A 112,455-nucleotide genomic window follows, 5' to 3' on the forward strand; every position below is an offset into this window, starting at 1 on the left:
GGGACCTCCTTCGCGCTGTCCGGCTTCAGCGTCCAGTACCTTCCGGGGACGCCCTCCGCCGGATCGCTGTGGCAGGTCTCCGCGCTGTCCGGCGCCGTCGCGCCCGGCGGCCGCTACCTCGTCGCGCAGGCCACGGGCACCGGCGGCACGGTGGCGCTGCCGGCCCCCGACGCGACCGGGACGACCGCGATGTCCGCGGGCAGCGGCACCGTCGCGCTCGTCTCCGGCACCACCCCGCTCACCTGCAGGACCGCCGCGGACTGCGCCGCCGACAGCCGGATCGTCGACCTCGTCGGCTACGGATCGGCGGTCGTGCGCGAGGGCAGCGGCCCGGTGGCAGGCGCCTCCGCGACCGCCTCCGTGGCGCGCGGCGCCTCCCTGGCGGACACCGACGACAACGCGGCCGACCTGACCGCCGGCGCCCCGACCCCGGTCAACGCCGCCGGCGAGACCTCCGGCGGCTCCGGACCCGGCGAGCCCGGCGGACCGACCGAGCCCGGGCCGGCGCGGGTGCACGACATCCAGGGCACGACACGTCTCTCCCCGCTCGCCGGGCAGACCGTCTCCGGCGTGCCGGGCGTCGTCACCGGCGTACGGACCTCGGGCTCCCGCGGCTTCTGGATCCAGGACACGGCCCCGGACGCCGACTCCCGTACCAGCGAGGGCCTGTTCGTCTACACCGGGTCCTCGGCCCCCGCCGTCGCCGTCGGCGACTCGGTCCTGGTCAGCGGCAAGGTCACCGAGTACTACCCGGCCACCGGCGCCCAGTCGCTCACCCAGATCACCGCCCCGCTGATCACGGTCCTGTCCTCGGGCAACCCCCTGCCGGAGGCGGTCGTCCTCGACGCCTCCTCGGTGCCGGACGCGTACGTGCCGTCGGCCGGCGGTGGTTCGATCGAGGCCCTCGCCCTGGACCCGGCGGCGTACGCCCTCGATCTGTACGAGTCGCTGGAGGGCGCCCGCGTCACGATGGCGGACACCCGCGTGACCGGCGCGACGACCGCGTACGACGAGGTCTGGGTGACGGTGAAGCCGCGGGAGAACCCCACCCGGCGCGGCGGCACGCTGTACGCCTCGTACGAGGACCAGAACACCGGCCGGCTCAAGGTGATGTCGCTGGACGCCGGGCGGCCCGTCCCGGTGGCGGACGTGGGTGACGTGCTGTCCGGCTCCACCACGGGCGTCGTCGACTACGCGTCGTACGGCGGCTACAACGTGCAGGCCACCGAGCTGGGCACGCTGAAGGACAACGGCCTGGAGCGTGAGGTGACGCGGAAGCAGAAGCGCAAGGAGCTCGCCGTCGCCACGTACAACGTGGAGAACCTCGACGCGGTGGACGAGCAGTCCAAGTTCGACACACTCGCCCGGGGCGTGGCGGTCAGCCTCTCGTCCCCGGACATCGTGTCTCTGGAGGAGATCCAGGACGACAACGGCGCGGTGAACGACGGCACGGTGGGCTCCGAGGCGACGCTGAAGCGCTTCACGGACGCGATCGTCGCGGCGGGCGGCCCCCGTTACGCGTGGCGCTATGTGGCGCCCGCCGACGGCCAGGACGGCGGCGAGCCCGGCGGCAACATCCGTAACGTCTTCCTCTTCAACCCCGACCGGGTCGATTTCGTGGACCGCCCCGGCGGCGACGCGACCACGGCCGTGAAGGCGGTGAAGACGAGGAAGGGCGCCACCCTCTCCGTCTCGCCCGGCCGGATCAACCCGGCGAGCACGGCCTGGGAGAGCAGCCGCAAGCCGCTGGTGGGCGAGTTCCGCTTCCGTGGCGAGCCGGTCTTCGTCATCGCCAACCACTTCGCCTCCAAGGGCGGCGACCAGTCCCTGCACGGCCGTTACCAGGAGCCGGTGCGCGGCTCGGAGACGCAGCGCGTGCGGCAGGCGACGGAGGTCAACACCTTCGTCACCTCGCTGCTGAAGGCGGACCGGTCGGCGAAGGTCGTCACCCTCGGTGATCTCAACGACTTCGCCTTCTCCCCCACGATGAAGGCGCTGACGGTGGGCAAGGTGCTCAAGCCGCTCATCACGACGCTCCCCGCGAGCGAGCAGTACAGCTACGTCTACGACGGCAACTCGCAGACGCTGGACCACATCCTGACCAGCCCCGCGATCCGCCGCTTCGACTACGACGTGGTGCACATCAACGCCGAGTTCGCCGACCAGGCGAGCGACCACGACCCGCAGATCGTGCGGATCGACGTGAAGGGACAGGGCCACCGGCACTGACCGGCCCGGGTGGCGGCCCCGTGCGGGCCGCCACCACCGGGGGCTCACCGTGGGGCGTACGAACCGGACTCCGGAGGGGGCACGGGTGTCGATGCGGCCGGTACGGTCCCGGCGGCGCGTGCCTGGTGCGGGAGGCGGGCCGTCACCGGTTCGAGCGGCTGGTCCGTGAAGAACCGGGTCACCAGGGCGGCGACCTCGTCGGACCGCTCCAGCACGACCCAGTGGTCGGATTCCGGGAGGGTGAGGAAGCGGCTCCCCTCGATGGTCCCGGCGAACTCCCGCTGGAGCTCGGGCGAGGTCACCGTGTCGTGCTCCCCCGCGAAGACCAGGGCCGGTACGCCCGACAGTCCGCCGGAGAAGTCCGGCAGGTCGCCCAGCGCCCGCCGCAGCGAGTCGGCGGCGTGCTCCGAGTGGGCGAGCGCGTGCAGGAAGGAGCGCCGCACATAGCGCCGGGCGAGTTCCCCGCGGTGCACGGGGCGGTCCGGGTCCAGGCACATCAGCCCGTCGGCGGCCAGTGTCGCGAAGCCCTCCGCGTCCCCTTCGGCCAGGGCCCGCGTCGCCCGCTGCCAGTAGATCCGCCGGTCCTCACCGATGTGGGTGGGGACGCCGCCGAGGACCAGCCGGGCGATACGGCCCGGGTCGTGCCGCGCGCAGCCGAAGGCGATGGCGGAGCCGTAGGAGAAGCCGAAGAGGTTGATCCGGGAGGCGCCGAGGTCGTCGATGATCCCGGTGACCGCCGCGCGCAGGACGGGGGCGCTGGGGCCTGGCGGCAGGGGGTCGGCGGAGCCCATGCCCGGCAGGTCGGCCGTCACCACGTCGGCCACCGGGCCCAGGTGGTCGTCCATCTGCGGCCAGCCGAACATGCCCTGCAGCGCGCCGCCGATCACCAGGACCGGTTCGGTGACACGGTCTCCGCCCGCGGCCGGATCACGGGGCAGGAGGCGGTAGCCGTAACGCAGTCCGTCCACGGTGAGGGACCTGATGATCTCCTCGGGCATGTCGCTCCTCGTTTTCCGTCAGGCCCTGGTGAGCACGAGTGCCGCGTTGTGACCGCCGAAGCCGAGCGACGTCTTGACGGCGCACTCGAACACGGCGCGCCGGGCCTCCTTGCTCACCACCTCGACGGGGATCGCCGGATCGGGGGCGTCGAGGTTGCCGGTCGGCGGGACGAGCTGGTGCTGGAGCGCCAGGACGGTCAGCGCGGTCTCGATGCCGCCCGCGGCGCCGAGGGTGTGCCCGGTCATGGCCTTCGTCGAGGTGACGAGGGGGTGGTCGCCGAGGACGCGGCGCAGCATGGTCGCCTCGATGAGGTCGTTGGCGACCGTCGACGTCCCGTGGGCGTTGACATGGCCGACGTCGAGGGCGTCGACGCCGGCGTCGGCGAGTGCGGTCCGCAGGGCCCGCTCGATGCCGAGGCCGCCGGGGTCGGGGGCGACGGCGGAGTGGGCGTCGCTGGAGGCCCCGTAGCCGGCGACACGGGCGCGGACGGTGGCGCCCCGGGCCCTGGCGTGCTCCGGGTGCTCCATGACGAGGAGGCCGGCGCCCTCGCCGACGACGAAGCCGTCGCGGTGGGTGTCGAAGGGGCGGCAGGCGGCCTGGGGGTCGTCGCGGCGGGTGGAGACGGCCCGCATCTGGCAGGCGCTGGCGATCAGCAGCCGTGAGCGGACGGATTCGGCGCCGCCCGCGACGACGATGTCGCAGGCCCCGGTGCGGAGCATCTGGTGGGCCGTGCCGATGGCCACGGTGCCGGAGGAGCAGGCCGTGGAGACCGCCTGGCTCGGGCCGTGCACGCCCAGGTCCATGGCGACGCTGCTGGCGGCGCCGTTGACGACGGTCAGCGGGGCGAGCTTCGGGGAGACACGGCGCGCGCCGCGCTCGGTCAGGATGGTGTGCTGCTCGTCGTAGAAGGGCAGGCCGCCGTGGGCGGAGCCGATGACGACGGCGACCCGGCCGCTGTCCCAGACCGAGGGGTCGAGTCCCGCGTCCGCGACGGCCTCACGGGCGGCGACGACGGCGAGCTGCGAGAAGCGGTCCATCAGCCGCTGCGCGGCCACGCCCAGTGCGGCCTTCGTGTCCAGGGCGTCGACGGTGTACATGAAGTCGCAGGGCAGTCCGTCGAGTTCCGGCAGGTGCGGTACGGAGGGGGCGAGCCCCGTGTCGCACACACCGCGCCAGGCGTCCTCGGCCCCCACACCCGCGGCGGTGACCAGGCCGACGCCGGTGACGGCGGCGCCGAACGGCTCGATGCCCGGCCGGGCGGACCTGCGTGCGAACGGCCTCCGGCCCGTCACGCGCCGGCCTTGGTGCACACGGCCGCGACCAGACTTCCCACGGTGTCGCGCGATGACAGGACGACGTCCTCCAGGTCGATGTCCATCCGGTCCTCGATGAGGAGCCGGAGCTCCTCCAAAGCAAGCGAGTCCATCCGCAGCTGCCTGAGCGGCACCTCGGGCCGGATGGCATCCGGATCGGTCCCGAATCTGGTGACGAGCAAGGCGCTGATCTCTTCCGAGGTGCTCATGGGACGCTCCTCCGCTCTCGGTACGCGGTGACGCCGGCCGCGTGGGGGGTGAGATGGCCATCGGGGACGCCGGCTGCTCGGAGGGACCCTTTATACGCCTTCGCGGCCGGTGTTCCCGACCCCGTTCCCCCGTGAGGAGGGGGGACGGCCAGGTGTGCGATTCCGGCGCGCCGCGGCGGCGGATGACACGATGGGCACGGACGTACGGACGTGTGGACCCGGTGGAGGACGAGGCAGTGGTGGCGACGGAGCGGAACGACGGGGCGGTCATGCCCAGCCCGGCCAAATGGGTGGCGGCGCAGGCGGAGTTGTACGAGTCGTCGGGCGGCACCAAGGGGACCACGCAACTCGGCGTGGACTGTCTGCTGCTGGATTACGTGGGTCGGCGCAGTGGTGCCGTGCGGCGGACGGTGCTGATGTACGGGCGGGACGGGGACGACTGGCTGATCGTCGGTTCGAACGGCGGCTCGGACCGCCACCCCCTCTGGTACCTGAATCTGCTGGCCGAGCCCGCAGTCGACGTACGGGTGGGCACCGAACGCTTCCCGGCCCTCGCCGAGACCCTCTCCCCCGAGGAGAAGGAGCGGGTGTGGCCCCGTCTGGTGGAGGTCTTCCCCCGGTACGCCGAGTACCGGGCGAAGACCTCCCGCGACATTCCCGTGGTCCGGCTGCGGCGGCACTGACCTGCGTGGTGCCGGGAGGGGCGGGGCTCCAACAGGGCTGCCCGCGCCGGAGCTTGAGCCGTACACTCCGCGATCATGACCTTCGAAACGGTGTACGCCGACGCGCCCGCCCCCGACGGGCCCGCCCTCTTCCCGACCATGTCCACCATGCGCGCCATGCGCCGCCTCAAGCCGGACGCCGTCCCGGACGAGACGATCGGCCAGCTCGTACAGGCCGCCGTCTGGGGGCCGAGCGGCGGCAACATGCAGTGTTACGAGTACGTGGTCGTCACCGACCGCGCGGTGATGGCCGAGCTGGCCCCGCTCTGGAAGCGGTGCGTGGACGCCTACCTCGCCACGACCGGCAAGCACGCGCCGAAGGGCATGGACGACGCGGCGTACGGACGGATGGTCGCGGCGATCGAGTACCAGCGCGACCACTTCGCGGACACCCCGGCGCTGATCATCCCCTGCTACAGATTCCCGGAGCCGGAGTTCGACGATGAGGGCCTGGGGGTCTACGCCGAGTCGCTCGGCCCGGCGGGGCTCGAGCACATGGGGAACACGCAGACGCGCTTCCAGGCGCTGGCGGAGGGCTCCTGCGTCTATCCCGGTGTCCAGAACATCCTGCTCGCGGCGCGGGCGCTGGGGCTCGCGGCCAACCTCACCATCTGGCACCTGATGCTGGAGCAGGAGTGGAAGAAGGCGCTCGGCATCCCGTCGGACACGCACACCTTCGCCGCCATTCCGGTGGGGTGGCCGCAGGGCAACTTCGGGCCTGTCCGCCGCCGCCCGGTGGCCGACGTGATCCACCGGAACCGCTGGTAGCGGCCCCCGCGCGCCGTCACCCTCCGACGGGGGTGACGGCCGACCGGACACCCTCCACCGTTGCCACAACTCCATTGGAGTGAACGGGATTTGAACACACGGCGGCGTCATTGTCATGCCCTGGGCAGATAGATAGCCTGTGCGGACTCTGCGGCCCCCGGCCCACCCCGTCGGGACCGGCGGCCCTCTCTCCCCCACAGACCTGGAGCAGGTATGCCCCGACGTCCCGCCGGCCACACCCGTGGCCGCGCAGCCGTTCTGGCCTCTCTCACCGTCACCGCACTCGTCGTCACGGGCCACCCGGCGGGCGCCGCGCCCACGGACACGGACCCGATGAACCGGGCCTTCGAGCAGGCCGCCGAGGAGTACGGCGTACCGCGTGACCTGCTCGCCGCCGTCGGCTACGGCGAGACGCACCTGAACGGGCACTCCGGGCGCCCCAGCCAGGACAACGGCTACGGCGTCATGCACCTCGTGAGCAACCCCGTCAACCACTCCCTGGAGCAGGCCGCCGCGCTGACGGGCGAGTCCACGGCCGAGCTGCGCGAGGACACCGGGACCAACATCCTGGGCGGCGCGGCCGTGCTGCGGAGCCACGCCGACGCGCTCGGGCTGGACACGGCCGAACGGGCCGACATCGATGCCTGGTACCCGGCCGTGGCCCGCTACAGCGGCGCCGACGGCGCCGTCGCCGCGCTCTACGCGGACACCGTCTACACCCTCCTCGCCCAGGGTCTGCGGGCCGCCGTGGCCGGGGGCGAGCTGGTCACGGTCACCTCCCGTCCCGTCTCCCCCGAGAAGGGCCCCCTCGCGAAGGCCGACGTCACGGCCAAGAGCCCGGACTACCCGGCGGCGCTCTGGGTCGCCGCCAACTCGGCCAACTTCGCGGCGGGCCGTACGGCGACGGTGGACAAGGTCGTCATCCACGTCGCGCAGGGCTCGTACGCCGGGACGATCAGCTGGTTCCAGAACGCGACGTCGAAGGTCAGCTCGCACTACGTGGTCCGCTCCTCGGACGGCCAGATCACCCAGATGGTGCGCGACTCGGACACCGCGTACCACGCGAAGAGCGCCAACGCCTCGTCACTCGGCATCGAGCACGAGGGGTTCGTCGACGACCCGACGTGGTTCACCGACACGATGTACCGCTCATCGGCCGCTCTGACGGCGTACCTGTGCGACCGGTACGGCATCCCCAAGGACCGGTCTCACGTCATCGGGCACAGCGAGGCTCCGGGCAACGACCACACCGACCCGGGCGCCAACTGGAACTGGACCTACTACATGCAGCTCGTCGGCGGCTCCGGCACCGGGGCCGACGGGCTGAGCTTCCCGTCGTACACGACCCAGCGGACGGGTTCGACGGGCACGCAGGTCAAGGCCGTGCAGACACTGCTCAACAAGCAGGGTTACGAGGCGGGCACCGAGGACGGCGTCTTCGGGGCGAAGACGGAGAGCGCCGTACGGCTGTTCCAGACCGCCCGTGATCTCGGCTCCGACGGAGCGGTCGGCCCGAAGACCTGGACCGCGCTGCTCTCGGCCGGCACGACGCCGACGCTCGGCGCGGGCGCCTCGGGTGAGCCGGTGAAGCGGCTCCAGCGGGCGCTGACCGCCGCGCTGGGCAGAACCGTGGCCGTCGACGGGGCCTTCGGCGCGAACACGGACAAGGCCGTCCGCGACTACCAGAGCACCCGGAAGCTGTCGGTGGACGGGAGCGTCGGCCCGGACACCTGGGAGGCACTGCAGTCCGGACGCTGATCCCGGGTACGGCGCGCGTTCAGGCATTCCGGTGGCGTCGGAGAGTACCCCTCCCTAACATGGGGAGCAGACAGCACCACTATCTATACCGAAGGTGAGTAGTGCGATGCCGACTCTGCCGTGGGTCACCCCCCAGCCGCCTCCGTCCGAAGGCACGACCGTGGTCATGGCCTCGCGCTTCGAGGTCCGCTCCCTGCTCGACGTGCCGCGCTTCTTCCTGAAGTCGATGGCCGCGTGGAAGCAGGTGCGGTCCGCACCGGGCGCCTTCGGCGCCTCGCTCGTCGCCCAGCCGGGCAAGCGGGTGTTCTTCACCCTCTCGGCATGGGAGAGCCGCGACGCGCTCTACGCCTTCGCCAGGACGGAGCCGCACCGCTCCATCATGACGGGCCTCAAGCCCACGATGCGTTCCTCGACGTTCACCTTCTGGGAGGCACCGGTCGGACAGCTGCCGATCACGTGGGACGAGGCCAAGCGGCGCATCGAGGAACAGCGGGAGACGGACGCCGCCGGTGTGGGAGACGCAGCGCACTGACGCCGCACCGGCCGCCCGTGCGCTCCGGAGCGCACCCGGACGGCACGGGTGCGCCTTCCCCCGCACCACGCCCACGGGCGAATCTGGGCTCTGTCGGCGCCCGGCCGACGGGACCCGGAGGGCAATCGGACATGGCTCGTACGCAGTCGAAATGCGGGGCACTCACCCAGAAGGGCACGCGCTGCCAGCGGCTGGCGATGAAGGGCGCCTCCCGGTGCGACCGGCACCGGGGCGACTGGTCGAACTACACCGTGGCCCGGCGCAAGGGGCGGTAGGGGGCGGCCCGCCGCCGGTGAATTCGCCCGCACCCATGGCCGGCGGCCGTGCAGAATGGGCCGATGAGCGCCGACGACCCGCGGCCCTGGGCGCGCGCCCTGCGACATGTGGCGTCCCTGTCGGCCGGGCAGCCCCTGGACCCTTCCCTGCGCGTGACGCTGAATTTCCACCCCGACCGCTCCGCCGGTGGACGCACCGTCCTCGAACGGCTGGCCGAGGACGGTGTGTACGTCTCCCAGTTCGTCACGGGCACGAGCAACGGCGGTCTCACCGCGTACCCGGGCGGTGACCGGTGGCGCTGGGAGAGAGGAGTGCGGAGTACCGGGGTCCCGAGTACGTCGAGTTGGGCCGCGCTCTCGCCGTCGGCGGGTTCATCGATCCTCTGGTCCTCGGCGAGGCCGCCCGTACCGGTGCGCACGATGCTCAGGACCTCAAACGGGTGTGGCACCTGCTGGCACGCTTCGGCCGGTGAGGCCCCGTCGGCCGGTCATCGTCGCCAGCTCTCCCAGACAGCCGTCAGTTCCCGCTCCACGGCGGGAGCCCCGGTGGCGAGCAGCCGTATCTGCGCGCCAGGGCCCGCGAGGTCCATGCGGGACGGGTGCGGGGGGCCGCCGGGGTCGGCTCCGAGGGCGGTGACGGCGCCGATGACCCGGTGCGGGCCCAGCACGCCGGGGAGTTCGCGTACGTCCGGGTCGGTGAGGTCGAGGTCCTCCACGAGCAGTTCGCGGCCGTCGTGGACGGCTCTGGTCCTCGCCCTGATCCGGCCGCCGCGTTCGCCGGAGCGGCCGAGGACCAGGGTGTCGCGCCACAGCATCCGGGCCCCGGGGGCCAGCGTCACGTCCATGTCCCGCGTGACATCGGCCCCGGCGGAGACCACGAACGGCTTCGAGTCCCAGGTGAGTTCACCGCCCGCGGCGATCTCGACCACGGCCCGCCAGGACGAGCGGCCGCCCCGGTGGTCGTAGGCGACCAGGCCGGCGGGTTCCATGAGGTGCAGCCGGGCTCCCGGGCCGACGGTGACCTGGACGCACAGCTCGTCGCCGGCGAGCAGGCCCGCCGTCGTGCCGACCAGGGCGAGGTGCAGGCCGTCCCCCGAGGGGCGCAGGGGGCGCGGGGCGAGGAAGGTGCCGGGGCGCAGGTCACCCGCGACGTCCCGGCCGCCGGCGTCGCGGTGGACGGCGACGACGGTCGGTTCGCCGGGCCGGGTCACGGGTGGGGGTGGCTGTGCGGGGCCATCGGCCCGGGGTCGCTGGGCACATGGCTGCCCGCCCGGTGGCGCGCGAGCACCGACCGTACCCAGTCGGCGAGCCGGGCGACGGAGGCCTCGTCGTGCTTGGACAGGGCGAGCACGGGCAGACCGTCGCGCACGGAGGAGGCGTCGGCGACCATCTGCTCCACGTCGACCTCGACGTACGGGGCGAGGTCGGTCTTGTTGATGACGAGCAGGTCGGCACGGGTGATCCCGGGGCCGCCCTTGCGGGCCACGTCGCCCCCGCCCGCGACGTCGATGGTGAAGATCTGGGCGTCGGCCAGTGCCGGGCTGAAGGTGGCGGTGAGGTTGTCGCCGCCGCTCTCCACGAGGACCAGGTCCAGCGGCCCGTAGGCTTCCTCCAGATCCTCGACGGCGTCCAGGTTGGCGCTCACGTCGTCGCGGATCGCGGTGTGCGGGCAGGCCCCGGTCTCCACCGCGCGGATGCGTTCGGTGGGCAGGACCCCGGCGGAGCGCAGGAAGCGGGCGTCCTCGTCGGTGTAGATGTCGTTGGTGACGACCGCCATGGAGAGCTCACCGGCCAGCCGGCGGCAGAGGGTCGCGAGGATCGAGCTCTTGCCGGTGCCGACGGGCCCGGCGACCCCGATCCGCAGGGCGCGGGGCTGGTTGAGGGGCTCATGGAAGTGCTGGTTGTGGTGCTCAGGCAAGGAAGAGTCTCCGTTCGCTTCGTTCGTGGTCGAGTGCCCACTGCTCGGTGAGCGGGGCGGTACGGGCCGGCAGGTCGGCCGGGGTTCGCACCGCGAGGGCGGCGGACACCGCGGCCGCGGCGCCGGATTCGGCGCCGAGGATCCAGGCGACCGAGTCCAGCGGGTCGCCGGGCAGCAGCTTCAGCGCCGCGGAGGTGATGGTCTGCAGCTCGTCGTAGACGACGGCGTACGCCATCTCCTCCTCCCCCACTCCGAGTGCGGCTCCGAGGGCGCCGAGTGCCACCGGCCGCAGAGGCCTCGGCCGGACGCCCGGCAGGGCGAGGACCGCGGGGTGGTCCGGGGCGAGGCGCCGGGCCAGCCGGTGGACGCCCCGGCCGAGCGTCATGGACGCCGCCCGCAGCGGCGCCGCGGGGGTACGGGCCTCCAGGGCCTGCTGGACGCTGCCGTAGTCCACCCGGTCCTGTCCGGCGGCCCTCAGGGCGAGCACGGTGGCGGCGGCCTCGGTGAGGGCGGTGGTGAGCAGCCGGGCCCGCAGCAGTGCGGGGATCCGGTCCCGGGTCAGGCCCGCCGCGACGGCGGGTTCCAGCCCGGCGCTGTACGTGTACGCGCCGACGGGGAGCCGGCCGTCCGCCAGGAGCAGGGGTGCGAGCGCGCCCATCAGAACATGCTGTACCGCTGGGCGAGCGGCAGTTCGGTGGCCGGGGCGGGTTCGACGAGCTCCCCGTCGATGTGGATCGCGAAGGTCTCGGGGTCCACGTCGATGGCGGGCAGCGCCGTGTTGTTCGGCAGGTCGGCCTTGGCCAGGTGGCGGGTGGGGCGCACGGCGACCAGTTCGCGTTCCAGGCCGAGCCGTTCGGCCAGGCCGTCCTCCAGCGCGGCCGGGGCGACGAAGCTCACCGACAGGTGGGCGGCCGCTCCGGCGGCGGCGGTGGGGCGCAGCAGGACCGGCTGGGTGGTGGGGATGGCCGCGTTGGCGTCACCGAGCGGCGCGAGCACGACCGTGCCGCCCTTGATGACCGCGGCCGGCCGGATCCCGAAGAACGCGGGATCCCAGAGCACCAGGTCGGCGAGCTTGCCGGGTTCGACGGAGCCGACGACATGGTCGATGCCATGGGCGACGGCCGGGCAGATGGTGTATTTGGCGACATAGCGACGGGCGCGCGCGTTGTCGGCGGGGAGGGCCGGGACGCCGGGGAGGGCGGTGCCGAAGCGCTCCTTCATGACGTGCGCCACCTGCCAGGTGCGGCAGATGACCTCACCGATCCGCCCCATGGCCTGGGCGTCGGAGGAGGTGATGGAGAGGGCGCCGATGTCGTGCAGGACGTCCTCGGCGGCGATGGTGGTGGCGCGGATCCTGGACTCGGCGAAGGCCAGGTCCTCGGGGACGCGCGGGTTGAGGTGGTGACAGACCATCAGCATGTCGAGGTGCTCGGCGACGGTGTTGACGGTGTGCGGGAGCGTCGGGTTGGTGGACGCCGGGAGGATGTGGGGGTGCGAGGCGACGGAGATGATGTCGGGCGCGTGGCCGCCGCCGGCGCCTTCGGCGTGGAACACGTGGATGCCGCGTCCGGCGATCGCGTCGAGGGTGCCCTCGACGTAGCCCGCCTCGTTGAGGCTGTCCGCGTGCAGGGCGACCTGGAGGCCGAAGGTGTCGGCGGCGCGCAGGGCGGCGTCGATGGCGGCGGGGGTGGCACCCCAGTCCTCGTGGACCTTGTAGCCGCCGGCACCGCCGAGCGCGGCCTCTCGCAGCCCTTCCTCCCCGACGGTGGAACCCTTGCCGAAGAGCATGACGTTGAGCGGGACGCGGTCCAGGGAGCGGTGCATCATCGCCAGGTTCCGGGCACCGGGGGTGACGGTGGTGGCCTTGGAGCCCTCGGAGGCCCCGGTGCCGCCGCCGATGACGGTGGTGGTTCCGGTGGCCAGCGCCTCGTGGAGGGTCTCCGGCATCAGGAAGTGGACGTGGGTGTCGACGGCTCCCGCGGTGAGCACGCGCCCTTCGCCGGAGACGACGTCGGTCCCGGGGCCGATGACCAGGTCCGGGTGGACACCGTCGCTGATGTCGGGGTTGCCGGAACGCCCGAGGGCCACGATGCGGCCGCCCCGCACGCCGACGTCGGTCTTGACGACGCCCCAGTGGTCGAGGACCACGACGTTGGTGATGACGAGGTCCAGGGCCCCCGCGGCGCTCGGCATGGTGGACTGGGCCATCGACTCGCGGATGGACTTGCCGCCGCCGAAGACCGCCTCGTCCCCGCCGAAGCAGCGGTCCTCCTCCACCTCGATCCAGAGACCGGTGTCGGCGAGCCGTACGCGGTCGCCCGCGGTCGGGCCGTACAGCGCCGCGTAGGCGGCGCGGGTCAGTTGTGCCATCAGCTCTCCTCCGCCTCTTCCGTACGTGATTCGTCCCTTCGGCCGGCCCGCACGACGAGCCCCGGCACCACCCGCCGGCCGCCGAGTGCGACGAGCGAGACGTCGGCGCCGACCCCGGGTTCGAAGCGCAGGGAAGTACCGGACGGAATATCGAGACGAAAACCTTGTCCGTGAGCACGGTCGAAGGAAAGCGCCGGATTCGCGTCGGGCAGATGCAGGTGCGAGCCGATCTGAATGGGCCGGTCACCGTCATTGATTATGGTGAGATTCCGGATCTCCCGGCCCGCGTTGATCTCCAGGACTCCGGATCCCGTCCGGATCTCGCCGGGGATCACGGAATCGGCGAGGTGATCGTGACGAGCTTGCGCCCGTCGGGGAAGGTCGCCTCGACCTGGACGTCGTGCAGCATCTCGGGCACACCTTCGAGCACGTCGGAGCGGGTGAGCACGGCACGTCCCGTGGTCATCAGCTCATGGACCCCGGCGCCTTCACGCGCACGTTCCAGAACCCAGCAGGACAGCAGGGCGACGGTCTCCGGGTAATTCAGAAGTACGCCGCGCTCCCGCCGGTCGCGGGCGATCATTCCCGCGACACTCAGCAGCAATTTCTCCGTGTCGGACGGAGTGAGAAACATGTGAAACCTCCATGGCGGCATTTCCCGGAATTCCCGGAAGCGCCTGGACCACCCTCCTCTTATAAGCCTCCGGATACGCCCGTGGCAACTCGCTGCGCACCGCAAAAAGTCCCTTTCTGGCGTTATCGCCTGCCATATACGGGTGAAGCCGACATATTTTGATCTTCAAAACCACGTAAAGAAGAGGTGGCCCCGCGCCCCTCATCAGGGCACGGGACCACCTCGACCAGGTGTTTCAGCGGTTCACCTCAGGCCGAAGGCCTTGATGATCTCCTGCTCCACGGCGAGCCCGCCGGGGCCCTCGGCGCGGGCCTTGAGCGAGACGGAGTCCGCGTGCTTCGGCGTCCTGAACTTCGCCGTCCACTCCCCTGCCGAGCCCCTGCGCAGCGCCACCTCGTCCCAGGTGGCGCCCTCGTCGTAGCTGACCGACAGCGATGCCTTCGTCGCCTTCACGGCACCGTCCAGCCATGCCTGGGTGCCGGCGGTCAGGCCGACCTCGGTCTTCCTGCCGGCCTTCACGTCGCCCGCCAGGTCCGTCTCGACGTCGTAGTCGAGCTGGAGCAGCGGGATGTCGGCCTGCTGCGTGCCCTCGGGCAGGGCGCCCGAGACGAAGTCCCACTCGGTGTGCGTCCGTGTGGAGGTCTTCCAGGTGGCCTCGTCACGGGCCGAGTCGATGACCAGGCTGTACGGCAGCGCCTCCGCCGACAGGTCCCAGGCGTAACCTGCCCGGCCCGCCCCCTTCTTGATCACGGTGCCGCCCTGGGAGAAGGCGTAGGTGGTGGTGTCGTACTCGTCGTCGGGCATCGCGCCGGAGTGGCCTTCGCCCGAGTCGGTCCACGGGGTGATGTTGAACTGGATGTCGTTGTACGACGTACGGAACGGTCCCCAGTAGCCGGTGCCCAGCCGGGGTGCCGTCACCGGGGCGAACCACTCGTCGTGGTAGTTCCTGCCCGCCGAGTAGTCCTGCTCGGCACTGCGCATCTCCATCGCCGTGCCGGAGCCGCCGGCGCCCAGCACCGAGTGGTTCTCGTACCAGTAGGAGTCACCGGGCAGCGGGGTGACCCACTCCGTGCGGGTGCCCGGGAACTTCTCGTACTCCTCGAAGCCGAGGCCCGGTCCGTAGTCCGGGATGTCGTAACGGTATCCGGCACCGAGGGTCGCCTTGTGGCCGTGGAAGGTGTTCTCGACCTTCGCGAGCTGACGGGTCGACGGGGTGAAGGCCAGCGAGCGGTCCGGGACGGCGCCGTCGTGACGGTCCACCAGGTCGTAGACGTACGAGGCGAACTTCCGCTGGTCGACGGAGAGCTTCTTGCCCCGCTGGGCCGCCTTGACCAGGGTCGCGCCCGCGATCTTCCGCACCGAGGCGACCGGGATGGCGGTCTCCTCGCCGTACGGCGCGTAGCTCTCCATGGCGACTCCGCGGCCGTCGTTGACGACGAAGAGCGCCTTCGCGCCCGCCGCGAGTGCGTTGGCCAGCCGCTCGGCGGGCGGAACGGCGTCGCTGCGCGTGACGACGACGGCCTTGCCCTTGACGCTGCGGCCCTTGTAGTCCGCAGCGGAACCGTCACCGGCGTAGACGCCGGTGAGCCTCTGCTCGCTGTCCTCGGCGACGACCGAGCCGTTCTGGACGGTGACGGGGATGTCGTGGCCGTCGGCCGTCAGGTCGAGCAGTTCCTCGCCCTGGCGCCAGCGGGTCAGGAAGCTGAAGCTGCCCTGGGTGACCTTCTTCGTGGGGCTCGCCCACAGCTGGTCGTAGGTGAGCGGGATCTGGTACGCGTCGCGCTGGACGGTGCCGTCCGGGGCGGTGCGTGCCATGTCGTACCGCAGCTGACGGGTCTCGGTCTCCTTCGGGGTGCGCACGCTGACCTTGCGGGCCTTGGACGCGTCGAGGGTGACGGTCGTGGCCTTGTCGAGGACCGTCTCGGGTGCGGCGAGGAAGGCGACGGCCTTCGAGTCGGCGCGGTCCCCGTCGACGTCCGCGGAGGACCAGGCGGTGTAGTTGCCCGGGGGCAGCCGCAGGGTGGTGTCACCCGGGACCGCCACGACGCCCAGGTCGGGGTCGCCGAGCCGGGCGATGACGACGTTGCCGTCCATCGGCTCACCGGACCGGTCGCGGAGCCGGAGCTTCAGGTCGTAGAGCTCCTGCTCCTTGTTCAGTGCGAAGCCGGTGTGCGCGACGGTCGCACCGGAGGCGTCGGTGGCGACGACCTGGCCGGAGAACTGGGTGTCGTTCGGGACCTCGGACGGGTCCAGGGACAGCACCGCCTGGGCCGTGGAACCCGCCGGGACGGTCAGCGTGGACGTGGAGAGCGTGTACGCCTCGGAGTCCGTGCCGGTCGCCAGGTTCAGCGTGACGTCGTCGTCACCCGTGTTGCGGTAGGTGATCGTACGCTCGGCGACCGGGTCGGACGCGGCGTGCGGCCATTCGTAGGCCGCGACCTCGACGGAGCCCGTGGCCTCGATGGTCGTGTCCATCGCGGCCTTCACGTCGAGCCGTCCGGTGCCCTGCTCGTACGGTGTGTAGCCGGCCAGCTCCTTGGAGGAGCTCATCAGGGCGTTCTTGACGCGCTCGCCGGACCACTCCGGGTGACGCTGCTTCAGGATGGCGGCGGCGCCCGCGACGTGCGGGGTGGCCATCGACGTACCGTCCATGGACTGGTACATGCCCTCGATGCCGGGCACCGACTGGGAGGCGGCGGCGTTGATGCCGACGCCGGGCGCGGACAGGTCCGGCTTCAGGCCGTAGGAGCGGACGAGCGGGCCCATGGAGGAGAAGTCGGCGCGGTTGTCGCTCTTGTCGACGGCCGCGACGGTGAGCGCGCTCGCGGCGGAACCGGGCGACCCGATGGTGCCCGCGCCGTACGCGTTGCCCGCGGCGATCACGAACAGCGGGCCGCCGTCGGCGGACAGCGCGTTCACGGCCTGTGCCATCGGGTCGGTGCCGTCGTCGGGGATGCTGGATCCGAGGCTCATGGAGACGACGTCGGCGCCCTCGGCCTTCGCCCACTCCATGGCCTCGATGATGCCGGAGTCGGCGCCGGACCCCTCGTCGCTCAGGACCTTGCCGACGATCAGGTCGGCGCCCGGGGCGACGCCCTTGTTGGCCCCGTCGGAGGCCGCGCCCGAGCCCGCGATGGTGGAGGCGACGTGCGTTCCGTGGCCGTTCTTGTCATCCACCTCCTCACCCGGGATGAAGCTCTTGGACTGCGTGACGCGGTCCTTGACGTCCGGATGCGTCGCGTCGACACCGGTGTCGAGAACGGCGACCGTGGTGCCCTTGCCGTCGTATCCGGCGGCCCAGGCCTGCGGGGCGTTGACCTGCGGCACGGAGTCCTTGAGCGCCGCCTCGGCCTTGCCGTCGAGCCACAGCTTGGCGATGCCGTTGTCCAGCGAACGGCTCTTCGCCGTACGGGAGATGTCGCTCCAGAAGGCGCGGGCGTCGTCCTTGTCGGTCTTCAGCGCAGCGCCGTTCACGGACTCGAGCCGGCGGACCGTCTCGCTGCCGCGCGGTGCCGCGGGCAGCGAACGCGCCGTGCTCGCGGGGTAGGTGGCGATCAGCGGGATGCCGCCGGAACGGGCGTCGTCGTAACCCATCCCGACCAGCGTCGAGATGTTGAACAGCCGGCGGTCCAGCTTGTCGGCGGCGATGAGGGCGCTCGCCTCGTCGGGGATGACGAAGATGTCGTCCCCGGCCTGCCGCACGTGCACGCCGCCCTGCGCACCGTCGGGGCGGTCGACGGTGACGGTGTCCTGGCGGCCCGCGCCGTCCGTGTAGTGGACGACATCGCCGGTGACCAGCGTGATGTCGTAGTCGCGGCCCTCGGACCCCTGACGGCGGTCCTCGGCGGTCGACGGTTTCGGGGCGGCGGTGGCGGAACCCGCCGCGGGAAGCATGACGCCGCTCACGAGGGCGACCGAGGTCGCTATGAGCAGAGCCCTGCGTCCCGCGCGAGCGGGTCTCGCCCGGCCGGAAACGGAGGAGAGGGAAAATGTCATGCAGCTGATCTACCGGTAAATCCGGGGCTGCGGACGGCTTCGCCCCTGGCGTGAAACCGCCGTGGCGGCAACCCGCCCGCCGTGATCAGCCGCCGATGGTCGGGATCAGGCCACCGAGGCCAGCGAGGTGTCGCTCTCGTGGTGGATCGGGGTGTGGGCGCCCTTCAGCGGCAGGCCGCTGCCGCCCCGCCGCACCGCGACGATCTCGGCGGCGATGGACAGGGCCGTCTCCTCCGGCGTACGGGCTCCGAGGTCGAGCCCGATCGGCGAGTGGAGCGCGGCCAGCCGGCGCTCGCTGACGCCGGCCTCGCGCAGCCGCTCGTTGCGCTCCAGGTGGGTGCGGCGCGAGCCCATCGCGCCGACGTACGCGACCGGCAGACGCAACGCCAGTTCCAGCAGCGGGATGTCGAACTTGGCGTCGTGCGTGAGGACGCAGAGCACGGTGCGCGCGTCCACCTCGGTGGTGGCCAGATAGCGGTGCGGCCAGTCGACGACGATCTCGTCGGCGTCCGGGAAGCGGGCGGCCGTGGCGAAGACGGGGCGGGCGTCGCAGACGGTGACGCGGTACCCGAGGAAGCGCCCGGCCCGCACCAGGGCGGCGGCGAAGTCGATGGCCCCGAAGACGATCATCCGGGGCGGCGGGACGCTCGATTCGACGAGCAGGGTGAGGGGGCTGCCGCAGCGGGACCCCTCGGCTCCGATGACGATCTCTCCCGTACGGCCCGTGTCGAGCATCGCGCGGGCCTCGGCGCCGGCCGTGCGGTCCAGCTCGGGATGTCCGCCGAGCCCGCCCTCGCGGCTGCCGTCGGAGTGGACGAGCAGGGGGCGGCCGAGGAGGTCGTCCGGGCCGTCGGTGACGCGGGCGACCGCGGCCGCCCGGCCCTGTGCCGCGGCGGCGAACGCGGCGGCGAACACCGGGCGCGCGGGGTCGTCCGCGCGCACCGGTGTCACCAGGATGTCGATGACGCCGCCGCAGGTCAGGCCGACCGCGAAGGCGTCGTCGTCGCTGTAGCCGAAGCGCTCGCGCACCGTGGTGCCGTCCTCGAGCGCCTGCCGGCACAGCTCGTACACCGCGCCCTCCACACACCCGCCGGAGACCGATCCGATGGCCGTGCCGTCGCTGTCCACGGCGAGGGCGGCGCCCGGCTGCCGGGGCGCGCTGCCGCCGACGGCCACCACGGTGGCCACGGCGAAGGCGCGTCCCTGCTCGACCCACCGGTGGAGCTCTTCGGCGATGTCCAGCATGGCGTGTCTCCTTCTGACGGATGTGCGGAGGGCGGGGCGGGTCAGCTGACGCCCAGCCAGCTCTCGATGGGGTGCAGGGCGAAGTACACGATGAAGACCAGCGTCAGGACCCACATGAAGACGCCGACCTCGCGGGCCCTGCCCTGGGCGAGCTTGATGGCGGAGTACGAGATGACGCCCGCCGCGACACCGGTGGTGATGGTGTAAGTGAACGGCATCAGGACCACGGTGAGGAAGACCGGGACGGCCACGGAGCGGTCCGACCAGTCCACGTGCCGGGCATTCTGCATCATCATGGCGCCGATGACGACCAGGGCGGCGGCGGCCACCTCGGCCGGCACGATCGCCGTGAGCGGGGTGAAGAAGAGGCAGGCCGCGAAGAAGAGCCCCGTGACGACGGAGGCGAGACCGGTACGGGCACCCTCGCCGACCCCGGTCGCCGACTCGACGAACACGGTCTGGCCGGAGCCTCCGGCGACACCGCCGATCGCCCCGCCCGCGCCGTCGATGAACAGCGCCTTGGACAGACCGGGCATCCGGCCCTTGTCGTCGGCGAGGTTCGCCTCCGTGCCGACCCCGATGATGGTGGCCATGGCGTCGAAGAAGCCCGCCAGGACCAGGGTGAAGACGATCATGCCGACCGTCAGCACCCCGACGTCACCCCAGCCGCCGAACTCGACGTCGCCGAAGAGCGAGAAGTCCGGTGAGGAGACGGCACTCCCGCTCAGCTCGGGCGGGCCGCTGCTCCAGGCCTTGGGGTCGATGTCACCGACGGCGTTGACGACGATCGCGATGACGGTGCCGACCACGATGCCGATGAGGATCGCCCCGGGGATGTTCCGGGCCTGCAGCATGAAGATGAGCAGCAGGGTCGCGGCGAAGATGAGCACCGGCCACCCGGTGAGCGCTCCGGTGGGACCGAGCGACAGCGGGGTCGCCACTCCCTGGTGGACGAACCCGGCCTTGACGAGGCCGATGAGCGCGATGAAGAGGCCGATCCCGATGGTGATGCCGTGCTTCAGGGCGAGCGGGATGGCGTTCATGATCATCTCGCGGAGCCCGGTGACCACCAGGAGGCAGATGATCACCCCGTAGATCACACACATGCCCATGGCCTGCGGCCAGGTCATGGCCGGTGCGACCTGCGAGGCGAGCACCCCGGAGACGCTCAGTCCCGCCGCGAGCGCGAGGGGGACCTTGCCGACGAAGCCCATCAGCAGGGTGGTGGCCGCCGCCGCGAGCGCGGTGGCGGTGATCAGCCCGGACTGGCCGAGCAGCTGGCCGTCGACGTCCTTGCCGCCCAGGATGAGCGGATTGAGGAGGAGGATGTACGCCATGGCCATGAAGGTCGTGACGCCGCCGCGCACCTCACGCGCGACGGTCGATCCCCGTTCGGATATGTGGAAGTACCGGTCGAGCCAGGACCGTCCGGCGGGGACACGCGAGCCGGGGCCCGCGTCCTCCGCGCTCGTCCTGGGTTCCACGGACTGCTGGGTCATGTTGCCTGACTCCCAAGGTTCACAGGGGCACCCGCGTGGAGCTCTGGAGACTGCGGGATTTGGGATGACTGCGAGGCGCACGACCCGGGGGACGGCCCGAGACGAACTCTTCGTGCAGATGGAGCGGTGGTGCGGTGGTGCGGTGGCTCCGGACGGTGCGCGGCGCGGGGAAGTGTGACGTTCACGGCAGGCACGCACCGCCCGGAGGGTCTTGAGGAAGCAGTCAGCTGCCGGTGATGTGCTCGGGGCGCACCGGTGTCCTGTTCAGCTCCAGTCCCGTCGCGTTCCGGATCGCCGCGAGGACGGCCGGGGTGGACGACAGGGTGGGGGCCTCGCCGATGCCGCGCAGCCCGTACGGGGCGTGGTCGTCGGCGAGTTCGAGCACGTCGACCGGGATGGTCGGGGTGTCGAGGATGGTGGGGATCAGGTAGTCGGTGAAGGACGGGTTGCGCACCTTCGCCGTCTTCGGGTCGACGATGATCTCCTCCATGACGGCGACACCCAGCCCCTGGGTGGTGCCGCCCTGGATCTGGCCGACGACCGACAGCGGGTTGAGCGCCTTGCCGACGTCCTGGGCGCACGCGAGCTCGATGACCTTGACCAGGCCGAGTTCGGTGTCGACCTCCACGACCGCGCGGTGCGCGGCGAAGGAGTACTGGACGTGGCCGTTGCCCTGTCCGGTGCGCAGGTCGAAGGGTTCGGTGGGCCGGTGGCGCCACTCCAGCTCGACGTCGACCGCCTCGTCCTCCAGCACGTCGGCCAGCGAGGCGAGCACCTCGCCGCCATCGGTGACGACCTTGCCGCCTTCGAGGAGGAGTTCGGCGGTGGCCCAGGCGGGGTGGTACGTGCCGAACCTGCGGCGGCCGATCTCCAGGACCTGTTCCCGGACGGCCTCGCAGGAGTTCTTCACCGCGCCGCCGGTGACGTACGTCTGCCGTGAGGCGGAGGTGGAGCCGGCCGAGCCGACCTGGGTGTCCGCCGGGTGGATGGTCACCTGGTTGACGCCCAGTTCGGTACGGGCGATCTGGGCGTGGACGGTGACCCCGCCCTGCCCGACCTCGGCCATCGCGGTGTGCACGGTGGCGACCGGTTCGCCGTTGATGACCTCCATCCGCACCCGGGCGGTGGAGTAGTCGTCGAAGCCCTCGGAGAAGCCGACGTTCTTCAGCCCGACGGCGTAACCGACGCCGCGCACCACGCCCTCGCCGTGGGTCGTGTTGGACAGTCCGCCGGGCAGGGCGCGTACGTCGACGGAGCTGCCGTCCGCGTCGGCCGAGAGCCACTGCTGCTCGGGCGGCAGGGGCCTCGCCTTGACGCGGCGGAGCAGTTCGGCGACCGGAGCCGGCGAGTCGACGCGCTGGCCGGTGGGGAGCAGGGTGCCCTGCTCCATGGCGTTCAGCTGCCGCAGTTCGACCGGGTCCATGTCCAGGGCGGCGGCCAGTTTGTCCATCTGCGCCTCGTAGGCGAAGCAGGCCTGGACCGCGCCGAAGCCTCGCATGGCACCGCAGGGAGGGTTGTTGGAGTAGAGGGCGATCGCCTCGATGTCGACGTCCTCGACGACGTACGGTCCGACCGCGAGCGAGGAGGCGTTGCCGACGACGGCCGGGGAGGCGGAGGCGTAGGCGCCGCCGTCCAGCACGATCCGGCACTTCATGTGAGTGAGCTTGCCGTCCTTCGTGGCCCCGTGCTCGTAGTGGAGCTTCGCGGGGTGGCGGTGGACGTGGCCGAAGAAGGACTCGAAGCGGTTGTAGACCATCTTGACGGGCTTGCCGGTGCGCAGCGCCAGCAGGCAGGCGTGGATCTGCATCGACAGGTCCTCGCGTCCGCCGAAGGCGCCGCCGACTCCGGAGAGCGTCATGCGGACCTTGTCCTCGGGGAGGCCGAGGACGGGGGCGATCTGCTTGAGGTCGGAGTGCAGCCACTGGGTGGCGACGTACAGCTCGACGCCGCCGTCCTCGGACGGCACGGCGAGGCCGGACTCCGGGCCGAGGAAGGCCTGGTCCTGCATGCCGAAGACGTAGTCGCCGGTGACGATCACGTCGGCCCGCGCGGCGGCCGCGTCCGCGTCACCGCGGACGATGGGCTGGCGGTGGACGATGTTGGGGTGCGGGACGTGCCCGATGTGGTGGTCCTCGCGGCCCTCGTGGACCAGGATCGCGCCGGGGGCGGTCGCGGACGCCTCGTCCGTGATCACGGGGAGTTCGGCGTAGTCGATCCTGATCTTGGCGGCGGCGCGGCGCGCGGTCTCGGGGTGGTCGGCGGCGACGAGCGCCACGGGCTCGCCGTGGTGGCGGACCTTGCCGTGGGCGAGCACGGGGGTGTCCTGGATCTCCAGCCCGTAGTTCTTCATCGCCGCGGGCAGGTCGTCGTAGGTGAGGACGGCGTACACGCCGGGGGTGGCGACGGCCTCACCGATGTCGATGGAGCGGATCTCGGCGTGCGCGACGGTGGAGCGGAGCGTGTGGCCCCACAGCATGTCCTCGTGCCACATGTCGGAGGAGTACGCGAACTCCCCGGTGACCTTGAGCGTGCCGTCGGGGCGCAGGGTGGACTCACCGATGCCGCCCCGGGTCTCGGAGCCCTGGGTGATCCTGGTGGGGGTGCCGGCCGGTACGGACGCGGCTCGTGGGTGCAGCGTCATGGCTATCGGACCGCCTCTTCCTGACGGGCGGCCGCGAGGCGGACCGCGTCGAGGATCTTCTCGTAACCGGTGCATCGGCAGAGGTTCCCGGAGAGCGCCTCGCGGATGTCCTGGTCGGACGGGGAGGGCTGCTTCTCCAGCAGCTCGTCGGCGGCGACCAGCAGACCGGGGGTGCAGAAACCGCACTGCACGGCGCCCGCGTCGATGAACGCCTGCTGGACCGGGGAGAGTTCCTCCGCCTCGGCGCTCTGTCCGTCGGTGGGCCTGGCCTGCCAGCGCTGTGCGGCGTCCAGAGAGGTTCCGCAGCTGCCGGTGGCGCAGCCGGTGCCGGGGTGGGCGTCGTCGCGGTGCCTGGCGTAGTCCGCCAGGCCCTCGACGGTGACGACCTCGCGGCCCTCCGCCTGGCCGGCGGCGACGAGACAGGAGCAGACCGGCACACCGTCGAGGCGCACCGTGCAGGAGCCGCACTCGCCCTGTTCGCAGGCGTTCTTGGAGCCGGGGAGGCCCATGCGCTCGCGCAGGACGTACAGGAGGGACTCGCCCTCCCAGACGTCGTCGGCTTCCTGCTTCCGGCCGTTGACCGTGAAATTCACTCGCATGGTTAAGCAGCTCCTTCGAGGGTGCGTCCCGCTCCGCGGTACTGCTCCCAGGTCCAGCCCAGCGTGCGGCGGGCCATGATGCCGACGGCGTGCCTGCGGTAGGCGGCGGTGCCCCGTACGTCGTCGATGGGGTTGCAGGCGCCGGCGGCGAGCTGGGCGAACTGCTTGGCCACGGAGGGGGTGATGATCTTCCCGCTCTCCCAGAACCCGCCCTCCTCCAGTGCGGCGTTCAGGAACGCCTCCGCGTCCTTCGCCCGGACCGGGGTCGGGGCCGCGGAGCCGATGCCGGTGCGCACGGTGCGGGTCTCCGGGTGAAGCGCGAGGCCGAAGGCGCAGACAGCGATGACCATCGCGTTGCGGGTGCCGACCTTGGAGTACTGCTGCGGGCCGTCGGCCTTCTTGATGTGCACGGCCCGGATCAGCTCGTCCGGGGCGAGGGCGTTGCGCTTGACGCCGGTGTAGAAGTCGTCGATCGGGATCATCCGCGTCCCCCGTACGGACGCGGCCTCGACCTCGGCGCCAGCGGCGAGCAGCGCCGGGTGGGCGTCGCCGGCGGGCGAGGCGGTGCCCAGGTTGCCTCCGACACCGCCTCGGTTGCGGATCTGCGGCGAGGCGACGGTGTGCGAGGCGAGGGCGAGACCGGGCAGCTCGGCCCGCAGGTGGTCCATGACGGCGCTGTACGGCACGGAGGCGCCGAGGCGCACGGCGTCGGGGCCCACCTGCCACTCGGACAGCTCACCGATGCGGTTGAGGTCCATGAGGTACTCGGGCCGCCGGTGGTCGAAGTTGATCTCGACCATCACGTCGGTGCCACCCGCGATGGGCACAGCCGTCGGGTGCTCGGCCTTGGCGGCGAGCGCCTCCTCCCAGCTGGCGGGGCGAAGGAAGTCCATGAGTGGCTCTCTTCTTCTCAATCGGGTCGTTCGGCTGGGCTGGGGACGGCCGGCCCTGGAAAGGTCGTTCATGTGTTGTTCACGCGGTGTGTGGCCCAGTACACAAGCCTTGCTCCACTCGGTGCAGTCACCGAAACCATGAAGGAATTGGCTGGTCCCCGTCCCGGTCTTGTAGATTCGAACGAATGGCGGGTACCGGTAACCTCACCGCAATTCACAGGTGACCCTCCGCCCTCCCCCGCACCAACGAAGAGATCGGCGGCAATCGACGATGCGGCTGCGCGCACTGCTGGACACCGAGGGACTGGGCCTGCGGCTGCTCGGCGGCGAGGACGAGCTGGACCGTTCGGTCCGGGGCGTGATGACGACCGACCTGCGCGACCCCAGCCGCTATCTCTCCGGCGGTGAGCTGGTCCTCACGGGTCTGGCGTGGCGCCGGGACGCGTCGGACACGGAACCGTTCGTACGGATCCTGGCGAACGCGGGTGTGGCCGGCCTGGCCGCGGGTGAGGCGGAGCTCGGGGCCGTCCCCGACGATCTGGTCGAGGCGTGTCTGCGGCACCGGCTCCCCCTCTTCGCGGTCGACGAGACCGTTGCGTTCGCGACGATCACCGAGCATGTGGTGCGCCAGGTCTCCGGCGAGCGTGCCGGGGACCTCGCCGCGGTCGTCGACCGTCACCGCAGGCTCATGACATCGGGCCCCGCGGGCGGCGGCCCCGAGGTGGTCCTCGACCTGCTCACCTCCGACCTGGACCTTCGCGCCTGGGTCCTGTCCCCGACGGGCCGGCAGATCGCCGGGGCAGGTGAGCCGCTTCCCCCGCGCGTCGGCGCGGAGCTGGCGGGCCGGCATCTCGCGGCGACCCGCACCGGGCGCCCCGGGCCGCACCGTGCCGAGGTGGACGGCACCGCCTACTCGCTGTTCCCGATCCGGAACACCGGCCGGGGAGCGCTGCCCGCACCGGCCCGCGATGTGCGCGAGTCCGTACTCTCGGACTGGCTGCTGGCCGTGGCGGCGGACTCCGGCGACTGGCCTGCGGCCCGCCTGGACCTGCTCCAGGGCGTGACCCAGCTGATCGCCGTCGAGCGGGACCGCCGCGACGCCGCCCGCGCGGTACGCCGCAGGCTCGCCCAGGAGGTCCTGGAGCTGGTCCAGACGGGCGCCGCCCCGGCCGAGATCGCGGCCAGGCTGCGGGTGGCCGCCCCGGTCCTGCTGCCGGGCCTCGGCACGGCGCCGCACTGGCAGGTCGTGGTGGCCAGGGTCGAGTGGTCGGCCGAGGGTACGGGCCTGCCGGGCGGTCAGGCCGCGCAGGCTCTGCTGGAGGAGATCCTGGTCGACCCGGCGGTGACGGGCCCCGACTCGGCGGACCGGATCGCCGTCGCGCACACCGGCGAGGAGGCCATCGCCCTCGTACCGCTGACCGCGCTCCCCCCGGCGGGGACCGACGGGACCGACGCGGCAGGGAGCGCCGAAAACCCGGAGCACCACGACACCGCGCTCCACGCCGACGCCCTGCTCGACACCGTCCGCGGGCCGCTCTCGGCCGGCCTCGCGGACGACGGGCGCCTGACACTGGGTGTCAGCGCCGCCGTGCATTCCGCCGAGGGGCTGCGCGGAGCGCTGGAGGAGGCGCGGCACGCCCGCCGGGTCGCCGCGGCCCGGCCGGGCCCGGTCTGCGCGGCGGGCCATCACGAGCTCGCCTCGCACGTCCTGCTGCTGCCCTTCGTCCCGGACGACGTGCGACGCGCCTTCACCGCCCGGCTCCTCGACCCGCTGCGCGACTACGACCGGCGGCACCGCGCGGAGCTGATGGAGACGCTGGAGGCCTTCCTGGACTGCGACGGGTCCTGGACCCGCTGCGCGGCCCGGCTGCACCTGCACGTCAACACACTGCGCTACCGCGTCGGACGTATCGAGCAGTTGACGGGGCGTGACCTTTCGCGCCTGGAGGACAAGCTCGACTTCTTCCTCGCCCTGCGTATGAGCTGACTTCGCGGGCGTATCACCGCCCTCCCCGGCTGCGGGCGATTGTGAAAACTTTCACCTGACATTGATCCCACCCCTTGGCTCGGCGTGCCATTCCGTGCTGAGATGCGCGCAGACCCTGGCCGACCCCGGCGCTCGCCGGCCGGCCTCCACAGCTCGATGGCGCGCTCGGGGAGGGCAATGTGGCGCATACCGCCATGTCTGGTTCCGGAACGACCGCAGATGACGATCCGCCGCTCCAGACCGCGGTATGGCGGCTGCGCTCACGAGCCTGCTGGACGGACGCGGCCGCGCTGCTCGAACCCCGGGCGGCCACCGATCCCGCGGCAGCCCTCCAGCGGACCTCGCTGCTGACGGAGCGGTGCCTCTACACCGGCGTCGGATGGACGGACGCCGAGGACGCGCTGCGCACCGCCGAGGCGCTCGCCCAGGACGACTCCGAGCGCGGGGCGGCCGCCTGTGAGCGCGGCTATCTCGCCTACGCCTCGACCCTGCTGGGGGCACGTGACCGGGCCGACGAGGCCAGTGTGGCGCTCAGCAGAGCCGCGGCCCTGCTCTCCCCCTCCGCCGCGGGCCGCCCCCTGCTGGACTTCCGGAGGGGCCTGATCGCCCAGAACATCGCCGACTCCCCCCAGTCCGCCCGCGCCGCCTACCGCAGGGCGCACGCCGGTGCCACGGCCCGGGGCGACGAACTCCTGCTCTCCTTCACCTGGCGGCACCTCGCCTCGCTCGCCCTGGGCGAGGGTGAGCTGGCGGAGGCGCGGCACGGCTTCGCGGAGTCGCTGCGGATAAGGGAGGAGCTGGGCTATCTGGTGGGCACGGCTCCGGCACTCATCTCCCTCGCGGACGCGGAGCCGGAGCCCGAGGCGGCGGCCCGGCTGCGCGCCGAGGCGGGCCGGCTGTTCCGGCTGCTCGGCGGCGTACCGACCTGGCTCGCGCCCCGGCTGGAGCCGCCGTCCCCGGAGACCGTCGAGGCGAACTGAGCGCCGCGCCGTTCCGGACGTCCGCAGCGTCCGGACGTCCACGCCGTTCCGGACGCAGTCCGGGCAGCCTCAGACGTCCGAGCCTCAGACGTGCGAGCCTCAGACGTCCGCGCCGGTGAAGTGTTCACGTACGAGGGACTGCACCACCGTGAGGTCCCGGGCGATGAGCGCGTCCAGCAGCGCGGTGTGCTCCGAGGCGTCGGCGAGCAGGTCGGCCCGGCGGCCCGCGGGGCTGTCGACCAGCGGCCACTGGGACCGGCGGTGCAGGTCGTCGGCGACCGCGACGAGCTGCTGGTTGCCCGACAGGGCGAGCACGGCGCCGTGGAAGGCGCGGTCGCTCTCCGCGTACGCCGCGCGGTCACCGACGGCGGCCGCCGCGACCGTGGCGTCGGCCAGCGGCCGCAGCGCGCACCAGCCGGACGCGGGGACGGCGCGGGCGAGCCGCAGCATGACGGGCACCTCGATCAGGGCGCGCACCTCGGCGAGCTCCGCCAGCTCACGGGGGCCACGCTCGCTGACCCGGAAACCGCGGTTCGGCACGACCTCGACGGCGCCCTCGACGGCCAGCTGCTGCATCGCCTCGCGCACCGGGGTGGCGGACACGCCGAAGCGGGCGCCGAGCGCCGGGGCCGAGTAGACCTCCCCGGGGGCCAGCTCCCCGCCGACCAGCGCGGCGCGCAGGGCGTCCAGGATCTGGCCGCGCACGGAGTGCCGCTGGACCACGCGGGGCGCGGGCGGCTCGCTGTGGGTGTGCTCGCCGCGCGCCTGCTCGGGCACGCGCACGTCCTGCGGGGTGCCCGCGGACGCGTACGGCCGCGCGTTCTCACGCGCTCTGCCCTGCTCCACCGGTCCCTCCTCCGCCTGACGGGCCGACTCGCGTACGTCCGGCCCCTTGTGCACGATAGGCGGAGCGGGCCTCAGTTCAAACACCGATCAGTTCGGGTAAGGTAAGGCTTACCTGCAAAAAGATCGTGATTCGGTGGTCCCTGAATGACCGTGCCCGCTCTGCTCGCCGCCACCGCCCCGTCCCCGCTGACGGCGGCGTACGAACGTCTGGCCGAGGTCTTCCCGGGGCTGCGCGCCGAGGTGCTCGCCGACGGTGTCGCGGCCCCTTCGGACAACGGCTGGGTCGGCGCCGGGGAGCTCGCGGCGGGCGGTGCCGCGCTGGACGCCTTCCTGGCCTGGGACGAGGCGCAGGTGCTGCGGGACTACGGCACCCGGGCCCGCCCCGACGTGATCGCGAGCTTCGGACTCCACCGCTACGCCTGGCCTGCCTGTCTCCTGGTGACCATGCCGTGGTTCACGCACCGCCGGGTGCCGAGGATCCCCGTCGATGACGTCTCCTTCCACCGGGGCCTGGGCCATCTGACCCTGCGCGTGAGCGAGTTCGCGTGCCTGCCCGACGACCCGGCGGCCGGACTGCCCGGCGCCCGGGTCGTTCCCGACGAGGCTGCGCTCCGGGCCGAGGTCCTCGACTCCGTGGCCCAGCACCTCGGCCCGGTGCTGGACGGCTTCCGGCCACGCATGCGGCGCGGGAAGCGGGCCCTGTGGGGCATGGCGACCGACGAGATCGTCGAGGGTCTCTGGTACATCGCCCATCTGCTCGGCGAGGAGAGCAGGGCGATGGAGGAGCTGGAGCTGCTGCTGCCGGGCACGACCGAGCCGTACGTGGGCACGGCCGGCTTCCGTGAACTGACCGGCCCCGACGGCGAATCGCTGCCGACGCGCGACCGCGCCAGCTGCTGCCTCTTCTACACGCTGCGGCCCGAGGACACGTGCGTGACCTGCCCGCGCACCTGCGACGCCGACCGCGTCCGGAAGCTGACGCCGGCCGTCTGAGACGTGCCGCGAACCGAATCCCCCTGACGGGCGACCGAAATTCGAATGCAACTCAACCTCGCCGAGAGCGCGTTCGAGAAGATTCCGCCCAATGATGAAGCCGGTCACCCCAATCGCGTTTACTTGCCCCGAAACCCCCTGAGCGCGGCAGTATTTCCGCCACGATGGCGCCCGAAACGCCCTACGTGACGCAAGGGACCGCGCATGAGACTGACCGACATATCGCTCGACTGGCTGCTTCCGGGCGCCGTGCTGCTCGTGGGGGTCATGGCGGCGGTGACGGTGGTCGCGCGCGGCAAGCGCGCCGCTGGGAAGGCCGCGGCCGACGACAGCTGGGAACGCAGCGAGGAGCGCCGCAGGCGCAAGGAGGCGCTCTACGCCACCGCCTCGTACGTCCTGCTGTTCTGCTGTGCCGCTGTCGCCGCCGCCCTCTCCTTCCACGGGCTCGTCGGCTTCGGCCGGCAGAACCTCAGCCTCTCCGGGGGCTGGGAGTACCTCGTGCCGTTCGGTCTCGACGGGGCCGCGATGTTCTGTTCCGTGCTCGCGGTGCGCGAGGCCAGCCACGGTGACGCCGCGCTCGGCTCCCGGCTGCTGGTGTGGACGTTCGCCGGCGCCGCCGCCTGGTTCAACTGGGTGCACGCGCCGCGCGGGATGGACCACGCGGGCGCCCCGCACTTCTTCGCGGGGATGTCGCTCTCGGCGGCGGTGCTGTTCGACCGCGCGCTGAAGCAGACCCGCCGTGCGGCGCTGCGCGAGCAGGGCCTGGTGCCCCGCCCGCTGCCGCAGATCCGGATCGTCCGGTGGCTGCGCGCGCCCAGGGAGACCTTCGGCGCCTGGTCGCTGATGCTCCTCGAGGGCGTACGCACCCTGGACGAGGCGGTCGACGAGGTGCGCGAGGACCGCCGGGAGAAGGAACAGGACCGGCACCGCAGGAGGGACCAGGCGAAGCTGGACCGCGCCCACATCAAGGCCCTGAACCGGCAGAACCGGGTCTGGAGCCGTGGCAGCCGGACCGGCCGCCAGGTGGACGTCCAGGCGATCGCCCCGGCGCCGGGCGGCGGCCCACCGGCCGTCGTGGAGCCTGCCTTAACAGAACCGGGACAGCTGCCACTGCGCCCCCGGCCATCCCTCCAAGCCGTGAACGGCTCGAACTCCAGGAGTACTTCGGCACAGAGCACCAGCGGTGAGACCGCGACCGTCGACCTCACAGCCGAGGACGACACCCAGGCCCTGCCCCGGCTCGACTCGCTGGAGCAGAAACTGAAGGATCTGGAGCAGCAGTTCGGCTGAGCGTCAGGCCTTCCCTGCGTTCAGCTCGAACCAGACCACCTTGCCCAGGGCCTGTGTCGTGACTCCCCAGGAGTCGGCCAGACTCCGGACGAGGATCAGTCCCCTGCCGTGCGTACCGTCGTCGGCGTTCGGTACGTACGGCGCGGGCTCCTGTCCGGTCATGAAGTCGCGCACCTCCACCCGCACCCGCGCGGGCGCGGAGGTCACCGTGACCACGGCGCCGTTCCTCGTGTGGATGAGGGCGTTCGTCACCAGCTCGCTGAGCAGGAGTTCCGCCACCTCCGTCTCCTCCGGCCGTCTTCGGCTGCGCAGGAACTCCCGCAGCGCCCCGCGTATCTCCCCCACGGCCGACAGATCGGCATGGCCGACTCTGCGGTGCAGCCGCACGGGCGGGCTCTCCTGTCGCTTCGTCATGTCCCCCGCAAGCACGCTGAATCGGCCTCCCCGACTTCCGTTCCATGACGTCATGTCTCGAACACCGTCCCGGGATGCATGCCCCACAGAGCAGCGGTCACGCGTCCCGAGGCATCAACATATGAACGGGCGGCCGCGCAACCCCCGGCCGGCGGCCGGCGCGTCACGTTTTTCGTACTCACCGTTAACTTCCCAAAAATTCACTCGTGTTGGCGTTGACGGATGGGGATCTACGCGCGTCATCATGGTGGACATGCGAATCCCCCCACGGATCACCACGCTCGGCGGCATCGCCGCCCTCCTGTCCGTCCTCTTCGTCGGCGGGCCGGTCACGGCATCGGCCGCGACGGCTCCCTCGATCGCCGCGGTCGGCAGCATCTGCTACTCCGCGCTGCCGTCCCAGGCCCACGACACGCTCGACCTCATCGACGCGGGCGGCCCGTTCCCGTACGAGCAGGACGGCACCGTCTTCCAGAACCGGGAGGCCCTGCTGCCCAGTCGGAGCTCGGGTTACTACCACGAGTACACCGTCATCACGCCCGGCTCCTCGGACCGCGGCGCCCGCCGGATCGTGACGGGTGAAGAGGCCGAGGAGGACTACTACACCGCGGACCACTACGAGTCCTTCGACCTGGTCGACCACGGCTGCTGAGCCGCACCCCACGGACCGGTCCGCGCCGCAGTCCCCACCTGCGGCGCGGACCACCGGACCGGCGTCGGGAGAACACGCGCTTGTACGCTCCACGCATGACCGTGACCTATGTGATCGACGGCTCCCGGATCACCGGCCTGGACAGTTTCTGGGATGTGGTCGGCGAGGCGGTGAACGGCCCGGGCGGCCGGTTCGGCCGTAATCTGGACGCCTTCGCGGACTGCCTCGGCGGCGGTTTCGGCACGCCGGAGGACGGGTCCTTCGTCATCGAGTGGCACGACCACGCCCTCTCCGCCGACGCACTGGGCCACGAGGAGACCGCCCGCCGGCTGGCGGGCATGCTCCCCCGAATCCATCCCACCAACAGGGCGCGTGTCGAGCGTGAGCTGGCCGAGGCCCGGGCGGGCCGGGGCCCGACGCTTTTCGATCAGCTGGTCGAGATCATCAGGGAGCGGACCGGGTCCGGGACCCTACGGCTGATGTGAACCCGCCCCGGCCACGCCGGTCTCCTCCCGTACGTGGTGCCGGCCGATGGGCAGCATCAGCGGCCTGCCGGAGACCGGGTCCTCGATGATGCGGCTCCGGAGGCCGAACACCGTCTCCACCGTCTCCTCCGTCAGCACCTCGACGGGGCGGCCGGCGGCGTGGATGCGCCCCGCCGCGAGGGCGATGAGGTGATCGGCGTACCTGGCCGCCAGATTGAGGTCGTGCAGAACCATCACCACGGTCGTCCCCCGCGTCCGGTTCAGGTCGGTCAGCAGGTCGAGCACCTCGATCTGATGACTGGCGTCGAGGAACGTGGTGGGCTCGTCGAGCAGCAGCAGATCCGTCTGCTGGGCCAGCGCCATGGCGATCCAGACCCGTTGCCGCTGGCCGCCGGAGAGCTCGTCCACGGCGCGGTCGGCGAGTTCCACGGTCTGTGTGGCCTCCAGGGCGGACGCCACGGCGGCGTCGTCCTTCTCGCTCCAGCGGGTGAAGACTCCCTGATGGGGGTGGCGCCCACGGCCGACCAGGTCCAGCACCGTGATGCCTTCGGGGGCGATCGGTGACTGCGGCAACAGTCCGAGTGTGCGGGCGAGTTCCTTGGCGGGCATCCGGTGCACCTGCCGGCCGTCCAGGAGCACCTGTCCCTGGCGGGGTGCGAGCAGCCTGGACATCGAGCGCAGCAGTGTCGACTTCCCACAGGCGTTGGCACCGACGATGGCCGTGACCTCGCCGGGCGGCACCGTCAGATCGAGGGACTCGACGACCACGCGGTCGCCGTAGCCGAGCGTCAGCCGCTCGGCAGTGAGGGAGTGGGACGTGGTCATATCGAGCCTCCAGCCCGATGGGTGCGGACAATCAGGTAGACGAGGTACGGCGCGCCGAGCACCCCGGTGACGACGCCGACCGGGTAGCGGGTGTCGAAGGCGAACTGCCCGGCGAAGTCCGCGACGAGGACGAGGAGCGCGCCGACCAGTCCGGCGGGCACCAGCAGGGAGCCCCCCGCACCGACGATCCGGGCCGCGATCGGACCGGACAGGAACGCCACGAAGGCGATGGGGCCGGCGGCGGCCGTGGCGAAGGCGATCAGGCCGACGGCCGCGACGATGACCGTGATCCGGGTGCGTTCGACGCGGACTCCGAGGGCCGAGGCGGTGTCGTCGCCGAGCCGCAGGGCGGAGAGGTTACGGCCCTGCGACAGCAGGACGGGGGTCAGTACGGCGACCGCGGCCAGGGCGGGGACCGTCTGGTCCCAGCCCGCGCCGTTCAGGCTGCCCGTCAGCCAGCGCGTGGCCTCCTGGAGGTCCCACTCGGCCGCGCGGGACAGGACGTAGGAGGTGATGCTGTCGAGCATCGCGGAGATCCCGATGCCGATCAGGATGAGGCGCGTGCCGACGACTCCGTCGCGGAACGCCAGCGTGTACACCAGCAGGGCGACGACGAGTGCGGCGATGATCGCGAGGATCGACACCTGGGTCTCGTCGAGCGACAGGGTCACGATCGCGATGGCCGCGGCGGCGCTCGCCCCCGAGCTGATGCCGATGACGTCGGGGCTGGCGAGCGGGTTGCGCAGCATCGTCTGGAAGGTGACTCCGGCCATGCCGAAGCTGAACCCGGCCGTCACGGCGAGGACCGCGCGCGGCAGTCTCAGCCGTCCGACGGTGAACGACGCCCCGGGTACCTGCTCCCCGAGGATCACCCTGATCACGTCGCGGGGCGGGTAGAAGGTCTGGCCGGCCATCAGCGTCACGGCGAAGGCGGCGACGACGAGCACGGCCAGGACCAGCGCGACGAGGCGCCGGCGGGAGGCGTTCCTGACGCGTCCGCGGGTGACCTCGTGAAGGACGGAGGGCCGGGTGACGGCTGGGGCGCTCACAGGGCACGCACTTTCTGACGGCGGACGGTCCAGATGAAGAACGGGGCGCCGATCAGCGCCGTCACGATGCCCACGTCGACCTCGGAGGGCCGCGCCACGATCCGTCCGACGACGTCGGCGGCGGTCAGCAGCACCGCCCCGGTCACCGCGGAGAGCGGCAGCAGCCAGCGGTGGTCGACACCGGCCATCATCCGGCAGGCGTGCGGGACGACGAGTCCGACGAAACCGATCGGTCCGGCGGCCGCCGTCGCGGCGCCGCACAGGATGACGGCGCCGGCCGCCGCCGTGGCGCGGGCCACCCAGACGCGTTCGCCCAGTCCGGCGGCGAGTTCGTCGCCCAGGGCCAGCGAGTTCAGGGCCCGGGCTGAGAACAGGCAGATCAGGAAGCCGACCGCCAGGAACGGCAGCACGTGTCCGATGCGCTCGAAGGACGCACCACCGACCCCGCCGATCTGCCAGAGCCGGAAGGACCCGGAGATGTCGTTGCGGGGCAGGACGACGGCGGTCACCAGCGAGGCGAACGCCGCCGAGGTGGCGGCACCCGCCAGGGCGAGCTTGAGGGGTGTGGCGCCACCGCGCCCCAGCGAGCCGACGGTGTAGACGAACACGGCTGAGAGCGCCGCCCCTGCCATGGCGACCCAGACGTACCCGGTCGGCGAAGTGAGCCCGAAGAAGGCGACCCCCGTGACGACGGCCAGCGACGCGCCCATGTTGACGCCGAGGATGCCCGGGTCGGCCAGCGGGTTGCGGGTCACGCCCTGCATGACGCCGCCGGCCAGTCCCAGCGCGGCGCCGGTCACCACGGCGAGCACGGTGCGCGGAATCCGCTTGGTGACGGCCGCCTGTTCCAGCGTGGCGTCCGCGCCGCCGAGCGCGCTCCAGACGTCGGACCAGGCGACGGTGCGCGAGCCCACGGCGACCGAGAGCACGGCCACGGCCACCAGCACCAGCAGGGTGAGCAGCAGCCACAGGATCCGGACACGCGCCGGACGCCGCACCACGGCGGCGTCCGGCATGTGTCGGGTGTCGAGCGTCGTCACTTGACCTTGTCCGCGGCCTTGGCGAGCTCGGCCACGTAGTCCTCCAGCACCCAGGAGATCGACAGCGGCGTGGGGTTCGCGGCGGTGGCCAGCGGGGCGCTGCCCGGCAGGAGGTAGACCGAACCGCGCTCGACGGCGGGGATCTTCGAGAGCAGGGGGTCCTTCTTCAGGGTCTCCAGCAGCTCACCCTTGTCGTCGCCGTATCCGGTGATGATGTCGACGTCGTCGAACGCGTCGATCTGCTCCGCGCTCTTGGTGAGCGAGAACTTCTTGTTGCCCGCGGAAGCCTCGGCGATGCTGCCGGGGGTGTCCAGACCGAGGTCCTCGAAGAACAGGGTGCGCGTGTCGTGGGTGGTGTAGAAGCCGACCTCGCTCACGTCGTTGGGGTCGACGTGCGTCATGAACATCGCCGACTTCCCCTTCAGCTGCGGGTACTTGGCGACCGTCTTCCTGATGTCGCCCTCGACCTTGCCGATCAGCTTCGTGCCCTCGTCGGCGAGGCCGATCGCCTTGCTGTTCATCCGGATGATCTCGCGCCACGGGGTGGCCCACGCCGCCTCCGGGTACGCCACCACGGGGGCGATGTCGCTGAGCGTCTCGTAGTCCTGCTTCGTCAGCCCGGAGTACGAGGCGAGGATGACGTCCGGCTCCGTGTCGGCCACGGCCTCGAAGTCGATGCCGTCGGTCTCGTCGAACAGGACCGGGGTCTTGGCGTCCAGCTCCTTCAGCTTGTCCTCGACCCAGGGCAGGACGCCGTCGCCGTCGTCGTCACCGAAGTTCGCGGCGGCCATGCCGACGGGCACCACACCGAGAGCGAGCGGCACCTCGTGGTTGGCCCAGTTCACCGTGGCCACGCGCTTGGGCTCGGACGGGATCGTGGTCTTTCCCAGCGCGTGCTCGATCGTCATCGGGAACGCGCCCGAGCCGGCCTTGCCGCTCGTGTCCTTCTCGGACTCGGACTCCCCGCCGCAGGCCGTGAGGCCCACCAGCAGGGCAGCCGCGACGGCGACTGCGCGAAGGGGGTGTGGACGCATGGATCCGTACTCCAGTTTCGGGAAGGGCGGTGCTGCCTCGCATGTCCGCGTGGGCGGTGCACCGGAAGCGCTCAAGACTTAGGTAAGGCTTGGCTTTCCTTTGACCTTATGAAACACGCCGGGTTGTCGCAATCGACCATTTCAGACATCACTTGTAGCGATCGGGACATCGGAGATGTGCCGCACCCCCGGCCGGGGCCGTGCGGTCCACGCTCAGCGCGCCCGGAACGCTCCCGGCGTCAGCCCCGTCGTACGGCGGAAGGCCGCACCGAACGCACTCGCCGAGCGGTAGCCGACCTCCTCCGCGACGGCCTCCACCTCCCAGCCGCGGGTGAGGAGTTCCACGGCGTGCTGCGCCCGGACCCCCGCGACCCAGCGCGCGAAACTGGTGCCGGTCTCGGCGTTGAAGGCGCGGGTGACCGTGCGGGCACTCACGCCCAGCTCGGCGGCCCACCGGGAGAGCGTCCGCCGGTCGCCGGGGTTCTCACGCACCGCGTCGGCGATCGGGCGCAGCAGCGGTGACGTCGGGATCTGGACCAGCAGCTCGCGGGGGGACGGGGTGAGCACGTCCAGCACCATGGCCTCCGTCGCGGTCCGGGAGCCGGGGTCGAGACCGGCGTCGCCGAGCCGTTCCAGCAGCAGGCGGAGCAGCGGGGTGATCTCGACGGCGACGGGGATGTCCGGGAGCGAGGGTGTCGTGGCGCGGCCGAAGAAGGTCGCACGGAACCACGTCCCGGCGACCGCGGAGCCGGAGTGCAGGGTGCCCGCCGGCATCCACAGACCCAGGGTCGGGGTGATCGTCCAGGCCCGGGCGCCCACCACGGCCATGGAGGAGCCGCGCTCGTTCCAGAGGAGCTCGTCCCAGGGGTGGGCGTGGGCGTTCCAGCTGGTGTCGTGCGCGACCGTCTCCTCGTAGCCGTGTATGACGAACGGCGCCCGCACCGTCTCCGGGTCCTGCGCCGGCACGGTGCGGGTCTCCCTGGTCACGGCGTGGCCCCCGGTCCGCCGGCGGGCGGCACCGGGCCGTCACCGGCGGAAGGGGTCAGTCGCATGCCCTCACATTACCGAGGCTGCCGGGGCGTGAGCGCGCCCCTGCCACCCCGCTCAGGGCCGCGGAACGTTGCGGAGGTTGGAGCGGGCCATCTGGAGCATCCTGCCGACCCCGCCGTCCAGGACGATCTTGCTGGCGGAGAGGGCGAAGCCGGTGACCATGTCGGCGCTGATCTTCGGCGGGATGGAGAGGGCGTTCGGGTCGGTGACCACGTCGACGAGCGCCGGGCCCTTGTGCCGGAAGGCCGCCTTGAGCGCGCTCTCCAGCTGCTTGGGCTTCTCGACCCGCACCCCGTAGGCCCCACAGGCCCGCGCGACCTCCGCGAAGTCCGGGTTCTTGTTGGTCGTGCCGAACGAGGGCAGCCCCCCGACCAGCATCTCCAGCTCGACCATGCCGAGCGAGCTGTTGTTGAAGAGGACGACCTTCACCGGCAGGTCGTACTGGACGAGTGTGAGGAAGTCGCCCATCAGCATGGAGAATCCGCCGTCGCCGGACATCGACACGACCTGCCGGTTCCGGTCGGTGAACTGCGCTCCGATCGCCTGCGGCAGGGCGTTGGCCATCGAGCCGTGGCTGAACGAACCGATCACCCTGCGCTTGCCGTTGGGCGTGAGGTAGCGGGCGGCCCACACGTTGCACATGCCGGTGTCGACGGTGAACACGGCGTCGTCGTCCGCGAGTTCGTCGAGGACCGAGGCGACGTACTCGGGGTGGATCGGGATGTGCTTGTCGACCTTGCGGGTGTACGCCTTGACCACGCCCTCGAGCGCGTCGGCGTGCTTCTTCAGCATCCGGTCGAGGAACTTGCGGTCGGTCTTGACCTTCACGCGCGGAGTCAGGGCGCGCAGCGTCTCGCGCACATCGCCCCAGACGGCCAGGTCGAGCTTGGACCGCCGGCCCAGGTGCTCCGGGCGCACATCGACCTGGACGATCTTCACGTCGTCCGGGAGGAACGCGTTGTACGGGAAGTCGGTGCCCAGCAGGATCAGCAGATCGCACTCGTTCGTGGCCTCGTAGGCGGCGCCGTAGCCGAGCAGCCCGCTCATGCCCACGTCGTACGGGTTGTCGTACTGGATCCACTCCTTGCCGCGCAGCGCGTGGCCGACCGGGGACTTCACCCGCTCGGCGAACTCCATGACCTCGGCGTGCGCGCCCGCCGTTCCGCTTCCGCAGAACAGCGTCACCCTTCTGGCCTTGTCGATCATCGCGCAGAGCTTGTCGATCTCCTCGTCACCGGGTTTCACGGAGGGCCGGGAGGTGACCAGGGCGTGCTCGATCGACTTCTCCGGGGCCGGCTGCGAGGCGATGTCGCCCGGCATCGACACGACGCTGACGCCGCCGCGGCCGATCGCGTGCTGGATCGCCGTCTGGAGGAGCCTCGGCATCTGCTGCGGGTTGGAGATCATCTCGTTGTAGTGGCTGCACTCCTGGAAGAGCAGCTCCGGGTGCGTCGCCTGGAAGTAGCCGAGGCCGATCTCGCTCGACGGGATGTGCGAGGCGAGGGCGAGCACCGGGGCCATGGAGCGGTGGGCGTCGTACAGACCGTTGATGAGGTGGAGGTTGCCCGGCCCGCACGACCCGGCGCAGGCCGCGAGGGTGCCGGTGATCTGGGCCTCGGCGCCGGCCGCGAACGCCGCGGTCTCCTCGTGCCTGACCTGGACCCACTCGATGGCGGCGTTACGCCGGACGGCGTCGACCACGGGGTTGAGGCTGTCGCCGACGACGCCGTACAGCCGCTTGACCCCCGCCCTCACGAGGATGTCGACGAACTGTTCCGACACGTTCTGCTTGGCCATGGGTGCGCACCCTCTCTGCCTCCGGCTGTCCGTCCCTCCATCAACCCATGGCGTGCCGGGTTACGCCTCCCAGACCGCCGCGCTCGTACGGTCGTCGGCGTACCCCTTGACCCTCAGCTGGGTGTCGGCCAGATAGGCGGGCAGTGCGGGAGGGCCGTCGGCGGTCCAGCGCCGCGCGAGCTCCCCGGCGAGCGCCGGCTCCCCGCGCATGGGTTCGGCCAGGCCGTTTCCGCAGAGCAGCAGCGTGTCCCCCGGCCGTGCCACGGAGGCACGGAAGCGGAAGCGTTCCGCGGGCGGTGGCGGGCTCCCGGCGTACGGGGGCCGGGCCGTGGTGATCTGCAGATCCATCGTCAGCCGGTCCCCGCCGGGGCTCTCCTCGCTCGCCTCGTGGCCGGTCGCGGGGAGCACGGGGTCGAGGTCCTGCCAGACCCCGTCGCGCAGGCGGAAGAGCCCGCCCGGTCCGATGCCGAAGAAGACCCGGGTACGGCACTCCGGGTCGGCGGGCAGCAGCAGACAGCGCAGGCCGGCGCTGTACGCGGACGGTTCGAGCCCGAGCTCGGCGGCCCGGCCGCGCAGCTTGCCGTAGGTGCGGTCGGTGAGGCGTTGCAGCCCCGACTTGAGGTCGCCCCTGCGTCCTGCCCTTATGTCGTCGGAGAGCCGGGCATGACTGCGGGCGACGGATCCGCCGATCCAGCGACACGCGTCGGCGGCGGCGAGGCGGCTCCGTTCCGCGCCCCGGGCGCCGCAGGCCACCGCGACGAGGACCAGGGCGCTGTCCCCGGCTCCGAAGCGCGCGGTGAGGAGGGCGTCGCGGCGGGGCTCGCCGCGGAAACGCGCCGAGTCGCCGCGTACGGACGCGGCCCGCAGGGTGTACGTCCCGTAGCCGGCGCCGTCGAGGACCGTGTCGGGGACGAGACCGTCGATGTCGTCGGGACCGGAGGCGGGCAGTGCGGCCGGCTCGGCGTCGTAGGTGGGGGGCCGGTCCCCGATGTGGCCGACGACGGGCCGTACGGGCGGGGCCTCGGACGGCTCCGGCGCGGCGGGTGGGCCGGCGGCCGGCGCCCGTACCGCGAAGGTGCGCGGCTCGGGGGGTCCGGTGGGCGTCTCCCAGGGGGCGCGCCCGACCGCGACGGTGCGCGCGGGAGGCTGGGGCGGCTCCGGCGCGGGAGACGGGGGTTCCGGTGCGGGAGGCGGGGGCTCCGGCGCGAGTTCCGCTTCCGGCCGGCGCGGGTCGGGCAGCGGCACCGTCGTGACCGGGTGGTCCACCTCCGCCGCCTGGTCCGTCTCCGGCCCGCCCACGGCGTCCGACGCGGAGTCGAAGCGGTCGTCGAGACTGTCGGCCGCACCGCTCGGCCCGGTGTCCGGCGCGGTCTCGTCGTACAGCGCCCGCCACCAGTCGTCCTCATGGGCGGCGGGCTTCTCCCCCTGCTGGCTCATGCCCATATTGTCGACCGCTCCGGGCGTACGAAACCGGGTCATCCGCAAAAGTGGCCCGGAAGTGGCTGCCGGGGGGTGACCCGCCAGGCGTCCCCACCCCCCACGGGAAGGTCGCCCGGCGGGCCGGTCTGTGTGCTCAGCCCGCCGCCCATGGCGCGGACGTTGCCGCGGTGGCGCCAGATTGTCAGAGAGACGGGTGCTACGGGGCATGATGGGCCCGGCGGGTTTACGCCGTGGCTGTTTCCCGCCACCGCGCACCCCGTCCGACGGGCGCGGGAACGCGCGAGCACGGAGCCGGGGAGGGCCGAGGATGCTGTCAGCGATAGGTCTCGACGAGAGACAGGAAGCGGCCTACCGGGCACTGGTCGCGGCCGGCGCCGCGGAGCTCCCGGATCTCGCCCGCCGGCTCGCGCTTCCGGAGGCGGACACCGAGCGTGCGCTGCGCCGGCTGGAGCAGCAGGGGCTCGTCGCCCAGTCCTCGTCGCGGGCCGGCCGCTGGGTCGCCGCCCCGCCCGGAGTCGCCCTGGGTGCGCTGCTGACCCAGCAGCGCCACGAGCTCGAACAGGCGGAGCTGGCGTCCGCGCTGCTCGCCGAGGAGTACCGGGCGGAGGCCGCCGAGCCCGCGGTGCACGACCTGGTGGAGGTGGTGACGGGCGCGAGCGCGGTGGCCCACCGCTTCCACCAGCTGCAGCTGGGCGCCACGTCCGAGGTCTGCGCGCTGGTCACGGGGAAGCCGATCGCGGTCACCGGGATGGAGAACGAGTCCGAGGAACGGGCGGCGATGCGCGGCGTGTCCTACCGCGTGGTCGTCGAGCGCGACGTGCTCTCGCTGCCGTCCGGGATCGTGGAGCTGTCGGCCGCGCTCGGCCGGGACGAGCAGTGCCGGGTGGTCGACCGGGTGCCGACCAAACTGGTGGTCGCCGACGCCGCTCTGGCCATGGTGCCGCTGACCGGCCGGGGAGCCGAGCCCGCCGCCCTGGTGATCCACGCCAGCGGGCTGCTGGAGTCACTGATGGGCCTCTTCGAGGCGGTGTGGCGGGACGCGATGCCGTTGCGGCTGGGCGGGAGCGGGATCAGCGAGGAGAACGGGCCCGGCGCCGACCCGACCGATCTGGAGATCCTCTCGCTGCTGCTGGCGGGTCTGACCGACGCGAGCGTGGCGAAGCAGCTGGACCTCGGGCTGCGGACGGTGCAGCGGCGGGTGAAAGGGCTCATGGAGCTCACCGGGGTCACCACCCGGCTGCAGCTCGGCTGGCACGCGTACGAACGTGGCTGGGTGGCCCGCGCCCCGCGCTGACCGCGGCTTCGTGCGCCCGTTCCGCGCGCGCGGGGGGCGGCGCTGACGGGCGGGACCCGGCGTACTCCGGCACGCTGGTCGAATGAGTGTGTGGCAGCTCGTTGCCGTCGGGGCGGTGATGCTGCTCGGCCTGGTCGGCGTCCTGGTGCCCGGCGTGCCCGGGCAGGCGATCGTCTGGGCCGCGGTGCTCTGGTGGGCGCTGACGGACCCGACCCCGGTCGCCTGGGGCGTGCTGATCGGGGCGACCTGCCTCCTGCTGCTGAACCAGGCGCTGAAGGCGCTGCTGCCCTCGCGGCGGCCCCGCGAGTCGGGGGCGCCGCGCAGGACGCTGATGGCCGGCGGCCTGGCGGCGATCGCAGGATTCTTCGTCGTCCCGGTGGTGGGCGGAATCCTGGGATACGTGGGCGCGATCTACGGCGCCGAACGCCTGCGGCTCGGCAGCCGGGCGGCCGGCTTGACCTCGCTCCGGTCGGTGATGCGGGCGACGGGGTACTCCGTTCTGCTGGAGCTGTTCTGCTGTCTCCTCGCGGTGGGGGCGTGGCTGGGCACCGTCATCTGGGGCTGACGGCGGGAGGGGGCCGGAACGGTGACGCCGCTCCGGCCCCCTCCCGCGCCGTTCTCGCTAGCGCGTCCTGCCGCGCTTCATCGCCATGGCCGCCCGGCCCTCCGCTCCCCTGCGCTTCCACTCGCGCAGGGTCTCGGCGCGCAGCCGGGCGTCCGTCTTCGCCGCGATGCGGTGGTTCTCCCGGAGCAGCTTGCGGTAGCTGTCGAGGCGCCGTTCGGGCAGCGACCCGTCCTCGACGGCGCCGAGCACGGCACAGCCGGGCTCGGCCTCATGGGCGCAGTCGTGGAAACGGCACTGCCGGGCCAGGTCCTCGATCTCCGAGAAGACCTGGCCGACGCCGGCCTCCGCGTCCCAGAGACCGACCCCCCGCAGCCCGGGGGTGTCGATCAGGACGCCGCCTCCCGGCAGCACGAGAAGGTTGCGCGTGGTGGTGGTGTGGCGGCCCTTGCCGTCCACGTCCCGCGCCGCCCGCACATCCATCACGTCCTCGCCGAGCAGCGTGTTGGCGAGGGTCGACTTGCCGGCGCCGGAGGTCCCGAGCAGCACGCTCGTACCGCCGCCGACGATCGCGCCGAAGACGTCCACCCCCTCCCCCGTGGCGGAACTGACGGGGAGCACCTGCACACCGGGGGCGATGCGCTCGATGTCCTCGACGAGGTGGGAAAGGGTCGTGGTGTCGGGGACGAGATCGGCCTTGGTGAGCAGCACGAGCGGGTGCGCCTCGTACGTCCCATGACCGGCGGGTCGGCCCGGGTCGCCGAGCAGAGCCGCGCCGGCGGTGCTGGACATGGCCAGCGCCAGGAACCGCTCCAGCCGTCCGAGGTCCAGCTCGACGGCGAGCGAGACACAGATGACGATGTGATCGATGTTGGTGGCGAGCACCTGGCCCTCGGAGCGCTGCGACGACGTCGAGCGTACGAAGGCGGTACGGCGGGGCAGGAGCGTACGGACGAACTGCGGGTCACCGTCGGGGTCGACGGCCACCCAGTCCCCGGTGCAGACGATCCGCATCGGATCGCGGGGCACCACGAAGGCGGTGTCCGCCCTGACGGTGCCGTCCGGAGTGACCACGTCGCACCGACCGCGGTCGACCCGCACCACGCGTCCCGGCAGAAGTCCCTGCTCGGCGTACGGGGCGAAGGTCTCGGACCATGCGTCGTCCCAGCCGTACGGGGTCAGCGGGTGCGGCGGGGTGGAGTCATGGGAGATGGGGAGAGACAAGGGAAACCCTTCACAAGGGCGGCCCCGGCACCGCGCGTTCAGGCGCGGAGGAAAGGTGAAGGTCAGCCGGCGGCCACGGGGGTGGGAACGATGCACTTCGGGTCGTGGGCAGTGCCCACCGCAACGACAGTCATCAATGTCCTCACCTCCTGGTTCCTCGAACTGCGCACACCCTAGCCCGGGGGCTCCCCGGCCGGTCAACGGGTTTTCCTGGCTGTCCTTCGCGCGCACCGGATTGGACCGGGTTGGCAGAGATATTCCCCGATCAGGTGATACGCGTGCACAAGGACCGGTCTCGGGCCGTTAGTGTGCCGGACATGACCTCACCCAAAGCCGCCACCACTCCTTTCTCCCCTGCCCAGTTGGGTACCCAGATCCTGATCGGCTGGAGCGGCTCGAATCCCGGAACGGGGCGGGAGACCGCCTTTCTGCTCACCTACACCCTCGGCGACGCCCCGGGCGGACCGGAGGCCGGCGAGAGGGCCATGCGCACCGCACTTGAGCGCAGTGGCCTGAGGGTGGGGGGTGAGACCCTGGACGCCTCGGATCTGCCGAACCTTCCGGTGAAGCTGCTCGTCCAGGCCGGTCAGGCCGTCCTGACGCTGCCTCACTTCACGGCGCAGTACACGGTCCCGCCGGAGTGGCTGGCCGTGGCGCGGTCGGAGGGCTCGGTGCACGGGATGTTCGCCACGCGCCCCTGGCCCGCGGCCGTCCCCGGACAGCCGGTCGGTGAGGATCTGCTGCGGTCCTTCGTGGGCGACCCCGAGGTCATCAGCACCTCCGCCCACTGCCTCATGCCGGTACGCAGCCTGGGCTGAAGCGCTACCTCTCCCGTACGGACGGTGCCCACCACCCCCGTGGAGTGGTGGGCACCGCCGTGTGCGCCACGCAGCCGAATGCGGGCGGCCCGCAGGCGATACGCCCCGGAGCCGCCCGCATTCGACGGTGTCAGTTGTTGCCGACGCCGTTCCCGGAGAGAACCGGGATGTCCGACAGGATGTGCGACAGCGGCTCGTCGCCCTTGGCCTGGGTGGAGTTGTCCGTGCACTGCTGGTTCTGCGGGTTGGACAGGACGTTGATGTCCTGGACAGTGATCGGGACGATCCCGATGAGCGAACCGACGTTGGCCTTGGCGGGCAGGCCGACGCAGAGCTTGTTCAGCGAGCCCTGGACGAGGCTGAGCTGCGGGCTCATGTCGCCCTCGGTCTCGCTGTTGCCGAACTCGGACTCGGCACCGTTGCCGTTGACCGTGGTGGTGCCGCGGTCGTCGCCGATCGCCATGGCCGAGGGGGCCGCGGCCGCGGAGAGGCCGATCAGGGACACAGCCACAGCGGCGGCGGCGGTCATCTTCTTCATTGCGCTTCACCTTTCGGAGCGTCCCGTTGTGGAACGTACTGTTAACCGAAATCGGAGGGTTTGGTTCCGCTACACCACTCGAACGAGTTGGATCACGCTTCCAGGTCGACGCGGCCCCTACCCGCGCCCCTCTTCCGCGCGCGCCGCGGGGACGAACGCGCCCTTCCGGCCTCGCCCGGAGCCGCGGGTCACCTGCGGGCCGGGCGACGCGTCCACCGGGCCCGGCCCGGCGTCGCGCCGTGCCGCTTCCTGCCATTCGGCGAGCAGCCGGTCGTAGATGGGCGTGGGGCTTTCGGGCGACCGGTCGGGTCCGGAGGCGTGATGACTGTCGTACGGGTCCATGAGGCGCATCTACCCGGCCGTGCGGGCCGCGTGGGCCGCGGGTGAGGCATCCGGCCCCATTCCCGCACTATCGGGCTACCCGACGGGCAGACCGGTGGCTGGCCGGACGGGCGCGCGGACAGAGGTGTGGGGCCGCTCCGTCCCCGGCTGCCGACCGAGGTCGGCAGCTGCACGGACGGAACAGCCCCACACGTCTTCACGAACTACGACGAGGCGGGAAACGGTGCACCCTGGCCGAAATGGCGCAGGGGGAGCCGGAGTCGCGCGGTGTCAGTTGTTGCCCGCACCGTTGCCCGAGAGCAGCGGGATGTCGTTGAGGATGTGCGACAGCGCCTCGTCACCCTTGGCCTGCGTGGAGTTCTCGGTGCACTGCTGGTTCTGCGGGGAGGACAGGACGTTGATGTCCTGGACCGTGACCGGGATGAGCCCGATGAGCGAGCCGATGTTGGCCTTCGCGGGCAGCGCGATGCAGGGCTTGTTGAACGAACCCTGGATCAGGCCGATCTGCGGGCTCATGTCGCCGTGCGTGCTGCTGTTGCCGTAGTACTGGTCGGCACCGTTGCCGTTGACCGACGTCGTGCCGTTGTCGTTGCCGATCGCCATGGCCGAGGGGGCCGCGGCGGCGGAAACGCCGGCGACGGAGGCGGCGACTGCCGCCGACGCCAGAATCTTCTTCATCATGAAACTGTGCCCTTCTGGTATTTCTGTTGCCCGCCTGTCCGGAGCATTCTGTTCAACTCCGCCCGGTGGCAATGGTTGCGCCATTTCACCCGAACGATTTCCCCGGCCGGAGGGCCGTACAACGCGCGGTATCCGGTCGGAGGAGCGCTGCGGAGTGAAGGGGCGGGCCAGGCGTCGCGCGGTGGTTCAGCCGCCCAGCGGCAGCCCGCCCATGAGCGGTCCCGCAGCTTCGGCGACACCGGTCACCGCGTCGGCCGACCTGCTGATCGTGCCGTCCTCGTGAACCGCTCCGGCGGTCTCTCCGACCGCGTCCACCACGGGGTTCACCACCTGGTCGGGGATCTGCGGCGCGGTGGAGGTCAGCTCGTTCACACCGGTGGTGAGGCTCATCCTCGGGGCCGTGGGGGTGGTGGCCGCGAAGGCGGGAGCAGCCGCTCCGAGAGCGGCCACGGAACCTGCGACAACGGCGACGGTCTTCGCGTACTTCACGTTCTCAATTCCCTTCTGCGGGCGGCGTCCGCCGCCTCTGCACGGACAACGACCAAGCCGCACGCCGGGAAACTGCGCGCACCGGGATTTCCTCGCCGGGACCGCGAACAGAACAGCGAGAAGGCCCCGGGCGGCACATGCGCTCCGGGGCCTTCTCATGATGAGCCGTCGGCTCGAACGACAGAAGATCAGTCGTTGACGCAGGTGTTGCCGAAGGCCGGGTTGAGCAGACCGATCACGTTGATCGTGTTGCCGCAGACGTTCACCGGAACGTGGATCGGAACCTGCACGACGTTGCCGGACAGGACGCCCGGGGAACCGACCGCGGCGGCACCGGCGCCGGCGTCGGCCATGGCCGGGGCAGCGGCGCCGAGCGCCATGAGGGTTCCGGCGGCGACGGCGGCAACCTTGGTGTACTTCACTTTCATCCCTTTCTGCAGCGGAGTCCTGGGCGGACACGTCTTTCGTGCCGCACGAGCGATTACCTGAATGCGCTCGTGACTCCGGAGCTGTAATCCGTAACGATTGACGGGCGGCATCGAAACGCTATGGGAGCCGTTTCTCGGAAAATCGCCCGGATGCTGCAGGCCCGGGCCGCGCGATGGAGGAGTGTCGGCGGCCCGGGCCGGTCGTTGAGGCCCGGTCAGCTGTTGCCGGCACCGTTCCCGGAGAGAACCGGGATGTCCGACAGGATGTGCGACAGCGGCTCGTCACCCTTGGCCTGGGTGGAGTTGTCCGTGCACTGCTGGTTCTGCGGGTTGGACAGGACGTTGACGTCCTGGACCGTGATCGGGACGATCCCGATGAGCGAACCGACGTTGGCCTTGACCGGGAGCGCGACGCAGGGCTTGTTCAGCGAACCCTGGACCAGGCTGAGCTGCGGGCTCTGGTCACCCTTGGTCTCGCTGTTGCCGAACTCGGACTCGGCACCGTTGCCGTTGATCGACGTCGTGCCGGTGTCGTCACCGATCGCCATGGCGCTGGTCGCCGAGAGACCGAGGATGGAGGCGGCGACGGCGCCCGTAGCCAGAACCTTCTTGATCACGATGAACCCTTCTCGTACCGAGTGCCCCGCAGCGGAGCACCCTGATCAACTGGCCGCCGGGCGTTTGGTTCCCCCCATTCACCCGAATGCCAGAACTCCGGCCCCGGGCGAACACGCGTACGTGACCCTTTCGGGTGGTTACATAATTTCCACCGGTCTCCAAGTTTCCCCCGCATCCTCCGCGTCGTTATGGATGCGTCCGCGTCGATGGTAATGACCGCCATCAGGGTCACCGCCCACGCGAATTTCCCGGAGAAGGGCATGTAATGCGACAGGTTCTGAACAAAAGCATGATCGTCATGGCGGCGGCGTCGGGCATCCTGACCGCCGCGGGCGGTTACGCCCACGCCGACGCCTCGGCCGACGGTGTTGCCGCCAACTCCCCCGGTGTCGGTTCGGGCAACGCCGTGCAGGTTCCGGTGCACGTTCCGGTCAACCTCTGCGGCAACACCGTGGACGTGATCGCCCTGCTCAACCCGGCCTTCGGCAACACCTGTGCGAATGTCAGCTCGGGCGACGCGCACAACGAGGAGCACGGCGACGCCTACGGTGACGAGCACGGCAGCGCCCAGGGTGGCGGGCAGGGTCACCAGGGCTCCGGCGCGAGCGCCGAGGGCCAGGCCGTCGGCTCCCCCGGCGTCCTGTCCGGCAACCTGGCCCAGGTGCCGGTGGACGTCCCGGTGAACGCCTGTGGCAACACCGTCGACGTGGTCGGCCTGCTGAACCCGGCCGGCGGCAACACCTGTGTCGACGACAGCGGGGATGAGCACCCGCCGGTCGAGCCGCCGGTGGTGGAGCCCCCGACCGTCGAGCCCCCGACCGTCGAGCCGCCCACCTCGAAGCCGCCGGTCCAGCCCCCGGCCGAGGAGCCGCCGGCCGGTAACCCCGGTCCGAACACGCCTGACACGCAGCTGGCCCAGACCGGTGCGGGTGAGATCGGCATGGCCGCCGGTGCCAGCGCCGCACTGCTGCTGGGCGGCGCGGTGCTCATGCGCCGCACCCGCGCGTCGCGCAACTAGTCAGGAACGGGCGGAGGGGCGGCCCGGCAGCATCTTTGCTGCCGGGCCGCCCCTCCGTCCATGTCCGCGCGGGACGCGGTGTCAGACGCGGGACAGGCCCGCCCGGTCCAGGAGCGCGGCGATCGCCTTCGTCTCACCGGCGTCCAGGCGGCGCATCGGCGGGCTCATCACGTTGGTCGCGATGACACCGCGCAGCATCAGGGCCGTCTTGAAGGCCCCCAGCCCGGCGGCCGTCGCGGACGCGGTGCCGGGCGCGGCGGCCCCGACGATGTCGAACAGCGCGACCAGCCGGTCCTGTTCGGCCCTGGCGGCCGCCCAGTCCCCCTTCACCGCCGCCCGGTGCAGACGGACGTACCCGTGCGGGTCCACATTGCCCAGGCCGGGCACGGACCCGTCCGCGCCGCTCAGCATCATCGCGTCGACCACGAGCTCATGCCCCGTGAGGACCGAGAAGCCCGGGAGCTCCCGTGCTCCGATGACCAGCCGGCGGAAGGCTCCGTCGTCCCCGCTGGAGTCCTTCACACCGGCGAGCACCCCGCCCGCGGCGAGCGGCAGCAACAGCTCCGGGTCCAGTTTGTTGTGCACGCAGACCGGCACGTCGTACGCGAGGAGCGGAAGGTCGACGGCTGCCGCGATGTCGCGGAAGTGGCGGTCGATCTCGGGGGCGTGGGTGCGCGTGTAGAAGGGCGCGGTGGCCACGACCGCGTCGGCGCCGAGGCCGGCCGCGGCGCGGGCCCGCTCGATCGCACGGTTGGTGGTGGTCTCGATGGCGCCGACGAGGACCGGCACCTGTCCCCCGGCGGCCGACGTGATCACCTTGATGACCTCGTCCTGCTCCGCGGGCGTCAGATAGGCGGTCTCGCCGGAACTGCCGAGCGCGAAGAGTCCGCTGACACCCCCTTCGAGGAGGTGGCCGACGACCCGCTCCAGGGATGCCCGGTCCAGTTCGCCGTCCTCGGTGAGCGGCGTGACGACGGGCGGGATCACTCCGGAGTACGGGGCGGTGAGGGTGGTCATGCGGTGCTCCTTGCGGGCGGTACGGGGGCCAGGTCCCCGAGGGGGACGGGGGTCCGGGGGTGGACGCAGTGCCAGCGGTGTTCGCCGGGCCCGGAGGTCCCGGCCGGGAAGGCCGTGGAGCACTCCGCGTCCACATGCCGGCAACGGGTGCTGAACGGGCAGCCGGGCGGGGGGTTGGTCGCGGAGGGCACCGGGCCGGTGAGCACGATGCGTTCCGTCGCCTCCAGCAGGCTCGGGGTCGCGGAGAGCAGCGCCTCGGTGTACGGGTGCCTGGGGGCGCCCGCCACGTCGGCGGCGCGGCCCTCCTCGACGATCCGGCCGAGGTAGAGGACGGCGATGCGGTCGGCGAGGTAGCGCACGGTCTGGATGTCGTGCGAGATGAACACCATGCCGAGACCCAGGCGTTCGCGCAGGTCGACGAGGAGGTTGAGCACCTGGGCGCGTACGGAGACGTCGAGCGCGGAGGTCGGTTCGTCGGCGACGATCAGCTCCGGTTCGAGGGCGAGGGCGCGGGCGATGGCGACACGCTGGCGCTGGCCTCCGGAGAGCTGCCCCGGCAGCGCGGCGAGGGTGTGGCCGGGCAGTCCGACCAGGTCGAGCAGCTCCTCGACGCGTGCCTCGCGCTCCTCCCGGGTGCCGCGCCTGTGCACGTCCAGCGGGTCGCGCAGGATCTGGCGGACCGTGAGGCGGGGGTTGAGCGCGGTGGAGGGGTCCTGGAAGACGACGCCGACGGCCGAGCCGAAGTCGTTGCGCCGCTCGGCGCCTGTCATCTCCCACAGGTCGCGCCCGTGGAAGAGGACCTCTCCCTCGGTGGGCTTCTGCAGTCCGGTGAGCACCCGGGCCAGGGTGGACTTGCCGCAGCCCGACTCGCCGACCAGCCCGACGATCTCGCCCCGCCTGACCTCCAGTGTGGCGTCGGTGAGGGCGTGGACCGCGTCGCGGCCGAAGAGGCCTCCGCTGCGTGCCTTGTGGCGTACGTGTACTCCGTCGAGCCTGATCACAGGGCGCTCCCTTCCAGCTTCTTCACGGTGTCGGCCTCGGACGGGTGGTGGCAGGCGAAACCGTGGTCCTTCGTGGTACCGCGCCCGGTGAGTACGGGTGGCGTGGTGCGGCAGAGGTCGGTGGCGGCACCGCAGCGCCCGGCGAAGCGGCATCCCACGCCGAAGCCCTGGGGAGCGGGGACGACACCGCGGATCTGGTGGAGGCGGTTCGCTCCGGCTTCCAGGGACACCACGGAGCCGAGGAGACCGCGGCTGTAGTGGTGGGCGGGGTCGGTGAGGACGGACCTGGTGTCGCCGACCTCGGCGAGCCGGCCCGCGTACATCACGGCGACCCGGTGCGAGAGGTCGCCGACCAGGGCGAGGTCGTGGGAGACCAGGACCATCGCGAAGCCGAGCTCGTCGCGGAGCTGGATGAGGAGTTCGACGACCTGGGCCTGGACGGTGACGTCGAGGGCGGTGGTCGGCTCGTCCGCGATCAGGAGGCGGGGGCTGCGGGAGAGGGCCATGGCGATGAGGACGCGCTGGCGCTGCCCGCCGGAGAGCTCGTGCGGGTAGCTGCGCAGGGTGCGTTCCGGCGACAGGCCGACGAGTTCGAGGAGTTCGGCGGGGGTCTTCGTGCCGCCGCGTGAGGTCAGCTGCTTGAGCTGGGTGCCGACGAGCACGGAGGGGTTGAGGGAGGAGAGCGCGTCCTGGTAGACCATCGCGATCTCGGGGCCCATCAGGGCGCGGCGTTCCTTGGGCGGGAGTTTCAGCAGGTCACGGCCGCGGTAGAGGATCTCGCCGCTGACCTCGGCGTTCCGGGCGAGGAGGCCCATGACGGCGAGGCTGGTGATGGACTTGCCGCAGCCCGACTCGCCGACCAGGCCGAGGGTCTCCCCCTCGTGGACGGTGAAGTTCAGCTTGTCGACGACCGGGATCTCTCCGTAGCGGTCGGGGAAGCGGATGGCCAGGTCGCGTACGACGAGGAGGTCGCCGGCGTCCTCGCGCACGGGGGTGATGGTGCGTGGGGTGGAGTCGATGTGCCGGGCGAGCTTGGCGAGGGCCGCGTCGATGTCGACGGTGGAGGCGGCCTCGACCGGGTCCGGCGCCGTGGTGGCGGCCGGCTCGGCGGCGGGGCGGGTGCTCCTGGGCGCCGCGGAGGCGTCGGTGAGGCCTTCGGAGAGGATGTTGAGCGCGAGGACGGTGACGAGGAGGGCCAGCCCGGGGAAGAAGGTGGCCCACCATCCGCCGGCGAGGAGGATCTGCCGGCCGTAGGCGAGGACACTGCCCCAGCTCGGGTCGGGGTCCTGCACGCCCGCTCCGATGAAGGAGAGGCTGGCCTCGAAGATGATGGCCTCGGCCACCATGACGGTCGCGAACACCATGACCGGGGCCATGCAGTTGACGGCGACGTGGCGGAGCACGATGTAGCCGCGCCGGGCCCCGATGACCTTCTCCGCGGCGACGTAGTCCTCTCCGTACTGGGCGAGGACGTTGGCGCGTACGACACGGGCGAGGGAGGGGGTGTAGACGAAGGCGATGGTGAAGATGATCACCGGGACGCTGGTGCCGAAGACGGCGACGAGGACGGCCGCGAGTGCGATCGGCGGGAACGACATCACGACGTCGAGGGTGCGCATGACGGACTCGTCGCCGAGCTTGCGCGAGGTGGCGGCGAGCGAGCCGAGCAGGGCTCCGGCGGCCAGGGCGACGGCGGTCGCGCCGAGGCCGATGACCAGCGAGTAGCGCGAACCGTGCACCACGCGGGCGAAGACGTCGCGTCCCGCGCGGTCGGTGCCGAACCAGTGGTCGCCGTTCGGGGCCTGGACGGGGGTGCCCGTGGTGAGCGGGTCCTGCGTGAGCAGAGGGGCGAGTACGGCGCCGAGGACGACGACGATCAGGACTCCGAGGGCGACGCGGGAGGTGACCGGGAGGGCGCGGAAGGCGATGCCCGGTCGGGAGAGCTTCTTGGCCAGACGGCCCGTGGCGAACATGTCACACCGTCCTGATGCGCGGGTTGACCAGCAGATAGAGCAGGTCGACGATGACGTTGACCACCAGGAAGGCGATGGCGATGGTCAGTACGGTGCCCTGGACCAGGGCGACATCGCCGCCGGTGACACCTTCGAGGATGAGTTTGCCCATGCCGGGCAGGTCGAAGATCGCTTCGATGACCACGGCCCCGCTGAGCAGGTAGCCGACCTTGACGCCGAGCACGGTGAGCGGGGTGACGAGCGCGTTGCGCAGCACGGAGCGGATGACCAGGGAGACCGGGAGGCCGTTGCCCTGCGCCGTACGGACGTAGTCGCGGTCGAGTTCGGCGACCATCGAGGTGCGGACGAGGCGCGCGAGTGACGCGGCGACGGGCACGGCGAGCGAGATGGCGGGCAGGGCCATCGTGGTGAGCCAGCCGCTGAACGAGTCGGCGGGGTTGGTGTATCCGCCGGTCGGGAAGATCCGGGTGTTCAGGGCGAACTGCTGGATGAGCAGCACGCCGAGCCAGAACGAAGGGACGGCGACGCCGGCCATGGAGAGGATCCGGAAGAGCTGGTCGGGCCAGCGGTCGCGGTACATGGCGCCCAGCACGCCGCCGGCGACGGCGAGGACGATCGCGAGGAGCAGCCCGAGGAAGGTGAGCTGGAGGGTGAGCGGGAAGGCCGCGGTGATCCGGTCGATCACGGGCTGGCTCGGCGGGACGGTCATCCCGAGGTCGAAGTGGAGGAGCTGGCCGAGGAAGTCGAAGTAGCGTACGGGCAACGGGTCGTTGAGCCCGTTCGCCTCGGCGAAGGCCTCGCGTGCCTCCGGGGTGGCGCTCTCCCCGAGCGCGTTGAAGGCCGGGTCGGCCGGCGAGAACTGCAGCACCACGAAGACCAGCAGCGCGATGCCGAGGATCATCACCGGCATCATCGCGACGCGGCGCAGCGCGAGCCGGAGAAAAGCAACCATCGTCGGGTTCCTTGCGATCGGGCGGACAGCGGGTCCGGGCCGCCGGGGAGGGCGGCCCGGGCCGGTGGGCGTCAGGCGCGGCCGACGTCCACGAAGGACAGGCCCGTGGTGGGCAGCGGCTTGAAGCCGGGCAGGGCCTTCTCGCTCCAGGCGGTGGGCAGCTTGCGGTGGAGGATCGGGTAGAGCGCGGCCTCGTCGGCGACGACGTCGGTGATCCGGCTCCAGAGCTGCTTGCGTGTCGTCTCGTCGGCGGCCTGGGCCGCCTTGTCGAGGAGCTGCTTGACCTGCTTGTACTCGGCGGACTTCGCCCAGCCGTAGCGCTTCTCCGGCCAGAAGCCGTAGTAGAACCAGCGCATCAGGAGGTCCACGTCGTTGCCGAAGACCGAGGGGTCGCCGGGGGCGACCATGACCTCGAAGTCGCCGCCGTCGACCTTGGCGTACTGGGCCGGGGACTGCGCGATGCTGAGCGTGGCCTCGATGCCGGCCGCGGCCCAGCTCTCCTTGAGCAGCGGGGCGATGTCCTTGACCCAACCGGTGTCGGTGGTCAGGACGGTGAACTCGAGCTTGCCCACGCCCGCCTCGGCGAGCAGCTTCTTCGCCTTGGCCACGTCGTGCGTGTAGACGGTGGCGGCCTTGTGGTAGTCGGGGTGGGTCGAGGGGACGTAACCCGTGGCGGCCGCCGCGTTGCCGACCATCGCGGTGGTGATGATCTTCTCGGTGTCCAGCGCGTAGTGCAGGGCCTGGCGGACCCGCTTGTCGGCGAACCGTTTGTCGGCGGTGTTGAACATCAGGAAGAGGAGGCCGAAGGACTGCACGGACTCGGTCTTCGTGGTCGCGGAGAGCCGCTTGACGTCGATGTACGGGACGTCCTCGATGGCCTGGACGCGACCGGACTCCATGGCGCTGACGCGGGCCGACTGGTCCGACATCAGCCGCCAGACCATCTTCTTGGCCTTGGCGGGGTGCGAGCCGTTGTACTTGTCGTACTTCTCGAAGACGATCTTGTCCTCGCGGGTGGCCTCGACGAACCTGTACGGGCCCGAGCCGACGGGCTTGGCGTCGAATCCCTTGACGTCCGCCTCGACGATCTTCTTCGGCACGATCCGGGCGACGGCGATGCGGGAGGGGAACAGCGCGAAGGCGTACTTGAGCTTGAACTCGACCGTCTTGGTGTCGACCGCGGTGACGGTGTCGATGAAGGGCACGAACTGCGCCATCAGCGAGGAGTTCTTCGGGTCCAGGATGCGTTCGAAGCTGAAGACGACGTCCTCGGCGGTGACCGCCGAGCCGTCGTGGAAGGTCGCGCCGTCACGGAGGGTGGCACGGTAGGTGGTGGCGTTGATCTTCTTCGGCATCTCGGTGGCGAGCGCGGGAGCGGCCACGAGCGTGGCCGGGTCGAGATCGACCAGGCCCTCGAAGATGTGCATGTTGGCCGCGTACGGCGTGGCACCCGAAGTGATCATCGGGTCGAATCCGGTCGACAGGGGGTAGGACAGACCGGCCTCGATGGTGCCGTCGCCGTCGCTCCCGCCCGCCGCTCCGTCGGCTGTCGAGGAGGGCCCGCCGCACGCCGAAAGGCCTGCCGTGATGGCGGCGGCCGCCCCGATGGCGCTGGTGTAACGCAGGAAGGTGCGGCGCTCGACGCCGGCTGGCCTCAGCTCGGGCACGGGTCCTCCAAGGGACGTTGAGGATGAGGAAACAGATAGGAAGAGGCGTTTTCGGCGGTTCTCGGCGGGCCGATGAAACACCGAGCATCAGACGTCAGATGTCTGATGCCTTGATAGCGTGGGAACGTAGCTTGACAATCGAGAGGGGTCAAGAGGTGGGGAGTTCACATATGTCCGGCACACGCCCCGGTCGCACCTTGTTGCGGCAGGAAGTCGTCGAGGGCATCAAGCGCTACATCCTTGACGAGCGGCTGCGCCCCGGGGACCCGCTCCCCACGGAGCCGGCCCTGTGCGAGGCGCTCGGCGCCAGCCGGTCCAGCGTCCGGGAGGCCGTCAAGATCCTCGCCGCCCTCGACATCGTCGAGGTGCGCCACGGCCACGGGACGTACGTCGGCCGGCTGAGCCTGTCCGCGCTGGTGGAGAGCCTCACCTTCCGCGGCCTGCTCTCCCCCGACGACGACTTCCAGGTGATGGCCGACCTCGTCGACGTGCGTGAGCTCTTCGAGCGGGGCATGGCCGACCGGATCATCTCCTCGCTCTCCACCGAGCAGCTCGACGCCCTGGACGGCCTGGTGGCGACCATGCGCGCCACCGGCGCGGGCGACGGCCACGGCTTCGTCGCGGCGGACCGGGCGTTCCACGCCCTGCTGGTGGCCCCGCTGGGCAACGACCTGATCGGCCAGCTCTCGATGGCCTTCTGGGACGTGTACACGATCGTCGCCCCGCACCTCGACGGGTTCACGCACGCCGACGAGACGGCGACGATCACCGCCCACCAGAACATCGCGGACGCGGCCCGGGCCGGCGACAGCACCGCGTTCCTGAAAGCTCTCGACGAGCACTACGCACCTGTCAGGCGGCGCATCGCCGAGGCCAGGTCACGCGGTACGGACCCGGCCTGACCGCGGCTCCCCCGTCTCCCGGGACGGGGGCTTCCGGTGCCGCCCCGCCCTTGACGGCCGGCCGCAAGGCTCCCTAGGGTCCGGATGCCACCAGGACATCTGACGTCTTCTGTCCTGTCGCTTCCCGTCGTCCCCCAGGAGGGCACAGCCATGCCGTCGGCCGATCTCCCGCTGGAGGAATGCCTCACCTACCGGCCCGGACTGCCGCTGCCCGACGGCTTCGACGCCTTCTGGTCCGGCACCCTGGGCGAGGCGCCTCTCGACGGTGTCCCGGACAAGCCCCGCTACAGGCCGGCCGACTGCGGGCTGACCCTGGTGCGCACGTACGACGTGAGCATCCCGGGGTACGGCGGCAGGCCGGTGCGCGGCTGGCTGCACATGCCCTCCGGTGTCACCGAACCGCTCGGCTGCGTCGTCGAGTTCCTGGGGTACGGACGCGGCCGGGGGCTCGCGCACGAGCAGCTGATGTGGGTCTGCGCCGGATACGCGCACCTGATCATGGACACCCGGGGCCAGGGGTGGTCGGCGGCCGGCGGCGTCACCCCGGACACCGACGCCGGGGCCGCGGGGGCCGTGCCGGGCTTCGTGACCCGGGGCATCGAGAGCCCCGAAACCTACTACTACCGGCGGGTGTTCACCGACGCGGTCCGCTGCGTGGAGGCGATGCTCGAACACCCGGAGGTCGATCCCGCCCGCGTCGTGGTGACCGGGTTCAGCCAGGGCGGCGGCATCGCGCTGGCCGTGGCCGGGCTGGTACCGGGGCTGGCCGGTGTGATGCCGGACGTGCCGTTCCTGTGCAACATCCCCCGGGCCGCCCGGATCGCCGGAGTGCCGCCGTACACCGAGATCGCCGAATACCTCCGCCTCTACCGGGACCGCACCGCGTCGGTCTTCCGCACACTGTCGTACTTCGACGCCGCGCACCACGCCACCCGGGCGACGGCGCCCGCACTGTTCTCCATCGCGATGGCGGACGAGATCTGCCCGCCCTCCACCTGCTTCACGGCCTACAACCGTTACGCGGGCCCCAAGGACGTACGCGTCTACGAGTTCAACGGGCACGAGGCCGGCGCCGAGCACCACCGCGCCGAGCAACTGGCCTGGGTGCGTTCCCTGTTCACCGGCCTCCCGACCGGCGAGGCCGGCCGCTCCTGACCGGGATCCCACCCGCTCCGCTCCATCTCCGCAACTCTCCCCCTCACGAGAAGAGAGACCGTACATGCAGCGCAGAGTCACCCTCGCCATGCTGTCCGCCGCCGTCATGGTGGCCACCGCGGCCGGCACCGCGCACGGCGCCCCCACCGCCGGCGAACTGACCTCCCAGGACATCGCGACCGCCGGCACCGGATCCCCCTACTACCGCATTCCGGCGCTGACCACCTCCACCAAGGGCACCCTGCTGGCCGCCTACGACGCCCGTCCCACCCTCGGCGACCTGCCCGGCAACCTCGGGGTCGTGCTGCGCCGCAGCACCGACGGCGGCGCCACCTGGGGGACCCAGCAGGTCGTCCGCAAGGAGGCCGCGCCCAAGGGCTTCGGCGATCCGAGCCTGCTCGTGGACCGCACCACGGGCCGGATCTTCGTCTTCTACGCGGGCTCCGTGAACCAGGGCTTCTTCGGATCCGGCACCGGCAACGACGAGACCGACCCGGACATCCTCCAGGCCGACTACAGCTACTCGGACGACGACGGAGTGACGTGGACCCACCGCCGCATCACCCAGCAGATCAAGAACCCCGCGTGGGCAGGGATGTTCGCGGCCTCGGGCGAGGGCATCCAGGTGCGCCACGGCACGTACGAGGGGCGGTTGATCCAGCAGTACGCGATCCGCAACAACGGGGCGAACTACGCGGTCAGCGCGTACAGCGACGACCACGGTGACACCTGGAAGATGGGCACCCCGGTCGGGCCGGGCGGCGACGAGAACAAGACCGTCGAGCTCAACGACGGCCGGATCATGCTGAACAACCGTTCCGCGCCCTACCGGACGATCGCCTACTCCTCCGACGGCGGGGTCACCTACACGCCGTCCACGCAGGACACGAACCTGCCCGACCCGGCGAACAACGGCTCGGTCATCCGGTACGCCCCGGACGCCGCCGCGTCCGACCCGAAGTCCTCGTGGCTGCTGTTCAGCAACACCGAGAGCACCTCATCCCGCCAGAACCTCACGGTCAAGATGTCCTGCGACAACGGGAAGACGTGGCCGATCCGGAAGGTCGTCGACCCCGGCAGCGCGGCGTACTCGACGCTGACGCGGCTGCCCGACGGCCGGCTCGGGCTGCTCTACGAGCGTGGCGACGTCCAGCACATCACCTACTCCTCCTTCGACCTGAAGTGGCTCGGCGGCACCTGCGCCGACATCACCATCACGCCGCCGGCCACACTGAAGGCGGGAACCACCACGGAGGTCACGGTCCGGGTGGTCAACCGGATGGACGTGACCCGCGGCGCGGGCACGCTCGACCTGACGGTGCCCGGCGGCTGGACGACGAAGCAGGTGGCGTTCCCCGCGACGCGTCCGGGTGAGGGCGCGAACATCAAGGTCCCGGTCACGATCCCGGCCGGCGCCTCCGGGGACACCAGGCTCACCGCGACCTACAGGGCCGACGGCAAGCAGGCCTCGGGGAGCCGGACGGTGACCGTCACCCCGTAACCCCCCGTCCCGGGGGTGGTGTTGCTCCCCCGTCCGCGCCCGCCCGGCTGCGACGATAGGGGCGGCATCTCCCTGGACGCGGGACGACGACAGGCGGTAGCGGTATGGCGGCAACGGGCTTACGGATGGGCGTCGTCGGCGGCAGCATCGCCGGGTGCGCGATGGCGGTCGCGGGTCTGCGGGCGGGGGCCGACGTCACCGTCCACGAGCGCAGCGCGGGCGCGCTCCAGGACCGGGGGCTCGGGATCGTCATCCCGCCCTCCCTGCACAAGCGGCTGGTCGCCACGGGCTATCTCGGCGCCGCCATGCCCACCGCACCCGTGGCGACCCGCGTCTGGCTGACCCGGGCCGCCGGCGACCGCTCGGCACGCGAGTTCGCCCGGCAGCCGAGTCCGGTGACCCCCTGCAACTGGGGTCTGCTGTGGCAGGCGTTGCGCACCGCCTCCGCCGGCGCGAGCCATCACCGCGGACGCCCCGTCGTCTCCGTCGGGCGGGCACCCTCCGGCGGCGCCGTCGTCCGTACGGCACGGAGCGAGGACACCTACGACATCGTCGTGGGCGCCGACGGGCACGAATCGCTCACCCGCCGCATCCTGGCCCCGGACCTGCGGCCCACCCCCGCCGGGTACGCCGTGTGGCGCGGCACGCTCCCCCTGGACGCGCTCGCGGAGCACCGCCGGCCCCTGGAGCTGCTGCGCGGCGCCTGGGTGACGATCGGTTTCCCCGGCGGGCACGGCATCTTCTACCTGATCCCCCGGGGCGACGGCGCGGGGCCGGACGGCCGCCTGCTCGCCTACGCGATCTACGCGACCCCGCCCGGCGGGGCGCCGGGCGAGGCCGGGTACGTACGGCAGCTGGCGGAGGAGCACTTCCCCCAGGAGTGGGCCGAGATCGTGGCCCGGGGGGAGCACACCGCGATGACCTGCCACCCCGTCGCCGATCTGCACGCGCCCCTCGCCGCGGAGCACCCGTTCCTTCTCGCGGGCGACGCCGCGGGAGTGACCCGCCCGCACACGGCGAGCGGGGCGGTCAAGGCGCTGCAGGACGCCCTCTGCCTGGAGGAGGCGCTGCGGACGTCGGACTCGGCCGCCGGAGCGCTGCGGCACTACGCCCGTGAGCGCACCCCGGAGGGGGCCCGGCTGGTGGAGCTGGGCCGCAGGCTGGGCCGCGCCCAGGTGGAGAAGACCCCGGACTGGACCACGATGGACCAGAGGACGGTGGACGCGTGGTGCCGCGCCACCCTGGCGGGCACCAGCAGCTATCTCTACGCGGACGCGGACGCGGGCGCGGACACCGGCGCCGGCGCGGACTGAGGTTCCAGGCGGTCGCGGATCCCGTCGAAGTGGGTGCTCATCGCGCGCACCGCGCGCGCCCCGTCGGCGGCCGCGACCGCCTCGACGATCTCGTGGTGCTGGGCGCAGGTGACGGCCGGGTCCTGGTGGCCATCGTCCACGTCCTCGCGCACCCGGTCCATGGCCGCCCAGAACGCGTCCAGCACCTCGCTGAGCAGGTGGTTGTCGAGGGAGGCGTAGAGCGCGAGGTGGAAGGCGCGGTCGGTGGCACGGGCGACCCGGCCGTCGCGGGCGGCCTCGCTCTCCATGGTCCCGACGAGGGCCCGCAGCACGGCCAGGTCCTCGGCGGGGACCCCGGCGGTGACGGCGCCGACCAGCCCGGTCTCCAGCGCCTCGCGCACCTTCATCAGCTCCAGCAGGCCCGGCTCGCCCTGCCTGTGCCGGACGGCGGCCCGGAAGGCGAGCCCCTCGGCGAAGGGCGACAGGGAGAGTGAGCCGACGAAGGTCCCGAAGCCGCGCCGGATCTCGACGACGTTCATGGCCTGGAGCGCCTTGAGCGCCTCGCGGACCGAGACGCGTCCGGCCGTGAACAGCTCCATCAACTCGGTCTCGGTGGGCAGCGGGTCGCCCGGTCCCAGCCTGCGTTCGAGGATCAGTTCCTTGATCTTTCGCTCGATGTCCTGAGCCATGGTGGGGCGGGCCACAACGGTCCTCCTGCGGTGTCGCCGGCCGCCGGGACCTCTTGACCGGTCGCCGGGGCATCTGTTTAAGGTGAGTCCAGACATAGGACATCTTACGTCCCATGTCTCGGTCCCGTCTCCCTTTCCGGACGAAGGGCCAATGTTCCGAACGAGCTGGAGCCCCACCATGTCCTTGACCGCACCGCTGCACGGCGTCGTACCGCCGGTCTGCACCCCGCTCGACGACCGCGGGGAGGTCGACACGGCCTCCCTCACCCGGCTCGTCGGCCACCTCGTCGACGGCGGCGTGCACGGTCTGTTCGCCCTCGGCTCGACCAGCGAGGTCGCCTATCTGACCGACGACCGGCGCGCCACCGCGCTGGAGACCGTGGTCACCGCGGCCGCCGGCCGGGTCCCGGTCCTGGCCGGGGTCATCGACACGACGACCGCCCGCGTCGTCGAGCACGCGCGGACCGCGGCGGAGCTCGGCGCGGACGCCCTCGTGGCGACCGCGCCCTTCTACACCCGTACGCACCCCACGGAGATCGCCGGGCACTTCCGCAGGCTGCGCGGAACGGTCGACCTCCCGCTGTTCGCCTACGACATCCCGGTGGCCGTGCACTCCAAGCTCTCCGCCGCCCTGGTGCGCGAGCTCGCCGAGGACGGCACGCTGGCCGGTCTCAAGGACAGCAGCGGCGACGAGGGCGGGCTCCGCCGGCTGATCGTGGAGCTCGGCGGGCGCGAAGGCCGCGCACAGGGGCCGGTGCCGCACTTCAGCGTGCTGACCGGCTCCGAACTCACCGTGGACGCCGCGCTGCTGGCCGGCGCGGACGGTGTGGTGCCCGGCATCGGCAACGTGGACCCGGCCGGCTACGTCCGGCTGTACGACGCCGCGCGCGCCGGTGACTGGGAGCTCGCCGCCCGGGAGCAGGAACGCCTCATCGAGCTGTTCACCATGGTGGACGTCGGCCCGGAGCAGGACATGGGCCGCAGTTCCTCGGCCCTCGGCTCCTTCAAGCAGGCGCTGCGGCTGCTCGGTGTCATCGACGACGGTGCCACCGCCTTCCCGCAGATCCAGCTCTCCGACGCATCCGTCGCGCTGATCGCCGAGCGGCTGCGCGCCGCCGGTCTGCCGCCGGTCCGATGAGCGCGCAGGCGACCGGAACCGTGGTGATCGGCCTCGACCTCGGCGGTACGAAGATCGCCGCCGCGCTCTTCGCCGCCGACGGCACGGTGCTGGCCCGGCACACCCGGCCCACCCCCGCCCGGGACGGCTCCGCGGCGGTGCTCGACGCGCTCGCCGCGGCAGCGGCCGAGGTGGACCCCGGCCGCCTGGCCACGGTGCTCGGTATCGCCGCCGCCGGGGTCGTCGACCCCCGCAGCGGGATGGTCACCAGCGCCACCGACTCGATCAGCGGCTGGGCGGGCACCGCGCTCGGCGCGGGTCTCGCGGACCGTACGGGTCTGCCGGTGGCCTGCGACAACGACGTACGCGCCACCGCGGGGCCCGAGCTCGCCGAACTGCCGGACGGCGGCGGATCGCTGCTGTTCGCGGCGGTCGGCACGGGGGTGGGCGGTGCGCTCGCCGTCGACGGGCGGATGCTGCACGGCGCGTCCGGTATCGCCGGCCACCTCGGCCACCTCCCCAGCGCGGAGGCGGCCGGACTGCCCTGCACCTGCGGGGCCACCGGCCACCTGGAGGTCATCGCCTCAGGACCGGGCATCACCGCCCATTACGAGCGGCTCACCGGCGCCCCGGTGGACCGGCTCCAAACGGTGGCCGTCAGGGCGGCCGGCGGCGACGCCGCCGCCGTACGCGCGATCACCACCGGGGCGACCGCCGCCGGCCGGGTCCTCGGCGGCCTCGCCAACGCGCTCGGCCCGGACCGGGTCGTCGTCGGAGGCGGGGTCCCGCGGATCGGGGCGCTGTACGGCGACGCGCTCGCCGCCGCCTTCGCCGCCGAACTGATGCCTCCGCTGCGCGGGCTCGCCCCCGAGCCGCCGCGCTTCGGCCACGACGCCGCCGTACTGGGCGCCGCGGCTCTGACCACCACCCTTCCCCTCCACCACCCGGGAGCTCTCCGATGACCGCACAGGACCTGGCCGACACCCTCCGGGGCCGGCTGATCGTCTCCTGCCAGGCGCCTCCCGGCGACCCGATGCGGGAGACCGCCACCCTCGTACGCCTCGCCCTCGCGGCGGCGGCCGGCGGCGGCTCCGCGATCCGCGCCAACGAACCGGAGGTCGTCGCCGCGATCGCCGGCGCCGTGGACCTGCCGGTCATCGGCCTGTGGAAGGACGGCGACACCGGCGTCTACATCACCCCGACCGTCCGGCACGCCCTGGCGATCGTCGAGGCCGGCGCGGCCGTCGTCGCCGCCGACGCCACCGACCGGCCGCGCCCCGACGGCTCGACCTTCGCCGAGCTGGTCACCGCCGTGCACGCGGCGGGCGCCCTGGTCATGGCCGACGTCTCCACGCTCGCCGAGGGGATCGCCGCCGCCGAACAGGGGGCGGACTTCGTCTCCACCACCCTGTCCGGCTATGTGCCGGGGTCCCCGAAGCAGACCGGCCCGGATCTGGACCTTGTGACATCTCTCTCGGCCGCGGTCTCTGTACCGGTCGTCGCCGAAGGCCGAATCAATACCCCTGAGGAGGCTGCCGAGGCCCTCGCCCGCGGCGCCCACAGCGTCGTGGTCGGCACGGCCATCACCGCACCCACCGCCCTGACGTCCCGCTTCGTCGCCGGTATCGCCCGGCCCTGAGCAGCCCTCACCACGCGGGACGGCGACGCGTCGCCGTCCCGCACCATGGAGCGCACCGTGCAGAAATCCTCCCCCACGCTCCCCTGGTACCGCGAGGTGAGCGGTACGCAGTGGAAGTCCTTCTTCGCCGCCTGGATCGGTTACGTCCTCGACGGCTTCGACTTCGTCCTCATCACGCTCGTCCTCACCGAGATCGGTGACGACTTCGGACTGAGCACCGTCCAGGCGGCGAGCCTGATCTCCGGTGCCTTCATCACGCGCTGGCTGGGCGGCGCGGTCCTGGGCGCGATCGGCGACCGGTACGGCCGCAAGCTCTCCATGGTGCTGAGCATCCTGCTCTACTCGCTGGGCACCTTCGCGTGCGGCTTCGCCTGGAACTACCACAGCCTCTTCGCCGCCCGGCTCGCCATCGGCATGGGCATGGCCGGGGAGTACAGCGCCAGCGCCACGTACGTCATGGAGAGCTGGCCGGCCCGCCTGCGCAGCCGCGCCAGCGGCTTCCTGATATCCGGCTTCTCCGTCGGCTCGGTCCTCGCGGCGCAGGTCTACAACTGGGTGGTGCCGTCGCTGGGCTGGCGGTGGATGTTCTACCTGGGCCTGATCCCGATCGTGGTCGCGCTGTGGATGCGGCGGGCCCTCCCGGAGGCGGAGGAGTGGACCGCGGACGTCGCGGACCGGGGCGCCAAGCCCAACCCCTTCCGGCCGCTGTTCCGCACCCCGCGGCCGGCCCTGGTCAACACGGTCCTGATCGTGGTCGCCACCCTGGCGCTCTTCATGGTCTTCACCCCGAGCGGCGAGGGGATGGTCCCGGTCCTGTCGGTGGTCGCCGGCCTCGCCCTCGTGGCGTTCGCGGTGCAGCTGGGCGGGAGGCGCGGATGGCTGCTGTACGTCTCGATGATCGTGACGCTGTTCTTCGCGTTCCTCTATTCCTGGCCCATCCAGGCGCTGCTGCCCACGTATCTGAAGTCCGAACTGGGCTACAGCACCGACCAGGTCACCGACGTCCTCTTCTTCGCGGGCTTCGGCACCATGGCCGGCTGCTGGGGCGCGGGCTTCCTGGGCGACCGGATCGGGGCGAAGAAGGCGTACGCGCTGACGCTGCTGGCCTCGCTGGCCTTCGTCTACCCGGTCTTCGCGGTGCAGGACAACCTGCTGGTGCTCGGGTGTCTGCTGTTCCTGCTGCAGGCCACCAGCTTCGGCATCTCGGGGCTGCTGCCGCGCTACATCGGCGGGCACTTCCCCACCGCGAACCGTGGGGCCGCGCTGGGATTCACGTACAACGTGGGGGCGCTCGGCGGGGCCGTCGCGCCGGTCCTCGGGGCGCACCTGGCGTCCGGGATGGAGCTGGGGCAGGCACTGGCGGTGCTGACCTTCGCGGGGACGGTGATCGTGGTGCTGCTGGTCGGCTTCGACGTACCGGCCCGGCTGAACCGGCTGACGGACCCCGACGCGCCGAGGGACCATCTGGCCGCGCCGTCCGAGGCGGCGCGGGCCGAGCGGAAGGAGCCGGCGGGCCAGGATCTGGCCTGAGCTCATCCCCCGCGGTTCCGGGCCACCGGTTTCCCCTTCCCCTATGCTCTGGCCATCGCGTTCACCACGAGCAAGCCCGGAACCGCCGGAAGTGGCCTTGTCGACGACTGAACCCCGCCACCCCCGTCTCGGCGCAGCGGTCCGCACCGACCTGCGCCGGGCGGGCGTCCTCGACGTCCTCACCGACACGACCTCGCGGGCCGCCCACTCCACCGACGCCTCCCTCTACCGTGTGCCGCCGCTCCTCGTCGTCCGGCCGCGTTCGGCCGAGGAGGCGGCCGCCACGCTGGAGGTCTGCCGGCGGCGGGGGATCGCCCTCACCTCACGGGGCGCGGGGACCTCGGTGGCGGGCAACGCCGTCGGGCCGGGCGTCGTCATGGACTTCAGCCGCCACATGAACCGCGTACTGGAGATCGACCCGGCCGACCGGTCAGCGACCGTCGAACCCGGCACGGTGCACGCCACCCTGCAGAGGGCCGCCGCCGCTCACGGTCTGCGCTTCGGTCCCGACCCGTCCACCCACACCCGCTGCACGATCGGCGGGATGATCGGGAACAACGCGTGCGGCTCCCGGACACTGGCGTACGGCCGGACCTCCGACAACGTCCTCGGGCTCACCGTGCTGACGGGCACCGGCGCCGCACTCGCCCTCACCTCACCGCCCGGCCGGGTGCCGGAAGGCGCGCAGCCGGCCGCGCTGCGTCGTCTCGTCGGCGCGGGCCTTGCCACCATCCGGACCGAGTTCGGCACGTTCGGCCGCCAGGTGTCCGGGTACGCGCTGGAGCATCTCCTGCCGGAGAACGGCTTCGACGTCGCCCGGTTCCTCGTCGGCAGCGAGGGAACGCTGGCCGTGTGCACGCAGGCCACCGTCCGCCTGGTCACCGACCCGCGCCACCGCGTTCTCGTGGTGCTCGGCTATCCGGACATCGCCACGGCGGCGGACCACGCCCCCGGGGTGTCGGCGCACCGGCCGACGGCGTGCGAGGCGATCGACTCCCGCATCGTCGACGTGGTCCGGGCGCGCCACGGAGCCGGCGCCGTGCCTCCGCTGCCGGCGGGCGGGGCGTGGCTCTTCGTCGAGGTGTCGGGCGACTCCCCCGGCGAACTCACCGACAGGGCCCGCGCGGTGGCCCGCGACTGCGGCGCGCAGGACAGCCTGGTCGTCGCCGAGCCCGCCCGGGCGGCGGCACTCTGGCGCATCCGGGAGGACGGTGCGGGCCTGTCGGGACGCAGTCCGGCCGGCCTTCCGGCGCACGCGGGGTGGGAGGACTCGGCAGTCCCCCCTGCGGCGCTCGGCGACTACCTGCGTGCATTCCAGGGGCTGATGGACCGGTTCGGCGTCACCGGGCTGCCCTACGGCCACTTCGGCGACGGCTGCCTCCACATCCGGCTGGACCTGCCTCTCGACAGGCCCGGTGGCCGAGAGGTCCTGCGCGCGTTCCTCGGCGAGGCCGCCGGGCTCGTCGCCGGATACGGTGGTTCGGTCTCCGGTGAGCACGGCGACGGACGGGCCAGGAGCGAACTCCTGTCCGCCATGTACTCGCCCGAGGCTCTGGAGCTCTTCGCCGGTGTCAAGGGCGTGTTCGACCCCGGCAACATCCTGAACCCCGGCGTCCTCGTCGATCCGCGGCCCGTCGACGCCGACCTGCGGGTCCCCGCCGCGCCACCGGTGAACCGTGGGCTCGCCCTGCTGTACGAGGAGGACGGCGGCGACTTCACCCAGGCGGTGCACCGCTGCACGGGCGTCGGCAAGTGCCGGGCGGACAACACCTCCGCCGGAGGTGTGATGTGCCCCTCGTACCTGGCGACGAAGGAGGAGAAGGACTCCACCCGAGGCCGGGCCCGGGTCCTCCAGGAGATGGTCAACGGAACGCTGGTCGGCTCGGGCTGGCGGTCACCGGAGGTCCATGAGGCCCTCGACCTGTGTCTGTCGTGCAAGGGCTGCCTCTCGGACTGTCCCACGGGCGTGGACATGGCCGCTTACAGGTCCGAGGTGCTCCACCAGAGCTACCGGCACCGGATCCGCCCCGCCGTCCACTACTCCCTGGGGTGGCTTCCCCGTTGGGCGCGCCTCGCAGCGCACGCACCGGGGCTGGTCAACCGGGTGGCACGGCTTCCCGGTGTCGCCCCGCTCGCGCTGGCGGCGGCCGGCGTGGACGGCCGGCGGACCCTGCCGTCGTTGCCGCGCGAGACCTTCCGGAAGTGGTTCGAGCGGACCCGGCCCGGGCGCCGGGCGGGAGGCAGGCCCGTGCTGCTCTTCGTGGACACCTTTACCGACCACTTCTCCCCGGAGGTGGGTATCGCCACCGTCCGTGTCCTGGAGAACGCCGGGTACCGGCCGCAGATCACCCGGGAACAGCTCTGCTGCGGTCTCACCTGGATCTCCACGGGGCAGCTCGACACCGCACGCGGAGTCCTCGGAAGGACGGTCGACGTCCTGGGGGCCGCGGCGGCCCCCGGCACGCCCGTCGTCGGCATGGAGCCCTCGTGCACCGCGTCGATCCGCTCGGACTCCATGGAGCTCCTGGGCGCGGACAGGGCCCGGCCGGTCGCCGAAGCCACCCGTACCCTCGCCGAGCTGCTGGCGGCGACACCGGCCTGGGCACCGCCGGATCTGAGCGGACGCGAGGTCGTCGCCCAGCCCCACTGCCACCACCACGCGGTGATGGGATGGAACACCGACGCGGAGCTCCTGGAGTCGGCGGGTGCCACGGTCCGGCGCCTGGGCGGGTGCTGCGGGCTGGCGGGCAACTTCGGTGCCGAGAAGGGCCATTACGACGTGTCCGTCGCGGTGGCCGGACAGCAGCTCCTGCCGGCTGTACGCGCCGCACGGGAGGACACCGCTCTTCTCGCCGACGGTTACTCCTGCCGGACCCAGATCACCGATCTGACCGGCCGGACCGGCCTGCACCTGGCCGAACTCCTCGCCCGCGAGCTCCCCCGGCCCGCCCCCGACGGGAGCAGCGGCCGTCAGGGATAGAAGTGCGTCAGCGACTCCGCGACACAGGCCGGCTTCTGAGACCCTTCGAGCTCGAAGGTGAAGGCCCGGGTCATCTGCACGCCGCCCCGCGCGACCTCCGTCACCCCGGCGACGGACGCGTGCAGCCGTACGCGGCTGCCGACGGGGACGGGCGCCGGGTACCTGACCCGGTTGACCCCGTAGTTGAGCGCGCGTCCCACGCCGCGGACCTGGAGCAGCTCGCCGAACATCGGGATGCCCCAGCTCAGCACCATGTAGCCGTGGGCGATGGTGCGACCGTACGGGCCGGCGGCGGCGCGTTCGACGTCGGTGTGGATCCACTGGTGGTCCCCCGAGACGTACGCGTAGGCGTCGATCAGCTCCTGGGTGACCTCCTTCCACTCCGAGTGCCCGAGGTCGCGCCCGCCGAGGGCGAGGATCTCCGGAATGCCGTTGACGGTCAGGGGCATCGGTGGTGCTCCGTTCTGCTCGTACGGGGGTGTGGTCAGGCGGTGACGGGCGCGGTGCGGGGCGCGGCGACGGGTTCGGCGGCCTGTTCGTCGTGGTTGGGGCGCTTGAGCAGGAGGAGCATGCAGCCCAGGGTCAGCGCCACCTGGAAGACGGCGTACGCGATGACTGCGGTGATCGAGCCGGTGCGGTTGAGCAGGAACTGGCCGATGATCGGGGTCGTGCCGCCGAGCAGCGTGCCGCAGAGCTGGTAGCAGAGCGAGATGCCGGTGTAGCGCAGGTGGGCCGGGAAACGGCTGGCGAGCATGCCGGCGAGGGCCGCGTAGTACAGGCAGTGCGGGATCGTGGCGACGGCGACGCCGAGCATCGCGAGGCCGTAGTTCTCGGTGCTGATGAGGAGGAACATCACCGGCATCAGGATGAGTTCGGGCAGCAGCATCACGGTCACCGCGCGGGACCAGCTCTTCATGCGGGTGGCGATGAGGGCGCCGAAGGGCTGGACGATGATCTGGGTGACGTTGGCGACGAGGATGATCGTCAGGAACGAGCTGCGGTCGAAGTCGAGGGACGTGGTGGCCCAGGACAGGGCGAACGTCGACTTGAAGTACGTGGCCGAGAGGCCGATGGTGCAGGCGCCGATGCCGAGCACGATGAGCATGGGGTGGCTGCGCAGGACCTCGGTCAGCGGGAGCTTGACGACTTCCTTCTTCTCGATGAGCTTGGCCATCGCCGGGGACTCGGTGACCTTCAGGCGGACCAGCAGGCCGACCATGACGAGTGCGGCGGAGGCGAGGAACGGCACCCGCCAGCCCCAGGAGACGAAGGCGTCGTCGGGCAGCTGGCTGATGGCGAGGAAGCTCACGGTGGAGAGGGTGTTGCCGACGGGCGAGCCCTGCTGGGCGAACGCGCCGTACAGCACGGACTTGCCCTTGGGTGCGTGCTCGGAGGCGATCAGGACGGAGCCGCCCCACTCGCCGCCGAGGCCGATGCCCTGGATCATGCGGATGCAGACCAGCAGGATCGGGGCGGCGATGCCGATGGAGGCGTAACCGGGCAGCAGGCCGATCGCGGTGGTCGAGATGCCCATCATCAGCAGCGTGATGACGAGGGTCTTCTTGCGGCCGAGCTTGTCGCCGTAGTGGCCGAAGATGATGCCGCCGAGGGGGCGGGCGAGGAAGCCGACCCAGAAGGTGGCGAAGGCGACCAGGGTGCCTATGGGGCCCTCGAGTTCGGGGAAGAACACCTTGTCGAAGACGAGCGCTGCCGCGGTTCCGTAGATGTAGAAGTCGAACCACTCGATGGTGGAGCCGATGAAGGCTCCGAACCCTGCGCGGTTGGCGGCTTTCGTTCGCTCGCGTGCGGTGGCGGTGTTCGCACTCATGGTGGCTCCCGTGAACATCGTTGATCAAGCGGATGGGGGCACGGCTGACCCGGCGTCGCCCGGGACGCCTGGGTCGCGTGGTGGAGAGGGGACGGAGAAGGGGGCGGGGAGGGTCAGGCGGTGATGCGTTCGAAGACCGCGGCAAGGCCCTGGCCGCCGCCGATGCACATGGTCTCCAGGCCGTAGCGCGCCTCGCTGCGGTGCATCTCCCGGCTGAGCGTGGCCAGGATGCGGGCGCCGGTGGCGCCCACGGGGTGGCCGAGCGAGACGCCGGACCCGTTGACGTTGATCCGCTGCTCGTGGTCCTTCTCGCCGAGCCCCAGCTCCCGGGTGCAGGCGAGCACCTGGGCTGCGAACGCCTCGTTGATCTCGATCAGGTCGAGTTCGGCGAGGGTGAGTCCGGCGCGGCCGAGGGCCGCGTGGGTGGCCGGGACGGGGCCGATGCCCATCGTCGCGGCGGGGACACCCGCGCGGGCGAAGGAGACCAGACGGACGAGCGGGGTGAGCCCGAGCCGTTCGGCGGTGGCGGCACCGGTGACCAGGCAGGCGGCCGCCGCGTCGTTCTGCCCGCTGGCGTTGCCCGCCGTGACGGTGGCCTCCGGGTCGGACTTGGCCATGATCGGGCGCAGTGCCGCGAGTTGCTCGGCGGTGGTGTCCGGGCGGGGGTGTTCGTCGGCGGTGACGACCGTCTCGCCCTTGCGCGTCTTCACGGTGACGGGGACGGTCTCCGCGTCGTAGCGCCCTTCGTTCACGGCGCGGGCGGCGCGGGCCTGCGAGCGCAGGGCGAGGGCGTCCTGGTCGGCCCGGCTGATCCCGTACTCGCGGCGCAGGTTCTCGGCGGTCTCGATCATGCCGCCGGGCACGGGGTGGTGGATGCCGCCGGCAGTGACGCGGCCACGGGCCAGGGAGTCGTGGAGCTGGAGGCCGGGGCCTTTGATGCCCCAGCGCCCGTCGTGCGTGTAGTAGGGGGCGGCGCTCATGACGTCGACACCGCCCGCGACGACGACGTCGCTGAACCCGGCCCGGATCTGCATCGCCGCGTCGAGGACGGCCTGGAGGCCGGAACCGCAGCGGCGGTCGGTCTGGATGCCGGTGACGGTCTCGGGGAGTCCGGCGTCCAGGGCGGCGACGCGGCCGATGGCGGGGGCCTCGGACGAGGGGTAGGCGTGTCCGAGGATCACCTCGTCCACCCGGTCCGGGTCGATGCCCGTACGGGCGACGACCTCGGCGATGACGCGTGCGGCGAGCGCGGCGGGCGTCTGCTGGGCGAAGGCTCCGCCGAAACGCCCGATGGGGGTGCGCAGCGGTTCGCAGATGACGACATCGGTCTGGTCGGGCACGGCGGAACACCTTTCGGCGGCTCGGGTGTGTGGGGTGACCTTCGCACTGGACCACTGAGTCGGTCCAATATCGAGTTTCCGCACATTCAAGACGCCACACGTCTCAATCGGAGCCCCCCGGCGTGGGCAGGGCCTCCTCGGCGACCGCGAGCACCGCGCGGAGTGCGGCCGAGGGGTTGTCCGTGCGCCAGGCCAGGGCGGCCTGGCGGCGGACGGGCGGACCGGCGAGGGGCCGGTAGACCAGCCCGTTCTGCTGGATGTGGCGGACGGAGGAGACGGTGAGCGTGACGCCGACCCCCGCGGCGACGAGGGCCAGGATCGTGTACGAGTCGGGAGCCTCCTGCACCACGCGCGGGTTGAAGCCGGTGGCCTCGCAGACCTGCACCATCGCGTCACGCACCGTGGAGCCGGCGTTCGCGGGGAAGGAGACGAATGGTTCGTCCGCGAGGATCCCGATCGGGATGCTCTCCAGACGGGCGAGCGGGTGGTCGGAGGGCAGCGCGCAGAGCAGCTCCTCCTCGTCGATCACCCGGTAGGCCACCCCGGGCTGGGTGACCGGCAGCCGGACGAATCCCAGATCGAGGGAGCCGTCCGCGACCCGGGACAGGGCGACGTTGGCGTAGGTCTGGCCCTTCATGGCCAGCTCGATCCCGGGGTGGGCGGCCCGCACGGCCCGGGTCAGCAGGGGCAGCGTCTCGTGGCTGGACGCTCCCGCGAAGCCGATGGTGACCCGGCCGTACTCCCCGCGCCCCGCGGCCTTCGCGGCGCGTACCGCGAGGTCGAGGTCGTCGAGCACGGTCCTTACGGGTTCGAGGAAGGACTCCCCCGCGCTGGTGAGCCGTACCGAGCGGGTGTTGCGCTCGAAGAGCTGGACGCCGAGCTCCTTCTCCAGCTGCCGGATCTGCTGGCTGAGCGGGGGCTGCGCCATCTGGAGCCGCTTGGCGGCGCGGCCGAAGTGCAGTTCCTCGGCGACGGCGGTGAACGCGGTCAGATGACGCAGTTCCATCGGGATTCCATTCATTAACGATCAGTCTTGATCCGACCTTAATTTGGTATTGGACAGCAATCAATGGCCGCTGACACGGTAAGGGCGACCAGCACGCACTCGCCCGAGGAGCACCGTGGAGCGGACGGATACGGCCGACGGGGCCGGCAAAGTCATGTCGATGAGGGAGGCCGTCGCCTCCTTCGTGCACGACGGGGCCACCGTCAGCCTCGAAGGGTTCACCCATCTCGTCCCCACCGCCGCGGGGCACGAGATCATCCGGCAGGGCCGCAAGGACCTCACCGTCGTACGGATGACGGCGGACATCGTGGTGGACCAGATGATCGCGGCGGGCTGCGTCTCGCGGCTGGTCTCCTCCTTCGTGGGCAACTCCTCCGCCGGTTCGCTCGGCGAGCTGCGGCGCAGGATCGAGCGCGCCGACCCGGCGCCGCTGGCCTTCGAGGAGTACAGCCACTACGGGATGGTCTGCCGCTACCTCGCGGGCTCGCAGCGGCTGCCGTTCTATCCGCTGCGCAGCTACGGCGGCAGCGATCTGCCGTCCGTCAACAGCGCTCTGCGCAAGGTGACGTCGCCGTATCCCGGGCCTGACGGGGAGCCGGAGCAGATCTACGTCGTGCCGCCCGTGAACCCGGACGTGACGATCATCCACGCACAGCGGGCCGACCGCCGGGGCAACACCCAGATGTGGGGACTGACCGGCATCCAGGCCGAGGCGGTGTACGCCGCGGACAGGGCGATCGTCGTCGTCGAGGAGGTCGTCGGGGACGAGGTGGTCCGCTCGGACCCCAACCGCACACTCGTCCCGTCGCACGCCGTGGACGCCGTCGTCGTCTGCCCGCGAGGCGCGCACCCGTCCTTCGCGCAGGGCTACTACGACCGCGACAACGCCTTCTACCGGGCCTGGTCGCACATCAGCAAGGACCCCGAGCGGCTGCGGGCGTGGCTGGACGAGTGGGTGTACGGGACGGCGGACCACGCCGAGTACACCGCCAAGCTGGGCGAGGACTTCTGGGCGGGGCTCGCGGTGGGCGAGGCGCTCAGCGAACCCGTGAACTACGGGCGGCGGCTGTGAGCGCGCCGCAGGGGAAGGAACGGACCATGACCACCACCGCACCGGAGACCGTCACCTCGTCCGAGCTGCTCTCCGTCGTCGCCTCCCGCGAACTGGCCTCCCGCCGCACGGTGTTCGCCGGCATCGGGCTGCCGACGCTCGCCACCGAGCTCGCCCGTCTGACCGTCGCGCCGCGGATCGAGGTCGTGTACGAGTCCGGGGTCTGCGGGGCGCACCCCTCGCATCTGCCGGAGACCATCGCCGACGCCGTACTCATCTCGGGCGCGGAGGCCGTGCTGTCGATGCCGGCGCTCTTCGGCTGTGTGCTCCAGGGCGGCCACATCGACGTGGGCTTCCTCGGCGCCGCGCAGATCGACCGGTGGGGCAACCTCAACACCTCCGTCATCGGCGACTGGGAGAGTCCCACGGTGCGGCTCCCCGGCTCCGGCGGCGCGATCGAGGTGATGGCCAACTCCCACGAGGTGTTCGTGGTGATGCGCCGTCACAATCCGCGCTCCTTCACAAAGAGTCTGGACTTCTGCACCACTCCGGGCCCCGACCGCGCGCTCGCCGAGGGCATCAGGCCGCTGGGCGCGGGAGTCACCCGGGTCATCACCGAGCTGGGCATCCTGGCACGCGAGGGCGTCGGCGAGGAGCTGAAGCTGATCGCCGTCCACCCGGGTGTCACGGCCGGGCAGGTCCGGGAGGCGACCGGCTGGGACCTGAAGGTGGCCGACGAGGTCGGCACCGTGCCGCCGCCGACCGCCGCGGAGCTGCGGCTCCTGAGGGAGGACGTCGACCCCGGCCGCGTCTATCTTCGCTGAGGGCACCCCCGACCCCGGGGAGCACCTCCCCGATCCCCACCCCGAGAGGACCGTAACTGCCATGCGTATCAGGATCGTCGGCGCCGGAGCCATGGGACGCGGCATCGCCCAGTGGGCGGCGGCCGGCGGACACACCGTAGAGCTGTGCGACGTCCGGACCGAGGCGGTGACAGCGGCGGTCGGCTTCGTACGGTCCATGCTGGAGCGCGCGGTGGACAAGGGGCGGATGTCCGCCGGGGACCGGGACGCGGCCCTGGAGCGGCTGGTCCCGCTGGACGACCCGTGGGCGCCCGGCCCGGAGGTGGAGCTGGTCGTCGAGGCCGTTCGGGAGGACCTGGACACCAAGGCCGAGGTCTTCGGGAAGCTGGAGCGGATCCTGCCGGAGTCGGCGGTCTTCGCGACCAACACCTCCTCCCTGTCGGTGACCCGGATCGCCGCGTCGCTCCGGGACCCGGGGCGGCTCGCGGGGCTGCACTTCTTCAACCCCGTGCCGCTGATGAGGATCGTCGAGGTCGTGCCGGGCGCCGCCACCCGCCCCGGGATCCCGTCGGTTCTCACGGAGCTGGTCGAGAGCTGCGGCCACCGCGCGGTCACCGTCGCCGACACCCCCGGCTTCCTGGTCAACCACGCCGGCCGGGGGCTCGTGACCGAGGCCCTGGCGCTGCTGGAGGAGTCCGTCGCCGACCCGGCCGGCATCGACCGGATCGCACGGGACGTCCTGGGGCTGCGCATGGGCCCCTTCGAACTGATGGATCTCACCGGCCTCGATGTCACGGCTGCCGTGATCGACTCGATCTGGCAGGGCTTCCGCCACGAGGACCGCCTCCGCCCGTCCTACCTGACGCCGAACCGGGTGACCGCCGGCCTGCACGGCCGCAAGACCGGGCAGGGCTGGTTCGCCTACGGCCCCGAGGCACCCGCCCCGGCGCCGGAGGCGCCGGTGACGGGTGACGCGGACCGGCCGGTGTTCGTCGCGGGCGGTGAGGGTGCGGAGGGTCTGCGGACCGCGCTGTCCGAAGCCGGGGCGGCGGTGGAGAGCGGCGCCGGGCCGTCCGACCGCGCCCTGGTCCTCGTCCCGGTCTGGGGCACGACGGTGGCTGCCGCGGTCGCCTCCCTGGGCCTCCCCGCCGCACGCGCCTTCGGCGTCGACCCACTGGCTCCGGCGGGCCGCCGGCGGGTGCTCGCGGTGACGCCGGCGTCCGATCCCTCCGCCGCGCGGGACGCCCGCGCGGTACTGGCCCGCGCGGCGGACGGCGAGGCCCCCTGGGCCGTGTCGGTCGTGCGGGACACCGCGGGCTCGGTGGCGCAGCGGCTGCTCGCGTCGGTGGTGTCGGTCGCCGCTTCGATCGCGGAACGCTCGCTGGCCACCCCGGCGGACATCGACCTCGCCGTCACGACGGGCCTCGGCTACCCGGCGGGGCCGCTGGCCTGGGGCGACCGGGTCGGCGCCGCGCGGATGCTGGAGCTCCAGCGGTCCCTGCACGCCACGACCGGCGACCCGCGCCACCGGCCGACCCGCTGGCTCACCGAGCGAGCCCAGCTGGGGCTGGCACTGACGGACCCGGGCACCACGCCGGCCGACTGCGCCTGAACCGTGCGCCGGGGCCGTGACCGTTTCGTACAAGACCTGGTCACGGCCCCCGCCGTACGGTCGTTCCATGACTCCACGACTCGACGCGATCTCCGTCGTCACGGCCGACATGGCCGCATCGCTCGCCTTCTACCGGAGGCTCGGGCTCGACATCCCCGCCGGGGCCGAATCGGCCCCCCATGTCGAAGTGGCCCTTCCGGGCGGGCAGCGCCTGCTGTGGGACACCGAGGACGTCATCCGCTCGTTCGACCCCGGCTGGACGGCTCCGAAGGGCGGTGAGCGCCTCGGTCTCGCCTTCCTCTGCGACAGCCCGGCGGAGGTCGACGCGGTGTACGCCGAACTGACCGCCGCCGGTTACGAGAGCGGCCTGGAGCCCTGGGACGCCGTCTGGGGCCAGCGTTACGCGGTCGTCCTCGACCCGGACGGCTGCGGGGTCTCGCTGTTCGCCGCCAACCCGTCGTAACCGGTCGCGGCCAGATAGCGGCCGAGGGTCGTGCCGGCCAGGTCCCGCATCTCCCGGGCCAGGTGCGCCTGGTCCGTGCAGCCCGCCGCGTACGCGGCCTCGGCGTACGGCGTTCCCGCCCGTACGAGGTCCAGGGCGCGCTGCAGCCTGAGGACCCTGGCCAGCGTCTTGGGGCCGTAGCCGAACGCGGCCAGCGAGCGCCGGTGCAGCTGGCGGGCGCCGAGCCCGACCGCATGCGCGGTGGCGGCGACCGAACGCCCCTGCCGCAGCTGTGCGGCGACGGCCACCGTGAGCGGGTCCGGGGGCCCGGTGCCGGCGGCCCGGCGCAGGGCGATGTCCTCCAGCGCGGCGGCCGGGTCCTCGGCCTCGCCGGTCCGCTCGGTGAGCCCGCGGACCTCGGGGCCCGGCCAGAGGGCGTCGAGCGCGACCCGCCGGTCGCGGAGCTCGTGCGCCGGGACGCCCAGCAGCGCGGGTGCCGTGCCGGGGGCGAAGCGGATGCCCGCGCAGCTGCCGGAGAGCGCCGCGGCGGGGGTGAACGCGTGGGTGTCGGGGCCCGCCACCAGCAGCCGCCCGCCGGCCCACAGCAGGTCCATGCAGCCGTCGGGCAGGACGGGCCGCGAGGGTTCGCGCGGCCCGGACCAGGTCCACAGGACCGCGCCGCCGAAGCGCGATGCCCGCTCCTCGTACCGTGCGTCCATGGTCACCAGGCTAGGGCCTCCCTCAGGGGGAGTCCTTGTCCCGGTTCCCGTGCAGGCGGGACTTCACGTCGTCCGGGGGCAGGAAGCGTGACCAGCGTTCGGGGAATTCGGACGGCATCGACACGTCCTCCTCGTCGTCCTCGTCTGCGTACGCGTCCCAGCTCGCCGCCCGTGCCACGAGTTCCGCGGCCTGGGCGGCCTTGATCCGGTCACTGGCGGCGCGGGCCGCGGCGGTGGCGAGCGAGGGCCAGACGCGGTCGATCGCCGCGTTCACGGCGGCGCCCACGAGTACGGCGAACGCGGAGATTCCTATCCAGAGGAGGACGGCGATGGGCGCGGCCAACGAGCCGTAGATGGTGGGCCCTTCGACCGTGCTCGTCAGGTAGATCCGCAGCAGGAAGCTTCCCACCACCCACATCGCGAGCGCCACGAGCGCCCCCGGCACGTCCTCTATCCACGGCGAACGGACGGGGACGGACACGTGGTAGAGCGTCGTCAGGAACGCGATGGAGAGCAGTATCACGAGCGGCCAGTACATGACCGCGAGCACCTCGGTGCCCCAGGGGACGAACTCCACCACCCGGTCGGGACCGACCACCAGCAGCGGCAGCACCACCGCGCCCAGCAACAGCGCGACCACGTACAGCAGGAACGCCAGCAGACGGGTCTTGACGATGCCGCGGTGGCCGTCGAGCCCGTACATCACGGTGATGGTGTCGATGAAGACGTTCACCGCGCGCGAGCCCGACCAGAGCGCGATCGCGAAACCGAGGGAGATGACGTCGGGGCGCGCGCCCGTGGTCACGTCGGCTATGAGGGGCTCGGCGATCTCCTTGACGCCCCGCTCGGAGAGCACCGTCTGCACCGCGCCCAGGATGTTGCGCTCGATGGAGGCGACCGTGGTGGTGGACGTCCAGTCGTCGACGTAGCCGAGCAGCCCGATCAGGCCGAGCAGCAGCGGCGGCAGGGACAGCAGGGTGAAGAACGCCGCCTCGGCCGCGAGGCCCAGGATGCGGTACTCGATGCACGAATTGACCGTGTCCTTGAGCAACTGCCATGCCATCTGCCGCTTCGAGACGTTGCGGTAGAGGACTCGAGCCCGGTGGAGCCGACCCGGTGGCCGCTCGGGTGTTTCATTTGCTGCCTGCACCTCCTTACCGTATCGGCATGGCACCTAGCACCCACACAGTGACCAACCAGGTTCCGCCGCTGGTCGGCTATGACGTCTTCACGGCCGACCGGGCGCTGACCGAGGCCGTCGAGCGGCATCTCGCGCCCGGGATCCTCGACGAGGCCCGGGAGGAGCTCAGCGGTCTCGGCCGGTCCGCCGGCTCGTTCCAGGCCCAGGAGTGGGGTGCGCAGGCCAACGAGAACCCGCCGAAGCTGCGCACGCACGACCGCTACGGGCACCGCGTCGACGAGGTCGACTTCCACCCCGCCTGGCACCGGCTGCTGGGGCACGCGGTCACGGCCGGGCTGACGGACGCCTGGGGAAGGCAGGGCGGCCATGTCCGGCGCGCCGCCGGTTTCCTGGTCTGGACGCAGGCCGAGGCGGGCCACGGGTGCCCGCTGTCGATGACGCACGCGGCGGTCCCTGCGCTGCGGACCGACCCCGCGCTGGCCGCGGAGTGGGAGCCGCTGCTGACGTCGCACGTGTACGAGGAGGGGCTGCGGCCCGCGTCGCAGAAGGCCGGTGTGCTCTTCGGGATGGGCATGACGGAGAAGCAGGGCGGCACCGACGTGCGGTCCAACACCACCCGGGCCGAGCCGCTGGCCGGCGACGGGGAGTATCTGCTCACCGGCCACAAGTGGTTCTGCTCGGCGCCCATGTCGGACGGCTTCCTGGTGCTGGCGCAGGCGCCGGGCGGGCTCAGCTGCTTCCTCGTACCGCGGGTCCTGCCGGACGGTGAGCGCAACGTCTTCGCGATCCAGCGCCTCAAGGACAAGCTGGGCAACAGGTCCAACGCCTCCAGCGAGGTCGAGTTCGACGGGACGTGGGCCCGCCGGGTCGGCGAGGAGGGGCGGGGGGTGCGCACCATCATCGAGATGGTGGCGGCGACCCGGCTGGACTGCGTGGTCGGTTCGGCGGCTCTGATGCGCCAGGCGGTGGCGCAGGCGGTCCACCACAGCGCCCACCGGAGCGCGTTCGGCGGACTGCTGATCGAGAAGCCGCTGATGCGCAACGTACTGGCCGACCTGGCCCTGGAGTCGGAGGCGGCGACGACGCTGGCGCTGCGGCTGGCCGCCGCCTACGACGCGGACACGGAGGAGGAGCGGGCGTTCCTGCGGATCGCGGTGCCCGCGGCCAAGTACTGGGTGACGAAACGGTGCACGGCGGTGGTCGGGGAGGCCCTGGAATGCCTCGGCGGCAACGGTTACGTCGAGGAGTCCGGGATGCCGCGGCTGTTGCGGGAGGCACCGCTCAACTCGATCTGGGAGGGCTCGGGCAACGTACAGGCCCTCGATGTGCTGCGGGCGCTGCAGCGTGAGCCGCAGGCGCTCAACGCCTTCCTCCAGGAGGTCGGGAAGGCGCGGGGCGCGGACCACCGGCTGGACGCGGCGATCAAGGACCTGCTGACGGAGCTGGCCGACCTGGACGCCGTCGAGGCACGTGCCCGGCGGCTGGTGGAGCGGATGGCCCTGGTGCTGCAGGGCTCGCTGCTGCTGCGCTGGGCGCCGCCGGAGGTCGCGGACGCGTTCTGCGCGTCACGGCTGGGCGGGGACTGGGGGTCGGCCTTCGGGACGTTGCCGCACAGTCTGGATCTGGCCACGGTCGTGGAGCGGGCGCGGGCGCGCGAGAGGTAGGCCCCATGCAGGAACGGTGACAAACGACGGAGGGTGGTGCTGCGCCGACACGGCACCACCCTCCACGCTTGTGCCGCACCGCACGGCGGGTCGAGGACTCCCCGCACGGCGCTCCGTCACTCTCGTACGGTCTGCGGCCCGGTCACCAGAGTTGCAAAGGGTTGCAACCATTGCGCGGAGTACGAGCCACCGGGCACCCTGCACGGCAGGATGTGTCCTTTGGGCCGGGTTTCTCTCTTCCCGACCGGGCCCACGCTTTGTTGGGGGGACCGTCATGGAAACAGACCCTGTCGCTCGACCGCGGCCGGAGAACGCCTCGTACCCGGCGCTCACCGAGCAGCAGGTCCACCGCGCACGGGAGGCCCGGCTGACGGGCGAGCGTACGGCGGCGGTCCCGCGCGCGGAGATCGGCGCGTCCTGGGACCGTGTGCTGCGCTGTGGCATCGACCCCGAACAGTCGCCGGAGAGCAGGCTGCTGGAGACCGACGAGATCGAGCACCGGCGCAGGAGCACGGCGCTCGGCGAGATCATGCCCGTCCTGCGGGACGGGCTGGCCACGATCGCGGACGCCGCGCAGCAGATCATGGTCGTCACCGACACCGAGGGCAGGATCCTGTGGCGTCAGGGGCACGCGGCCGTGATGCGCCGGGCGAAGGACATCTGCCTGGAGGAGGGTGCGGCCTGGGACGAGGCGGCGACGGGCACGAACGCCATCGGTACGGCTCTCGCCACGCGCACGCCCGTCCAGGTCCACTCCGCCGAGCACTTCGTCCGCGCCCTGCACACCTGGACCTGCGCGGCGGCCCCGGTGCGCGACCCCAGGGACGGCCGGCTGATGGGCATCGTCGACATCAGCGGGCCCGCCTCCACCTTTCATCCCGCGACGCTGGCGCTGGTGGGTTCGGTGGCGGCGCTGGCGGAGAGCGAGCTGCGCGGCCGGCATCTGGTGGCGATCGAGCGGCTGCGCTCGGTGGCCGCGCCGCTCCTGTGCCGGCTGGGCGGCCGGGCGCTGGTGGTCGACGTGCACGGCTGGCTGGCCGCCGTCAGCGGGATGCCGCCCGTGGACCGGCTGCCGCTGCCGAAGTCGCTGCAGCCGGGCACGGTGTGGCTGGCCGCGCTCGGGATGTGCCGGGTGGAGCCGCTGCCCGGCGGCTGGCTGGTCCAGGTCGCGGAGGGGGCGCACGACCGCTCACCGCGCCGGGTGGTGCTCGACCTGAGCCGGGAGCGGGGGCTCACGGTCCATGTGTCGGGCCCCGTGGGCAGCTGGACGCACCCGCTCTCGCCGCGCCACGCGGAGCTGCTGTACGCCCTGGCCCTGCACCGGGAGGGGCGTACCGCGGCCGAGCTGGCCGAGGACGTCTTCGGTGACTCCTCCAGGACAGTGACGGTGCGGGCCGAGATATCCCGGATGCGCCGCCATCTCGCGGAGGTGCTGACCCATCGGCCGTACCGCTTCCGCGAAGGCGTCGAGGTGGAGGTGGTCCATCCGGACGTCCCGGCCGATCTGCTGCCGCGTTCGACGGCTCCGGTGGTGCTCAGGGCGCGTATGCCCGCGGGGACGCTCTGAGCCGGACCGGGTTTGGCGGGAAACCGCGGTCGTGGTTTTCTGGCCGCCATGAGCGACTCCACACACTCGGCCCCCGCCGTTTCCGACGTGACCGTCTGGTATCTGGAACAGACGTCGCCCGCCGACCTCAGCCCCGCCGCCCTCCCCGCGGACGGAGTGACGGTCGCACGCTCGGAGATACCGCTGCCGGAGTTCAGCCGCTTCCTCTACACGGCGGTGGGCGCGGACGTCCGGTGGACCGACCGGCTGGACCACAGCTACGCGCAGTGGCGGGAGATCGTCGAGCGCCCGGCGGCCGAGACCTGGGTGGCGTACGAGAAGGGGACCCCGGCCGGGTTCATCGAGCTCGACGCCCAGGAGGACGGGGCCGTCGAGATCGTCTACTTCGGTCTGATCCCTTCCTTCCGGGGCCGCCGGATCGGCGGGCACCTGCTGTCGTACGGCGTGGCGCGCGCCTGGGACCTCGCGGAGCGCCACCCGGAGCGGGCCCCCACCAAGAGGGTGTGGCTGCACACGTGCTCCGACGACGGCCCGCACGCGATGGACAACTATCTGCGGCGGGGGTTCCGGCTGTTCGACACGAGGATTGAGCAGGAGCTCCAGGTCGCCCACCCCGGCCCCTGGCCCGGCGCGCACGCCTGATCGCGCGCGGCGTCACACCCCGGATCGCACGCCGGATCGCACGCCATCATGTCGCTTTGTCGACAGTGAGGGCGTGACCGACGCCACAGCGTCTCATTCCTCGGGACCATCTCGTCCACATATTGGATCGTGGTGGACTGGCCCGAGATGCGCGTGCCACGCTTCCGTCATGTCTGGAACTGGAATTGCCTTGGTGAGTCGGCGGCACGTCGACCTCGGCCGCATGTCCAGCGCCATCTGTCCGGTCCGCTGAGAGTCTCCAGCACCGCGATTCCCGATGTCTTGCTCCATCCCCCTGCGCACCGCCGCGCCTCACGCGAGTGTGCAGTTCAGAGCCGCCCTCCTGCAGTCCCGAAGGACGTATCGCCATGGCCGCCATCCCCGATAAGCCTGCTACCGCCACGCCCCGCCGCAAGGCCGGACGTCACCGTGGTGAAGGTCAGTGGGCCATGGGTCACTACACCCCGCTCAACGGGAACGAGCAGTTCAAGAAGGACGACGACAGTCTCAACGTGCGGACACGCATTGAGACGATCTACTCGAAGCGCGGCTTCGACTCCATCGACCCGAACGACCTGCGCGGGCGTATGCGCTGGTGGGGCCTGTACACCCAGCGCCGGCCCGGCATCGACGGCGGCAAGACCGCCGTCCTGGAGCCGGAGGAGCTGGACGACCGCTACTTCATGCTGCGGGTGCGCATCGACGGCGGGAAGCTGACCACCGGGCAGTTGCGCGTCATCGGCGAGATCTCCGAGGAGTACGCGCGGGGCACCGCCGACGTCACCGACCGGCAGAACGTCCAGCTGCACTGGATCCGCATCGAGGACGTCCCGGCCATCTGGGAGAAGCTGGAGGCCGTCGGGCTCTCGACGACCGAGGCGTGCGGCGACTGCCCCCGTGTGATCATCGGTTCCCCGGTGGCCGGGATCGCCGCCGACGAGATCATCGACGGCACGCCCGCGGTCGACGAGATCCACGAGCGGTACATCGGCAGCAAGGAATTCTCGAACCTGCCCCGCAAGTTCAAGACCGCGATCTCGGGCTCGCCGGTCCAGGACGTGGTGCACGAGATCAACGACATCGCCTTCGTCGGGGTGGACCACCCCGAGCACGGCCCCGGCTTCGACCTGTGGGTCGGCGGCGGGCTCTCCACCAACCCGCGGTTCGCCGAGCGACTGGGCGCCTGGGTGCCGCTGGACGAGGTCCCCGACGTCTGGGCGGGCGTCGTCGGGATCTTCCGCGACTACGGCTACCGCCGGCTGCGCACGCGCGCACGCCTGAAGTTCCTGATGGCCGACTGGGGTCCGGAAAAGTTCCGCCAGGTCCTGGAGGACGAGTACCTCAAGCGCCCGATGCTGGACGGCCCTCCCCCCGCACAGCCCTCCCAGCGCTGGCGCGACCACATCGGTGTTCACGCGCAGCAGGACGGCCGCTTCTACGTGGGCTTCGCCCCGCGCGTCGGGCGGGTCGACGGCTCCACCCTCGCCAAGATCGCCGATCTGGCCGAGGCGCACGGCTCGGGCCGGGTGCGCACCACCGTCGAGCAGAAGATGCTGATCCTCGACGTGGAGCAGGACCAGGTCGAGTCCCTGACCGCCGGTCTGGAGGCACTGGACTTCCAGGTGAACGCCTCCCCGTTCCGGCGCGGCACGATGGCCTGCACCGGCATCGAGTTCTGCAAGCTGGCGATCGTCGAGACGAAGGCGCGCGGAGCCGCGCTCATCGACGAGCTGGAGCGCCGGCTGCCGGACTTCGACGAGCCGCTCTCCATCAACATCAACGGCTGCCCCAACGCCTGCGCCCGCATCCAGACCGCGGACATCGGCCTCAAGGGCCAGCTCATGCTGGACGGCGACGGCAACCAGGTCGAGGGCTACCAGGTGCACCTCGGCGGCGCGCTCGGCCTGGAGGCCGGCTTCGGCCGCAAGGTCCGCGGGCTGAAGGTCACCTCGGCCGAACTCCCGGACTACGTCGAGCGGGTGCTCGGGAAGTTCCAGGAGGAGCGCGAGGACGACGAGCGCTTCGCGACCTGGGCCGCCCGGGCGAGTGCGGAGTCGCTGTCATGAGCGAGCGAGCCGCGCCGTTCTACTGCCCGTACTGCGGCGACGAGGACCTGCGCCCTCACGAGGCGGGGCACGGTGCCTGGGAATGTGCTTCCTGCAATCGCGCGTTCCAGCTGAAGTTCCTGGGCCTGCTGGCCCACGGACTCCAGCGCAACGACGTGGAAGGGGACGGGACATGACGGACACGCTGCACACCGCCGAGCTCACCGACGAGGCGCTGAGGGAGCTTGCCGAGCGGGCCGGGCGCGACCTGGAGGACGCCTCCGCGAGCGACATCCTGAAGTGGGCGGCCGACACCTTCGGCAAGCGCTTCTGCGTCACCTCCTCCATGGAGGACGCGGTCGTCGCCCACCTCGCCTCCCGGGTCATGCCCGGCGTGGACGTGGTCTTCCTGGACACCGGCTACCACTTCGAGGAGACCATCGGCACCCGGGACGCGGTGGACGCCGTCATGGACGTCAACCTCATCACGCTGACCCCGCGTCAGTCGGTGGCCGAGCAGGACGCCGAGTACGGGCCGAAGCTGCACGACCGCGACCCCGACCTGTGCTGCGCGCTGCGCAAGGTCAAGCCGCTGGAGGAGGGCCTGACGGCGTACGCCGCCTGGGCGACCGGGCTGCGCCGCGACGAGTCCCCCACCCGCGCGAACACCCCGGTCGTGGGGTGGGACGAGAAGCGCCGCAAGGTCAAGGTCTCGCCGATCGCCCGCTGGACCCAGGACGACGTGGACGCGTACGTCGCCGAACACGGCGTGCTGACCAACCCGCTGCTGACGGACGGCTACGCCTCCGTCGGCTGCGCGCCCTGCACCCGCCGGGTGCTGGAGGGCGAGGACGCACGGGCTGGCCGCTGGGCCGGTCGGGGCAAGACCGAATGCGGGCTGCACGGCTGATGACGACTGATCAGGAGATATCGATGAGCGTGACGGAGACGGGAGCCACCGTCTGGCTCACCGGTCTGCCGAGCGCGGGCAAGACCACCATCGCCTACGAGCTGGCCGGCCGGCTGCGCGCGGACGGACACCGGGTCGAGGTGCTCGACGGTGACGAGATCCGGGAGTTCCTCTCCGCGGGCCTCGGCTTCTCCCGCGAGGACCGGCACACCAACGTCCAGCGGATCGGTTTCGTCGCCGAACTGCTCGCCGCCAACGGCGTGAAGGTCCTCGTCCCGGTCATCGCGCCGTACGCCGACAGCCGTGACGCCGTACGCAAGCGCCATCAGCAGGAGGGCACCGCGTACCTCGAGGTGCACGTCGCGACCCCGGTCGAGGTGTGCTCCGAGCGCGATGTGAAGGGGCTGTACGCCAAGCAGGCAGCCGGCGAGATCAGCGGCCTCACCGGGGTCGACGACCCCTATGAGGCACCCGAGTCGCCGGATCTGCGGATCGAGTCGCACCAGCAGACCGTGCAGGAGTCCGCAGCGGCGCTCCGTGCGCTGCTCACCGAGAGGGGCCTGGCGTGAGCACCGTCGCCACCGTGCCGGAAGGCACCGTCAACCCGTACGCACTGAGCCACCTGGACTCCCTGGAGTCGGAGGCGGTGCACATCTTCCGTGAGGTGGCGGGTGAGTTCGAGCGGCCGGTGATCCTCTTCTCCGGCGGCAAGGACTCGATCCTGATGCTGCACCTCGCGCTGAAGGCGTTCGCACCCGCCCCGGTCCCCTTCACGCTGCTCCACGTGGACACCGGGCACAACTTCCCCGAGGTCCTCGAATACCGCGACCGCACCGTCGAGAAGCACGGGCTGCGCCTGCACGTCGCCTCCGTCCAGGAGTACATCGACGCGGGCAAGCTCCGCGAGCGCCCCGACGGCACCCGCAACCCCCTCCAGACGGTCCCGCTCACCGAGGCCATCCAGCAGCACCGCTTCGACGCCGTCTTCGGCGGCGGCCGCCGCGACGAGGAGAAGGCCCGCGCCAAGGAACGCGTCTTCTCGCTCCGTGACGAGTTCTCCCAGTGGGACCCCCGCCGCCAGCGCCCCGAGCTGTGGCAGCTCTACAACGGCCGCCACGCCCCCGGTGAGCACGTCCGTGTCTTCCCCATCTCCAACTGGACCGAGCTCGACGTCTGGCAGTACATCGAGCGTGAGGGCATCGAGCTCCCGGAGATCTACTTCGCCCATGAGCGCGAGGTCTTCAACCGCTCCGGCATGTGGCTGACCGCAGGCGACTGGGGCGGCCCCAAGGACCACGAGACGGTCGAGACCCGCCAGGTGCGCTACCGCACCGTCGGCGACATGTCCTGCACCGGAGCCGTCGACTCCGACGCCACCACCCTGGACGCCGTCATCACCGAGATCGCCGCCTCCCGGCTCACCGAGCGGGGCGCCACCCGCGCCGACGACAAGATGTCCGAGGCCGCGATGGAAGACCGCAAGCGCGAGGGGTACTTCTAAACATGACCACCATCACCGACCTGTCGGCCACCACCCTGCTGCGGTTCGCCACCGCCGGGTCCGTCGACGACGGCAAGTCCACCCTCGTCGGACGCCTCCTGCACGACTCCAAGTCGGTCCTCACCGACCAGCTGGAAGCCGTCGCGCTGGCCTCCACCAACCGCGGCCAGGAGGCGCCCGACCTGGCGCTGCTGACCGACGGACTGCGCGCCGAGCGCGAGCAGGGCATCACCATCGACGTGGCCTACCGCTACTTCGCCACGCCCCGGCGCCGCTTCATCCTCGCGGACACCCCGGGCCACGTGCAGTACACCCGCAACATGGTCACCGGCGCCTCGACGGCCGAGCTGGCCGTCGTCCTGGTCGACGCCCGCAACGGCGTGGTCGAACAGACCCGCCGGCACGCGGCCGTCGCCGCCCTCCTGCGGGTCCCCCACGTCGTCCTCGCCGTCAACAAGATGGACCTCGTGGACTACGCGGAGCCGGTGTTCGCCGCGATCGCCAAGGAGTTCACCGCCTACGCCGCCTCGCTCGGCGTCCCGGAGATCACCGCCATCCCGATCTCCGCACTGGCCGGTGACAACGTCGTGGAGCCCTCCGCCCACATGGACTGGTACGGCGGCCCCACCGTCCTGGAGCACCTGGAGACGGTGCCGGTCAGCCACGACCTGACGGAGTGCCACGCGCGCTTCCCGGTGCAGTACGTCATCCGCCCGCAGACCGCCGAGCACCCCGACTACCGCGGATACGCCGGCCAGATCGCCGCAGGGGTCTTCCGCGTCGGCGAGACCGTCTCCGTGCTGCCGTCCGGACGCACCACCACGATCGCGGGGATCGACGCGCTCGGCGAGAGCGTCGACGTCGCGTGGGCCCCCCAGTCCGTGACACTGCGGCTCACCGACGACCTCGACATCTCCCGCGGCGACCTCATCGCGCCGAGCGGGGACACGCCCGCCACCACGCAGGACGTCGAAGCCACCGTCTGCCACGTCGCCGACCAGCCCCTCACCGTGGGCCAGCGGGTGCTGCTCAAGCACACCACCCGCACGGTCAAGGCCATCGTCAAGGACATCCCGTCCCGGCTCACACTGGACGACCTCTCCCAGCACCCGTCCCCCGGACAGCTGGTGGCCAACGACATCGGCCGGGTCGTCGTACGCACCGCCGAGCCGCTCGCGCTCGACGCCTACGCCGACTCGCGGCGCACCGGCTCGTTCCTGCTGATCGACCCGGCCGACGGCACGACGCTGACGGCCGGAATGGCGGGCGCCTCGTTCGCCGCCGTCACCGACGGGGACGAGGGCGCCGGCACCTCCGCCGAGGACGCGGAGTGGGACTTCTGATGACCACGGACTTCTTCTCGTCCTTCGCGAAGGAGGGCGGCCGGGTCGGCAGCGGCGCCCTCGGGTGGGGGTGCCCCCTGGTCGAGCGAAGTCGAGAGCTTGGGGGAGGACTGGGCGGGGTCGGGCGATGTGCGTGATGACGTACGCGCACTGCCTGCGCGCCCGTTCGTACGACCCGCACCGCCCGTTCAGACGAAGACCTGCCGACCGCCCGGCCGCGCCACCCGACCTCAGGGGGCCGTGAGACCGGGCCGACGAGAGGAAAGCCTCCCGTGCCAGCCGCCCGTACCACTCTCCGCCGCGGCCTCGCCGCTGCCGCCGCATCGTCGCTGCTCGCCGTGGCGGCCACCGCCTGCGGCTACGGTTCCGAGGCGAAGGACGACGACTCCGCGAAGTCGAACGTCTCCGCCGGCGGGAAGAAGCTCTCCGCCGACACCGTGAAGATCGGGTACTTTCCCAACCTCACGCACGCCACCGCCCTGGTCGGTATCCAGGAAGGCCTCATCGCCGAGGAGCTGGGCGGCACCACGGTCAAGCCCTCGACGTTCAACGCCGGGCCCTCCGAGATCGAGGCGCTCAACGCGGGCTCCATCGACATCGGCTTCATCGGCCCCTCCCCCTCGATCAACGGCTACAGCAAGTCCAAGGGCCAGAACCTGCGGATCATCGGCGGCTCGGCCTCGGGCGGCGTGAAGCTCGTCGTGAACCCGAAGAAGATCAAGACCCAGGATGACCTCAAGGGCAAGAAGATCGCCACCCCGCAGCTCGGCAACACACAGGACGTGGCGTTCCTCAACTGGATCTCCGAGAAGGGCTGGAAGGTCGACGCCCAGAGCGGCAAGGGCGACATCTCCGTGGTCCGCTCGGACAACAAGGTGACCCCGGACGCCTTCAAGGCGGGGTCGCTGGACGGCGCCTGGGTCCCGGAGCCGACCGCCTCCAAGCTGGTCGCCGAGGGCGGCAAGGTCCTGCTCGACGAGTCGACGCTCTGGCCGGACGACAAGTTCGTCATCACGAACATCATCGTGTCGCAGAAGTTCCTCTCCGAGCACCCGGACGTCGTCGACGCGGTACTGCGCGGGACGGTGAACACCAACAAGTGGATCAACGCCGACCCGGACAGGGCGAAGGCCTCGGCCAACGCGGCGCTCGAGGAACTGAGCGGCAAGGCCCTGCCCGCCGAGGTCCTCGACCCGGCCTGGGCGTCCATCCGGATCACCGACGACCCGCTGGCCGCCACGCTGCAGGCGCAGGCGGACCACGCGGTCGAGGCCGGTCTGCTGGAGAAGCCCGACCTCAAGGGCATCTACGACCTGAAGCCGCTGAACAAGATCCTCAAGGCCGCGGGGCAGCCCGAGGTCGCCGACGCCGGCCTCGGCGTCAAGTAACCCCGACCGCAGCAGGATCACTGACGACTCCCAGGAGGTGACGACCATGGCGACCACCACCCTCACCAAGGCCGAGGACCGTGCAGCGGTCGAGCACGCCGCTCGTATCACCAACGTCTCCAAGTCCTTCGCCGGACCCGCGGGGCAGCAGCTCGTCCTGGACGACATCACGCTCGATGTCGCTCCGGGCGAGTTCGTCACCCTCCTGGGAGCATCCGGGTGCGGCAAGTCGACGCTGCTCAACCTGGTGGCCGGACTCGACCGACCGAGCGCGGGGTCCATCGAGACCCCCGGCGGCCGGCCCGCCCTGATGTTCCAGGAACACGCCCTCTTCCCGTGGCTGACCGCGGGCAAGAACATCGAACTGGCCCTGCGGCTGCGCGGGGTGCCGAAGTCGGACCGCCGCCCCGAGGCGGAACGGCTGCTGGAACTCGTACGCCTCGGCGGGGCGTACGGGAAGCGGGTGCACGAGCTCTCGGGCGGGATGCGCCAGCGCGTGGCGATGGCCCGGGCGCTCGCCCAGGACAGCCGGCTGCTGCTGATGGACGAGCCGTTCGCCGCGCTCGACGCCATCACCCGCGATGTGCTGCACGACGAGCTGACCCGGATCTGGCGGGAGACGAACGCCTCCGTCCTCTTCGTCACCCACAACGTGCGTGAGGCGGTCCGGCTCGCCCAGCGCGTCATCCTGCTGTCGTCGCGTCCGGGCCGGATCGCACGGGAGTGGACGGTCGGCATCGAGCATCCCCGCCGCATCGAGGACACCGCCGTGGCGGAGCTGTCCGTCGAGATCACCGAACAACTGCGTGGGGAGATCCGCCGACATGGCCAGCACTGAGACGAAGGCCGACGACCTGGCGGGTCTGGAGGCGGGGCTGGACGCCCTCGACGCCGTACAGGTACGCAGGACGCCGACCCGCGAGATCCTGCTCAACAAGGTCCTGCCGCCGGTCGTCGCGGTCGTCCTGGTGGTCCTGGTCTGGCAGCTGCTGGTCTGGGCGAAGGTCACCGACGACTACAAGCTCCCGCCGCCCGCGGCGGTCTGGGACAGCCTGACCGAGATGTGGCTGCAGGGCACCCTGCTGGAGGTCATCTGGACCAGTGTGTCGCGCGGTCTGCTCGGCTTCGTGATGGCCGTCGCCATCGGCACCCCGCTGGGTCTGCTGGTCGCGCGGGTGAAGGTGGTCCGGGCGGCGATCGGCCCGATCCTCTCCGGACTGCAGTCCCTGCCGTCCGTGGCGTGGGTGGCTCCGGCCATCATCTGGCTCGGCCTCGACGACAGGACGATGTACGCGGTGATCCTGCTCGGCGCGGTGCCGTCCGTCGCCAACGGTCTGGTCTCCGGCGTCGACCAGGTGCCGCCGCTGTTCCTGCGCGCGGGCCGCACCATCGGCGCGACGGGGCTGCGCGGGACGATCCACATCGTCCTGCCGGCGGCGCTGCCCGGCTATCTGGCGGGCCTCAAGCAGGGCTGGGCGTTCTCCTGGCGCTCGCTGATGGCCGCCGAGATCATCGCGTCCTCGCCCGACCTGGGCCTGGGGCTCGGCCAGTTGCTGGAGAACGGCCGGAACAACTTCGACATGCCGGGGATCTTCCTGGCGATCCTCCTCATCCTGTTCGTCGGCATCGCGATCGACCTGCTGATCTTCAGCCCGCTGGAGCGGCGGGTGCTGCGCAGCCGCGGTCTCCTCGTGAAGGGCTGATCTCCCATGGCCTCCCCCGTCCTGCTCGTCATCGCCCACGGCAGCCGCGACCCGCGGCACGCGGCGACCGTCCACGCGCTCACCGCGCGGGTACGGTCGCTGCGGCCCGGGCTGCGGGTGGAGACGGGCTTCCTTGAGTTCAACGCCCCGTCCGTGCCCAGGGTGCTGGAGCGCCTGGCGGCCGAGGGGGCGGGCGAGGTCGTCGCACTCCCCCTGTTGCTGACCCGGGCCTTCCACGCCAAGTCGGACATCCCCTCGGTGCTGCGCGAGGCCCGGACCCGGCTGCCCCGGCTGCGGATCGGCCAGGCCGAGGTGCTCGGCCCCTCCCCGCTGCTGAACACCGCACTGGAACAGAGGCTGTACGAGGCCGGGGTCTCCCCCGGCGACAAGGGCTCGACCGGGCTGGTCCTGGCCTCGGCGGGCTCCACAGACCCGGAGGCGATCGCAGTGATCGCTGAAATCGCGCGGGAGCTGCGGCACACCGGTTGGTGCGCCGTGCGGCCTGCGTTCGCCTCCGTATCCCTTCCCCGCACCGCCGACGTCGTACGCGCCCTGCGGGCCGACGGTGTACGGCGGGTCGCGGTCGCGCCGTACGTCATCGCTCCCGGCCGTCTCCCCGACCGCATCGCGGCGGGGGCGGAGGAGGCGGGGGCGGATGTGCTGGCCGGTGTCCTGGGGCCGTCCCCCGCGCTGGCCCGGCTGCTGCTCACCCGGTACGACGAGGCGTGCGTGCCGGTGGCCGGCGCGGCACCGCTGAGTGCCTGACCCTCCTTCTCCACCCCACGTCAACGGGCCGCGCTCGGTGAGCGCGGCCCGTCGGCAGGTGGTGCGGTGCGTGAGGTCTAGAAGACGCTGACTCCGTAGGCGCTGAGCGCCTCGGTGACCGGCTGGAAGAACGTGGTGCCGCCGGAGGAGCAGTTGCCGCTGCCGCCGGAGGTGAGGCCGAGGGCCGTGGTGCCGGAGAAGAGCGAGCCACCGCTGTCACCGGGCTCGGCGCAGACGTTGGTCTGGATCATGCCGTAGACGATGTCGCCGCTTCCGTAGTTCACGGTCGCGTTGAGGCCGGTCACCGTGCCGCTGTGGACACCGGTGGTGGAGCCGCTGCGCTTGACGGCCTGGCCGACCCGCGGGGTCGCGGCGGAGGTGATGTCCTGGTAGCTGCCGTTGTACAGGTAGACCCGGCCGTCGGCGGCGGAGGAGTTCGAGTGCCGGATGAGCCCGTAGTCGTTGGTCGGGAAGCTGGAGCCGGCCCGCGTACCGAGGGTGGTGGACTGGCCGGAGTTGGTGTACCAGGTGCTGCCTATCTCGGTGCAGTGCCCGGCGGTCAGCGCGTAGTAGGTGCTGCCGCTGCGGACGTTGAAGCCGAGGGAGCAGCGTCCGCCGCCGGCGTAGATGGCCTGGCCGCCCGCGATGAGCTTGTTGAAGGTGCCCTCGGTGCGGTTGATGTCGGCCTTCGCGCCCGAGTCGGTGACCGACTTCTTGATCGTGGCGATCTCGGCGGCGGTGACGGTGCTGTCGACGGTCACGACGACCTTGCCGGTGCTCGCCTCGGTGTACCAGGCGGTGCCCGCGATGTCGGCACCGCGTACGGCGGAGCTGGCGTCGGCCAGTTCGGCCTTCGTCACCGTGGTGTCCGGTGCCGCCTGAGCGACCGCGGTGGGTGCCGCGAGCGCCACGGCGGTGACCAGCCCTGAGGTGGCGGCGATGAGACGGGCGCGTCTGGAGATCGAGGAGAGGGGGGCGAAGCGCTTGAAGGTCACAGGATCCTCCGTCATTGGGGGGGTGTCCGGTCCGCTGGGTGGGCGGGCCGGAGTATGCGGCTGTCCGCGACCAGTGGGTTCTAGTCGTGGACCTGCCAACCGCACGACTCGAATCCTTGACTCCGCTTGAACCGGTGACAAGGACGTCTTCCGGACCGGGACGGAGAACGGACCCTGAACTCCGATATGCGTGCGGATGACCTCCGAACAACGGCGTCCGCTCACCGAACGGAGGAGAGCAGCGAATTGCAGCAAAGTCCGTAACGGTGGGCGGACGTCGGCCGCCGCCCGGACGCATCGCGTTCACACACACCGCCCCTGCCCGCGGGATGCCACGGCACAGGTCTTCGCAGCCCGGACCGGGCCCACCGGGGCGCGGCCCGTTCGGGCGGCTTACCGGCGTTTTGCCCGGCGGCTCCCCATGGCCGGAATCAGCCCCTCCGGCGATAACCGGCCGGGCTGCGGGCGCAGATCAGACCGACGCGGCACTCTTGCGGCGCCGCCCCGGCGTGTGCTGTCGAGGGGTGGGGGGCCGGCGGGAAGCGCCGGCTCAGACCTCTGCGAACGGATCGTCGATGAAGGGCGTCGCCTGGTGGAAGTAGAGCAGCCAGACGTCCCCCCTCAGCCGCCAGAGGGAACTGCGGTGGGACCGCAGGCCCCGGGACTCCGTGTCGAAGGTGAGGTGCACCAGGTCCGGTGCGAGCTGGTCCCCCCGCATCCGTGACGCGGTGAGCGCGACGGGAGGCGGAGCACCCGGGTCCGTGTCCGGCTGCGTCAGCATGGCGATGATCGTGTCCCGCTGCCAGAGGCGGCCGCTGGTGCCGATCTCCCGGAAGTCCGGGTGCAGCAGCGTGGCCAGCACTTCGGCGGAGGCCCGCACCACGGGGTCGAGGAGGCGTAGCTCGCCTTCGATGGCTGCGGCCACGGCGGGCGAGGGCTCAGTCACGCGTCATCTCCACAAGCTTGACCACGGTGTTCCAGTTACGGCTGGTGGCGACGAGGCCACGGGTGAAGGCGGGCCGTCCGAGCGCCACGGCGAGCTTGGAGCGCCCGAGCCCTTCGGGCGCGTACAGGTAGAGGGCGCGGTCCCCCAGCCGGAACTCCTCCGGGCGGAAGGCGTCGGCGTCGAGCGAGGCGAACCGTGCGGCGTCCACGGCCTGGTCGAAGTAGGTGACGTGCAGCTGCTTCGCCTCTAGCTCGGCGGCCGGGAAGGGACAGGCTTCGGCCACGCCGGCGAGATAGGCGCCCGAGCGGACGAGACAGTCGACCGGGAAGCCGAACCGCTCCTCGATGGCCCGCTCCAGCTCGGCGGCCAGGGCGCTCTCCTCGCCCGCCGCACCGCGGAACACGGCGTTGCCGCTCTGCAGATGGGTGGCGACGTCCTCGTGCCCCAGCTCCCCGAGCAGCGCCCGGAGTTCCGCCATGGGGACCCTCCGGTGGCCGCTGACGTTGACCCCGCGCAGCAGCGCCGCGTACATCGTGCTCATGCCCCCACCCTAGATCTTTTTCCACCCGCGACGGCCGCCGCGCCCCGTGGGGGAGGGCGCGGCGGCCTTCTGCGTGTCCTACCGGGCCTGCCCGGCCTATTCCACGATCTTCAGGAGCTTGTTCGCCGTGCCCTCGGTCGCGTTGGAGATGGCGTCCGGGGTGGCTCCGTCGGTCAGCGCCGTGGCGACCTCCTCGGGCGTGGCGTCCGGGTGTCCGCCGAGGTAGACGGCCGCGGCACCGACGACGTGCGGGGTCGCCATGGACGTGCCCGAGATGGTGTTGGTGCCGTCGTCGCTGTCGTTCCAGTCCGACGTGATGTCCGAACCGGGGGCGTAGATGTCCACGACCGAGCCGAAGTTGGAGAACGACGACTGCTCGTCGTCCACCGTGGACGATGCGACGGTGATGGCCTCGGGGACGCGGGAGGGGGAGCCCTCGCCCGCGTCGCTCGACTCGTTGCCCGCGGCGACCGCGAAGGTGACGCCGGAGGCGATGGCCTTCTGGACGGCGGCGTCGAGGGCCGGGTCCGCGGATCCGCCGAGGCTCATGTTGGCGACGGACGGGCCCTCGTGGTTCGCGGTGACCCAGTCGATGCCCGCGACGACCTGCTCGGTGGTGCCCGAGCCCGCGTCGTCCAGGACGCGGACGGCCACGATCTTCGCCTTCTTGGCCACCCCGTGGGATGCGCCCGCGATGGTCCCGGCCACGTGGGTGCCGTGTCCGTTGCCGTCGTCGGCGTCGGCGTCGTTGTCCACGGCGTCGAAGCCCGAGGTGGCGCGGCCCTCGAAGTCGTTGTGGGTGACGCGGACACCGGTGTCGATGACGTACGCGGTGACGTCCCCGCCCCCGGCGTCCGGGTAGGTGTACGCACCGTCACCGGCGGTCTCGGCCTGGTCGATCCGGTCCAGACCCCAGGACGGCGGGTTCTCCTGGGTGGCGTCGATGTGGAACTTCTTGTTCTGGACGACCTTGGAGACAGCCGGGTCGGCGGCGAGCCGCTCCGCCTCGGTCTCCGAAAGCCCGCTGGCCGAGAAGCCGTTGATGGCCGACTTGTAGTTCCGCTGGAGGGTGCCGCCGTACTCCTTGGCCAGGCCGGCCTTGTCGGCCTTCTGGTCCAGCATCACGATGTAGCTGCCGGAGACGGCTGTCGCCGCGTCCGCGCCGTAGACGGTGCCCGTCGCGGGTGCCGTGGCGGCTCCGGCGAACGGGGTGGTGAGCAGGGTGACACCGGCGGCCGCTGCCACGGCGGTTATCGCGGCGGTGAGCTTGACCGAACGCACACGCTTGTGAATTGCCATGAAGAGGGGTCTCCTCGTCATTCTTTTGTGGGGGGATTGGCCCTCGGCCGGAAGATCTCCGGGGGCTGCCTCGAAACACTGCTCGATTGACGCGCCCAGATCAAGACCTTCATGTAGCCGTCACCTAGTCGGCAAGCTTTCGTCACAGAAAACCTGCGCACCTGCCTCCATCTCGGGCAAACCGCCTGCTCTCTGACCGGACATGAGGACGCGTACGGGTTCCGGTCGAGTGAACTTGGCGCGATCGAGCGCGCATAACCCCACTTCATTGCTAATGAACGCGGGAACGGAATGTCATGTTTCAGTTGTGCACATCCCCAGCAATCCCCCCCGTCCCTCACTCGAGAACGCGCGGCACGCCGCTTGTACGACAAGTCGAAATGACGGGACATCAGAAAATCGGCCGGGTGCCACCGTCATTTCTCCCGAGGCGCTGACCGCGGCGACCCTGCCGTCCCAGGTCCAGCACGGGCGCCGTCCGACGGTCGCGGTCGTCGGCCTCGGTTACGTCGGGCTGCCCACCGCGCTCTCCCTCCACGCGGCCGGCCACGCGGTGGCCGGCGTGGACACCAGCGAGCCGCGGCTGCGGGACATCCGGTGCGGGCGCGTCGACCTGCTGCCCTCGCAGCACAGCCGGCTGGCCGCGGCTCTCCAGGACCCGGACTTCCGGCTGACGGCCGACCCCGCGGCGGCCACGGGCACGGACGCGGTGATCATCTGCGTGCCGACCCCGGTCGACGGGGATCTCGTACCCGACCTGCGCGCGCTGACCGCCGCCTGCGCGTCGGTGGTGGCCCACGCGGTGCCGGGACAGCTGCTGGTCCTCACCTCCACCAGCTACGTCGGCACCACGCGCGACCTCCTCGTCGAGCCGCTCGCGGCACGGGGACTGCGGCCCGGGACGGATGTGTTCGTGGCGTTCGCTCCCGAGCGGATCGACCCCGGGAACCCCGCCCACTCCCCCGACCGGACCCCGCGGGTCATCGGCGGCGTCACTCCCCTGTCCACCGAACTCGCCGCCTCCCTGCTGGCCGGAACCGCACCCTCCGTCCACCGGGTGTCCGGTCCGGAGGCAGCGGAGATGAGCAAACTGTGGGAGAACACCTTCCGGGCGGTCAACATCGCACTCGCGAACGAACTGACGGAGAACTGCCTGGAGTTCGGGCTGGACCCGCGCCAGGTCATCGAGGCCGCGGCCACCAAGCCGTACGGCTTCATGCCGTTCTATCCGGGTGCGGGCGTCGGCGGGCACTGCATCCCCTGCGACCCGCACTACCTGCTGTGGCAGCTGCGGGCGAGGAAGAGGACGTCCCCTCTGGTGGACACCGCGATGACGGCGATCGCCGAGCGGCCCGCCCGGGTCGCCGGGAAGGCGCGGGACGCCCTCGCGGCCGGCGGGCTGGGAACCGCCGGATCCCGGGTGCTGATCCTCGGCGTGGCCTACAAGCCCGGTGTGGCGGATCTGCGCGAGAGCCCGGCCCTGGAGATCATGGACCGGCTCACGGCCTGGGGTGCCACCGTCGAGTACACGGACCCGCTGGTGCCGAGCCTGGAACGGCACGGCGTCCTGCGGCGCAGTGTCGACGCCCCGGGAGCTCTCCACTGGGACCTCGTCGTCGTCCACACCGTGCACCCCGGGACCGACCTGGGCTGGCTGGACGGCGGCCCCGCCGTCCTGGACGTCACGCATCGCCTGACGACGGCCGCCGCCACCGGCGCCGCCGTATGAGCGCATCCCCGCCGCCGAGCCGGCGCATGCTGCTCACCGCCGCCGTCGCGACCCCGGCCGCCGGCCTCGCCGGGTCCCTCACCTCGGACGGGCGGGACCCGGACACCACCGACCGGTCCGGGGACGGCAAGGCCGCGGGCGGATCCACGAGCGCGGGACCGGGCCCGGGGAAGGCGGACCCGGCAGCGCCCGCCGGTGGTTCCGGACCACCGTTCCGCCCGGAACTCCCGGCGGAGGGGCTGGTCACCAACGAGTACGCCCACGGCCATCCGGACGCCGGGGACGCCCGTCTCTCGCCCGACTGGATCGTCACCAGCGGCTCCCTCTTCGCCCACTGGGCCTTCGGATGGACCGGTGTACCCGACGGCGAGGCGCCCGGCCCCGACTCGGTCCCGCACACCGGATCGGCCGTCTTCCGGCTCGTGAGCCGCCGTCAGGACTTCGGTGACACGAGCGTGCGGTCCTGGGTGTTCCTGAAGCCGCCGGGTGTCACCGCACGCACCCCCGCGCGTGCCTGGGACGGCGGGCATCTCTGGCTCCGCCACCACAGCGCGCAGGAGCTGTACGCGCTGAGCTTCCGCCGCCGCGACGGCATGGTCGTTCTCAAGCGCAAACATCCGGAGCCGGGGCGGCCCGTGGACGAGGAGGGCGTCTACACCACGCTCGCCACAGCGCATCACCCCCTCGACTACGGCCGGTGGCACCGGATCGCAGCCACGGTGAGCACCCGGGGCGACGACCGGGTCCGGATCGCGCTGGCCCTGGACGGACGGGCGGTCCTCGACGCGGAGGACCGGGAACCGGGCCGGCTGACGGCGCCGGGCGGGGTCGGGCTGCGCGGCGACAACACCGAGATGGCCTTCTTCGGCTTCACGGCGCGGGGCGACGCCGACCACCGTCGCCCGGCCGGAGGGGCGTACCGGTGAACGCCCTCCACCGGCCGCCGGCCGGTCCCCGCGCCTCCGCGCCGCACACCGCGCACGACACCGTGCCCGGCCCCCGCGGAATGCGCGCGATCAGGGCCCGGGTCACCCCCGCCGACCCCGCGCTCCGGCACGGGGTGCGCCGGCTGCTCGTCCTGTTCTGCCTGATGCCGCTCCTGGCCGTCCTGGCCCATCACACCGCCCGGCTGCCCCGGCTGAACCTCCCGGTCTGTTACGGGCTCGTCGTGCTGGCCGGCACGATCGCCCTGCTCTACGTCGCCTACAGCCGGTACGAGGACCCGGCCGAGGGCGAACTGCGGGTGCGGCCGGGCCCCGGCGAGGTCTTCCCGCCGCTGCCCGCCGACCCGCGGGTCGCGTTCCTGCTGGCCGTCAAGGACGAGGTGGACGGCATCGAGGCGTGCGTACGCTCCATGGCCGCCTCCGACTGCCCCGGCGTACGGATCATCGTGGTGGACGACCACTCCCAGGACGGGACGGGCGACGTGCTGCGCAGGCTCCGCGACGAGCTCGGCATCACCGTCATCCATCTGGACTCCAACGTCGGCAAGAAGCACGCGCTGGTCCGCGCCTGCGAGCTCGCCGACACCGAGATCATCGCCTTCACCGACTCCGACTGCGTCCTCGCCCCCGACGCACTGCGCCGCTGTGTGCGCGCCCTGGTCACCCACCCCGAGCTGGGCGCCGTGAGCGGCCACTGCCGGGCCCTCAACACGGACGCCGGATTCCTGGCGCGCGCCCAGGACGTCTGGTACGAGGGCCAGTTCAGGGTGGCCAAGGCGGCCGAGGCCTCCTTCGGCTCGGTGTCCTGCGTCTCGGGACCGCTGGCCGTCTTCCGCCGGGACGCCGTCTACAACTACCTCCCCGCGTGGGCCGACGACCGGTTCATGGGCGCGCCGTTCCGCTTCGCCACGGACCGCCAGCTGACGGGATACGTCCTCGGGCAGGCGTGGAAGGGCGCGGCGCTCAAGCGCCGGTACGCGGGCTCCCCGTTCGTCGAGGAGGACTTCGCCGAGCGCCGCTGGCGCGTCGGGTACGTACGCTCCGCGAAGGTGTGGACCGATGTGCCCGCCCGGCTGGGGCCCCTCCTGCGGCAGCAGGTCCGCTGGAAGAAGAGCTTCATCCGCAACCTCTTCTTCACCGGCTCCTTCATGTGGCGCCGGGGGCCCGGGCCCGCCGCCCTCTTCTACGGACACGTGCTGTGGGTGCTCGCCGCACCGGTGATGGCGTTCCGGCATCTGGTCTGGGCGCCGGCGCACGGAGCGCTCTTCCTGACCCTGCTCTACTTCTGCGGAGTGGTCCTCAAGGGCTGCGTCTGGGGGCTCGCGTACAGGATCGACCATCCCGGGGACACCCGCTGGCGCTACCGGCCCCTCATGAGCCTGTTCTCCTCGGTGCTGCTCGCCTGGCTGCTGCCGTACTCCCTGCTCACCGTCCGGCGGGGCGTCTGGTCCAGGGGGGCGGCATGAGAGAGCTGGTCCGTCCGGCCGCCAGGGCGCTGGCCGCACTGCTCAGCGCGGCCGCAGTCATCACCGTGTACCTTCTCGTGCTCTTCCGGGGGGCCCTGCCGTGACCCACTCCGCACCCACGCGTGCGCTGCTCGGGCTGCTCGCCGTGGCGATGGTCTGCGTGCCCTTCTACGGTGCGTGGCGCTACGACGAGTTCCACCGGTCCCTGGCGGCGCAGGAGGCGCCTCCCGGGCCCGAACCCGGGCCCGGTCGCGGGGCCGCCGCGGGCGGGCCGCCCTCCGAGGGGCGGACGGACGGCGCTGCCCCCGTCGTGCTGGCGTACCACGACATCGGACGCGACAGCCGCAGCCGCTACACCGTGACTCCCGAAGCGTTCGACGCGCAGCTCGCCGCCCTCGCGGCGGCGGGCTACCGGACGCTGAGCAGCGAGGAGTTCGCCGCGTATCTGCGCGGAGGGCGGGCTCCGGGGCCTCGCTCGGTGTTCCTGACCTTCGACGACGGCGCCCACGGGCTGTGGGTGCACGCCGACCGCATCCTCGCCCGGCACGGCATGCGGGCGGCCGCCTTCCTCATCACGCGTGCGGTGGGGAGCCATCGCCCCTACTACCTCTCCTGGGAGGAGATCGGCCGTATGGCGCGGTCGGGACGGTGGGACTTCGAGAACCACACGCACGACCTGCACCGGCGCGAGGCCGTGGACGCGGCGGGACGCACGTCCTCCGCGCTCGCCTCCCGGCTGTGGCTGGCCGGCGAGGAGCGGCGGGAGACGGCGGAGGAGTACCGGCGGCGGGTCGAGGCCGATCTGGACCGGTCGATCGGCGACATCACCCGCCGGGGCCTGCCGAGGCCCCGGCTCTTCGCCTACCCCTTCTCCGAGACCAGCGGGCGCGCCTCGCGCTCGCCGGTCACCGACCGGATGCTGCGTACGGCGCTCGCCGAGCGGTTCGTGGCCGCCCTGACCAACAGCTCCGGCCGTCCGCTGCCGGCCGGGCGACGGGCAGCCGCCGCCGGTGAGGTGCAGCGGGTGGAGGTCACCGCCGGCACCGGCGTCCGGGAGCTGCTGGCGGAGGTCCGGCGCTGGACGGCGGTGTCCCCGGCCGACTGTCCGGCCCCGTTCACCGAGCAGGAGTTCTGGCGGCCGAACGACGGTGTGCCCGCCGGCCTCGGGGTGTTCACCGGCGCGGGCCCCTATCCCGGCCGCACGGGGTACGCCGGCGCCGCCTACCGGCCGATGGCCTCGGCCGACTGGACCGGTTACGGGGTCGGCTTCCGGGTGACGGGGCTGCGGGAGTCGGAGAACAGCGCAGGGGTGATCGTGCGCGACGGCAGCCTCGGCCCGCTGGAGGTGTCCCTCAGCTTCAGTTACGTCCGGCTGCGCGAGCTCAGGGGCGGCCGCTGGCACGAGATCGGCCGCCGCACCCTGACCGACGCCGGTGAGCACCGGGTCAGGATCACCGTGGAGCGCGACCGGACCGTGGTCGCCGTCGACGGGAGGACGCGGATCGAGCAGGCCACGCGCGTGACCGGCGGCGACGCGACCGGCGGGATCGCCGTCAGTGTGCGTAACGGCGATCCCGAGGGGGGCTGGCCCCGCTTCACCTCCCTGACGGTGCGTCCGTCGGCCGGGCCCGGGGAGGACGGAGTACGGCGCGGTTAGCTCCTCCCCAGGCCTTGTCGACGCGGGTCAGCCCTGCCGGCCGGGGAGTTCGGCCTCGATGATGTCGGCCGCCCGCTTCGCCCCGCCCTCCCCCGCCATCTGCTCCCGGATCCGCTCCAGCTTCGCGGCCACGTCCGGGTCGTCCACCAGGGCGAGCACCGCGTCGCGCAGGGACGCGGCGTCGGCCTCCTCCTTCGGCAGGTGCCGGGCGACGCCGATGGCCTGGAGCATGTCCGCGTTGCCGAACTGGTCGACGGCCTGCGGGACCGCCACCATCGGGGTGCCGGTGGCGAGCCCCTCCTGGCTGCCGCCGGCGCCCGCGTGGGTGATGAAGGCGTCCGCCTGCTTCAGCACGGACAGCTGCGGCACCCAGGAGTGCACCTCGACACTGTCCGGTACGTCCCCGAGTTCCGCCGGGTCGACGTGGGCGCCGATCTGCAGCACCACGTGCCAGTCCGGCAGGTCACCGAAGGCCTTGACGCACTCGCGGTAGAACGCGGGCTCGTTGGTGTACGACGAGCCGAGGGAGACCAGCAGGACCTTCCCGGCTCCGGCCGGCCGCTTCCACTCCCCCTGGTCGGCACGCTCACCCTGGCAGGCGCCGACGAAGGTGAACCTGGTGTGGTCCACACGGTCGGCGTTCGGCTGGAGCGCCTCGGGGATGAGCACGAGGCCGCGGCGTGGCCGGGCCACGAAGTCGTCGGACGAGAGGTCGCCCAGACCGTTCTCACCGAGCCAGTCCGCGAAGCGCGTGTAGTACGCCCGGCCCCGCTCGGTCTGCTTGAGCTCGGCGGTCGCGGGGTCCCCGACCTCCTGCTCGTATCCCTCCCAGGGGACCAGGTTGGGCCAGAGCTGGACCGCGGGCACACCCCAGCGGTGGGCGAGGGCGCGGGCCGGGTAGGAGGTGATGTCGTGCAGGACGAGGTCCGGTTCGTCGCCCTCGAAGGCGGCGGCGAGCTGCGGGAGGGCCTGGATCGCGTCCTCGAGGAAGGGTTCGAGGTTGTCGATCAGCTCGGTTCCCCAGTCCTCCGGGTTGTCCTCGGTGGGCAGCACCGAGGTGTAGATCACGGGCTCGGCCCCGGTCTCGGCGACCTTCTCGGCGAAGGACGCCGGGATGGCGTAACTGACGCGGTGTCCACGGACGACGAGCTCCCGGATCACTTCGAGGCTCGGGTTCACGTGCCCGTGGGCGGCGATGGAGAACATGGCGATGTGGGCACGCGGGGTCGGTGTCATGCCCCTACCGTAGGCGAGACGCAACGTCTCGTCCAGCGTATTTCCGGGACCTCTGCCGGCCCGGTTCAGCGCTGGTAGCGGGCCAGCACCCTGTTCCCGTCGTCGACCAGGCGTTTCCTCAGCTCCTCGGTGTCGATGGCCCCGCTGTAGTACTCCTGGAGCGCGGGCGTGGCGACCTTGTCCTTCCATTCGGGGTACCCGCGCACCGACTGCGCGGGAGCGGGGCGCAGCGACCGCGCGAGGGCGGTGCCCGTCGCCCAGCCGTTCTCCTCCGTGTGCAGTGCGGGATCCGCGAGCGCCTCGGTGCCGGTCGGCAGCATCCAGTCGCCCCTGGCCAGCCGCACCATGTTCGGTGGACGCAGGAGGAAGTCGATGAACCGCGCGGCCTCCTTCTTGTGCGGGCTCTCCTCGGCGACCGAGAGGGTCTGCGGGCTGACTCCCTGGGCGAGCCCTCCGCTGCCGGCGGGGGTGGGCAGCACCGTCCATTCGAAGCCCTCGGGGGCCTGCTCGACGACCTGCTGGCGGTAGGAGAAGCCGAGCGGGACCATGGCGTACTTGCCGCCGAAGAATCCGGGGAGCGTGTCCGAACCCCCCATGCCGAGCGCCGAACGTGCCGCACTCCGGTCGGAGTTGACCTGGTCCCTGACCGTGCCGGGCATGACCCGGTCACCCTTGCCTGACCGGATGGTCACCTTGCCGTCCGCGCCCCGGTGGAAGAGCTGCCCGCCGGCGGAGAGGCCCAGATTGAGGGTGACGGAGACCGGCTCCTTGAGCGGCCAGGCGACCCCGTACGTCCCCTTCTCCGTCAGCTCCTCGGTGACCTGGCGGAACTCCGGCCAGCTCCAGGGCTTCTCCGGGGTCGGGATCCGGACGCCCGAGGACTCGAGGATCTTCTTGTTGGCGATGAGGACCTTGGGCTCCTGGAGGAACGGCACCCCGTAGACGCCGTCCCCGAAGGTGGTGGTGTCCCAGGACGCCTGCGGGATGTCCTCGGTCAGCCGGTCCGGCAGCAGGGTCCGCAGATCGGCGAGGTACCCGCCGTACGCGAAGTCCGCGAGGTCGTCGGAGGCGTCGTGGATGATGTCGGGCGCCTCACCCCCTTCGAAGGAGGTGAGCAACTGGTCGTGGACGTTGTCCCAGCTGCCCTGGACGTAGTCCACCTGCACGTCGGGGTGGGCGGCGTTCCACTCCCGCACGAGCTGCTTGTTGGCGTCGACGGACTCCTTCTGCCAGGCGAGCGACTGGAAGCTGAGCCGGACCGTGCCGTCCGCGCCGTCGCCGCCCTCTCCGGAGCAGCCGGCCAGCAGGAGGACGAAGGCGGTGGTCACCGCGGCGAGCGCGGGCAGCCGGCGGCGCATCAGTGCTTCACCGCCCCGGCCGTGAGACCGCCCGTGATGCGCTTCTGGATGATCGCGAAGAGCACCAGCGAGGGAAGGGTGGCGAGGAACGCGGCGGCGGCCAGCGGCCCCAGGTCGGCCACACCCTCCGCGCCGAGGAAGTGGGTGAGTACGACCGGCAAGGTCTGCTTCTCCGGTGTCTTGAGCAGGACGAGCGCGAAGAAGAACTCGTTCCATGCGGTGATGAACGCGAAGAGCCCCGTCGCGACGATCCCGGGGGCCAGCAGCGGCGCGGTGACCGAGATCAGGATCCGCGCCTTCCCGGCCCCGTCGACAGCGGCGGCCTCCTCCAGTTCGGGCGGCACGGCCCGTACGTATCCGGCCAGCATCCAGAGCGCGAAGGGGAGCGACCAGACGACGTAGACCAGGATCAGCCCCCACAGCGAGTTGATCAGGTGCAGGTGCTTGAGGACCAGGAACAGCGGGATGATCACCAGGACGAAGGGGAACGCCTGGCTGACCACGACCCATCCCGTGGCGGCCGTGGACAGCCGCCCGCGGTGACGGGCCATCACGTAGGCCATGGGCGTGGCGATGACGACCGCGATCAGGGCGGCGCAGAGCGCCGCGGTGAGCGAGTTGGCCGCCGCCCGGAGCAGCGGCTGTTCGTCGAAGGCCTGCCGGAAGTTGTCCAGCGTGGGGTTCTCGGGGATCCAGGTGGGGTGCAGTGAGCCGAGCTCACGGGCCGGCTTGAAGGCGGTGGAGATCAGCCAGAGGAAGGGGAACGCCAGGAAGACGAGGTAACACAGGAGCGCGGCGTACTGCCCGGCGCGCGCGGTTCTGCCCGTACGGAGGCTCATGCGTCCTCGCCTCCCCTGAGCCGGCCGGCGAGGTAGACGGCGAGGAGCACCGAGATGACGGCGACCATCACACATCCCATCGCGGCGGCGTAGCCGAACTGTCCGTAGCGGAAGGCCTCTTCGTAGGCGAAGAGCATGGGCAGCCGGGTCCGTCCGCCCGGTCCGCCGCTGGTCAGGACGTAGACCAGGGCGAAGGAGTTGAAGTTCCAGATGAAGTTGAGCGCGCTGATCGCGAGGGCCACCGGTCTGATGGCGGGCCAGGTGACCGTCCGGAAGCGGCGCCAGGCTCCGGCTCCGTCGAGGGCGGCCGCCTCGTGCAGTTCGTGCGGGGTGTTCTGCAGCCCGGCCAGCAGCGCCACGGTGGTCTGCGGCATGCCGGCCCAGATTCCGACGACTATCACGGCGGGCAGGGCGGTGGCCAGACCGGTCAGCCAGTCCCTGCCGTCACCGAGCCCGAGATCGCGGACGGTCTCGTTGAGGATGCCCGCGTCGGGGTTGTAGACCAGGCGCCACATGATGCCCACGACGACCTCGGGCATGGCCCAGGGGATGATCGCCAGGGCCCTGGCGAGCCAGCGCATCCGCAGGTTGGCGTTGAGCAGCAGAGCGAGCCCCAGGGCCAGTACGAACTGCGGGACGGTGACTCCGACCGCCCACAGCAGGCCGATCCGGAAGGAGTCCCAGAACAGGGAGTCGTGGAGCAGGTCCTGGAAGTTGAGGGCCCCGATCCACTGGGTGGAACGGGTGCGGCCCGACTGGGCGTCGGTGAAGGCCAGCAGGATGCCGTAGACCAGCGGGCCGACGCTCAGGATCAGGATCGGGATCAGTGCGGGCAGCACCAGGAACCAGGTGGCGCCGTCCCGGCGGCGGCCCTCACGCCGGCCGACTTGTGGGCTCTTGCGCCCGGACCGCTCCGTTGCGGTCGCCAATGTCATGAATTCGACCCCTTTTACTTCCTTGGATCGGTTTCATCCCCGTATCGCCGCCCGGGCGGCCTCCGTCATCGTGCTGACGGGCGGCCCGTTCGTCAAGGTGGCCTGCGAGGATGAGAAAATCGAGCCATGGACGACATGCGTGCGCGCGAGGTGCTGAAGGCCGCCGGACTGCCGGCAGGTGCGGAGCTCCTCGCGCTCGGCGAGAACGCGGTCTTCGGCCTCGGTGACCTGGTGGTCAAGGTCGGCCGGGACTCGACACACCACCCTGAGCTCCGGGAGCGGGCCGAGCGCGAGGTGGCCGTCGCCCTGTGGCTCGCCGACTCGGGCGTACCCGCCGTGCGGGCCGCCGAACCTCTGCCCCGCCTGGTCGAGGGCCACCCGGTGACCCTGTGGCACCGGCTGCCCGACGCCGTGCGCCCGTCCGAACCGCGCGACCTGGCCCCGCTGCTCACCCAGGTGCACGCGCTGACCGCCCCGGAGGGCTTCACGCTGCCGCGGCGTGAGCTGCTCGGCGGTGTCGAGCGCTGGCTGCGTCTGGCGGGCGACGCGATCGACCCGGCGGACGCCGACTATCTCCGCGGCCGGCGCGACGGCTTCGCCAAGGCCGCGGCAGCCCTCGCCCCGCACCTGGCGCCGGGCCCCATCCACGGCGACGCGCTCCCCCGCAATGTTCATGTCGGCCCGGACGGACCGGTGCTGGTCGATCTGGAGACCTTCTCCGCCGACCTGCGCGAGCACGACCTGGTGGTCCTCGCGCTCTCCCGCGACCGGTACGGACTGCCTGCGCGGGCCTACGACGCGTTCACCGAGGCGTACGGCTGGGACGTGCGCGCCTGGGAAGGGTGCGCGGTGCTGCGCGGCGCCCGCGAGACGGCGAGCTGCGCCTGGGTGTCCCAGCACGCCCCGGCCAACCCTAAGGCGCTGGCGGAGTTCCGGCGCAGGGTGGCGTCGCTGCGCGAGGACGACCCCGAGGTGCGCTGGTACCCGTTCTGAACCGGCCCCCGTAGCGCACGGGGCCGGAGGTGCGTCGCATAGGCTGACCGCATGGGAATCCTCGACAGGCTCACCGGAACCAGGCGCCCCGAGGACGGGGTGGAACCACGGCCGGCCGAGGAGCTGCGGAACGCCCTGCTCGGTCTCAGCCGGCCCGACGTCCCCTACGTCATCCGTGACGGCGCGCCGGAGGGCGCGGACCTGGTGGCGGAGTGGCGGATCGCCGAGCCCGCCTGGCAGACCTTCTTCGTCGGGTCCCAGCTGACGCACGCCATCCGGATCCGGATGCGCCTGGCCGAGGAGAGCCACGAGGTGCGGGCCGTCGAGGAGCAGTGGGAGGTCACCCGCGTCGGCAACCCGCCCCGGCTGCGGACCTCGGCGGCGTACGGGCGGGGATCGGGCAGGACCGTCTCCCGCCGCTGGACGCTCGAACGCGGGGAGGACGGCCGCCCCCGGACGACGGAGACATCCAGCTTCGACAGCGCGGAGTTGACCGGCCCGCTGCGGAACACCGCCCTCACGTCCGGCTGGACCTGGCGCGGAGTGCTCTTCGGGAAGCTGTGAGCCGGCCGGTCCCGGACGCGTCGTGTCGGCCGCACCCGCGCCGCGTATGCTTCCGGCCACTGCCCCGGACATCCTGAGACGGTGGCCGAGAAGCTTGCCAGCACGACGAACCAGCCGAAGCCGGACGTCACCTGCCCCGAGGGCCTCGCAGGGAAGACCGGCACCACCACGCGCTGCACCCTCACGGCCCGACGACGGCAGCACCCTGGGGGTGTCGTCCGTCAACGTGACCTCGGTCGAGGGCGACCGGATCGACTTCGACATCAAGGCCGACGAAACGGCTTCACCGGCTCCGGACTGACGCCCCCGCATCGCTCCCGCCCGGCTGCGGCTCGCGCCTCCGGGGGATGAGCGGCCAGGCGGCTTCCACGACGGCCGCGGGATCCGCCGTGCGCCGCAGATAGGCCTGCAGGGAGAGCGACTGCTCGGCCGCCGCGTGCACCTGGAGACCGTGCAGGTCCTCCAGCGGCATCGTCCCGACGGGCTGGTGCCGCTCCCCCATCCGCCGCACCACCCGGGCCGCGGCCACGGCGTCCGCCCTCGCGTCGTGCGCGTCCTCCAGCGACACCCCGTAATGGGCGCACAGTGCGTGGAGGGCACGCTTCCCCTTGCGGTACTTGTCGACATGCTTGTCGATCACCAGCGGGTCGATGACGGGCGAGGGCGCGTCCCCCAGCCGCTCGCTGACCGACTCCACGCCGTACCTCCGGCACTCGCGGTCGAGCAGGGAGAGGTCGTAGCGCGCGTTCATCACCACCAGAGGCGTCCCCGAGCGCAGCCCGTCGGCGACGGCCCGGGTGATCTCCTCGATCGCGGAGGAGGCCGGCATCCCGTGCTCGCGGGCGCGTTCGGTCGAGATGCCGTGGATCGCCGATGCCTGCTCCGGTATGGCGACACCGGGATCCAGCAGCCAGGTCCGCTCCCGGGAGACCGATCCGTCCGCCTCCAGCCGGACGACCGCCGCCGTCACGATGCGGTCGGTCTCGACGTCCGTCCCCGTGGTCTCCAGGTCGAACGCCAGCAGCGGCCCGCTGATCCAGCTCATCCCGTACCTCCTTCTGTGGTGCGTTCCCCCAAGTGATGACCACCTTCGCACGCACCACTGACAACGCCGGAAGGTGCGTCAGGAGACGGGTCTGGAGTCCGTCCAGACCGACTCGAACTCCTCGCGGTACGTCTCGAAGAGGCCGTGCTCACTGTCCTGCCCCGCCCTGACCACCGCACGCCCCCCGCCGCGCAGCACCAGCACGGGCGCCTCCATGCCGCGTGCGCGCCGCAGATACGGCTGGACGACCCCGACCGCGTCGGGTCCGTCGCCGTCCACCAGATACGCCGTGAAGCGCGGTGTCTCGTCGAAGACGTGGATCTGGAAGGCGCCCGGGTCGCGGAGCTTGGAGCGGACCCGGCGCATATGGAGGATGTTCATCTCCACGGAGCGGCTCAGCTCGCCCTTCTTGAGGCCCAGTTCGCGCTCCCGGCGCTTGACCGCGCTGCTGGCCGGATTGATGAACAGCAGCCGGACCCGGCAGCCCGACTCGGCGAGGCGCACCAGCCGGCGCCCCGAGAAGTTCTGTGTGAGGAGGTTGAGCCCGATACCGATCGCGTCCAGCCGGCGCGCGTTCCCGAACAGGTCCTCGGCGGGCAGCTGACGCTGCAGCCGCACCCGGTCCGGGTGGACGGAGACCACGTCGGCGTAGCGGTCACCGACCAGCTCCTCCACGGCGTCGACCGGCAGCCGCTCGGCTGAGGGGACGGCCGCGCCGCTGCCGAGGATCTCCAGGAGCCGCGCGGAGGCGCGCTCGGCCTGTGCCAGGACCGCCTCGTTGAGCGCGCGGTTGCGGGAGACCACGTTGCGCGCCACCTCCAGCTCGTCGAGCGCGAGCTCCACCTCGCGGCGGTCGTCGAAGTACGGCTCGAAGCAGGGCCAGTGCTGGACCATCAGCTCACGCAGCTGCGGCAGCGTGAGGAAGCTCAGGACGTTGTCGTCGGCCGGGTCGAGCAGATAGCCCTTGCGGCGCGATACCTCCCGGACCGCGACCGCGCGCTGCACCCACTCCTGCCCCGCCGGCCCCGCGGCGGCCACCACCCAGTCCTCGCCGTGCACCGGCTCGTAGATCGGCCGGATCACGGCGGAGACCACGGCGCGCAGCCGTTGTTCCACCAGATTCAGCCAGATGTACGCCCGCCCGGCGCGCTGGGCGCGGGTGCGCACCTCGTTCCAGGAGTCCGCTCCCCAGTTCAGATCGGCACCGATCTCCATGGGCTGTGCGAGGGAGACCGCCCCCGGCGGGGCATCGGTCGATTCCCCCTCGTGACCCGCGTCACCTGGGGGCAGCTCGAACCCTCCCGAGCTCACCCGTGTACCGCCTTCCACTCCCCCACCAACGATCAAGGAAGGGTACTCCGGCAGCGGGAGCCGGTGCAGCAGGATGCACAGGCTTCTCACTCAACTCCCCTGATCCAGGGGCTCGTTCCTTGCGGTGAGATCGGGCGGAGTGAGATGGTTCATAGCGATTGCGCATCCTCTCGCACGCCGCATACCGGACGGAGGAGCTGCCCGGCGGCCCGGGCCCCTGTCCGGGCGACACCGAGGTGCACCGGGTTGACCGGCCCGGGGGGATCCCACGACGGAAACCGGCCGCACCGGTCGACGTACTAGGTACAGGACCGTCTTTCGGGGAGTATCGGGGCGAAATCCCCCAGCACCCGGATCAGAAGTGGAAGAGTCCTATCTATGCAGGTCTGGCCGGGACACGCGTATCCGCTCGGCGCCACCTACGACGGCGCCGGAACCAACTTCGCGGTCTTCTCGGAGGCCGCCGACCGAATCGAGTTGTGCCTGCTGCACGACGACGGTTCAGAAACGGCGGTGGAGCTCCGCGAGACCGACGCCTTCGTCCGTCACGCCTATCTGCCCGGGGTGATGCCGGGGCAGCGCTACGGCTTCCGGGTGCACGGACCGTACGAGCCGCAGCACGGACAGCGCTGCAACTCGGCGAAACTGCTCCTCGATCCGTACGCGCGTGCGATCTCGGGGCAGATCCAGTGGGGCGAGGCGGTGTACGGCTACCCGTTCGGCAAGCCGGACGAGCGCAACGACCTCGACTCGGCACCGCACACGATGAGCTCGGTCGTGGTCAATCCGTACTTCGACTGGGGTGACGACCGCCGTCCGCGCACCGACTACCACCGCACCGTGATCTACGAGGCCCACGTGAAGGGCCTGACGATGCTCCACCCGGGCCTGCCCGAGGAGCTCCGCGGCACCTACGCGGGTCTCGCGCACCCCGAGATCATCGCCCATCTGACGGAGCTGGGCGTCACCGCGATCGAGCTGATGCCGGTGCACCAGTTCGTCCAGGACCACCGTCTCGCCGACGCCGGCCTGGCCAACTACTGGGGTTACAACACCATCGGCTTCTTCGCCCCGCACAACGCGTACGCCTCCTGGGGCGACCGCGGTGAACAGGTGCTGGAGTTCAAGCAGGCGGTGAAGGCGCTGCACCAGGCGGGCATCGAGGTGATCCTCGACGTGGTCTACAACCACACCGCCGAGGGCAACCACCTCGGTCCGACGCTCTCCTTCCGGGGCCTCGACAACGCCTCGTACTACCGCCTGGCGGACGACCAGAAGTACTACATGGACACCACCGGCACCGGAAACTCGCTGCTGATGCGGTCCCCGCACGTCCTGCAGCTGATCATGGACTCCCTGCGGTACTGGGTGACCGAGATGCACGTGGACGGCTTCCGCTTCGACCTGGCCGCGACACTCGCACGCCAGTTCCATGAGGTGGACCGGCTGTCGTCCTTCTTCGACCTGGTGCAGCAGGACCCCGTGGTGAGCCAGGTGAAGCTGATCGCCGAGCCCTGGGACGTGGGCGAGGGCGGCTACCAGGTGGGGAACTTCCCGCCGCTGTGGACCGAGTGGAACGGCAAGTACCGGGACACGGTGCGGGATCTCTGGCGGGGCGAGCCCCGGACCCTCGCGGAGTTCGCGGGGCGTCTGACGGGCTCTTCGGACCTCTACCAGGACGACGGCAGACGCCCGCTGGCCTCGATCAACTTCACCACCTGCCACGACGGTTTCACCCTGCACGACCTGGTCTCGTACAACGAGAAGCGCAACGACGCCAACGGCGAGGGCAACCGGGACGGCGAGAGCCACAACCGCTCGTGGAACTGCGGGGCGGAGGGGGAGACCGAGGACAAGGAGGTCCTGGAGCTGCGCAGCCGCCAGATGCGCAACTTCATCGCCACGCTGATGCTCTCCCAGGGCGTGCCCATGCTGAGTCACGGCGACGAGTTCGCGCGGACGCAGCGGGGCAACAACAACGGCTACTGCCAGGACAACGAGCTCTCCTGGGTCCACTGGCCCGATCCGGCCGCCGCCTCCCACGCGGAGGACGGCGACGAGGAGGGCGGCTCCACCGACACGAGCCTGCTGGAGTTCACCCGGTCCATGGTCTGGCTCCGCCGCGACCACCCGGTCTTCCGGCGCAGGCGCTTCTTCCACGGCCGTCCGGTGGAGGGCACGCACGACGAGCTGTCCGACATCGCGTGGTTCACCCCCAGGGGTGAGGAGATGACCCAGCGGGACTGGCAGGCCGCACACGCCAAGGCCATGACCGTCTTCCTCAACGGCCACGCGATCTCCGAGCCGGGGCCGCGCGGTGAGCGGATCTCCGACGACTCGTTCCTGCTCATGTTCAACGCGGGCGCCGAGACGCTGGAGTTCGCCGTACCGATGAACCACGGCAAGCAGTGGCAGGTCGTCGTGGACACGGCCATTCCGGACGGGGTGCCGCCGGGCGCGGGGCCCAAGGTGTCGGCGGGCGAGCGGGTGACGCTCGTCGGGCGGAGCATGACGGTGCTCAAGCGTCCGGCGTAGCCGGCCTTGGGCCGTCGGGGTGACCGGGCCGACCGGGCGGGCCCGCCCGGTCGGCCCGGCCGGCGCAGAAGGTGGGAGAGAGGCGTCCGGCTGGGTACGTACGAGTCCATGACGCCCACCGCCACGTACCGGCTGCAGCTCCAGCCGGACTTCCCGTTCGCCGCCGCCGCGGACGCCGTGCCGTACATCGCCGAGCTCGGCGTCTCCCATCTGCATCTGTCCCCCGTCCTGGAGGCCGTGCCCGGCTCGGGACACGGTTACGACGTCGTCGACCACACCACGGTGCGGGCCGAGTTCGGGGGCGAGGAGGGGCTGCGGGAGCTGGCCGTCACGGCACGCGCCCACGGCCTCGGGCTGATCCTCGACATCGTGCCGAACCACATGGCCGCGGCACCCCGGCACAACCTCCCCCTCTGGGAGGTGCTGCGCGAGGGCCCGGAGTCCCCTTACGCCCGCTGGTTCGACATCGACTGGGCCGCGGCCGGCGGGAAGGTGCTGCTGCCCGTGCTGGCGAGCCGGTTCGGCGAGGAGCGCGGCAGCATCGAGCCGGCGACCCGGGACGACGGCACGCCGGTGCTCCGCTACGCCGACCTGGAGTTCCCCCTGCGTGAGGGAACGGCGGACCTTCCGCCGGACGAGCTGCTGGCCGCCCAGCACTACCGCCTCGCGTGGTGGAGGCTGGC

General features: G+C 71.7%; 104 protein-coding genes and 2 pseudogenes (2 of these 106 running past the window's edge). 53 read left to right on the forward strand and 53 right to left on the reverse strand.

Features of this window, described 5'->3' with window-relative positions; all coding sequences use genetic code 11:
• Positions 1–2,229: the 3' portion of an endonuclease/exonuclease/phosphatase family protein gene (locus AB0P41_RS06775; RefSeq protein WP_365930542.1), read on the forward strand. The gene continues 186 nt to the left of window position 1, outside the view; the window shows 2,229 of its 2,415 coding nt (coding positions 187–2,415); its start codon lies off the left edge, out of view; its stop codon occupies positions 2,227–2,229.
• Between the two features lie 44 nt (positions 2,230–2,273).
• Here AB0P41_RS06775 and AB0P41_RS06780 read toward each other — a convergent pair whose 3' ends face one another.
• From AB0P41_RS06780 to AB0P41_RS06790, 3 genes are read right to left on the reverse strand one after another with little or no spacing between them, the layout of a single operon-like run.
• The gene (locus AB0P41_RS06780) at positions 2,274–3,227 is read right to left on the reverse strand and encodes an alpha/beta hydrolase (RefSeq protein ID WP_356715342.1); all 954 of its coding nucleotides are present in this window, start codon (positions 3,225–3,227) and stop codon (positions 2,274–2,276) included.
• A gap of 18 nt (positions 3,228–3,245) precedes the next feature.
• The gene (locus AB0P41_RS06785) at positions 3,246–4,520 is read right to left on the reverse strand and encodes a beta-ketoacyl-[acyl-carrier-protein] synthase family protein (RefSeq protein WP_365930544.1); all 1,275 of its coding nucleotides are present in this window, start codon (positions 4,518–4,520) and stop codon (positions 3,246–3,248) included.
• Positions 4,517–4,750, reverse strand: a complete 234-nt coding sequence (locus AB0P41_RS06790; protein WP_365930546.1) for an acyl carrier protein — start codon at positions 4,748–4,750, stop codon at positions 4,517–4,519. The genes AB0P41_RS06785 and AB0P41_RS06790 overlap by 4 nt, the downstream gene beginning before the upstream one ends.
• A gap of 269 nt (positions 4,751–5,019) precedes the next feature.
• Between AB0P41_RS06790 and AB0P41_RS06795 the strand changes: the two genes are divergently transcribed.
• From AB0P41_RS06795 to AB0P41_RS06820, 6 genes and pseudogenes are all read left to right on the forward strand, one after another.
• Positions 5,020–5,433 carry a nitroreductase family deazaflavin-dependent oxidoreductase gene (locus tag AB0P41_RS06795; protein ID WP_365930752.1) on the forward strand — a complete coding sequence of 138 codons (414 nt, stop codon included), beginning with the start codon at positions 5,020–5,022 and terminating at the stop codon, positions 5,431–5,433.
• A 75-nt stretch (positions 5,434–5,508) separates the two neighbouring features.
• Entirely contained in the window at positions 5,509–6,240 is a 732-nt protein-coding gene (locus AB0P41_RS06800) for a nitroreductase family protein (RefSeq protein ID WP_365930547.1), read from the forward strand.
• Between the two features lie 213 nt (positions 6,241–6,453).
• Positions 6,454–7,998: a peptidoglycan-binding protein gene (locus tag AB0P41_RS06805; protein WP_365930549.1), complete on the forward strand. Its 1,545-nt coding sequence runs from the start codon at positions 6,454–6,456 to the stop codon at positions 7,996–7,998.
• Positions 7,999–8,104: 106 nt separating this feature from the next.
• A complete protein-coding gene (locus AB0P41_RS06810; RefSeq protein WP_356715352.1) occupies positions 8,105–8,530 on the forward strand; it encodes a DUF3291 domain-containing protein in 426 nt (141 codons plus the stop codon).
• 131 nt (positions 8,531–8,661) lie between these two features.
• Positions 8,662–8,805: a hypothetical protein gene (locus tag AB0P41_RS06815; protein WP_365930551.1), complete on the forward strand. Its 144-nt coding sequence runs from the start codon at positions 8,662–8,664 to the stop codon at positions 8,803–8,805.
• A gap of 63 nt (positions 8,806–8,868) precedes the next feature.
• Positions 8,869–9,278, forward strand: a pseudogene (locus AB0P41_RS06820) (DUF3626 domain-containing protein).
• Positions 9,279–9,293: 15 nt separating this feature from the next.
• On the opposite strand, the gene AB0P41_RS06825 reads toward AB0P41_RS06820, so the two are convergent.
• From AB0P41_RS06825 to AB0P41_RS06880, 12 genes are all read right to left on the reverse strand, one after another.
• On the reverse strand, positions 9,294–10,016 hold the full coding sequence (locus AB0P41_RS06825) for an urease accessory protein UreD (protein ID WP_365930553.1): 723 nt from the start codon (positions 10,014–10,016) through the stop codon (positions 9,294–9,296).
• On the reverse strand, positions 10,013–10,723 hold the full coding sequence (ureG, locus tag AB0P41_RS06830) for an urease accessory protein UreG (protein ID WP_356715358.1): 711 nt from the start codon (positions 10,721–10,723) through the stop codon (positions 10,013–10,015). The genes AB0P41_RS06825 and ureG overlap by 4 nt, the downstream gene beginning before the upstream one ends.
• Positions 10,716–11,381, reverse strand: a complete 666-nt coding sequence (locus tag AB0P41_RS06835) for an urease accessory UreF family protein (RefSeq protein ID WP_365930555.1) — start codon at positions 11,379–11,381, stop codon at positions 10,716–10,718. Before AB0P41_RS06835 ends, ureG begins: the two co-directional genes overlap by 8 nt.
• A complete protein-coding gene (locus tag AB0P41_RS06840) occupies positions 11,381–13,093 on the reverse strand; it encodes an urease subunit alpha (RefSeq protein ID WP_365930557.1) in 1,713 nt (570 codons plus the stop codon). Before AB0P41_RS06840 ends, AB0P41_RS06835 begins: the two co-directional genes overlap by 1 nt.
• The gene (ureB, locus tag AB0P41_RS06845) at positions 13,093–13,428 is read right to left on the reverse strand and encodes an urease subunit beta (protein WP_365930559.1); all 336 of its coding nucleotides are present in this window, start codon (positions 13,426–13,428) and stop codon (positions 13,093–13,095) included. The genes AB0P41_RS06840 and ureB overlap by 1 nt, the downstream gene beginning before the upstream one ends.
• A complete protein-coding gene (locus tag AB0P41_RS06850) occupies positions 13,425–13,727 on the reverse strand; it encodes an urease subunit gamma (protein WP_356715368.1) in 303 nt (100 codons plus the stop codon). Before AB0P41_RS06850 ends, ureB begins: the two co-directional genes overlap by 4 nt.
• Positions 13,728–13,970: 243 nt before the next feature.
• Positions 13,971–17,621, reverse strand: a complete 3,651-nt coding sequence (locus AB0P41_RS06855; protein ID WP_365930754.1) for a S8 family serine peptidase — start codon at positions 17,619–17,621, stop codon at positions 13,971–13,973.
• Between the two features lie 207 nt (positions 17,622–17,828).
• Complete coding sequence (locus AB0P41_RS06860) at positions 17,829–18,968, reverse strand: XdhC/CoxI family protein (RefSeq protein WP_365930561.1); 1,140 nt, start codon at positions 18,966–18,968, stop codon at positions 17,829–17,831.
• A gap of 41 nt (positions 18,969–19,009) precedes the next feature.
• The gene (locus AB0P41_RS06865) at positions 19,010–20,467 is read right to left on the reverse strand and encodes an NCS2 family permease (RefSeq protein WP_356715371.1); all 1,458 of its coding nucleotides are present in this window, start codon (positions 20,465–20,467) and stop codon (positions 19,010–19,012) included.
• A 223-nt stretch (positions 20,468–20,690) separates the two neighbouring features.
• A complete protein-coding gene (locus tag AB0P41_RS06870) occupies positions 20,691–23,108 on the reverse strand; it encodes a molybdopterin cofactor-binding domain-containing protein (RefSeq protein WP_356715373.1) in 2,418 nt (805 codons plus the stop codon).
• Between the two features lie 2 nt (positions 23,109–23,110).
• Positions 23,111–23,707 (reverse strand): (2Fe-2S)-binding protein, encoded by a 597-nt coding sequence (locus tag AB0P41_RS06875; RefSeq protein WP_356715375.1) that lies wholly within the window; start codon positions 23,705–23,707, stop codon positions 23,111–23,113.
• 2 nt (positions 23,708–23,709) lie between these two features.
• Positions 23,710–24,600 carry a xanthine dehydrogenase family protein subunit M gene (locus AB0P41_RS06880; RefSeq protein WP_356715377.1) on the reverse strand — a complete coding sequence of 297 codons (891 nt, stop codon included), beginning with the start codon at positions 24,598–24,600 and terminating at the stop codon, positions 23,710–23,712.
• A gap of 271 nt (positions 24,601–24,871) precedes the next feature.
• Between AB0P41_RS06880 and AB0P41_RS06885 the strand changes: the two genes are divergently transcribed.
• Both AB0P41_RS06885 and AB0P41_RS06890 read left to right on the forward strand, forming a co-directional pair.
• Positions 24,872–26,587 (forward strand): PucR family transcriptional regulator ligand-binding domain-containing protein, encoded by a 1,716-nt coding sequence (locus AB0P41_RS06885; protein WP_356715379.1) that lies wholly within the window; start codon positions 24,872–24,874, stop codon positions 26,585–26,587.
• Between the two features lie 194 nt (positions 26,588–26,781).
• Positions 26,782–27,567 (forward strand): hypothetical protein, encoded by a 786-nt coding sequence (locus AB0P41_RS06890; RefSeq protein ID WP_356715381.1) that lies wholly within the window; start codon positions 26,782–26,784, stop codon positions 27,565–27,567.
• A gap of 99 nt (positions 27,568–27,666) precedes the next feature.
• Here the strand turns inward: AB0P41_RS06890 and AB0P41_RS06895 are convergent, their stop codons facing one another.
• Positions 27,667–28,413 (reverse strand): GntR family transcriptional regulator, encoded by a 747-nt coding sequence (locus AB0P41_RS06895; protein ID WP_356715383.1) that lies wholly within the window; start codon positions 28,411–28,413, stop codon positions 27,667–27,669.
• Positions 28,414–28,557: 144 nt separating this feature from the next.
• Between AB0P41_RS06895 and AB0P41_RS06900 the strand changes: the two genes are divergently transcribed.
• Both AB0P41_RS06900 and AB0P41_RS06905 read left to right on the forward strand, forming a co-directional pair.
• On the forward strand, positions 28,558–29,406 hold the full coding sequence (locus AB0P41_RS06900; protein WP_356715384.1) for a (2Fe-2S)-binding protein: 849 nt from the start codon (positions 28,558–28,560) through the stop codon (positions 29,404–29,406).
• Between the two features lie 204 nt (positions 29,407–29,610).
• Complete coding sequence (locus AB0P41_RS06905; protein WP_365930564.1) at positions 29,611–30,696, forward strand: DUF2637 domain-containing protein; 1,086 nt, start codon at positions 29,611–29,613, stop codon at positions 30,694–30,696.
• 3 nt (positions 30,697–30,699) lie between these two features.
• On the opposite strand, the gene AB0P41_RS06910 is transcribed toward AB0P41_RS06905, so the two are convergent.
• Positions 30,700–31,110, reverse strand: coding sequence for an ATP-binding protein (locus tag AB0P41_RS06910; RefSeq protein WP_365930566.1), 411 nt, complete (start codon positions 31,108–31,110; stop codon positions 30,700–30,702).
• Positions 31,111–31,363: 253 nt separating this feature from the next.
• Between AB0P41_RS06910 and AB0P41_RS06915 the strand changes: the two genes are divergently transcribed.
• On the forward strand, positions 31,364–31,762 hold the full coding sequence (locus AB0P41_RS06915; RefSeq protein WP_365930568.1) for a ribonuclease: 399 nt from the start codon (positions 31,364–31,366) through the stop codon (positions 31,760–31,762).
• Positions 31,763–31,857: 95 nt separating this feature from the next.
• The gene (locus AB0P41_RS06920; protein WP_365930570.1) at positions 31,858–32,247 is read left to right on the forward strand and encodes a barstar family protein; all 390 of its coding nucleotides are present in this window, start codon (positions 31,858–31,860) and stop codon (positions 32,245–32,247) included.
• Here the strand turns inward: AB0P41_RS06920 and AB0P41_RS06925 are convergent.
• The 7 genes from AB0P41_RS06925 to AB0P41_RS06955 all read right to left on the reverse strand — a co-directional run bounded on the left by AB0P41_RS06925 (position 32,233) and on the right by AB0P41_RS06955 (position 40,479).
• Positions 32,233–33,072 carry an ABC transporter ATP-binding protein gene (locus tag AB0P41_RS06925; protein WP_365930571.1) on the reverse strand — a complete coding sequence of 280 codons (840 nt, stop codon included), beginning with the start codon at positions 33,070–33,072 and terminating at the stop codon, positions 32,233–32,235. The two genes, AB0P41_RS06920 and AB0P41_RS06925, sit on opposite strands and share 15 nt — an antisense overlap.
• Positions 33,069–34,121: an iron ABC transporter permease gene (locus tag AB0P41_RS06930; RefSeq protein WP_365930572.1), complete on the reverse strand. Its 1,053-nt coding sequence runs from the start codon at positions 34,119–34,121 to the stop codon at positions 33,069–33,071. Before AB0P41_RS06930 ends, AB0P41_RS06925 begins: the two co-directional genes overlap by 4 nt.
• Positions 34,118–35,161: an iron ABC transporter permease gene (locus AB0P41_RS06935; protein WP_365930574.1), complete on the reverse strand. Its 1,044-nt coding sequence runs from the start codon at positions 35,159–35,161 to the stop codon at positions 34,118–34,120. The genes AB0P41_RS06930 and AB0P41_RS06935 overlap by 4 nt, the downstream gene beginning before the upstream one ends.
• The gene (locus AB0P41_RS06940) at positions 35,158–36,195 is read right to left on the reverse strand and encodes an iron-siderophore ABC transporter substrate-binding protein (RefSeq protein ID WP_356715400.1); all 1,038 of its coding nucleotides are present in this window, start codon (positions 36,193–36,195) and stop codon (positions 35,158–35,160) included. The genes AB0P41_RS06935 and AB0P41_RS06940 overlap by 4 nt, the downstream gene beginning before the upstream one ends.
• A 213-nt stretch (positions 36,196–36,408) precedes the next feature.
• Positions 36,409–37,182, reverse strand: coding sequence for an AraC family transcriptional regulator (locus AB0P41_RS06945; protein ID WP_365930575.1), 774 nt, complete (start codon positions 37,180–37,182; stop codon positions 36,409–36,411).
• 117 nt (positions 37,183–37,299) lie between these two features.
• On the reverse strand, positions 37,300–39,042 hold the full coding sequence (locus AB0P41_RS06950) for a pyruvate dehydrogenase (RefSeq protein WP_365930576.1): 1,743 nt from the start codon (positions 39,040–39,042) through the stop codon (positions 37,300–37,302).
• A gap of 60 nt (positions 39,043–39,102) precedes the next feature.
• Positions 39,103–40,479, reverse strand: a complete 1,377-nt coding sequence (locus AB0P41_RS06955) for a protein phosphatase 2C domain-containing protein (protein ID WP_365930578.1) — start codon at positions 40,477–40,479, stop codon at positions 39,103–39,105.
• A 310-nt stretch (positions 40,480–40,789) separates the two neighbouring features.
• Between AB0P41_RS06955 and AB0P41_RS06960 the strand changes: the two genes are divergently transcribed.
• Both AB0P41_RS06960 and AB0P41_RS06965 read left to right on the forward strand, forming a co-directional pair.
• Positions 40,790–41,776, forward strand: coding sequence for a helix-turn-helix domain-containing protein (locus tag AB0P41_RS06960; RefSeq protein ID WP_356715409.1), 987 nt, complete (start codon positions 40,790–40,792; stop codon positions 41,774–41,776).
• An 82-nt stretch (positions 41,777–41,858) separates the two neighbouring features.
• Positions 41,859–42,341 carry a DUF456 domain-containing protein gene (locus AB0P41_RS06965; protein WP_365930580.1) on the forward strand — a complete coding sequence of 161 codons (483 nt, stop codon included), beginning with the start codon at positions 41,859–41,861 and terminating at the stop codon, positions 42,339–42,341.
• Positions 42,342–42,398: 57 nt separating this feature from the next.
• On the opposite strand, the gene rsgA is transcribed toward AB0P41_RS06965, so the two are convergent.
• The gene (gene rsgA / locus AB0P41_RS06970) at positions 42,399–43,562 is read right to left on the reverse strand and encodes a ribosome small subunit-dependent GTPase A (protein ID WP_365930581.1); all 1,164 of its coding nucleotides are present in this window, start codon (positions 43,560–43,562) and stop codon (positions 42,399–42,401) included.
• A gap of 317 nt (positions 43,563–43,879) precedes the next feature.
• Here rsgA and AB0P41_RS06975 point away from each other — a divergent pair, with 317 nt between their 5' ends.
• Positions 43,880–44,380, forward strand: a complete 501-nt coding sequence (locus tag AB0P41_RS06975) for a DUF5949 family protein (protein ID WP_365930582.1) — start codon at positions 43,880–43,882, stop codon at positions 44,378–44,380.
• Positions 44,381–44,510: 130 nt separating this feature from the next.
• Here the strand turns inward: AB0P41_RS06975 and AB0P41_RS06980 are convergent, their stop codons facing one another.
• From AB0P41_RS06980 to AB0P41_RS07005, 6 genes are all read right to left on the reverse strand, one after another.
• Positions 44,511–44,918 (reverse strand): rodlin, encoded by a 408-nt coding sequence (locus tag AB0P41_RS06980; protein ID WP_356715416.1) that lies wholly within the window; start codon positions 44,916–44,918, stop codon positions 44,511–44,513.
• A 117-nt stretch (positions 44,919–45,035) separates the two neighbouring features.
• On the reverse strand, positions 45,036–45,260 hold the full coding sequence (locus AB0P41_RS06985; protein ID WP_365930584.1) for a hypothetical protein: 225 nt from the start codon (positions 45,258–45,260) through the stop codon (positions 45,036–45,038).
• A 270-nt stretch (positions 45,261–45,530) separates the two neighbouring features.
• Positions 45,531–45,941, reverse strand: coding sequence for a rodlin (locus AB0P41_RS06990; protein ID WP_356715420.1), 411 nt, complete (start codon positions 45,939–45,941; stop codon positions 45,531–45,533).
• A gap of 186 nt (positions 45,942–46,127) precedes the next feature.
• On the reverse strand, positions 46,128–46,430 hold the full coding sequence (locus tag AB0P41_RS06995) for a hypothetical protein (protein ID WP_356715423.1): 303 nt from the start codon (positions 46,428–46,430) through the stop codon (positions 46,128–46,130).
• A 188-nt stretch (positions 46,431–46,618) separates the two neighbouring features.
• A complete protein-coding gene (locus tag AB0P41_RS07000) occupies positions 46,619–46,810 on the reverse strand; it encodes a chaplin (RefSeq protein WP_356715438.1) in 192 nt (63 codons plus the stop codon).
• A gap of 263 nt (positions 46,811–47,073) precedes the next feature.
• Positions 47,074–47,475 (reverse strand): rodlin, encoded by a 402-nt coding sequence (locus AB0P41_RS07005; protein WP_356715425.1) that lies wholly within the window; start codon positions 47,473–47,475, stop codon positions 47,074–47,076.
• Positions 47,476–47,741: 266 nt separating this feature from the next.
• On the opposite strand from AB0P41_RS07005, the gene AB0P41_RS07010 reads away from it, so the two are divergent.
• Complete coding sequence (locus AB0P41_RS07010) at positions 47,742–48,494, forward strand: chaplin (protein WP_365930586.1); 753 nt, start codon at positions 47,742–47,744, stop codon at positions 48,492–48,494.
• An 81-nt stretch (positions 48,495–48,575) separates the two neighbouring features.
• On the opposite strand, the gene AB0P41_RS07015 is transcribed toward AB0P41_RS07010, so the two are convergent.
• The 5 genes from AB0P41_RS07015 to AB0P41_RS07035 all read right to left on the reverse strand — a co-directional run bounded on the left by AB0P41_RS07015 (position 48,576) and on the right by AB0P41_RS07035 (position 55,104).
• Positions 48,576–49,511, reverse strand: a complete 936-nt coding sequence (locus AB0P41_RS07015) for a dihydrodipicolinate synthase family protein (RefSeq protein ID WP_365930588.1) — start codon at positions 49,509–49,511, stop codon at positions 48,576–48,578.
• Positions 49,508–50,512, reverse strand: a complete 1,005-nt coding sequence (locus tag AB0P41_RS07020) for an ABC transporter ATP-binding protein (RefSeq protein WP_365930590.1) — start codon at positions 50,510–50,512, stop codon at positions 49,508–49,510. The genes AB0P41_RS07015 and AB0P41_RS07020 overlap by 4 nt, the downstream gene beginning before the upstream one ends.
• Positions 50,509–52,485: a dipeptide/oligopeptide/nickel ABC transporter permease/ATP-binding protein gene (locus tag AB0P41_RS07025; RefSeq protein WP_365930591.1), complete on the reverse strand. Its 1,977-nt coding sequence runs from the start codon at positions 52,483–52,485 to the stop codon at positions 50,509–50,511. The genes AB0P41_RS07020 and AB0P41_RS07025 overlap by 4 nt, the downstream gene beginning before the upstream one ends.
• 1 nt (position 52,486) lies before the next feature.
• Positions 52,487–53,437, reverse strand: a complete 951-nt coding sequence (locus tag AB0P41_RS07030) for an ABC transporter permease (RefSeq protein ID WP_356713930.1) — start codon at positions 53,435–53,437, stop codon at positions 52,487–52,489.
• 71 nt (positions 53,438–53,508) lie between these two features.
• The gene (locus AB0P41_RS07035) at positions 53,509–55,104 is read right to left on the reverse strand and encodes an ABC transporter substrate-binding protein (protein ID WP_365930593.1); all 1,596 of its coding nucleotides are present in this window, start codon (positions 55,102–55,104) and stop codon (positions 53,509–53,511) included.
• 170 nt (positions 55,105–55,274) lie between these two features.
• On the opposite strand from AB0P41_RS07035, the gene AB0P41_RS07040 reads away from it, so the two are divergent.
• The 4 genes from AB0P41_RS07040 (at position 55,275) to AB0P41_RS07055 (ending at position 59,975) form a co-directional block, all read left to right on the forward strand.
• Positions 55,275–56,006 (forward strand): FadR/GntR family transcriptional regulator, encoded by a 732-nt coding sequence (locus tag AB0P41_RS07040; RefSeq protein ID WP_365930595.1) that lies wholly within the window; start codon positions 55,275–55,277, stop codon positions 56,004–56,006.
• A gap of 150 nt (positions 56,007–56,156) precedes the next feature.
• Positions 56,157–57,161 carry an acetylxylan esterase gene (locus AB0P41_RS07045; protein WP_365930596.1) on the forward strand — a complete coding sequence of 335 codons (1,005 nt, stop codon included), beginning with the start codon at positions 56,157–56,159 and terminating at the stop codon, positions 57,159–57,161.
• A 64-nt stretch (positions 57,162–57,225) separates the two neighbouring features.
• On the forward strand, positions 57,226–58,662 hold the full coding sequence (locus AB0P41_RS07050; RefSeq protein WP_365930598.1) for an exo-alpha-sialidase: 1,437 nt from the start codon (positions 57,226–57,228) through the stop codon (positions 58,660–58,662).
• 104 nt (positions 58,663–58,766) lie between these two features.
• Complete coding sequence (locus AB0P41_RS07055) at positions 58,767–59,975, forward strand: FAD-dependent monooxygenase (protein ID WP_365930600.1); 1,209 nt, start codon at positions 58,767–58,769, stop codon at positions 59,973–59,975.
• Here AB0P41_RS07055 and AB0P41_RS07060 read toward each other — a convergent pair.
• Positions 59,927–60,658 (reverse strand): FCD domain-containing protein, encoded by a 732-nt coding sequence (locus AB0P41_RS07060; protein ID WP_365930601.1) that lies wholly within the window; start codon positions 60,656–60,658, stop codon positions 59,927–59,929. The two genes, AB0P41_RS07055 and AB0P41_RS07060, sit on opposite strands and share 49 nt — an antisense overlap.
• A gap of 163 nt (positions 60,659–60,821) precedes the next feature.
• Between AB0P41_RS07060 and AB0P41_RS07065 the strand changes: the two genes are divergently transcribed.
• From AB0P41_RS07065 to AB0P41_RS07085, 5 genes are all read left to right on the forward strand, one after another.
• Positions 60,822–61,781 (forward strand): dihydrodipicolinate synthase family protein, encoded by a 960-nt coding sequence (locus tag AB0P41_RS07065; RefSeq protein WP_365930603.1) that lies wholly within the window; start codon positions 60,822–60,824, stop codon positions 61,779–61,781.
• Positions 61,778–62,722, forward strand: a complete 945-nt coding sequence (locus AB0P41_RS07070; RefSeq protein ID WP_365930605.1) for an ROK family protein — start codon at positions 61,778–61,780, stop codon at positions 62,720–62,722. Before AB0P41_RS07065 ends, AB0P41_RS07070 begins: the two co-directional genes overlap by 4 nt.
• Positions 62,719–63,399, forward strand: coding sequence for a putative N-acetylmannosamine-6-phosphate 2-epimerase (locus tag AB0P41_RS07075; RefSeq protein WP_365930607.1), 681 nt, complete (start codon positions 62,719–62,721; stop codon positions 63,397–63,399). The genes AB0P41_RS07070 and AB0P41_RS07075 overlap by 4 nt, the downstream gene beginning before the upstream one ends.
• A 45-nt stretch (positions 63,400–63,444) precedes the next feature.
• Positions 63,445–64,929, forward strand: a complete 1,485-nt coding sequence (locus AB0P41_RS07080; RefSeq protein ID WP_365930608.1) for a sialate:H+ symport family MFS transporter — start codon at positions 63,445–63,447, stop codon at positions 64,927–64,929.
• A gap of 97 nt (positions 64,930–65,026) precedes the next feature.
• Complete coding sequence (locus tag AB0P41_RS07085) at positions 65,027–67,909, forward strand: FAD-linked oxidase C-terminal domain-containing protein (protein WP_365930610.1); 2,883 nt, start codon at positions 65,027–65,029, stop codon at positions 67,907–67,909.
• Here the strand turns inward: AB0P41_RS07085 and AB0P41_RS07090 are convergent.
• The 4 genes from AB0P41_RS07090 to AB0P41_RS07105 all read right to left on the reverse strand — a co-directional run bounded on the left by AB0P41_RS07090 (position 67,900) and on the right by AB0P41_RS07105 (position 72,083).
• Positions 67,900–68,358 carry a MaoC family dehydratase gene (locus AB0P41_RS07090; RefSeq protein WP_356713943.1) on the reverse strand — a complete coding sequence of 153 codons (459 nt, stop codon included), beginning with the start codon at positions 68,356–68,358 and terminating at the stop codon, positions 67,900–67,902. The two genes, AB0P41_RS07085 and AB0P41_RS07090, sit on opposite strands and share 10 nt — an antisense overlap.
• 35 nt (positions 68,359–68,393) lie before the next feature.
• The gene (locus AB0P41_RS07095) at positions 68,394–69,737 is read right to left on the reverse strand and encodes an MFS transporter (protein ID WP_365930612.1); all 1,344 of its coding nucleotides are present in this window, start codon (positions 69,735–69,737) and stop codon (positions 68,394–68,396) included.
• 113 nt (positions 69,738–69,850) lie between these two features.
• Complete coding sequence (locus AB0P41_RS07100; RefSeq protein WP_365930614.1) at positions 69,851–71,077, reverse strand: acetyl-CoA C-acetyltransferase; 1,227 nt, start codon at positions 71,075–71,077, stop codon at positions 69,851–69,853.
• Between the two features lie 103 nt (positions 71,078–71,180).
• Positions 71,181–72,083: a LysR family transcriptional regulator gene (locus tag AB0P41_RS07105; protein ID WP_356713946.1), complete on the reverse strand. Its 903-nt coding sequence runs from the start codon at positions 72,081–72,083 to the stop codon at positions 71,181–71,183.
• A 154-nt stretch (positions 72,084–72,237) separates the two neighbouring features.
• On the opposite strand from AB0P41_RS07105, the gene AB0P41_RS07110 reads away from it, so the two are divergent.
• The 4 genes from AB0P41_RS07110 (at position 72,238) to AB0P41_RS07125 (ending at position 76,012) form a co-directional block, all read left to right on the forward strand.
• Positions 72,238–73,155 carry a CoA-transferase gene (locus AB0P41_RS07110; RefSeq protein ID WP_356714047.1) on the forward strand — a complete coding sequence of 306 codons (918 nt, stop codon included), beginning with the start codon at positions 72,238–72,240 and terminating at the stop codon, positions 73,153–73,155.
• 26 nt (positions 73,156–73,181) lie between these two features.
• Entirely contained in the window at positions 73,182–73,958 is a 777-nt protein-coding gene (locus AB0P41_RS07115) for a CoA-transferase (RefSeq protein ID WP_365930616.1), read from the forward strand.
• Between the two features lie 61 nt (positions 73,959–74,019).
• Positions 74,020–75,549 (forward strand): 3-hydroxyacyl-CoA dehydrogenase, encoded by a 1,530-nt coding sequence (locus AB0P41_RS07120; RefSeq protein WP_365930617.1) that lies wholly within the window; start codon positions 74,020–74,022, stop codon positions 75,547–75,549.
• 67 nt (positions 75,550–75,616) lie between these two features.
• A complete protein-coding gene (locus tag AB0P41_RS07125) occupies positions 75,617–76,012 on the forward strand; it encodes a VOC family protein (RefSeq protein WP_104784578.1) in 396 nt (131 codons plus the stop codon).
• On the opposite strand, the gene AB0P41_RS07130 is transcribed toward AB0P41_RS07125, so the two are convergent.
• Together AB0P41_RS07130 and AB0P41_RS07135 are read right to left on the reverse strand one after the other, a co-directional pair.
• Positions 75,949–76,710, reverse strand: a complete 762-nt coding sequence (locus AB0P41_RS07130; protein WP_365930620.1) for a DUF6597 domain-containing transcriptional factor — start codon at positions 76,708–76,710, stop codon at positions 75,949–75,951. The two genes, AB0P41_RS07125 and AB0P41_RS07130, sit on opposite strands and share 64 nt — an antisense overlap.
• Positions 76,711–76,732: 22 nt before the next feature.
• The gene (locus AB0P41_RS07135) at positions 76,733–77,860 is read right to left on the reverse strand and encodes a YihY/virulence factor BrkB family protein (RefSeq protein ID WP_356713950.1); all 1,128 of its coding nucleotides are present in this window, start codon (positions 77,858–77,860) and stop codon (positions 76,733–76,735) included.
• A gap of 17 nt (positions 77,861–77,877) precedes the next feature.
• On the opposite strand from AB0P41_RS07135, the gene AB0P41_RS07140 reads away from it, so the two are divergent.
• From AB0P41_RS07140 to AB0P41_RS07205, 14 genes are all read left to right on the forward strand, one after another.
• Positions 77,878–79,515 (forward strand): acyl-CoA dehydrogenase family protein, encoded by a 1,638-nt coding sequence (locus tag AB0P41_RS07140; protein ID WP_365930622.1) that lies wholly within the window; start codon positions 77,878–77,880, stop codon positions 79,513–79,515.
• A 274-nt stretch (positions 79,516–79,789) separates the two neighbouring features.
• Positions 79,790–81,082, forward strand: a complete 1,293-nt coding sequence (locus tag AB0P41_RS07145; protein ID WP_356713952.1) for a GAF domain-containing protein — start codon at positions 79,790–79,792, stop codon at positions 81,080–81,082.
• A gap of 48 nt (positions 81,083–81,130) precedes the next feature.
• Positions 81,131–81,724 carry a GNAT family N-acetyltransferase gene (locus tag AB0P41_RS07150; RefSeq protein WP_365930624.1) on the forward strand — a complete coding sequence of 198 codons (594 nt, stop codon included), beginning with the start codon at positions 81,131–81,133 and terminating at the stop codon, positions 81,722–81,724.
• Between the two features lie 169 nt (positions 81,725–81,893).
• A complete protein-coding gene (locus AB0P41_RS07155) occupies positions 81,894–81,977 on the forward strand; it encodes a putative leader peptide (protein WP_349817346.1) in 84 nt (27 codons plus the stop codon).
• Positions 81,978–82,092: 115 nt separating this feature from the next.
• A complete protein-coding gene (locus AB0P41_RS07160) occupies positions 82,093–83,790 on the forward strand; it encodes a nitrite/sulfite reductase (protein WP_356713954.1) in 1,698 nt (565 codons plus the stop codon).
• Positions 83,787–83,966 (forward strand): hypothetical protein, encoded by a 180-nt coding sequence (locus tag AB0P41_RS07165; RefSeq protein ID WP_329206208.1) that lies wholly within the window; start codon positions 83,787–83,789, stop codon positions 83,964–83,966. Before AB0P41_RS07160 ends, AB0P41_RS07165 begins: the two co-directional genes overlap by 4 nt.
• On the forward strand, positions 83,963–84,679 hold the full coding sequence (locus AB0P41_RS07170; RefSeq protein WP_356713955.1) for a phosphoadenylyl-sulfate reductase: 717 nt from the start codon (positions 83,963–83,965) through the stop codon (positions 84,677–84,679). Before AB0P41_RS07165 ends, AB0P41_RS07170 begins: the two co-directional genes overlap by 4 nt.
• Entirely contained in the window at positions 84,679–85,248 is a 570-nt protein-coding gene (gene cysC, locus AB0P41_RS07175; RefSeq protein ID WP_078597893.1) for an adenylyl-sulfate kinase, read from the forward strand. The genes AB0P41_RS07170 and cysC overlap by 1 nt, the downstream gene beginning before the upstream one ends.
• Positions 85,245–86,180: a sulfate adenylyltransferase subunit CysD gene (cysD, locus tag AB0P41_RS07180; RefSeq protein WP_365930627.1), complete on the forward strand. Its 936-nt coding sequence runs from the start codon at positions 85,245–85,247 to the stop codon at positions 86,178–86,180. Before cysC ends, cysD begins: the two co-directional genes overlap by 4 nt.
• 2 nt (positions 86,181–86,182) lie before the next feature.
• Positions 86,183–87,523 (forward strand): GTP-binding protein, encoded by a 1,341-nt coding sequence (locus tag AB0P41_RS07185; RefSeq protein WP_365930629.1) that lies wholly within the window; start codon positions 86,183–86,185, stop codon positions 87,521–87,523.
• 272 nt (positions 87,524–87,795) lie between these two features.
• The gene (locus AB0P41_RS07190; protein WP_365930630.1) at positions 87,796–88,911 is read left to right on the forward strand and encodes an aliphatic sulfonate ABC transporter substrate-binding protein; all 1,116 of its coding nucleotides are present in this window, start codon (positions 87,796–87,798) and stop codon (positions 88,909–88,911) included.
• 46 nt (positions 88,912–88,957) lie between these two features.
• The gene (locus AB0P41_RS07195; protein ID WP_365930632.1) at positions 88,958–89,749 is read left to right on the forward strand and encodes an ABC transporter ATP-binding protein; all 792 of its coding nucleotides are present in this window, start codon (positions 88,958–88,960) and stop codon (positions 89,747–89,749) included.
• On the forward strand, positions 89,736–90,614 hold the full coding sequence (locus AB0P41_RS07200) for an ABC transporter permease (protein WP_356713960.1): 879 nt from the start codon (positions 89,736–89,738) through the stop codon (positions 90,612–90,614). The genes AB0P41_RS07195 and AB0P41_RS07200 overlap by 14 nt, the downstream gene beginning before the upstream one ends.
• Positions 90,615–90,620: 6 nt before the next feature.
• Positions 90,621–91,379 carry a sirohydrochlorin chelatase gene (locus tag AB0P41_RS07205; protein WP_365930634.1) on the forward strand — a complete coding sequence of 253 codons (759 nt, stop codon included), beginning with the start codon at positions 90,621–90,623 and terminating at the stop codon, positions 91,377–91,379.
• A 77-nt stretch (positions 91,380–91,456) separates the two neighbouring features.
• Here the strand turns inward: AB0P41_RS07205 and AB0P41_RS07210 are convergent, their stop codons facing one another.
• The 4 genes from AB0P41_RS07210 to AB0P41_RS07225 all read right to left on the reverse strand — a co-directional run bounded on the left by AB0P41_RS07210 (position 91,457) and on the right by AB0P41_RS07225 (position 95,160).
• Complete coding sequence (locus AB0P41_RS07210; protein ID WP_356713962.1) at positions 91,457–92,374, reverse strand: S1 family peptidase; 918 nt, start codon at positions 92,372–92,374, stop codon at positions 91,457–91,459.
• Positions 92,375–92,924: 550 nt separating this feature from the next.
• Positions 92,925–93,320 carry a nuclear transport factor 2 family protein gene (locus AB0P41_RS07215; RefSeq protein ID WP_356713963.1) on the reverse strand — a complete coding sequence of 132 codons (396 nt, stop codon included), beginning with the start codon at positions 93,318–93,320 and terminating at the stop codon, positions 92,925–92,927.
• Entirely contained in the window at positions 93,313–93,861 is a 549-nt protein-coding gene (locus AB0P41_RS07220) for a DUF1697 domain-containing protein (RefSeq protein WP_356713964.1), read from the reverse strand. The genes AB0P41_RS07215 and AB0P41_RS07220 overlap by 8 nt, the downstream gene beginning before the upstream one ends.
• A 96-nt stretch (positions 93,862–93,957) precedes the next feature.
• On the reverse strand, positions 93,958–95,160 hold the full coding sequence (locus AB0P41_RS07225) for a S8 family peptidase (protein WP_365930637.1): 1,203 nt from the start codon (positions 95,158–95,160) through the stop codon (positions 93,958–93,960).
• 307 nt (positions 95,161–95,467) lie between these two features.
• Between AB0P41_RS07225 and AB0P41_RS07230 the strand changes: the two genes are divergently transcribed.
• The 4 genes from AB0P41_RS07230 to AB0P41_RS07245 all read left to right on the forward strand — a co-directional run bounded on the left by AB0P41_RS07230 (position 95,468) and on the right by AB0P41_RS07245 (position 100,956).
• A complete protein-coding gene (locus AB0P41_RS07230) occupies positions 95,468–96,889 on the forward strand; it encodes a nucleotide sugar dehydrogenase (RefSeq protein WP_365930639.1) in 1,422 nt (473 codons plus the stop codon).
• A complete protein-coding gene (locus tag AB0P41_RS07235) occupies positions 96,886–97,815 on the forward strand; it encodes a hypothetical protein (protein ID WP_365930641.1) in 930 nt (309 codons plus the stop codon). Before AB0P41_RS07230 ends, AB0P41_RS07235 begins: the two co-directional genes overlap by 4 nt.
• Before the next feature lie 80 nt (positions 97,816–97,895).
• Positions 97,896–99,299 (forward strand): glycosyltransferase, encoded by a 1,404-nt coding sequence (locus tag AB0P41_RS07240; protein WP_356714048.1) that lies wholly within the window; start codon positions 97,896–97,898, stop codon positions 99,297–99,299.
• Positions 99,300–99,399: 100 nt separating this feature from the next.
• The gene (locus AB0P41_RS07245) at positions 99,400–100,956 is read left to right on the forward strand and encodes a polysaccharide deacetylase family protein (RefSeq protein ID WP_365930642.1); all 1,557 of its coding nucleotides are present in this window, start codon (positions 99,400–99,402) and stop codon (positions 100,954–100,956) included.
• 27 nt (positions 100,957–100,983) lie between these two features.
• On the opposite strand, the gene mgt is transcribed toward AB0P41_RS07245, so the two are convergent.
• From mgt to AB0P41_RS07265, 4 genes are all read right to left on the reverse strand, one after another.
• On the reverse strand, positions 100,984–102,192 hold the full coding sequence (gene mgt / locus AB0P41_RS07250) for a macrolide-inactivating glycosyltransferase (RefSeq protein WP_365930643.1): 1,209 nt from the start codon (positions 102,190–102,192) through the stop codon (positions 100,984–100,986).
• A 65-nt stretch (positions 102,193–102,257) separates the two neighbouring features.
• Positions 102,258–103,550: an extracellular solute-binding protein gene (locus tag AB0P41_RS07255; RefSeq protein WP_365930645.1), complete on the reverse strand. Its 1,293-nt coding sequence runs from the start codon at positions 103,548–103,550 to the stop codon at positions 102,258–102,260.
• Positions 103,550–104,389, reverse strand: a complete 840-nt coding sequence (locus tag AB0P41_RS07260) for a carbohydrate ABC transporter permease (protein WP_356713971.1) — start codon at positions 104,387–104,389, stop codon at positions 103,550–103,552. Before AB0P41_RS07260 ends, AB0P41_RS07255 begins: the two co-directional genes overlap by 1 nt.
• Positions 104,386–105,324 (reverse strand): sugar ABC transporter permease, encoded by a 939-nt coding sequence (locus tag AB0P41_RS07265; protein WP_356713972.1) that lies wholly within the window; start codon positions 105,322–105,324, stop codon positions 104,386–104,388. Before AB0P41_RS07265 ends, AB0P41_RS07260 begins: the two co-directional genes overlap by 4 nt.
• A 126-nt stretch (positions 105,325–105,450) precedes the next feature.
• Here AB0P41_RS07265 and AB0P41_RS07270 point away from each other — a divergent pair, with 126 nt between their 5' ends.
• The 3 genes and pseudogenes from AB0P41_RS07270 to AB0P41_RS07280 all read left to right on the forward strand — a co-directional run.
• Positions 105,451–106,317, forward strand: coding sequence for an aminoglycoside phosphotransferase family protein (locus AB0P41_RS07270; protein ID WP_356713973.1), 867 nt, complete (start codon positions 105,451–105,453; stop codon positions 106,315–106,317).
• Positions 106,318–106,368: 51 nt separating this feature from the next.
• The gene (locus tag AB0P41_RS07275) at positions 106,369–106,881 is read left to right on the forward strand and encodes a hypothetical protein (RefSeq protein ID WP_365930648.1); all 513 of its coding nucleotides are present in this window, start codon (positions 106,369–106,371) and stop codon (positions 106,879–106,881) included.
• Between the two features lie 78 nt (positions 106,882–106,959).
• Positions 106,960–107,182 (forward strand): annotated as a pseudogene (locus AB0P41_RS07280) (DUF4333 domain-containing protein); the annotation flags it as partial.
• Here AB0P41_RS07280 and AB0P41_RS07285 read toward each other — a convergent pair.
• Together AB0P41_RS07285 and AB0P41_RS07290 are read right to left on the reverse strand one after the other, a co-directional pair.
• Positions 107,165–107,926, reverse strand: coding sequence for a 3'-5' exonuclease (locus tag AB0P41_RS07285; protein WP_365930650.1), 762 nt, complete (start codon positions 107,924–107,926; stop codon positions 107,165–107,167). The pseudogene AB0P41_RS07280 and the gene AB0P41_RS07285 sit on opposite strands and share 18 nt — an antisense overlap.
• A gap of 78 nt (positions 107,927–108,004) precedes the next feature.
• A complete protein-coding gene (locus tag AB0P41_RS07290; protein ID WP_356713978.1) occupies positions 108,005–109,237 on the reverse strand; it encodes an SAV2148 family HEPN domain-containing protein in 1,233 nt (410 codons plus the stop codon).
• Positions 109,238–109,615: 378 nt separating this feature from the next.
• On the opposite strand from AB0P41_RS07290, the gene glgX reads away from it, so the two are divergent.
• Both glgX and treY read left to right on the forward strand, forming a co-directional pair.
• Complete coding sequence (gene glgX, locus AB0P41_RS07295) at positions 109,616–111,772, forward strand: glycogen debranching protein GlgX (RefSeq protein ID WP_356713979.1); 2,157 nt, start codon at positions 109,616–109,618, stop codon at positions 111,770–111,772.
• 108 nt (positions 111,773–111,880) lie between these two features.
• A protein-coding gene (treY, locus tag AB0P41_RS07300; RefSeq protein ID WP_365930651.1) for a malto-oligosyltrehalose synthase crosses the window boundary here: on the forward strand, positions 111,881–112,455 show its 5' end (the start). 1,810 nt of this gene lie beyond the right edge of the window; the window shows 575 of its 2,385 coding nt (coding positions 1–575); its start codon is at positions 111,881–111,883; the stop codon falls past the right edge of the window.

The sequence above is a fragment of the Streptomyces sp. NPDC079167 genome, from assembly GCF_040686735.1.
Taxonomy (GTDB): Bacteria; Actinomycetota; Actinomycetes; order Streptomycetales; family Streptomycetaceae; genus Streptomyces.

What these genes read in the sequence shown, in the direction of transcription:
- AB0P41_RS07015 (WP_365930588.1), bottom strand. Translation starts at nt 49,511, where the DNA reads ATGACCACCCTCACCGCCCCGTACTCCGGAGTGATCCCGCCCGTCGTC.
- AB0P41_RS07275 (WP_365930648.1), top strand. Translation starts at nt 106,369, where the DNA reads ATGGGAATCCTCGACAGGCTCACCGGAACCAGGCGCCCCGAGGACGGG.
- AB0P41_RS06905 (WP_365930564.1), top strand. Translation starts at nt 29,611, where the DNA reads ATGAGACTGACCGACATATCGCTCGACTGGCTGCTTCCGGGCGCCGTG.
- AB0P41_RS07030 (WP_356713930.1), bottom strand. Translation starts at nt 53,437, where the DNA reads ATGGTTGCTTTTCTCCGGCTCGCGCTGCGCCGCGTCGCGATGATGCCG.
- AB0P41_RS07165 (WP_329206208.1), top strand. Translation starts at nt 83,787, where the DNA reads ATGAGCGAGCGAGCCGCGCCGTTCTACTGCCCGTACTGCGGCGACGAG.
- AB0P41_RS07075 (WP_365930607.1), top strand. Translation starts at nt 62,719, where the DNA reads ATGACCGCACAGGACCTGGCCGACACCCTCCGGGGCCGGCTGATCGTC.
- glgX (WP_356713979.1), top strand. Translation starts at nt 109,616, where the DNA reads ATGCAGGTCTGGCCGGGACACGCGTATCCGCTCGGCGCCACCTACGAC.
- AB0P41_RS07220 (WP_356713964.1), bottom strand. Translation starts at nt 93,861, where the DNA reads ATGAGCACGATGTACGCGGCGCTGCTGCGCGGGGTCAACGTCAGCGGC.
- AB0P41_RS07265 (WP_356713972.1), bottom strand. Translation starts at nt 105,324, where the DNA reads ATGACATTGGCGACCGCAACGGAGCGGTCCGGGCGCAAGAGCCCACAA.
- AB0P41_RS06900 (WP_356715384.1), top strand. Translation starts at nt 28,558, where the DNA reads ATGACCGTGCCCGCTCTGCTCGCCGCCACCGCCCCGTCCCCGCTGACG.
- AB0P41_RS07195 (WP_365930632.1), top strand. Translation starts at nt 88,958, where the DNA reads ATGGCGACCACCACCCTCACCAAGGCCGAGGACCGTGCAGCGGTCGAG.
- AB0P41_RS07125 (WP_104784578.1), top strand. Translation starts at nt 75,617, where the DNA reads ATGACTCCACGACTCGACGCGATCTCCGTCGTCACGGCCGACATGGCC.
- AB0P41_RS06795 (WP_365930752.1), top strand. Translation starts at nt 5,020, where the DNA reads ATGCCCAGCCCGGCCAAATGGGTGGCGGCGCAGGCGGAGTTGTACGAG.
- AB0P41_RS06940 (WP_356715400.1), bottom strand. Translation starts at nt 36,195, where the DNA reads ATGCGTCCACACCCCCTTCGCGCAGTCGCCGTCGCGGCTGCCCTGCTG.
- AB0P41_RS07155 (WP_349817346.1), top strand. Translation starts at nt 81,894, where the DNA reads ATGTCTGGAACTGGAATTGCCTTGGTGAGTCGGCGGCACGTCGACCTC.
- AB0P41_RS07095 (WP_365930612.1), bottom strand. Translation starts at nt 69,737, where the DNA reads ATGAGTGCGAACACCGCCACCGCACGCGAGCGAACGAAAGCCGCCAAC.
- AB0P41_RS07040 (WP_365930595.1), top strand. Translation starts at nt 55,275, where the DNA reads ATGTCCGGCACACGCCCCGGTCGCACCTTGTTGCGGCAGGAAGTCGTC.
- mgt (WP_365930643.1), bottom strand. Translation starts at nt 102,192, where the DNA reads ATGACACCGACCCCGCGTGCCCACATCGCCATGTTCTCCATCGCCGCC.
- AB0P41_RS07260 (WP_356713971.1), bottom strand. Translation starts at nt 104,389, where the DNA reads ATGAGCCTCCGTACGGGCAGAACCGCGCGCGCCGGGCAGTACGCCGCG.
- AB0P41_RS06855 (WP_365930754.1), bottom strand. Translation starts at nt 17,621, where the DNA reads ATGCTTCCCGCGGCGGGTTCCGCCACCGCCGCCCCGAAACCGTCGACC.
- AB0P41_RS07045 (WP_365930596.1), top strand. Translation starts at nt 56,157, where the DNA reads ATGCCGTCGGCCGATCTCCCGCTGGAGGAATGCCTCACCTACCGGCCC.
- AB0P41_RS06815 (WP_365930551.1), top strand. Translation starts at nt 8,662, where the DNA reads ATGGCTCGTACGCAGTCGAAATGCGGGGCACTCACCCAGAAGGGCACG.
- AB0P41_RS06990 (WP_356715420.1), bottom strand. Translation starts at nt 45,941, where the DNA reads ATGATGAAGAAGATTCTGGCGTCGGCGGCAGTCGCCGCCTCCGTCGCC.
- AB0P41_RS06870 (WP_356715373.1), bottom strand. Translation starts at nt 23,108, where the DNA reads ATGACGCTGCACCCACGAGCCGCGTCCGTACCGGCCGGCACCCCCACC.
- AB0P41_RS06955 (WP_365930578.1), bottom strand. Translation starts at nt 40,479, where the DNA reads ATGAGCCAGCAGGGGGAGAAGCCCGCCGCCCATGAGGACGACTGGTGG.
- AB0P41_RS06885 (WP_356715379.1), top strand. Translation starts at nt 24,872, where the DNA reads ATGCGGCTGCGCGCACTGCTGGACACCGAGGGACTGGGCCTGCGGCTG.
- AB0P41_RS07105 (WP_356713946.1), bottom strand. Translation starts at nt 72,083, where the DNA reads ATGGAACTGCGTCATCTGACCGCGTTCACCGCCGTCGCCGAGGAACTG.
- AB0P41_RS07140 (WP_365930622.1), top strand. Translation starts at nt 77,878, where the DNA reads ATGGCACCTAGCACCCACACAGTGACCAACCAGGTTCCGCCGCTGGTC.
- AB0P41_RS07150 (WP_365930624.1), top strand. Translation starts at nt 81,131, where the DNA reads ATGAGCGACTCCACACACTCGGCCCCCGCCGTTTCCGACGTGACCGTC.
- AB0P41_RS06915 (WP_365930568.1), top strand. Translation starts at nt 31,364, where the DNA reads ATGCGAATCCCCCCACGGATCACCACGCTCGGCGGCATCGCCGCCCTC.
- AB0P41_RS06850 (WP_356715368.1), bottom strand. Translation starts at nt 13,727, where the DNA reads ATGTTTCTCACTCCGTCCGACACGGAGAAATTGCTGCTGAGTGTCGCG.
- AB0P41_RS06800 (WP_365930547.1), top strand. Translation starts at nt 5,509, where the DNA reads ATGACCTTCGAAACGGTGTACGCCGACGCGCCCGCCCCCGACGGGCCC.
- AB0P41_RS07270 (WP_356713973.1), top strand. Translation starts at nt 105,451, where the DNA reads ATGGACGACATGCGTGCGCGCGAGGTGCTGAAGGCCGCCGGACTGCCG.
- AB0P41_RS06965 (WP_365930580.1), top strand. Translation starts at nt 41,859, where the DNA reads ATGAGTGTGTGGCAGCTCGTTGCCGTCGGGGCGGTGATGCTGCTCGGC.
- cysC (WP_078597893.1), top strand. Translation starts at nt 84,679, where the DNA reads ATGACGACTGATCAGGAGATATCGATGAGCGTGACGGAGACGGGAGCC.
- AB0P41_RS06835 (WP_365930555.1), bottom strand. Translation starts at nt 11,381, where the DNA reads ATGGGCGCGCTCGCACCCCTGCTCCTGGCGGACGGCCGGCTCCCCGTC.
- AB0P41_RS06985 (WP_365930584.1), bottom strand. Translation starts at nt 45,260, where the DNA reads ATGGACCCGTACGACAGTCATCACGCCTCCGGACCCGACCGGTCGCCC.
- AB0P41_RS06920 (WP_365930570.1), top strand. Translation starts at nt 31,858, where the DNA reads ATGACCGTGACCTATGTGATCGACGGCTCCCGGATCACCGGCCTGGAC.
- AB0P41_RS07130 (WP_365930620.1), bottom strand. Translation starts at nt 76,710, where the DNA reads ATGGACGCACGGTACGAGGAGCGGGCATCGCGCTTCGGCGGCGCGGTC.
- AB0P41_RS07080 (WP_365930608.1), top strand. Translation starts at nt 63,445, where the DNA reads ATGGAGCGCACCGTGCAGAAATCCTCCCCCACGCTCCCCTGGTACCGC.
- AB0P41_RS07235 (WP_365930641.1), top strand. Translation starts at nt 96,886, where the DNA reads ATGAGCGCATCCCCGCCGCCGAGCCGGCGCATGCTGCTCACCGCCGCC.
- AB0P41_RS07055 (WP_365930600.1), top strand. Translation starts at nt 58,767, where the DNA reads ATGGCGGCAACGGGCTTACGGATGGGCGTCGTCGGCGGCAGCATCGCC.
- AB0P41_RS06875 (WP_356715375.1), bottom strand. Translation starts at nt 23,707, where the DNA reads ATGCGAGTGAATTTCACGGTCAACGGCCGGAAGCAGGAAGCCGACGAC.
- AB0P41_RS06840 (WP_365930557.1), bottom strand. Translation starts at nt 13,093, where the DNA reads ATGGCACAACTGACCCGCGCCGCCTACGCGGCGCTGTACGGCCCGACC.
- AB0P41_RS07185 (WP_365930629.1), top strand. Translation starts at nt 86,183, where the DNA reads ATGACCACCATCACCGACCTGTCGGCCACCACCCTGCTGCGGTTCGCC.
- AB0P41_RS06860 (WP_365930561.1), bottom strand. Translation starts at nt 18,968, where the DNA reads ATGCTGGACATCGCCGAAGAGCTCCACCGGTGGGTCGAGCAGGGACGC.
- AB0P41_RS07160 (WP_356713954.1), top strand. Translation starts at nt 82,093, where the DNA reads ATGGCCGCCATCCCCGATAAGCCTGCTACCGCCACGCCCCGCCGCAAG.
- AB0P41_RS07225 (WP_365930637.1), bottom strand. Translation starts at nt 95,160, where the DNA reads ATGGCAATTCACAAGCGTGTGCGTTCGGTCAAGCTCACCGCCGCGATA.
- AB0P41_RS06980 (WP_356715416.1), bottom strand. Translation starts at nt 44,918, where the DNA reads ATGAAGAAGATGACCGCCGCCGCCGCTGTGGCTGTGTCCCTGATCGGC.
- AB0P41_RS07010 (WP_365930586.1), top strand. Translation starts at nt 47,742, where the DNA reads ATGCGACAGGTTCTGAACAAAAGCATGATCGTCATGGCGGCGGCGTCG.
- AB0P41_RS06960 (WP_356715409.1), top strand. Translation starts at nt 40,790, where the DNA reads ATGCTGTCAGCGATAGGTCTCGACGAGAGACAGGAAGCGGCCTACCGG.
- AB0P41_RS07025 (WP_365930591.1), bottom strand. Translation starts at nt 52,485, where the DNA reads ATGTTCGCCACGGGCCGTCTGGCCAAGAAGCTCTCCCGACCGGGCATC.
- AB0P41_RS06790 (WP_365930546.1), bottom strand. Translation starts at nt 4,750, where the DNA reads ATGAGCACCTCGGAAGAGATCAGCGCCTTGCTCGTCACCAGATTCGGG.
- AB0P41_RS07200 (WP_356713960.1), top strand. Translation starts at nt 89,736, where the DNA reads ATGGCCAGCACTGAGACGAAGGCCGACGACCTGGCGGGTCTGGAGGCG.
- AB0P41_RS06925 (WP_365930571.1), bottom strand. Translation starts at nt 33,072, where the DNA reads ATGACCACGTCCCACTCCCTCACTGCCGAGCGGCTGACGCTCGGCTAC.
- AB0P41_RS06880 (WP_356715377.1), bottom strand. Translation starts at nt 24,600, where the DNA reads ATGGACTTCCTTCGCCCCGCCAGCTGGGAGGAGGCGCTCGCCGCCAAG.
- AB0P41_RS06975 (WP_365930582.1), top strand. Translation starts at nt 43,880, where the DNA reads ATGACCTCACCCAAAGCCGCCACCACTCCTTTCTCCCCTGCCCAGTTG.
- AB0P41_RS07285 (WP_365930650.1), bottom strand. Translation starts at nt 107,926, where the DNA reads ATGAGCTGGATCAGCGGGCCGCTGCTGGCGTTCGACCTGGAGACCACG.
- AB0P41_RS06805 (WP_365930549.1), top strand. Translation starts at nt 6,454, where the DNA reads ATGCCCCGACGTCCCGCCGGCCACACCCGTGGCCGCGCAGCCGTTCTG.
- AB0P41_RS06865 (WP_356715371.1), bottom strand. Translation starts at nt 20,467, where the DNA reads ATGACCCAGCAGTCCGTGGAACCCAGGACGAGCGCGGAGGACGCGGGC.
- AB0P41_RS06890 (WP_356715381.1), top strand. Translation starts at nt 26,782, where the DNA reads ATGTCTGGTTCCGGAACGACCGCAGATGACGATCCGCCGCTCCAGACC.
- AB0P41_RS07240 (WP_356714048.1), top strand. Translation starts at nt 97,896, where the DNA reads ATGCGCGCGATCAGGGCCCGGGTCACCCCCGCCGACCCCGCGCTCCGG.
- AB0P41_RS07170 (WP_356713955.1), top strand. Translation starts at nt 83,963, where the DNA reads ATGACGGACACGCTGCACACCGCCGAGCTCACCGACGAGGCGCTGAGG.
- AB0P41_RS06810 (WP_356715352.1), top strand. Translation starts at nt 8,105, where the DNA reads ATGCCGACTCTGCCGTGGGTCACCCCCCAGCCGCCTCCGTCCGAAGGC.
- AB0P41_RS07120 (WP_365930617.1), top strand. Translation starts at nt 74,020, where the DNA reads ATGCGTATCAGGATCGTCGGCGCCGGAGCCATGGGACGCGGCATCGCC.
- AB0P41_RS06780 (WP_356715342.1), bottom strand. Translation starts at nt 3,227, where the DNA reads ATGCCCGAGGAGATCATCAGGTCCCTCACCGTGGACGGACTGCGTTAC.
- AB0P41_RS07205 (WP_365930634.1), top strand. Translation starts at nt 90,621, where the DNA reads ATGGCCTCCCCCGTCCTGCTCGTCATCGCCCACGGCAGCCGCGACCCG.
- AB0P41_RS07110 (WP_356714047.1), top strand. Translation starts at nt 72,238, where the DNA reads ATGTCGATGAGGGAGGCCGTCGCCTCCTTCGTGCACGACGGGGCCACC.
- AB0P41_RS07000 (WP_356715438.1), bottom strand. Translation starts at nt 46,810, where the DNA reads ATGGCGCTCGGCGCCGCTGCCCCGGCCATGGCCGACGCCGGCGCCGGT.
- AB0P41_RS07145 (WP_356713952.1), top strand. Translation starts at nt 79,790, where the DNA reads ATGGAAACAGACCCTGTCGCTCGACCGCGGCCGGAGAACGCCTCGTAC.
- AB0P41_RS07115 (WP_365930616.1), top strand. Translation starts at nt 73,182, where the DNA reads ATGACCACCACCGCACCGGAGACCGTCACCTCGTCCGAGCTGCTCTCC.
- AB0P41_RS07070 (WP_365930605.1), top strand. Translation starts at nt 61,778, where the DNA reads ATGAGCGCGCAGGCGACCGGAACCGTGGTGATCGGCCTCGACCTCGGC.
- AB0P41_RS06950 (WP_365930576.1), bottom strand. Translation starts at nt 39,042, where the DNA reads ATGGCCAAGCAGAACGTGTCGGAACAGTTCGTCGACATCCTCGTGAGG.
- AB0P41_RS07050 (WP_365930598.1), top strand. Translation starts at nt 57,226, where the DNA reads ATGCAGCGCAGAGTCACCCTCGCCATGCTGTCCGCCGCCGTCATGGTG.
- AB0P41_RS06910 (WP_365930566.1), bottom strand. Translation starts at nt 31,110, where the DNA reads ATGACGAAGCGACAGGAGAGCCCGCCCGTGCGGCTGCACCGCAGAGTC.
- AB0P41_RS07065 (WP_365930603.1), top strand. Translation starts at nt 60,822, where the DNA reads ATGTCCTTGACCGCACCGCTGCACGGCGTCGTACCGCCGGTCTGCACC.
- AB0P41_RS07255 (WP_365930645.1), bottom strand. Translation starts at nt 103,550, where the DNA reads ATGCGCCGCCGGCTGCCCGCGCTCGCCGCGGTGACCACCGCCTTCGTC.
- AB0P41_RS07090 (WP_356713943.1), bottom strand. Translation starts at nt 68,358, where the DNA reads ATGCCCCTGACCGTCAACGGCATTCCGGAGATCCTCGCCCTCGGCGGG.